This is a genomic window from Chryseobacterium rhizosphaerae (genome assembly GCF_003385455.1).
GTDB lineage: Bacteria > Bacteroidota > Bacteroidia > Flavobacteriales > Weeksellaceae > Chryseobacterium > Chryseobacterium rhizosphaerae.
This window is the reverse complement of the sequence record NZ_QNUF01000007.1, coordinates 57,672-173,014: the sequence shown is the minus strand read 5'-3', so window position 1 is coordinate 173,014 and position 115,343 is coordinate 57,672. Positions and strand designations below refer to the sequence as shown.

Here is a 115,343-nt window from a genome sequence, read left to right as displayed (position 1 = left end):
ATTGAAAATAAATACGTTACCATTGATCTTAATACCAAGCAGTATTATTCTACAAGTGAAGTGGGAAGCTTTATTGCAGATCATATTAAATATTCCGAAAAATCTTATTACAATTTTGAAAATGTAAAGATCGGAAAGTCCACCATCGTATAGTTAGTTACAAAAAGTTCATTTAGATAGTTAGAAGAAAGGTCCTGCCTCATTAGAGACAGGACCTTTCAATTGTATTCCGTACAAATAAAATGATTGTACTTTATTCTTTTGTATTATCCGTTTTTCCTGATTTACCTTTAGATGATTTTTGAATATCCTCTTTATCAATCTCAGGTGGATTGCTCTTTTTCGATGAAGCAGGAATGTTTTGGAAATCCTCATTCTGCTTTTTGGTTTCTGCAGTATTGGCAGGTTCTTTCTTATTGATTTTTCCTTTTGAATCCATAGCTTGAATTTTTAGAGTCCTAGAAGACCGATCTTTCCGGTTTTATCTTCTATGGTATAATTCAAAGCCTTTGCCAAAACAAAAACATTATTAAGATTTTCCATTAATTGTTTGCGTCCCTCACTTCTCAATTGATTTTGATCAATAGACTTCATCGCAGTTTGTTTAGCTTTCTCCGTTACATTTTTAATGTCTTTTTCGGTAATTCTATTAAAAAAGGAATCGTCCAAAGACTGGATTTCAACGCTGGGTGTAATTCTTATGTCTGCATCCGGAAGCTCGGTGATTACCAGTTTTTTGTTAATGGAATCTACCTCAATCTTCATCTTATTAAGATCATAAGAAACCTGTGCCGTGGTTTTGGTATAGGTAATGATGCTGTTATTTGAAACTTCTTTTCCGAATACTTCATAACCCATTTTGGTCTTCTGCATACTGGAAGTGTTCTGTTCCATGACCACCATCTTATTCATCTTGGAAATCTGGTTGGTCAGGATATAATAATCCGACTTCTCCGTTTTATTAGTAAGATTAAGACAGGACTTAAGCCCGAAAAACAGAAGCACCATAGCCCCTGCGCCTGCTACAAATGATAAAATTGTTTTATAATTTCTCAAATCTATTTAAAAATTTCTTTGATTACAGATGTGTCATTCTTTTTCAAAATCTCTGCTAAATCCCTTTCAATATATCCCGAAGTAGGCATTTCTACAATTCTTCCTATTTCTTTCCCATATTTCTTAAGGATGATCGTAGGAACTTTCTGGATATTGTAAAGACTTTCGTCCCCTGTAGGAGATTCTTTTTTACGGTTTACCGCTATAATGGTCAGCTTGCTGTCCGGGAAACTTACTTCCTCCAATATTTTCATCAGTCTTGGGATGTCTCTGTGGCTGTCTTCACACCATGTTCCCATAAAAACAATAACGTCACAAGAACCCAGTCTTTCCTTTTTAAGTTCACTGATGGCTTTGGGATCAAGAGCATATTCATCATGTTCCTTTACATACCAGTCGGCATAAGGAGCTTTCAGGAATTGTTCTTTCAGCTGATGTCCCAAAAGCATTTTCCCGTCATTCTGAGTTTCAACCTCACGGTTGACCACTACTTTTTGAGCGTTGAATTGCTGGGCAGCTAGAAAGATGCTTGAAAAGGCAACAATGTTAGTAATAAATTTTTTCATATGTTATTTCTCAATGATTGATTTTAAATCAGCAGGAGAGTAGTGTTTGTTTTTTAATACTTTATGATCAGCCTGTCTGTAAACATTGAATTTCTCTCCAGATTTTTCATAAAAAGATTCTACTTCCTTTTCTTTATAAAACTCAACAGTTTCCTTTGCCTGTTCTTCATTATCGCAAGCTTTAGACATATTGGAACGCTGAACTTCGTTGAATAGCTCTACAAATTTGTTGCCAAGTCCAAATTCAAGCACGGCACCACTTAAAACATACTGAAGATCACAAAGTGCATCTGCAATTTCTACAAGGTCATTGTCTGCAATTGCTTGTTTCAGCTCATTTAATTCTTCCTGAAGAAGTTCTACTCTAAGGTTGCATCTTTCCGGAGAAGGGATTTGTGGGGTATCTAAAATAGGGGCTTTGAAAGTAGTATGGAATTCTGCTACTTGGTTCAGACTATCAATTTTATCCATGAATTTTTTTATTTACGACAAAGATAGAAAACGATTTGGAAATTGTAAAATGTACAGCGTAAAATGTGTTAATGAAGGGGAAAGAAGAACCGTATTCCATTCTCTACAGGTTGAAGATATATGCGGAAAATTTTATCTTACTAAACTGACTGCCATCAGACTAATAACCATAAAAAAATCCACAATTTTTAGTTGTGGATTATAGCTGAAAATTCATTGGTTGTATTCAGATACATTATTTTAACTCTTCATATTTCCAGATTCCTGAGATATCTAAAATTGTTAATCCAGGCTGTTTTTCACCATAACCAAATACACAGAGGTATTTCGAATAGCAGGTTCGGCAGCTGGTTCCAAAATATAGGGTTGGCAGATTGTTGACGGTTAAAGGGCCGAAATGTTGCATTCCGGGTACGGTTTCCTTTACTATTCCATTTTTTAATAATTCATTTCTGGATAATACAGGTTCTTCATGATACATCTGAAGAATGGGAAATCCTGATTGGTAAGGGATAATTTCCACTGTATTTTCATGGTTGCAATCACAGCATATGAATTTTACAACCGAAGATGGAACTGTTTCATTATTTGTGAAAAAATCCTTTTGAACAAGAGCTTTTTTACCAATACTTATTTTCTTTGATATTGAATACATCTGAATTTATTTATTACTGGATAACGGTACCCGCCAGGTTATTGTATTTCCCGCTTGGACTTTTTTTAATAGTTACTTTTATATATCCCTCTTCAGCTAATTTATTCCATGTTTTTGGATATCCTGTGGCGATATCAATGGGAATTTTCCACATGGTTTGTTTTCCATTGCCAGCCTGATTAAACCAGGGAATAATATCTGCTGTTTGGGATTTGAAAGATAGTAAATTATTCAAAACATCTATTTCATAATAGAAATCATATTTGTTTTCTGGTTGGTTTAATGCTCTTTGGGTAAAAGTATATACATATCCATTGATGATAGGACTTGTAAAACTGCCTCCTAAAGTAGGAATTCCCGTTCCATCATAATTTCCAACAGCACCGCTGTATCGGTCGAATTTTTGTCCTGCGACAATGGGAACATCATCGACAATATTATAACCACCATTAGCAGGCGGCCATCCTCCGTTCAGATTGTTGGCTTTAAAAAGAGCTTCAAGTTCAGTCCATTTTCCTTGTTTGTACAGATCAAATGCCTGGTTTCTCATGTTTTGATTTACGGTTCCCGAAGCGTCGTAGGTTAATGCAAAATCATCAGCATTTTTGTAGAATACAATTTTAACGGGATTGGTGTCTATTTCTTCATCATTGTCTGAACTACAGGCAACTGAAAAAAAAGTGAATGATAAAAGAAAGATGTACTTAAATAAATGTTTCATATCAATAATTTTAATTATGTAAAATTTTATAAGTATTATCGGGATTGTGCACTGTGCTGCTTAGGTAAAAATGCCTGCTTGAATGTGTTGGTAGAATCCGTTTTAAGAATGTTTTCATGAACAATAATGGCTGTTGAGACTGGCTTTTAAAGACATGATAATAAGTTCCCATCAAAGAAAAGGCATCAAAAGAAGCAATATGGGCAATCGGCGAAGCGATTTTCCGGCTCCCTCAAATACGGGTTGGGCAAACGGTACAATAATAAAGAATATTGAGTGATAAATTTAAATTAAAAAACCTGAATATTGCTTATTTCATTTAATAAAAATTAATTATATGTAAATTAAATACATTGATAAATATATTATTGAATAATATTTTACTTAAATGACAGATTTTGAGATCTGTATTTGAAATTGAATATAAAAAAGACTGCTCTGTAAAGAGCAGTCTTCCCATCGTTTAATTTTAAAATTAAAGTGATTAATCCTTAATAAATCGTTTTGTTGTTTCTCCTATTTGAATCACGTAGGCTCCTTTTATAAGGTTGCTTACATTGGCAGTACCTCTTTGAAGTGTTCCTGAATGTATCAGTTTTCCGGACATATCAAAGATTTTATATTCTTCGGTATTCGTATTTGAAATCGTTAAAATATCTTTTACCGGATTCGGATATAGTTTTATATCCGCTGATGTTTCTTTTGGTGCTTCAGTCACAGATTTTGCAGCTGTAGCAGTTACCGAAATATTAGCATTATTCACATCAAAGAAAATATGATTGGTTCCTTTTACCATAATTCTTCCTGAAGTAGTAGAAGCATTAGGGATAGTCACAGCCTGCGAACCGTCATTAGGAGTTCCTGCCAATAGGGGAGTCCAGGTGTTTCCGCTATCGGTAGACCATAAAATATCTACATTGGCAGTATTTACACCATTAGCAGTGGTGCCTGCCACATTCCAGGTAATGGTTTGTGCACTTCCTCCGGCATACGAAACCGCAGTGTTTTGTGAAGTGATATTGAAAGGACCTGCAGTGGCATTTACTGTGATCTTTGTATCATCTGAATTATTTCCACCTCCTCCGGCTCTGTTATCGCGAACGGTAAATCTAAAATTTAATGCTCGTGCAACAGAAGATAGAGCTTCTACATTGATTTCAGAACCTGCAGTAGTAGTAGCTCCAGCTAAAATTGAAGACATTCTAGGGAAATATCTTATTGGTGAGGTTGTTGGTGTCCAGGATCTGAATGTAGGTCCTGCTGTTTTGGTCGCTGTAGCTGCAGAATTAGCCCCTGTTTGAGAAGACGTTCCCTTATCCATCTGTTCCCAGATATAAGTAAGGGAATCTCCATTTGCATCAGTTCCTGATCCGGTCAGCATAAACGGTGTGCTTTTAGGAATGGTATAATCCAATCCTGCGCTGGCGGTAGGAATTGAATTTCCTGTAGGTGTATTGACAGAACAGGTTTTTACCTTAATGTTATTGGTGATCTGCTCAATACTTGCGGCATGGAAAAAAGCATCAGAATTCTTTTGGACATCCTGATTGGTGATTCCTGCATATCCCATAATGGTAGATCCTGATCCTGGTTCCACCGATCTCAGATCTACGCCCTCTGTAGTGAAGGACCATGTGTGATTTCCCCCGAATTGATGTCCCATTTCATGAGCTACATAATCAATATCAAAAGTATCTCCCGCAGGAATTCCGCTGCCCGGGGAGGTATATCCACTACCTTTATATGCATTAGGATAGGTTACGCCCTGGTAAACATAAGTAGACATATCATTACTGCATATACATCCTATACACCCTGCATTGCCACCACCACCATCTCTGCCAAAAAGGTGACCAATATCAAAATTAGCATTACCAATAGTAGAGTTTAGGGTATTCATCAGCTGAAGGTTCCAATTGTTCATTGACGAAGAAGGGGAGTAGGGGTCGGTAGATGCGTTCGTATAAATGATTGCATCATTATTGGCAATAAGAACCATTCTTATTGCAAGTTCATTTTCAAAAACACCATTTACACGGGTCATGGTATTGTTCATCGCTGCTAAGGCTTGTGCTTTTGTTCCTCCGAAATAAGAAGTATATTCTCCTGTAGTGGATAACGCCAGTCTATATGTTCTCAATGTTGAATCATCAGCATTTCTGGCTGCAATACTTGTGGAAGTACCTTTCTGAGCTGCATCCAATACAGTACATTCGAATTTACTTAAGTTGTCTTTTCTGTCAGACTTCTTATAGATTACATAGGAAGATAAATCTTTAGTATAAGGCTCTATGAAAGTGGCGGATTTATCTCCGTAAATTTCCATAGAAGAAAGACCTAAAGAAGAGATGCTAAAATAAACCGTTGAAGCGGGGTTTTCTATTCCCTCTCCGATATAAGACTTAATATCTGGGTATTTTGCCGCTAGCTCAGGTTCGAAGTTTGAATTCTCTGTTACTTTAAATCTTTCCATCTTTCCCTCAGAATTCGGGAAAGAAATAATGATCTGAGATTTTTCACCGGCTGCTAATCTTTTAGGAGTGTTTAGCAATACATTTCTTAAGCCGTTGATATTTAATTGGTAAATTTTCGGACCCTCTATATTCATCATGTTTTCGAAAACAGGTGAAGAGGTTTTTCCTGACCCCTGAGTCCATAGACGATCTGTCTGGGCGAAGGAAAGACCTGATAGTACAAGCATTCCCATCATCAATAATTGTTTTTTCATATAAAAGTGTAATTGTATTTATGCTATCCCAAATCTAATAAAAAAAGCCTTGTTTAAAATTCAATATTACTATAGAATGTTTCAATTATTGATAATAGAAATTATGATTAAATGAAAAATATTAAATAAAACGATATAAAAAAGAAAAACTGTTCTATACAGAACAGTTTTTCACATTAATTTAATTTTAATAGTTACTAATTTTTAATAAATCGTTTTGATGATTCTCCAACCTGGATGGTGTAAGCTCCTTTGATAAGGTTACCTACATTTACAGAACCTCTTTGAAGTTTTCCGGAATCAACTAATTTTCCTCCCATATCAAAGATTTTATACTCTTCAGATGCTGTATTGGAAACATATAGGATGTCTCTTACAGGGTTAGGATACAGCTTGATGTCTGTGATCAGATCTTTTGTATTGGATAGTTCTCCTTTTCCGGAAGAAACAATATTCAATGTATAATCTTCAACCTGCCCGTAAGTGTAAGCTTCACAAGATGAAGTAGGAATAGAGCTGTATTTCATCATTACTCTCATTCTTGTTGATCCTAGAGTAGCTGTTGCAGGAATAGTAATAGATCCGGTAACAGGAGTTGTCGTAGAACCTGCTTTAGACCATGCTAATTCTCCGCTGTCTGTAAAGTCTCCGTCTCCGTTGTAATCGATATAAACTGCATAAGCTTCGCTGTATACTGTAGAAGTCCAAACCGGAGTCACAGAAATAGTATAAGCACTTCCTCTTGTAACATTGGTAGAAACAGAAGTGAAGTTTTCATAACCGGCAGTTCCTGTAGAAGTATTGTTAATCGTTCCGAATTTTACATTTCCGATTCTTTCATCAGCCGTATTAGATGCAGAAGAAGAGCAGTAAGTAACCGTTCCGCCTCCTAATGTTGTAACGCTTACCGTATTGCTGGAAACAGAAGCGTTTCCTGCTGCATCTTTAGCTTTCACAGAGAAAGAATACGTTGTGGATGGTGTTAATCCTGTTACGGTATAGGTTGTAGAAGCAGAAGAACCGATCAATGAAGCACCTTGATATACATCATAGCCTGTAACGCCTACGTTATCTGTAGCGCCGGACCATGAAAGGTTAGTAGTGGTGGAAGTCGTTCCTGAAGCAGCAAGGGTAGGTGCAGTAGGAGCTACAGTATCAGGAGTTCCTGAACCTGCATTTACTGTGATGTTTGCATTATTTACATCAAAGAAAATATGATTAGTACCTTTTACCATAATTCTGCCTGTGCTGGTAGATGCATTAGGAATTGTTACAGCTTGAGAGCCGTCATTGGGAGTTCCTGCCAATAGAGTAGTCCAGGTACTTCCGCTATCGGTTGACCAAAGGATATCTACGTTTGCGGTATTGACACCGTTTGCAGTAGTTCCTGCAACATCCCATGTTATGGTCTGAGAGCTGCCACCGGTATAAGTAGTTGCTGTGTTTTGTGAAGTTACTGCAAATGGTCCAGCCGTACTGTTAACGGTAATTACAGCGTCGTCTGAATTGTTTCCGGAACCTCCGGCTCTGTTGTCACGGGCTGTAAATCTGAAGTTTAATGTTCTGGCTACTGAAGAAAGGGCTTCAACCGTAATTTCTGAACCTGCTGTAGTGGTTGCTCCTGTTAAGATAGAAGCCATTCTTGGGAAATATCTCACAGGTGCTGTCGTAGGTGCCCATGATCTGAAGTTAGGACCTGATGCTTTTGTAGCACTGGCTGCAGAGCTTGCTCCGGTTTGGGAAGAGGAAGCGTTATCCATCTGTTCCCAGATATATGTTAAGGCATCTCCGTCAGCATCAGTACTGGTTCCTGTAAGCACAAAAGGAGTTCCTTTTGGAATGGTATAATCCAATCCTGCATTAGCAGTAGGAATTGAGTTTCCGGTGCTTGTGTTTACAGAGCAGGTTTTAGCTTTAATATTATTGGTGATCTGCTGAATGCTTATGGCATGGAAGAAAGCATCGGAATGCGGCTGGATATCCTGGCTTGTAATTCCTGCATATCCCATGATCGTTGATCCTGATCCGGGTTCCATATTGGCTCCCGTCCCTTCGTTACTCATGGAGAATGTGTGATTTCCACCGAATTGATGACCCATTTCATGAGCTACATAATCAATGTCAAAATTGTCTCCTGAAGGAATAGCATCTGCCGGAGAAGTATAACCGCTTCCTTTGGAACCGTTAACGCAGATACAGCCGATACAACCTGCATTTCCTCCACCTCCGGAAGCTCCGAATAAGTGTCCGATGTCATAATTGGCTTCACCAATTACAGAGGTCAGAGTGCTTTGTAATTGAGAATTCCAGCTGCTCATTCCTGAGGCTGCAGAATAAGGATCGGTAGAAGCATTGGTATATACTACAGCATCGTTATTGGCAATTAAAACCATTCTTGCTGCGAAATCTTTTTCAAAGACACCATTTACACGGGTCATTGTGTTGTTCATGGCTGCTATAGCTTGAGCTTTTGTTCCTCCGAAATACGTGGTGTATTCACCTGTACAGGATAATGCCAGCCTGAATGTTCTTAATTTAGCATCATCGGCATTAGGTCTTGCCGCAAGACCCGCATTGGCGGCGCCTTTTTGTGCTACATCTATGACTGAACATTCGAACTTGCTAAGATCATCTTTTTTGTCAGATTTTCTATACACAACATAAGTGGAAAGGTCTTTAGAGTAAGGCTCAATGAATACAGCAGATTTATCACCATACACTTCCATTGAAGATAACCCGAGCGGAGAGATGCTGAAATAGACTGTTGAAGTAGAGTCACCAAGTCCTTCTCCTACGTAAGACTTAATATCCGGATATTTTGCAGCAAGCTCAGGTGCAAAATTGGAATTTTCCCTCACTTTAAAATTTTCCATTTTCCCTTCAGAATTCGGAAAAGAAATAATGAGTTCTGATTTTTCGCCGGCAGCCAGTCTTTTAGGGGCTTTTGCAAGAGCGTTCTTTAATCCATTGATATCCAGGCTATAAACCTTTGGGTTGTTGATGCTGGATTTGTTTTCAAAGATTTCAGATGCGCTTTTTCTTGAACCCTCAGACCAAAGACGATCTGTCTGTGCGAAAGAAACACCCGTGATGAGGAGCATTCCAATCAGTGTTAATTGTTTTTTCATATTAAATATTAATTTTAATTGTGGAATATCAAAGCTAATAAAAATTATATTACGAAAAACAAAAATTTTTAAGAAAAATTTAGAATATCTGTTCAAAATATTATGTAATACATTGAATATGCTTGAAATGATTCATCAATAGGATGTAAATAAAGAAAAATGACATGCACAATCATGCATGTCATTTTAATTATAAAGATAAAATTAAGTTTTACTTACATTTTATCATCAGCGGTAGGTCCGTAAAGTCCGGGAACTTTATTCCCTGTTGATCTTAAATAAACAACGAGCTCACCTCTGTGGTGGTATAAATGATTATACAAAAAGCCTCTAACTACCTGGATTCTCGGTGAAGGAGGAAAGAGAACATTTCCGTTCATTTCCATTTTCCATTCGTTGAAATAGGTGCTTTCGTCAGAATCTTCCAATACTTTTTGTGCTTTAGCAACATTTTCTTCAAATTTTGCGAGAATATTTTCAGCTTTGGAAATATCTCCTTTGTCATACTCATACTTGCCCATATCAAACGTATCCTGATTGAAAGTAGAGGGGTACCAGTTATAGACTTCTGCAATATGTGAGGCTAGCTGGCCGGTTGTCCAGTTTTTTTCAGACGGTTTCCAGTCTAAAGCGCTGTCAGGAATTGCTTTTAAAATTTTTCTGGTGTTTTCAGCTTCATGCAGAAACTCACCTAAAAGTGCCTGTTTAATCATTTGTATTGAGTGTTTTAAAATTATCTTGTAATATCTCTTCCGATAACCAGTCTCTGGATTTCAGAAGTACCTTCACCTATAGTGCAAAGCTTTGAATCTCTATAGAACTTTTCAACAGGGAAGTCTTTGGTATATCCGTACCCTCCGAAGATCTGAACGGCATTGTTAGAAATTCTTACACATGCCTCAGAAGCATATAGCTTTGCCATAGCGCCTTCTTTGGTCATTTTCTGTTTAGCATTTTTAAGAGTAGATGCTCTTTGGATAAGAAGTTCAGCAGCATCAATTTCTGTAGCCATGTCCGCAAGCATAAAGTTCACTGCCTGAAAATCTGAAATCGGTTTTCCGAATTGGTGTCTTTCTTTAGCATACTTCAAAGCAGCTTTATAAGCTCCTCTTGCTGTACCTAAACTTAGAGCGGCAATAGAAATTCTGCCTCCATCCAATATTTTCATAGCTTGTTTGAAACCTTCACCCACTTCGCCTAAACGGTGAGAATCCGGTACGCGTACGTTATCAAAAATGAGTTCTGCAGTTTCAGATGCACGCATCCCTAATTTATTTTCTTTTTTTCCGGAACTAAAACCAGGCATACCTTTTTCTAACACAAAAGCTGTAGAATTGTTTTTAGCTCCTTTTTCACCTGTTCTTGTCATTACCACAGCAATATCTCCTGAAATAGCATGGGTAATAAAGTTTTTTGCTCCACTGATAATCCACTCATCACCGTCTTTTACAGCTGTAGTAGACATACCTCCTGAATCTGAACCTGTATTATGTTCTGTTAATCCCCAAGCTCCGATTACCTTTCCGGAAGCCAACTGAGGAAGCCATTTATGTCTTTGCTCTTCATTTCCAAATTCGTAAATATGGTTGGTGCAAAGAGAGTTGTGCGCTGCTACAGAAAGACCAATCGATGGATCTACCTGGGAAATTTCATCCAGAATAGTAACATACTCATGATAACCCAAACCGGAACCGCCGTACTGCTCAGGAACTACAACCCCCATAAATCCCATTTCTCCAAGTTGGTGGAATAAGTCTTTAGGGAATGTTTGGCTTTCATCCCACTCCATAATATTCGGTCGGATATTCTTCTCTGCAAATTCTCTAGCTGTCTCCGCTATCATTTTGATGTTGTCAATAGTCTCTGTATTCATATAGATAATAGTTAGTTCCCAAAGATAAATAAATTGACGGAAAGCCAAAGAAATTATTTTAGTCATGCTGCTTTAGCCTCAATCTTTTAATTTTCAATTTTTTATGTTTTAAAAATTAATATTTTCGTAATAAAATATTGAATCTTTTACGTGTTTTATTTTGCTATTTTAGCTTCCCAATTTTTATGGTATGAAAAAACTTCTACTTCCTATTATTTTAATTTCTTCTTATATTTCTGCACAAGCCCCTGCCGGATATTACAACGGAACGTCCGGATTAACGGGTTATGCTCTGAAATCAAAGCTCCATGATATAATTTCTGAAAAGAATATCAGCTGGCATTATGGTGACCTTTCCGGATATTATAATCAGACTGATCTTGATAAATATTATGACCACGATGCTACGAATACTACTTATTTATTGGATATTTATTCGGAGATTCCATCCGGGCCCGATGCTTATGAATATACATCCGGTCAGCTGATCGCATCGTCCGGGGCAGAAGGAATGGGGTATAATAGAGAGCATATGATGCCTCAGAGTACATTTAACAGTAATTATCCAATGTATTCTGATTTATTTTATGTAATCCCAACCGATGCAAAAATTAATCAGTTAAGAAGTAATTATCCTTATGGGATTTCTACGACAGTACCGGCTAATATACCTTATACATTCACAAATACTTCTAAAATCGGACGAAGTGCCATTCCCAATCTGCCTTATACAGGCAATGTATATGAACCTATTGACGAATTTAAAGGAGATGTGGCCAGATCTTTATTGTATTTTGCTGTAAGGTATGAAGGAAAGCTGGGAACTTTTAAATACAATACCAATGCTAATCCTGCTTCGGACGCTAATGCACTTGACGGTACGGAAGAGAGGGCGTTTGAACCGGCTTATATGGCTATGCTTCTTCAATGGAATCAGCAGGATCCTGTATCGCAAAGAGAAATTGACCGAAATAATGCGGTGTATGCTATTCAGAAAAACAGAAATCCGTTTATAGATAATCCTGGTTGGGTGAATATAATCTGGAATCAAACGCCGGACGCTGTAGCACCTCAGGCGCCATCCAACTTAACAACTACACAAACGAGTGCCTATTTTGTAAATTTAAGCTGGTCACCCAGTCCTGATGCGGATGTACTTGGCTATAAAGTATATCAAAACGGTACATTGGTAGCAGCCACAAAAGGGACATCGATTATCATTGATCATCTTACACCTTCTACTGCTTATAACTATACGGTAAAAGCATATGATAGCGGTTATCTTATTTCTCCGGATACTAATGTTGTTTCTGTAACCACCCTGGCTTCCGATTCTTATGCTAAAGATCTTTTTGTTTCAAAATATATTGAAGGATCAACGAATGGCAATAAAGCTCTTGAAATTACCAATAAAACAGGACATCCCGTGAATTTAAGTGATTACAGATTATCCATTCAGCTTCAGGGAAGCGGTAATAACCTGTATTTTCCGGCTCCTTTTGAAATGGAAGGGACTGTTCAGGATAATGAAACATTTGTTGTTTTAAACCCTTCAGCCACTTTTTCCTGCTATACAAAAGAACAGGCAAAACTTGTAACGGCTGCTCCTCAGATGACTTTTTATGGATATAATTATATTGAGCTGAGATATAAATTTTCCACAGTAGATGCATTGGGCGTTGTAGGACAGAATAACTCTTCAGTATTAAAAGATGTTTCTTTATACAGAAAAGCTTCCGCCAATCAGCCAACAAATACATTTAATATAAGTGAATGGGATTCTTACCCGATTGATTACTGCCAGAATTTAGGAGGTACATTATCAACCACAGAACTTATCACGGTAAATAAAAAATTTATCATATATCCGAACCCTGTATATGACAACCTTTTTGTAAACGGTGAAACGGAAGCGGTAAAAACTGCTCAGATCATAGATCTTTCCGGAAAAGTGATCTACACGGAGAAAGACCCCTTCAGAAGTAAGAAGAACATCTCCGTACAGACTCTTCCTAGAGGTTCTTATTTCCTGAGACTTGACGAGCAGGTGCATCAATTTATTAAAAAATAAACCGCAAGGAAAATTTTAATATAAAATATTTTTTAACGCTTTCGTAATTTTTTACTACGACTTAAAACGTTAAAAACCTTATGTTTACTATATAATTGATATAAGCAGATTCACTAATAATCAATATCTATAAGTGTTTCTGCTTATATTTTTTATTTATAAGTAATTATGCTTATATTTGCAGTATGATAGCGGTCATTACCGGAGATATTATAAATTCACAGCATGCGGATACCGAAGTTTGGATTACCAAGCTTAAGAATCTTCTCGACAATTGGGGAAGCGCTCCTCAAGTATGGGAAATCTACAGAGGCGATGAATTTCAATTTAAGTGTAATATCGATGACGTTTTCTGGCATTTTCTAGCCATAAAATCTATTATTAAAAGTCAGGAAAATTTAGATGTAAGAATGGCCATAGGGATTGGTGAAGAGAGTTTCTCGTCTGAGAAAATCACTGAATCTAATGGTACAGCTTACGTAAATTCCGGAAGACTGCTCAATGATCTGAAGAGTGACGGCCATACCGTTGCCATTAAAACTTCCAATGATTCTGTAGACAGAGACCTGAATATTCTGTTAAAATGGTCGTCAAAAGATTTTGATAACTGGACTATGGCTACCTCAGAGATCATCCACGAAATGATCATGAACCAGGATATTACCCAGGAAGATCTTGCCAGGAAGTTTGCTATTTCACAGTCTTCGGTGAGCCAGAGACTGAAACGAGCCAATTATGAGCTTATTGTAGAAACGAACCAGTATTTCAGAAAGAAAATCTCAGAACTATAGCATGATCTTTATAAAACTCATATTGGCACATCTACTCGGAGATTTTGTTCTTCAGCCAGATTCATGGGTTGCAGATAAGGAAAACTATAAACTAAAAAGTAAGTTTTTATACTTCCATGTTTTGATTCACACTGTTTTAAGCTTTGTTTTTCTTTGGGATTTACAACTTTGGTGGGTAGCCCTTCTGATTGGGGGATCTCATTTCATAATTGATGCCGCAAAACTGAGCTTTCAAACAATTAAAACAAAGAAAACGTGGTTTTTCATAGACCAGTTGCTGCATATTATAGTGATTGCAGGCGCTTCTTTTTATTTCCGGGAATTTGATTTCAGCTTTTTAGGAAACCAGGAGTTTTTAAAAATCATTATGGCGGCTTTGTTCTTAACAACCCCAGCTTCTATTTTTATCAAAATACTATTATCATCATGGACTCCTGTTCCTGATGCACAGAATGCTATACAAACCGAATCTTTATCAAGTGCCGGAAAATATATCGGAATTTTAGAACGCCTGCTGGTTTTCACTTTTATTATGGTGAATCACTGGGAAGGTGTGGGCTTCATGGTCGCTGCCAAGTCTGTTTTCAGATTCAGTGATCTTGCACAGGCAAAACAGAGAAAACTGACAGAGTATGTACTTATAGGTACACTCCTAAGTTTTGGACTGGCTGTCTTAACAGGAATAATAATTAAATAAATCAATAAATCTAACTACAATTTAGAAAGTAAAATTATGAGTCAAAAGAAAGAAATGTTGTACGAGGGTAAAGCGAAACAAGTATTTGCTACTGATAATCCTGAAGAAGTAGTAGTGCGTTTTAAAGACGATGCTACAGCATTTAACGCTCAAAAGAAAGGCCAGGTTGACCTGAAAGGGGAGATGAACAATGCCATCACAACCCTTATCTTTGAATATTTAAATGAAAAAGGGATTAAAACTCATTTCATCAAACAATTAGACGAAAGAGAGCAATTAGTAAGAAAAGTGTCTATTATTCCATTGGAAATGGTAGTAAGAAACTACTCTGCAGGAAGTATGGCACAGAGATTAGGAGTGGAAGAAGGAATCAAGTCTCCGGTAACAATTTTTGATATTTGCTACAAAAAAGACGAGTTAGGAGATCCGCTTATCAATGATCACCACGCTGTTTTCTTAGGTGCAGCTACTTACGAGGAGCTTGACGAGATGTATAAACTTACTTCAGATATCAACGAAATCCTGATTGACCTGTTTGACAAAATAAATATCATCCTTGTTGATTTCAAAATCGAATTGGGTAAAACTTCAGACGGTGAGATTATCTTAGCGGACGAAATCTCTCCTGATACATGCAGACTTTGGGATAAAGACACGATGAAGAAATTGGATAAAGACAGATTCAGAAGAGACTTGGGAGAAGTTACTGAAGCTTATGTGGAGATCTATAACAGATTGAAAAATTTACTGGCGAAGTAAGATTTCAGATGTTAGACCTCAGATGCTAGATTTTTAGCATTGGAATATTTGTTAGTTAAAACAAAATCAACACTGAAGTTAGCTTTTAGTCTACAATCTGAAATCTGACTTCTAAGATCTACAATTAGAAAAAATAGAAATGAAAAGTTTAGACATTCATAAAAGTGAATATTTAAAACAGTTTAAAGACCAAACCTACGGTAGAAATCTTTTCAGAACACAGGAAGAAGAAAGACTGGATGCTCCCAATGAGGAGTGCGGTATCTTTGGAATGTATTCAGATACTGATCTGGATACGTTTTCTCTTTCACAGTTCGGGCTTTTTGCTTTACAGCACAGAGGCCAGGAAGCTTGTGGTATTTCCGTTCTTAAAGATGGAAAGATTACCAATATGAAGGATGAAGGCTTGGTTTTGGACGTTTATAAAGACATTCAGGAACCTGAAGCTTTTATGGGAAATTCTGCAATCGGACATACCCGTTATACGACAGCAGGAGATAAAAAGAAGTATAATTTCCAGCCATTTTTCGCAAAAAACGAATATGACCAGATTATACTTTCTATAGCACACAACGGGAACCTTACCAATGCCAGAGAATTGAAAAATGAACTGGAGGCTGAAGGGGTGGTTTTCAGAGCTACTTCAGATTCTGAAGTAATTTTGAGACTGATCCAGAAAAACCTTGATTTGGGACTTCGTGGTGCAATAAAAGCTACGATGGAGAAGATCAAAGGAGCCTATTCTGTGGTAGGGATGACCAGAAATAAATTCTTTGCATTCAGAGATTTCAACGGTATCCGTCCATTGGTTTTAGGAGCTATTGACGAGAGATCTTATGTTGTGGCTTCAGAATCTGTAGCATTAGATGCAGTGGGAGCTCAATATGTTCGTGATATTCTTCCGGGAGAAATTATCTATACCAATGAAAATGAGCCTGGAAAACTTCATTCTTATATGATGGATGAGGCTAAAGGAAAACAAAGGATATGTTCTTTTGAATATATTTATTTTGCGAGACCCGATTCTACGTTAGAAAATATCAATGTTTACGAAATCAGAGAGAAATCCGGGGAGAAAATCTGGGAACAGGCTCCTGTAGATGCTGATATTGTGATCGGTGTTCCGGATTCCGGAGTACCGGCCGCTATTGGGTTCTCAAAGGCTTCAGGAATACCTTTCCGTCCTGTATTGATCAAAAACAGATATATTGGAAGAAGTTTTATCGTTCCTACTCAGGAAATGAGAGAGAGAGTGGTTAACCTGAAACTAAACCCGATTATTTCTGAAATTAAAGATAAAAGGGTTGTTATTATTGATGACTCTATCGTTCGTGGGACAACCTCTAAAAGGTTGGTTAAAATTCTGAAAGATGCAGGTGTAAAAGAGATTCATTTCAGAAGTGTTTCTCCTCCTATTATTGCACCATGTTATTTAGGAATTGATACCCCTTCAAAGGATGATTTAATTTCTGCTAATATGACTACGGAAGAACTTAAAAATTATTTAGGAGTAGATTCTTTAGAGTTTTTAAGTACCGAAAATCTGAAAGAAATTTTAGGATCTTCTAACCACTGCTTTGGATGTTTTACAGAAGAATATCCGGTAGGAAAAGGAGAGGAGGTAGAATTATTCAATTAATTGTATTGACAATAAAAATAGAAGGGTCAGGTATTGTTTACCTGACCCTTTTTATTGATATAAATGTAGCAAAAGCTTAATGTTCCTGTATCATATTCTTTATAGGCAAGTTTTAATTTTGTTAGATTAAAATTTGAAGATATGAAAAGCACGTTTTTTACAGGTTTTTTTTTAGCAATGGCTCAGTTGTATTGCGCCCAGTCTTTTGATAATCAGGCGCACCGTGGAGGAAAATCACTATTTCCGGAAAATACCATCCCGGCCATGAAAAATGCTTTACAAATGAATGTTACCACGCTGGAAATGGATTTGGCCATCACAAAGGATAAAAAAGTAATTCTTTCCCATGATGCTTTTCTTTCTCCTGAATTGGTTACAAAACCTGATGGAACCTATATACCGAAAGACTCCGGCTTTTATTATAAAATTTATGAGATGCCTTATGCAAAGATTCAAACATTTGATATAGGCTTGAAAAAACTGAACAATTATCCTGATCAGAAGAAAATGAAGGCTCAGAAACCTCTTTTCTCAGAGGTTATAGATGCATGTGAAAGCTATGCCCGTGAGCTGAAAAGACCTTTGCCCTTTTACAATATAGAAACTAAAACACGCCCTTTCTCAGATCATATCTTTCATCCGGAACCAAAAGAATTTGTAGACCTGATGATGAAGATTATTGTAGAAAAAAACATCCAGGATAGGGTTATTATCCAGTCTTTTGATCCCCGAACACTGGAAATCCTTCATAAGGAATATCCTAAAATAATGACTGCTTTACTGGTAGAAAAAGTGGATGATAAAAAGCTGGAACAGCAAAGGTATTATTTCAAAAATATACCTGTAGAAAAATTCAGACTATATCCTAATCATTTGAGTGGTGTAGCTGGAGATATGAAGTTTTTAAGTTTTACCCCTACCATTTACAGCCCGGATCAGAGTCTTGTCACTGCTGAATTAGTCAAAGAATGCCATGCACTGGGCATGAAAGTAATCCCATGGACTGTTAATACCAAAGAAAGACTAAAGGAGCTTAAGGGTATGGGAATAGACGGCGTGATCAGTGATGATCCACGAATATTTGAATAGGCGCTTCCTTTTGTTTATATAAGAAATAGAAATGGCCGGAAAAAATTCCGGCCATTTTTACAATGCATAAAACTGCATCTGGGAGTTAAAAAATTGGTTGTTTTTTAATTAAAATTTATAGTTCACCCCTAACTGGAAAACTCTGTTGTTGTTTTCAGCAGCCGGTCTGCTTTTATCAATTTTAGTCAAGCTGTTTACATATCTTGCGTTGATACCGATATTAGAAGTAATATCATATCCTAGACCAAGACCTAAACCAAAATTGAATTTGTTGATATTATCTTTATTTAAATCCTCAGAATGACTCTCTGTTTTAGTAGTAGTGATACCTCCTGTAGTACTTGACACTGTAGATTCTCCTTTGGTTTTTCCATCGATGAAATAACTGAATTCTGGCCCAGCTTCAATATAAAACTTATCCATTGGTCTCATTTGAACCATTAATGGAACTGAAATATAATTCATTGTTAGTTTATCCTGTCCCTTTGTTTTAATAGTTGTTGATCCTACAGTACTCTCTGTTGAATAAGCTACATCTCTTGCCCCCATTTGGTTGTACAATACCTCCGGTTGGAAGCTGAATTGCTTAGAGATTGGAATATTAACGAAAGCACCTGCGTGGAATCCTAATTTTTGGCTGTTGATACCAAAACTTTGCTGGCTTAAATACGCTGAGTTTCCACCTGCTTTGATACCAAATCTAATAGGCTGAACGTCTGTTTTAAGTGGAGAGGTTGTGCTTACAGTATTTACAGGTTGTGTTTCTTGAGCAAAAGCCAATGTCCCGGCTGTTAATGCCAGTCCTAAAAATAACTTCTTCATAATTTTATTTTTTAATTTTACTATTTGCTTCATTATTTTGCAAAATGCTTGCCAAACTCCTCAAACCCTGATTAGCAAATAGATGCGGGATGTTTTAATACTTAAAAAACAACATTTATATCCTTCTTTATGTGAAATATTTCAATGTAAATTAGATATTTGTGATAAATTTTAAGTTAAAATTCTTTCACATAAAAAATGTCCTTTTAATATAAATACTGTTTTATTATGTCAAATGGGGGGGGAATTTATGCTTATGTCATATGTACTTATACCTGATGCTGAAAATACCTTCTGCAGACCGGAATAAAAGAGCAGCTCTACAATACTAAAATACAGGGAGCATCCTTGCATTGGTATAAGAGAATGGGTGTATTTAGCTATTTTTAATCACAAATAACATTAATATTTTCACAGCTGACACTATCAATGCAGTTTGCATTGGTGGTATTCGTGGGAGAAATATTTGTGCTATTAGTGTTTATGTGTATATAGGAAAAGTGAAATTAGAAGCCTGATAGGATAGGCTGCGAAGGATTGATTAATTGAAATGAATCCTGTAATAAGAGGCTGTATGCACTCATAAGGTATGATATGAGACTCATATAAAAGTGAAAAGGTCAGACTTAAAATAAAATCCGACCTTTTCTATTGAAATCAAAATGTATTACTAATGAGTGTACAGAAACGTATTTCTGAAAAATTTGTTCAATACTGTTTTTAGAGTTGATCCTTAAATAATATGGAATTTGATTATTAGGCTGAAAACGTATTTTTCAAATGAAATAAAATTATAATTCAGAAACATTATAATGGTACAAGTACTAAGTCTATTTGCAAATTCCTTGCCAAAAAATACTGAAAATAAAAAGTCAGGCTAAATAAATAACCTGACTTTTTTATTGAATATAAAAATTTGTTAGCTATGCTAGGGCTTATATTAGAATTTATAAGCTAATCCTACCTGGAACGCTCCGTTTTTCACAGAGTCAGAACCGCTAGGTCTGTCTTTTGCTACATCAGATAACCCAGCAACATATCTTACGTTCACTCCAATGTTTGGCGTAAAATAATAACCTGCTCCAAGACCTAATCCAAAGTCAAAAGATTTAGTTCCATCTTTAACATCTAAAGAATTTGAATTGTCTTTTAGTTTTGAACTTACCAAGAAACTGAATTGAGGACCTGCTTCTAAGTATAGGTTAGGTAGAGCATTGTACTGGAACATTACCGGTACTGCGATATAATCTAAGTTAAATTTCACATCACTGTTTGATTTAGCTTTTGCTCCCATTCCACTGTATAAAACCTCCGGCTGTACAGAGAAGTCTTGTGCTACTGGAATGTTGGCAAATACACCACCATAAAATCCTGCTTTTGAATTCCAACCACCGTTAGATAAGCTAGAAACATTAAGACCAGCTTTTAAACCGAATCTAACCGGTGAAGAAGCAGAAGTATTAGTAGAAGTTTTCTGAGCGAAAGTAAATGTACCTGCAACAAGGGCTAGGCCTAAAAGAATCTTTTTCATAAGTATTTATTTAATAGTTTTTAAGTTTTGTTTAACATTTTGTTTATTATCAAATGGCGTGCCAAAGAATTAAAAACATTACTCAATTAATGATCATCATAGATATATAGGATATTTTTTCAATATTTTTTTACGCAAATAATATTTTTTTAATCTATAACGTAACCAGGTTAAATTTTTTTTAACAAAAATTTATAATTTAAATATAAAAAAGGTCAGATTATAATTAATCTGACCTTTTTATTGATACAAAATTTGTTGAATGTGAAACTACTTATGAATTATTTAAATTTATAAGCTAATCCTACCTGGAATACATTGTTTTTAACAGCATCTCCAGAGTTGTTTTTATAAATATCTGTAAGACCTGCTGTATATCTCGCTGTAAGTCCTAAGTTAGGGGTAAAATAATAACCTGCTCCGATACCAATTCCAAAATTAAACGTTTGGAAGTCATCTTTATTAAGGGTAGCTACCTGAGTGTTGCTGTTATTGTTGGTTGAATTTTTAAATTTATCCTTAGCACTTACTAAGAATCCGAATTCAGGACCTGCTTCAAGGAAAAATTCAGGAGTTGCATTATATTGGAACATTACAGGTACTGCAACATATCCTAAATTTCTCGAATACTCATTTCTGAAGGTATTTCCTCCTGCTGAAAACTCTCTGGTTACTTTTGAACCTAAATCATTATATATAACCTCCGGTTGTACACTGAATGAACTTGCTAACGGAATATTAGCAAAAACACCTGCATTAAAACCGATTTTGGATTTTGAATCACTTAAATCTGCTCCATTAGAAAGCGATGATACGTTCATTCCACCTTTTACCCCGAATGTTACCGGATTTGTACTGGTAGTCGGTTGCTGTTGTGCGAACGCTAATGTACTTGCAGTTACTGCTAATCCTAAAACTAACTTTTTCATAACTTTAATTTTTTAATATTTACTCTTTCTTAATTTTAAATTTTACTACTGTCAACATTTTCAGTTGAACGCAGAGTATCTTTCAAATTGCTTGCCAAAAATATTTTTTACCCCTAAAATCAATAAAAAAACCGCTTATTTAATAAGCGGTTTTTAAATTTATATCTCTGATTTTCAATTGTTTAAAAAATTAAATAAACATTTGTTTGAATGAGTGGTTTTTATCAAAAAATGAACTCAAAAAAAGGGGGTATTTTATGAAAATGAGCAAAAAATGCTTAGGCATCATTCAATTTTCTGTAAAAATGTAAGGAGTCAAGGATGTTTTTCTGACTGCATTGATAGTCATAATTGCATGCTCCGATTTCGGAAAGGAGCGAGAAATTGATTTTACTATCCGTATTCTTTTTATCATTCATTAATAATGCAGTAATATCTTCATCTTTAAAATCACTGATATCTAAATAAGGATAGTATCTCTGGATATTTTCAATAATAGCCTGGGAATCTTCTTCAGAAATCAGATTTTCAAGATAAGCTAAACGGGATTCACAAATCATTCCCATAGCTACCGCTTCTCCATGAAGGATAGGGTTTTTCTGTTGCAGGCACAGACTTTCAACAGCATGACCTATTGTATGACCGAAATTCAGGGTTTTCCTGATATTTTTTTCGTGAAAATCTTTCTCTACCACATCCTGCTTGATATTCATTGAAGTCTGGATATGCGGAATTACCGTTTCTACATCAAGCTTATGAATCTGAATCAGTTGTTCCCAATGGGCTTTATCAGCAATCAGTCCATGTTTCAGCATTTCTGCAAATCCGCTTCTTAATTCTTTGAACGGTAATGTTTCTAAAAATTTCGGGAAAATAAAAATCTGTTCCGGGAAAGCAAAAGTACCTACCATATTTTTATAATGCATCAGATCAATACCTGTTTTTCCTCCAATAGAAGCATCACACATAGATAAAAGGGTAGTAGGGATATTAATAAACTGTATTCCTCTTTTATAAGTAGATGCTACAAATCCCCCCATATCGGTAATCACACCACCACCAAGATTAATGACCAATGCTTTTCTATCCGCCTGCATCTCCGTAAGAATTTCCCAAAGTTGATTAGCGGTCTGAATATTTTTCATTTCTTCACCTGCCTCAATTTCCAGAATTTCAAATCCCAGATCTGTTTCCATATTTCCTAAGAGAATGGGAAGACAGTATTCATGAGTGTTCTCATCCACTAAAATAAAAATTTTACTGAAAGATTTTTCATGCAGAAATTCGTTTAACTGAGAGAAATCGTCATTTAATATTGTTATCATCTTCAAATTTTTGTAAAGTTAAAAAGTAAACTATATTGCAAAGTTATGATTCTTAATTTTTAACTCGTAACTAAATTACTATCTTTGCAGAAATTTTTAGAATGAGCAGAGATAACAATAATTCAGACAGACCAAAAAGACCAAGAGTTTCAACACGAAAAAGCTCTGATGATTCTCGTGCTTCTAGATCTGGAAATTCCTCAGGATCAAAACCTTTCAAGAAATCTTTCTCTAAAGATGGAGACAAGAGAGGTCCGGAACATAAAGGGTCCAATTCAAAATTTGATAAAAAACCTTTCAATAAAAATACAGAAAGCTTTGAAGGCTCAGGGGCTGAGGGTAGCTCAAAATCTGAGAAAAAACCTTACATTACTAATAAAAGTGAGAGCTTCGAAAGAAAATCTTTTGGAAAATCTGCCCCTAAAAGAGGAAGCAGAAGTTTTGATGCAAGAGATAAGTATGAAAGAGGCAGTTTAAAGTATGGTAGAAGACCATCCAGTGGTGATGACAGAAATGAAGACAAAGCAAGATCTTTTGTACAGAAGAGAAGACTGAATAAAATTGAAAAAGACGTTCATAAAGACAGCATCCGTCTTAATAAGTATATTGCTAATTCCGGAATATGCAGCAGAAGAGAAGCTGATGAACTGATCACGCAAGGATTGGTGGAAGTGAACGGTAAGGTGGTAACAGAAATGGGATATCAGGTAGAAAAAACCGACAGAGTAGTTTTTGACGGTCAGAACATTACTCCTGAAAAGCCTGTATATGTACTTTTGAATAAACCTAAAGGATATATTTCTACAACGAAAGATGATAAAGCCAGAAAAACGGTAATGGATCTTGTTGCTAATGCATCTCCTTACAGAGTGTTCCCGGTTGGAAGACTGGACCGTTCTACAACAGGGGTTATTTTGTTGACCAATGACGGACACATGACTAAAAAATTGACGCATCCATCTTTTGATGCTAAAAAGATTTATCATGTAACACTTGATAAGAAATTAACAGGTGAAGATTTACGTCTTATTGCAGAAGGGATCCGTCTTGATGAAGGGATCGCCGTTGTGGACCAAATTTCATATATTGAAGGTAAGCCGAAAAATGAAATCGGAATTGAAATCCATATTGGATGGAACCGTGTCATCAGAAGAATATTCCAAAGATTAGGATATGAAGTAGAGGCTCTGGACAGAGTAATGTTTGCAGGATTAACGAAAAAGAATATCAAGAGAGGACACTGGAGAATTCTTACAGAACAGGAAGTAAATAACCTTAAAATGCTTTAAAAATGATGAATAATAAGCTGTGGGCTTTGGCTCATGCTTTATTCTGTTTTTAAATTGTAATTTTAAGTACTGCATAAAAAACGCATAGAAGTTTATTCTGTGCGTTTTTTTATGTTTTTGTCTAAGCTTGATTTAGAACTATCCCAGTACGGTTACCCCTTTCTCAATCATTTCATAGATAGCATCTCTGCCGTTATCAGGTTTTACATTTACAGCACGGGTTCCGTTAAAATGTAAACAGGTAACATATCCATTGGCAACAGCATCCAGACAAGTGAATTTCACACAGTAGTCCATTGCCAGGCCAACGATTTCTACCAATTGAATATCGTGATATTTCAAGAAATCATCCAATCCGGTTTTCATAAAATGGTTGTTGTCCTGAAAACCGCTATAGCTATCTATTTCAATATTTTTTCCTTTCTGTATGATATGGGTTACCTTGTCTCTGTTCAGATCTTTATGGAATTCTGCTCCGAAAGTTCCCTGGATACAGTGATCTGGCCACATAAACTGGGGAACACTATTTAAAATAATGCTTTCACCAACTTTTCTATTATTGCTGCTTGCAAAACTTTTATGGCCTACAGGATGCCAATCCTGCGTCAAAACAATCTGGTCATATTCATTTTCCTCCATCAAAAGGTTGATATAAGGAATGATCTCTCCAGATCCAGGTACTGCAAGTGATCCGCCTTCACAAAAATCATTCTGTACATCGACTATTATTAGCGCTTTTTTCATATTTAGATTTCTCGAATTTTTGATAAATTTACAAAACTAACAGGCAAAAATTTGTCCAAAATAGAATTATCGGACAAATCGGCAAAATATTTTTTTAAACTGATAGAATGAAGGGCAGCATTTAAAATAATTAAACTTTGTCTACAGGTATTCTGTTTCGAAGGGTAAACCAAATTTCAATAGCTTATCTTTGCAGTAAATAAGTATTTTTATGTCATTTGAGTCTTTAGGATTATCACACAATATTATTCGTTCTGTTAACAAACTGGGGTATTTAAAACCATTTCCTATTCAGGAGCAGGCTGTTCCTGTTATCCTGCAAGGTAAAGATCTGATGGGAATTGCACAGACAGGTTCCGGGAAAACGGCTTGTTTTGTAATGCCTATTTTAGAAAAATTGCAGAATGCAGAAGTTAAAAAAGACCGTAATGTTCAGGTTCTCATATTGGTTCCTACGCGTGAATTAGCTATTCAGATTGATGAAGTGTTCAGAGCTTTTACAGAAAACCTGAAGCGGGAAATCCGTACAATGGCTGTTTATGGAGGTGTTTCTATCAATCCACAGATGAAGGGAATGTTTGGAGTGGAAGTACTGATCGCTACTCCGGGACGTTTATTAGACTTAATTGATCATAATGCATTGAGTATTTCAGGTATTCAGCATTTGGTAATTGATGAAGCGGACAAAATGTTTCAGCTGGGCTTTGGGGAAGAAATGAATAAGCTTTTCGGTTTAATGCCTGTGGTAAAACAGACAATTTTGTTTTCGGCAACTTTAAATGATAAAGTTTCTGAAATGAAAGAACGTTTATCCATTAATCCTACTATTATTGAAATAAAAAAAGAGGAAGTTGAAATTGATCATATTGAACAGCTGGCATATCATGTTTCTCCGGAAAATAAAGGGCCTTTCTTACGATATCTGATCAAAGAAAAGAAAGTGGAAAAAGCTTTGATCTTTGTTTCCTCTACAAGATCTGCCGATAATTTGGTGGAGAAACTTAAAAAGAATAAAATTAAAGCAGTGGCTATTCACAGCCAGAAGTCACAAGGTGCCCGTAGAAACAACTTAGAGGAATTTAAAGTAAACGGAGCTCAGATTTTAGTGGCTACGGACTTAATTGGTCGTGGGATTCATATCGAGTCTCTTCCTTGTGTGATCAATTATGAATTGCCGCGTTCGCCTTTAGACTATATCCACCGTATCGGTAGGACTGGCCGTGCCAACGAAAAAGGTACTGCTATTTCTATTCTGACGGATGATGAACTGCAGCATTTCCGGGTAATTCAGAAGAAAATGGGCAAAAAAGTGACCTTACAAAGAACAGAGGGTATTGATCTGCATGGCTATTAATACCTTCATTACAATAAACAGAGCTTCAATTTTATAGAATTGGAGCTTTTTTTTATTCAGTGAAGATATCTTTTGGAATAAGTACAATTAACGCTTTTTTCATATATAGATTTCTCGAATTTTGATACATTTACAAACCTGAAAATTTGTCCAAAACCGAATTATCGGACAAATAGGCCATATTAAAAATTAAAGCTATGAGCAATGAGTGATTTAGAGAACAAAAAATTTCCAATAGGACAGTTTGAAGTTCCGGAAAATATTTGTGACACGACTTTGGATACGTATATCAAGGTGATTAAAGATTTTCCCGGGAGACTGAAAAACCTCATTGAACACTTTACGGACGATCAGCTGGATACTCCGTACAGAGAAGGAGGGTGGACGGTAAGACAGCTTGTGAATCATCTTTCAGACAGTCATATGAATAGTTTTATTCGGTTTAAACTGGCGCTTACAGAAGATAACCCAACTATTAAACCTTATGATGAGGCTCAATGGGCTGAGCTTCAGGACAGCTTTCATATGCCTGTAAAACCGGCGATGAGAATATTGAAAGGAACTCACCAAAGATGGGTTGTTCTTCTTAAAAGCCTTACCAATAAACAGTTTGAGCGAACTTTTCATCATCCGGAGCACCATCGGAATTACGACCTGAGAAGCAGTCTTGCTTTGTATGCATGGCATTGTGACCATCATTTTGCCCATATCGAAAATCTGAAGAAAGAAAAAGGTTGGTAAAAAAAAGCTTTAATAATCCCATTTATTTCGAGGAAATTATAGACCGGATTTCCAAATTATCTGAAAATTCCCAGGGAAAATGGGGAAAGATGAACGTGTGTCAAATGTTCAGACATTGTGATCTCGTTCTTCAGGTGGCGTTAAAAAGGGTTGAGCTTCCGCGTATTAATCCTTTTTTCAGGGTAATTGGGATCGTCACGAAAATAGAAATGTATGTTTTCAATAATGGAATTCCCAGAAACATGCCTACTTTTCAAAAACTAATCGTTAATTTTGAGTGTGATTTTGATGAATCAAAAACCAATCTACTGAAAACGCTGGAGGAGTTCCGGAAGGCCTGTATACATAAAGAGCTGCCGGACCATCACAGACTATTTGGAAACATGACTGAAAAAGACTGGAAATTTTTAGAATATAAACATCTTGATCATCATTTAAAACAATTTAATGTATGAGTTTTTTTGATAAAATATTTGGAGGAAAAAGCGAAACCCCTGATCAAAAATCTTTCTGGAAAAAGATAGAATCTGAAGAAGATCTGGCGAAAGCCATTGAGAGTTCTTTCCACCATAAAATAGCTGTATTTAAACATTCAACAGGTTGCTTTATCAGCAGGACTGTTTTAAGGAATTTTGAAAAAGAAGTTGAAAATTCAGATCCGAAAGTAGAATTATACTACCTGGATCTGCTAGCTTACAGGGCTCTTTCAAATAAAATTGCTGAGATTCTTGAAGTAAGACATGAAAGCCCACAATTAATCATTATAGAGAACGGAAAATCCGTTAAAAGTGCTTCGCACGAGGATATTTCTTTAAGCCAGATTATATAATGAAGAATATTAATAATTATTTAGCCAAAGTATTAAATGTTCCTATTCAAAATGTGAACACCTGCAGCCTGCATTATGAAGCAAAGAAAATTCCTAAGAATCAGTTTCTGCTTCAGTATGGTGAAATATGCAGGCATATATTCTTTGTAGAAAAAGGGCTTATTAAGATGTATTCCATTGATAAAAACGGAAAGGAACATATTATTCAGTTTGCTCCTGAAAGCTGGTTGATCTCTGACCGAAGCAGTTTATACTTTAATGAGAAATCCAATTATTACATAGAAGCGGTGGAAGATTCCGAAGTGCTTTTTCTCCATCCTGATTTCTTCAATAAACTGGTAGAGCAATTTCCGAACAGTATTGAACGAAGTGATTTTTTGCTGCAGAAGCATATCCGGAGTTTACAGAACAGGATCAATTCTTTACTGGGTGAAACAGCAGAAGAAAGATACATGAAATTTATCAAAATGTATCCTGATCTGCTGCTGAGAGTCCCTCAATGGATGATTGCCTCTTATCTGGGGATTACTCCCGAGAGTTTAAGCCGTGTAAGAAAAGAACTGGCGAGAAAAAATTTCGTTCCGGATAATAAATAACAAGTATTAAATCTTTTTTGCAAGAGTTCCGATCTGTCTGAGTTTTGCCTGGGTTTCTTCCGACCATGGAAGTCCTATACAAAGTCTCATACAGTTTTCAAACTGCTCCTGAAAGGTAAACATCCTGCCGGGAGCAATACTTATGTTCTGCTTAATCGCGAGATCATAAAGTTCTGTAGTTCGGATATTCTTATCAAATTCTACCCACAGAGACAATCCTCCCTGTGGACGGCTTGTTTTGGTGCCTTCAGGGAAAGATTCTGCAATGGTTTGCACATAGTTCTGGTAATTAGTCTGCAGTGTTTTGCGGAGCTGCTGCAAATGTTTCTCATATCTTCCCGACTTCAGGAAATTGGCTACCGCTTCATTGACAATAGAAATAGAAGAAGTAGAGTGCAGGAGTTTAAGTTTGAGTATTTTATCTTTATATTTTCCGGGAGCAATCCATCCCACACGATAGCCTGGAGCTAATGTTTTGGATATTGAGCTACAGTAAAGAACACTTCCATCTTTATCAAAAGATTTACAGCATTTGGGGCGGGAAGCTCCAAAATAAAGATCTCCATAGACATCATCTTCAATGAGAGGAATATCATTTTCAGAAAGAATTCGTACGACTTCTTTTTTATTTTCATCAGGCATACAGCTTCCAAGAGGAGAGTTAAAGTTGGGAATTAACAGACACAGATCAATCTTCGGAATAAGTTTTTTTAGGGCTGCAATTTCTATTCCAGTTGTAGGGTGGGTGGGAAGTTCCAGTACTTTTAATCCCAATCCGTTGGCCAGCTGTAAAATCCCCGGATAACAAGGGCTTTCAATGGCAATAGTGTCTCCGGGTTTTCCCAATGCCATAAGACAGAAGGATAAGGCATTCATTCCCCCGTTGGTGGTGATAAGATCTTTTTCATTAAGGTTTCCGCCCCATTGTAAAGAGCGTATCGCAATCATCCTTCTGAGTTTAAGATTTCCCTGAAGTTCTTCATATTCTGTTCCTCCGTCTTTTAATTCCCGTGTTGCATTGATAATTTCCTTTTTAAGCTTAGCCTGAGGAAGGAGGCCTCCGGAGGGAATACCGATAGAAAAGAAAGTAAGATCTTTCCGTCCCATATTTTCATATACTTTACTGATCAACTCATCCGGTTCATCATTATTCGCCATTAGAGAAGGACGGCTTACTTCAGGCAACGGGAGTTTTACAGATAGGAGCTGGCTTACAAAATAACCGGATTGAGGTTTTGATTCAACCAGTGACTGAGATTCAAGTTCCAGGAAAACCCTTTTTGCAGTATTCATGCTTACCTGATGTTCACTGCATAGCATTCTTACGGACGGAAGCTTGTCTCCAGCCTTTAAAATACCATTTCTGATTTGATTGGCGATACCGTCTGCTATTTCTGTATATAAAAATTCTCTGCTCATTTTCTTAAACTGTGTTCATGCAAATATACAAAACTGAGACTGTGTTTATTGAATTTACCTTTCTAATTTTGAACTATTAATTAAAAGTTTGAATAAAATGATGACAAAACAATTATCAAAAGATGAAAATATAAGCGGCTGGATTAATGGTTTTATTGGCGTAGTGCTATTTAGTGGTGGATTACCAGCAACAAAATTAGCGGTGATGGAAATGAGTCCTACTTTTGTAACGATTGTTCGTGCAGCGGTAGCAGGAGTACTAGCTCTTATTGTATTATGGCTTGGTAAAGAAAAACGTCCTGTTAAGAAAGATCTGGTGCCATTACTTTTGGTTTCCCTTGGCTGTGTGGTAGGCTTTCCGCTTCTTTCTGCATTGGCTCTTCAATATCTTACTTCGGCACACTCTATTGTATTTCTTGGAATGCTTCCCTTGGCTACAGCAATCTTTGGAGTTTTGCGTGGTGGTGAAAGGCCTCATCCTGTATTTTGGTTGTTTTCCATTGTAGGAAGCTTGCTCGTAATTGGATATGCAGTTTCACAAGGAATATCGGCTTCTCCCATTGGTGATATTCTGATGCTTCTTGCGGTTATTTTATGTGGTATGGGCTACGCTGAAGGTGCTAAACTTTCCAAAACTTTAGGGGGCTGGCAGGTGATTTCCTGGGCTTTGGTGCTGGCATTGCCAATTATGATTCCTTTATTTTTTATTTATTTTCCTGAGGATATTCAGAATGTGAGTTTTCAGGGATGGTTTGGTCTGGCTTATATTTCTCTTTTCAGCATGTTTATCGGCTTTATATTTTGGTATAAAGGCCTGGCACAGGGAGGTATTGCAACAGTAGGTCAGCTACAGCTGCTTCAGCCATTCTTTGGCCTGGCATTGGCTGCCTGGCTTCTTCATGAGCAGGTAAGTATAGGAATGCTGGGAGTTACAATAGGGGTAATTTTATGTGTTGCCGGGACTAAGAAATTTGCGAAATAGCAAGTGATATCTGCACCAACTCTCTTGAATAGGATAGATACTGAAAAGGTATCTATCTTTTTTTTATTTAAAATCTGCTTACTTACAACTTTTAAGTTTTTTTGTAATTAAAGTTGATAATCAATTAAAAAGGAAGGGAATACTATATGATATTCTAAGTATATGACTCAAATCATAAAAATGTGAGTTATATAGAAGTACATTTGAATAATAACAAGATGTCTAATAACCCTGTTTGAATATGATATTTGAAAATGAGACTTTACAGCATTCCGGATTGAATGATAAGAATAATGCCATAGAGAATGAATCCCTATTTCCGCGGATAATCAATTCTTATGGAGTTACTGCTTTTCTCATCAAGTCGCTGGAGAAGGTAAAGAACAATGCAAAATGTGACATTTTCAAGAAAGTTATAGACCATTATATAGAAGAATATATCCTTCATATCCGTGAGTTTCATACTCAAAGCATAATGGATAAAAGAGAAGGAGATGCTGAGATAAGAATAGAGTCACCTTCTTTTACCTTGTATGCTAAAACGGCTTACTATAAAGTATTAAAAGAAGAGGAGTGTATCAACAAACTGCTTGCTATACTGGAGACTGATCATAAAGTATAAAGGAAAGCAAGAAAGCCCTGAGATCTGGAAGTGAAAAGATGTATACCATCATAAGTAAAAATATCCTTCACATCACATTTAAGTATTGTTTACATTTTTAAAGCTGCAGTTTTATTCGGCAGCTTTTTATTGTGTTTCTTCTTCTGATATTCAATTTTTTTTAACCCAATCATTTAAAATACAATACTATGGAATTTCAACAGAATCTTCTTGAATATATAAGTCAGTCTCTGATGACTATTGGTGAAACCATTTCGGTGGCTGAAAGCGTTACATCAGGATGTCTTCAGTTGGCTTTCTCACAGATGCCCAGTGCTTCCCTGTTTTATAAAGGGGGGATGACTACTTATACCTTACCTGAAAAAGTGAGATTATTAAAAGTAAACCAACAGGAAGCCGAAGACTGTGACTGCGTTTCGGAAAATATTGCCGAAACGATGGCTTTAAAGGTTGCCAAATTATATGAATCCGATTGGTCTATTGCTACTACAGGCTATTCTACACCCATCCGAAGTTCTGCCTATAGAATCTTTGCTTATTTCTCATTTTCTTATAAAGGAGAGATAATCCTTACTAAAAAACTTGAACTGCATCCCAAAACCCAGGCTCTGAACGCTCAGTTATACTATACAGAATTCATTTTAGGATGTTTTAAAAGTGAGCTGAACAGAATCTTAATTTTAAAATAAAGCACCGAATTGGAAAAATTTAATTATCGGTGTTGATGATAGACTCATCTTTGCTCCTCATTTTTTGAATTTTTATTCAGTTTCGGTTTTACTTTCATTACCGTAAAGTAAGACGTAGTAAATGCGGAAAGACTTTGATAACCTACTTTATAGGCTACCTCACTCAACGTAAACTGTCGGGTATCTATAAGTTCAATGCTTTTAAGAATCCTTGTCAGCTGAAGGTATTTCTGCAATGTTATTCCTGTTTCATTTTTAAAGATTCTCTGTAAACTTCTTACCGACATCTGTGCTTTTTCTGCCAAAGCATCAATATCCAGATTGTATTTAAAATTGGAGTTGATATCGTTACAAACGGGGATCAGTCTTGTATCCATAGGAACGGGAATTTCCAGTCCATTGCTCTCCCTGCAAAAATTGGGAAGGCTTTTTAAAATAGCTTTAAAAAAAATATCCTGTTCTTCATTCTCCACCAGCGACTGGTTCCATTTTGAGGCATAGAGAAGCATTTCTTTAAGAACGGGCGGAACAGCAAATACCTGAACATGCTGGTAAAATTCATCATCAAAAACAGATTTAAATAAAAACAGCATCAGGTTGACCGTCTTTGCTTCGGAAGTTATTTTGTGTGCTTTTCCGGAAGGAACCCAGATCACATGATATTGTGGAACAAGATAGATTTTCTGGTCAATATGAAAATACTGGTAGCCTTCCTCTACGAATGTAAGTTGGGCACGGTGATGTACATGTTCGTATTCGTCGTGCTTCCAGTTTTTTTCACACCATACATAAGCTTCTTTTTCTATGGTATCTACAAACTGGCTTTCTGTTTTCTCAATCAGTCCACATTTCATATTGACGTTTTGTATATATTTTTTGGCAAATTTAATAAAAACGACAATACTAAATTTGTACTATAAACTTATATCTTATTCAGAATGAAAAAAATATGTTCTTTTTTTATTTTAATTTTACTATTTAACACCATCAACATCATGGCACAGAATAAAGCTAAAGTATTGGTTCTCATCCATTCGGATAATGGAGGAACTTACGAACTGGCTAAGGAAATAGCTAAAGGAATTGAAAGCGAAAACAATGCAGTTTCCTATATTAAGCTAGTCAAGGCATCCCAAAACCCGATTTTAAAAAATATACCGATAGCAACAGTAGATGAGCTTGGTACTTATGATGGAATTGCTTTTGGTTCTCCTGTTTATTTTGGAAACATAAGCACCGGAATGAGTGAGTTTTTATCTAAAACAGTTCAGCTCTGGACCAGTCATGCATTGGAAGGAGTTCCTGCAACGGTTTTTATGTCTGCAGGAAGTGGTGCCGGAAAAGAGCTTGCCCTTCAGGCATTCTGGAACAGTCTTGCCGTACATGGAATGGTTTTGGTCTCTAACGGAATCCGTGGTACCGAAGAACTTAACAAAGCGATCCCACAGGGAAATACAGTCTTAGGAGTGACCAGTATGGCTTCTTTAAAAGATGTGGAAAGACCTACAAAAGGGGAGCGCCATCTGGCAGAGCTGCAAGGGAAAAATTTTGCAAAAGTGGCTTTAGCGTTAAAGGATACGCATTCAAAAAAAGGGATACCCGTTGTTGAAAACCACCAGGATTTCAATGAAATTTTAAAACAAAAAAATATTGTTCTTCCACAGGTTCCCAAACCTGCCGGAAATTACCAGCCGTTTGTCCGTTCCGGAAACCTTGTTTTTATCAATCAGGTAGCCTTAAAAGACGGAAAAATACTTAATCCCGGAAAACTGGGAGTTGAGGTGAACGAACAGCAGGTAAAAGAGGCGACCAAAGTTACCATGTTGAATGTTCTGTCTGTGCTGAGAGAAGCTGCAGGAGGAGATTTAAGTCGGGTAAAGCAATGTGTTCAGCTTACTGGAATTTTTAATACCAAAGATGATTATACCAAACATGCTGAGCTGATGAATGTTGCTTCGGATCTTAGTGTTGAGGTTTTTGGAGAAAAAGGAAAGCATGCCAGAGGAACGTTGGGAGCGTCTTCTATTCCTGTAAACTCTTCCGTTGAAATTCAGGCGATTTTTGAAGTGGAATAACCGCTTTTTAGATGATCAGATTCGTTCACCTGTATGTATCATTTGAAGTACACAGGTTTCGTATACATAAAAATCCATTGACACAGGCGGTCGATGGATTTTTATTTTAATATCTTAATGGTATACATGTCCTTAGAATTCTCCATTCCATACGGATTTCCGTAAGGTAGTCCTTACTGCGGAGTATACCTTTGTCGTGTTTAAAAATCAATACCTATGAAAAAGTTTATGGTAACACTGGCAATGGCTGCCGGAAGTTTATTTTTTGGTCAGATAACACTCGGCAAAAATTTCAGTTCTGAAAATCTTCAAGTCTATACCAATACCAATGAGACCTTTTATTATTCTACCGGATTTAATATTACTCAGGTTAAGATCTACAAAGCTGATTATTCCCTATATAAGCAGTTTACGCCCTCTGTACCGGCAGGATATTCTATGTTTATAGACCAGTATAAAAACAATTTTGTGCTATCTAAAAATATTTTTAATACCGATAATAAACTGGAAATCATCGTTACATTTGAAAGATATAACAGTACAACATCCGAAAGAGAATACATCATACGTATTTACAGCGAGGATGGAAATGTATTGCATGAGTTTGGTCCCAATTATCGGTTTAGCGATGAGTATGATATTAATATTTATCACGATGCCACCACCAATACCAATAAGCTGAGACTATTCAATCAGGAAACCGATTCAACTGAAATATATAATTTACCGACTACATCACTTTCTGCCAGAGAGGTTCAGGCTAAAAGTAAAATTTCAGCATTTCCCATACCCGCTCAGAAGACTCTTAACATTATGAATCCTTTAAACGGTTCCCATACAGTAGAAATTTATGATATGTCCGGTAAACTTGTTCTTAACAAATCTTTCGGCTCTGTAGAAAATCTTGTTTCTATTGATGTTGAAGGGCTTCCTAAAGGGAATTATTTTTATAAAATAGGTGAGCTCAATGCTAAGTTTATCAAAAACTAAATATAAAAATCCCGTTTTAAGCGGGATTTTATTTTTTACGGGTATATGTTTGTCATTCCGTAGGAATCCAACCCTAGGATTAAAACTTTCTTTGTAACCACAAAAGTTACAAAAGTTTCCAGCTTTGCGCATATAAAGTACACTGAAATTTTAAAAAATCTTTGATTTTCATCTTAAGTGCACTTACTTATGCGATATTATTTTAAACTTGCTAAAGTGTTCTCATGTGTTTTAAATATTTGCAATGTTGAGATTCATATAGACTGATGTATGATAGCATTCTACGTATCATGTTTTTTGAGAAAGCGAGGTCAGGACCTCAGAAATAACCTGTATGCTTTGCTCCAACTGTTCTTTTGTAAGTGCACCATAGCTCAATCTAAAGCCATTGACATCATTTTGACTGTATTGTTTAGGATGAATGATTCTGATATTTCTTTCAAGCAATACAGCGGTTGCCAGATCCCAGTTCAACTTTTTTTTAGGAACGACCCAAAATGCCAGCCCGCCTTCAGGCAATGTAAAGTCGGCAACATCCGTCATGTACTTTTTCAAAATACTAAACGTAAAATCTCTTTTACTTTTATAATGAACGGTTGCTTTTTTAATGTGTTTTTTTACAGCTCCTTCTTTGATCAGCTGAAGAACCGCCTGTTCCATGATAACATCTCCGTGAACATCAATAATCTTTCTCAGGCTGCCAATTTTTTTTAATAACTCCTGGTTTTTGGTTGCCAGATAGCCAATCCTTAATGCAGGTGCTACTACCTTACTCAGTGTTCCGATGTACACATAATGCCGGAGCTCCGGAAAGCTTGAAATAGGAAGGATAGGGCGGTATCCGAAATGAAATTCATTATCATAATCATCTTCAATGATCGTAATATTATATTGATTAGAGAGTTCTATTAACCTTAACCTTCTTGATAAACTTAAGGTAACGGTGGTGGGATACTGCCTGTGAGGGGTAATATAGATTGCTTTTATGCGGTTGTGCTGAGCTAAAAGTTCTTCAATAGCTTCAATATTGATTCCTTCTTTATCTACAGAAACATGCAGTAATGTCGCTCCGGCATATTCAAAAGCCTGCCATGCCGGCTGATATCCGGGATCTTCTACAATCACCTGGTCACCTGAGGTTAAAAGACTCTGAGCAGTTAAAAACATGGCCATCTGACTCCCTCTGGTAATGGATATTTCATGATCATGGATCTGCATGCCACGCTGATGGTTCAGCATTTTGGCAATCATATTCCGGAACTCTATATCTCCGTGTTCATCTCCATAACCCATCATCTGCCATTTGGCCTTGATACTGAATATCTGTCTGTATGCTCTGGCCAGTTCCGTTACAGGGGCAATTTTACTGTCCGGATGACCATCATCAAAATTAATCAGTATTCCTCCTGACTTCATAGGCTGATCCTGATTGCCGATACTTTTATGTGCCCTTTTATGCTGTAAAGCAGGCAGCTGATCCGATACGAAAATTCCTTTTCTTTCTTTAGAAATAACCCATTCCTCATTGATCAGCACCTGATAAGCTTCTACCACAGTATTTCTGTTAATCTGTAGTGAAGCTGCTAAATTCCGGCTGCCGGGAAGGGCATCTCCGGGTTTTAGCCTCCCGGAACGGATATCAGTAATAATACTATCTGCAATCTGCAGATAGACTGCTTTATCAAGCTTTCTGTTAATTTCAAATTCTAATTTCCAAGGTCGTAACATCTGGACTATCTATTTATGTAAAAACTGAATCATTTAAACAGTCCAAATATAGAATAATTTTGTCATGCAATAAAGCACGAAACCATTATAATTTTAAAATCATGAACAAAAAAGAATTCAGTTCTAAAGATTTCCACGAAACCTTTGCAAGACCAAAATATGCAAAGCCAAGTCATTTAATCCATAAAAATGTAGAAAATGCAGGCGAACACAATCAGTTTTCAACTGAAAGAAAACATCCTGTTTTTTTTGTTGATCTTCCCAGTAAGAATGTAAGTATGACTATTGGAGGCTTATTACCCGGTCAACAGACCAACAGGCACCGTCATACCTACGAAACGGTGTTGTATGTCATTGAAGGTAAAGGGTGGACAGAAGTGGAAGATGAAAGAGTACATTGGGAAGCCGGAGATGCCGTTTATATTCCTTCATGGGCATGGCATAAACATCAGAATCTAAGCGATACAGAACCGGCTAAATACATTGCCTGTGAAAATGCACCCCAACTGCAGAATTTAGGGGTTGCATTAAGAGAGGAAGAGGGTAGAGACCTTTAGTTTGATCGTCGTCATTTCTAATTTTAAATAAAATAAGTATGAAAAATGTTCCGTTTAAAGGGATAATTGCCTATCCGATTACTCCTTTTGATGACCATGAGAAGGTGAATATTCCTCTTTTCAAACACTTGGTGGAAAGACTGATTACATCCGGAAGCCATGGGCTTGCTCCTTTAGGAAGTACCGGAGTAATGCCTTATTTATCTGATGAGGAAAAGGAAGCCGTTACAGAAGCTACTATAGAACAGGTAAAAGGAAGAATTCCCACCTTGGTAGGAGTATCCAATCTTACTACAGAAAAGACCATTCACCACGCCCGGTTTGCAGAGAAGGCCGGGGCAGATGCGGTAATGATTATTCCCATGAGCTACTGGAAACTTACCGATGATGAAATTGTAGCCCATTATGATGCTGTAGCCGGTAAAATTTCCATTCCGATTATGGCTTATAATAATCCGGCAACCAGTGGAGTAGACATGTCTCCGGCTCTTTTGAAAAGATTGTTTGAAATTCCCAATGTGACTATGATCAAGGAAAGTTCCGGGGATGTTCAGAGAATGCATTATTTAAGAAGAGAGCTGGGAGAGGATGTCGCTTTTTACAATGGTTCAAATCCTTTGGCATTGGCTGCTTTTTCTGCAGGTGCCAGAGGTTGGTGTACTGCCGCTCCTAATCTTATTCCTGAATTGAATATCAGTTTGTACAATGCTGTTGAAGAAGGAAATCTGGGAAAAGCCAAAGATATTTTTTATCAGCAGTTTGATCTTCTGAAATTTATTGTCAGTAAAGGCTTACCCAGAGCGGTTAAGGCCGGACTCAGTATTCTGGGAGAAGACGGTGGAAGTCTGAGAAGCCCTTTACAACCTTTAATAGAAAGTGAGTCTGAAGAGCTGAAAAAGATTCTTAGCGGGTTAAGATAGCACCGGATAAACCGGTTTCAAATAATTTGTATCACTTATACACCAATTCCCACAGATTCCATTGGTTTCACAGCTTTTTCTGCTCGGTGAAATTCATGAGATCTGTGGGAATTTATATCAGGTGCTTCTGATGTGTATTTTCAGGTACTGACAGACCATTATATGATGGCATTTCCTTCTACACCATCAGAGTTATCCGTTTTATGCCCTGTAATTGCTGAGCTTACAAACTTAAACAGGCTGACCAGTTTGCCGGCTTTGGTATCCCAATAATATGTTTCCTTGGGTTCTACACGAATGATGGTGACCTTTGGGTCATCTTTTCCGTCAAACCATGCCTTTGCCAGAGGAGACCATTTGTCTTCTATGGTGGCTTTGTCTTTATACACAGAAGCCTGTCCATAAACAGAAAGATACTGAGCATCACTGTTATTCATAAAAAACAGCTGTACTCTGCGGTCTTCTTTTATTTCAAAATTTTTATTGCTGGTTCCACTGCTTATAAACCATAGATTACCGCTGTCATCTGTTTCCTGTAAAGTCATTGGCCGTGAATTGACAGGAGCGGTTTCCAGTTCTGTACAGAACATACATATTTTTGCATTTTCCGACAGTTCCTTGATCTTTTTGATCGCTTCGAGATGGGTGAGATTTTGTGTTGACATTGTATTATATTTTAGTGATTGGTTGATTATTAAAAAGAAAATTATTCTATAGAGTGATCATGAATAATATGCACTAAAACATTCAAATACCCGACCAAACCGAAATAAAATGTGGTACCATAGCCTAAAAAAATATTTTTTTTGGTAAGAACCTGTTTACATTTTATTCAGGAATTCTTATATATTTTGTTATCAGATGTGTTTTGTTGACAAGACTCAATAGGTCAGTTGAAAAAGATTTTATGTACATTTGATGGATGCAGATTTCGCCTCCCAAACATTTGGCCCCTTTCATCAGGCATTATATCTTCTTGGAGAATTCTGAAGAGGAGTCTAAGAATGTAAGGCTATTTACTGATGGGAGTACAGGCCTTATCCTATCGGGAAATATGAATTTGTATTCCCATATTTCGGTTGATCGGATGCCTCTTTCATTTTTTTATGGAGCTTTACATAGTTACAGGGATTTTTATTCCAAAGGTCGGTTTTCTTTATTGGCTGTAGTGTTTCAGCCTTATTTTTTCAATATCCTTTTAAAGGTTTCTGCTAAGGAGATTCGAAATCAGATTATTTCTGCAGAAGATGTATTACACGATCAATTGCATCCATTTCAGGAAAAGCTTTTCAATAGGACAGATCCTTTATCAGTAATTAACAGCCTTAATATTTTTTTTACTGAATTTTTGTCTGCTGAAATAGGGTCTGATTATCATTTGATAAGAGGAGTACAGCAATATATTCTTCAGAATAAAGGTTCTGTATCATCCAGGGAGCTGGAAAAATTTACAGGATACTCTGAGCGCCATCTGGAAAGGAAATTTGAGAATTATATGGGGCTATCCCCTAAAAAGTACAGCGGTATTACCAGGCTTCATTACTTCTTAAGTCTTATCAATAAAGGAATTGGGGATGAAAATATGACAGACCTTTCTTATCATGCAGGATATGCAGATCAGTCTCATCTGATCAGGGACTTTAAGACCAGTACAGGGCTCACTCCCAAGGAGTATTTAAAAACAGAAAATAAAATGGCTGTCAATTTTATTGAACTTTAAATCAAAATGTCGGTTTTATACAATTTTTCAGTAATGCTATGTTCTAGTTTTGCTGAAAAAAGAAAAATGAATATCAAAATTTCTACTGCACAATTTGAACATAAAAGTGGAGATAAGGAGTACAACCTTTCCATCATAGAAAAATTAGCCGGTCAGGCAGCTGCTCAGGGAGCACATGTCATAGTTTTCCATGAATGTTCTGTCACCGGATATACCTTTGCCCGAAAGCTTTCCCGGGAACAGCTTCTTGACATTGCTGAATTGATTCCCAATGGAGAAAGTATTCAAAAACTACAGCAGATTGCAGGTCAGTATGATATCACTATCCTGGCGGGTCTTTTTGAAAAGGATGAAGATAACAACCTTTTTAAAGCTTATGTCTGTGTTGATAAAACGGGACTAAAAGCCAAATACAGAAAACTGCATCCTTTTATCAATCCTTACCTTACACCAGGCAGCGAATACTGTGTATTTGATATTTTGGGATGGAAGTGTGGTATTCTGATCTGCTACGATAATAATATTATAGAGAATGTAAGAGCAACCAAACTTCTGGGGGCCGATATTATTTTTATGCCTCATGTTACCATGTGTACACCTTCTACAAGACCGGGTGCTGGTTTTGTAGATCCCGAACTTTGGTATAACAGGGAAAATGATCCCACTTCATTACGATTAGAATTTAATGGAATGAAAGGCAGAGACTGGCTGATGAAGTGGCTTCCGGCAAGAGCCTATGATAACGGCGCTTATATTGTTTTTTCGAATCCTATTGGAATGGATGATGATCAGTTGAAAAACGGATGTTCAATGATTATAGATCCTTTTGGAGATGTCATTGCAGAATGCCGTTCATTCGAAGATAGTTTTGAATCTGCTGTTATCACTCCTGAAAAGCTTACCCAGGCCGGAGGTTTCAGATACATTAATGCCCGCAGACCTGAACTGTACAAAGATATCATAGGAATGGACCATGAATCTCAACAGAAGGTGGTCTGGCTGACAGAAAAGAATAATTAAATATTCATATCTCCCGCAAGTCAATGTGCTCTGTGGGAGATATTATTCTTTTTTTGATGTATCCTATTTTGGAGGTCACTCCAGGCACCGCCATTGTAAACATGTCTGAACCCCTTTTCTTTTAAGATACTTTCTACTTTTACACTTCGGAGACCATGAGAACATACTGTAATATATGTTTTTTCAGGATCAAGCTCAATATAGCGCTCCCTGATTGTTCCCAAAGAGATATTGACAGAACCGTCTATATGACCCATGGCATATTCTTTCTCCGTTCTGACATCAAGGATCACCGCATCTTTTTTGATCAGCTGATTAAGATCTTTGTCCAAAGTTTGGTATTGGTAAACTCTATAGATTATGTATGCTGTAAGAACTATTCCGCATACTATCAGTAAATTTCTCATAGTTTACTTAAAATTTTTCTGTCAATATAAAAAGTACCAAAAGGGATAAAGCAGGCTAAGATCACTTTCCATGTCGTCTCTTTAAACTTCCAGCCCTGTTCTACACCCACACTCAATGTATTGAATAGAAAAAGCAGAAATAAAGTACCATGAACCGGCCCCAGCATTCTCACAAGAGAAGGGTTGTTCAATCCGTATTTAACAGGAACTGCAATGAAAACCAAGCTTAATAAAGAAATACCTTCAAGGATGGCCAATATTCTCAGGCGTCCTGTTTTAGTTTTGAATAAATCTGTCATAATTATCTGAAATAAGGTCTGTTAACAAAAGGAGAAAAGGGCCAGGGAATGGCAATGAAAATTATAACGAATGCAGCTATAAACCATATCAACATTATTTTAAACTTGTCCCGATCTTCCGATTTTCTCTTAGCCAAAGCTGATCCGATAGTAATTAAGATAACAGCAGTGATCATCATTAGGATATGGATAAGTCCGAAGAACAATAGATCAAATGATGCTTTGGCTTCATTAAGGTTTTTCCAGAAGTATTGTACAATGGGGCTTTTAATATAGAATATCATCCCAAGAGCCAATTGGATATGAGCTATGGTAGCGGTCCAGTGTCTTACAGAATTATCCGTCTTTGTAAACTTACCTGCTGAAAAGTATCCCTTACAAGCACGGTATATTGAATAAATAAGACTTAATAGGACGAGCCATCGGAAGGTTGAATGAAGGAAAGTAAGGGTCTGATACATGCCTTGTTATTTTTGAATACAGCAAAGGTATAACAAAAACATACTAGTTAGTATGTTTTTGTTTAAAAAAATTATTGAAGTGAATCAAAATAGGCTTTAAGGCCCTTTAAATAAATGAGATATACTGATTTTGAATTTTCCAGTTTTCCAAGGTTTCTTACTCCCCAGTATCCCGACATCACAAAAATTGCAATTTCTTTTGCGTTAACCGTTGGTTTAACGGTACCTGCTCCTTTGGCATTATTTATACTTACTATCATGGCATTTTCCCACTGTTCAGACAAATCATTCAGGGCTTTGGTGAAAGTTATATTCCATGGGGCCATTTCCTGAGTGAAGTTTGAGGCAGGGCAGCCATATTCAACTTTTAAAAATTCATTATCCATCAATACTTCATGCATCAGTTTATAAATACTGTCCAATGGATGCTGGCTTTGCAGAAGAGGCTCTACAAAAGTTTTTGTAAAGGTAGGCTTTAGAAGTTCATTGATAATAGCGACGCCCATTTCATCTTTCGTTTTGAAGTGATAATAGAATGCTCCTTTTGTTACCTGGGTGGTAGCAATAATCTCATCAATACTGGTGGTCTGATATCCCTTTATATAGATAAGCTCAAAGGCTTTCTGAAGAATATTTAGGCGGGTTGCTTCTGATTTTTTCATTCAAGTACTGAGTGTATACTGCAAAGGAACAAATTTTTACTAAGAAACAAAACTATCATTATTCTGATACTTTGATAGAATTTAAATAATTTTCATAATACATTTATTCGTCGGAAATTTGCATTGTCAACATCAACAAAATTATAATGCAATGAATTATCAAAAAGAAATACAGATCAATACGGCATCAGAAACTATAAAAAGAAAGGGCCTTCCTGCAGCATTATGGGCACTGACTATAAGTGCATTTGGAATAGGAACTACTGAATTTGTGATCGTAGGACTACTTCCGACAGTAGCTTCAGATCTTGATATTACGATTCCTTCTGCCGGTTTACTGGTAAGCCTTTATGCGATAGGAGTAGCTATTGGTGCTCCAATATTAACGGCATTAACCGGGAAAATCCCCCGCAAAATGCTTTTGGTTTCCATCATGCTGTTATTCGTCATCGGAAATGGATTGGCCTCTATTGCTCCAGGTTTTATAACATTGGTTCTGGCAAGAATATTAACAGGATTTGCCCATGGGGTTTACTTTTCCATTGGCTCTACTATTGCTGCCTCACTGGTGCCAGAAGAAAAAAGAGCCACCGCTATTTCTATTATGTTTGCCGGGCTTACCCTGGCGATCGTAACAGGCGTGCCATTGGGAACTTTTATCGGCCAGCATTTTGGATGGAGAGCCACGTTTATAGGGGTTTCAATTCTTGGGATTATAGGCCTTGTAGCCAGTGTATTATTGGTACCAAAGAATTTGAAAAACGGAAAAACAGCTTCTTTAAAAAGTCAGTTTAAAGTATTAGGTAATAAACGTCTGATTTTTGCTTTTCTCATGACTGCGATGGGATACGGAGGAACATTTGTAGTGTTTACTTATCTGTCACCTATTTTACAGAAAATAACAGGATTTCAGGAGTATACAGTAACGTTTATTCTGTTGATTTATGGAATAGCCATCGCCTTAGGAAATCTTATAGGCGGAAAAATAGCCAATAAAAATCCTTTACGGGCACTTTTATGGATGTTTGCAGCCCAGGGATTGGTTTTACTGACATTTTATTTTACAGTGGTAAGTCCGGTTTTAAGTATTATAACCTTATTCTTCCTTGGGGGCCTTTCTTTTGCGAGTGTTCCGGGACTGCAGCTTTTAGTGGTGCAGATTGCGGAAAAGGAGCTTCCCGGAACTGAAGACGTAGCGTCAGGAATTAATATTGCGGCATTCAATATTGGTATTGCTATCGGGTCTTATGCCGGAGGTATGATTGTGACTTCTTCGCTGGGATTGGAAAGTACTCCGTGGATTGGAGCGTTATTCCTGGTGATCACGGTATTGATTACTTTATACAGTATCCGTTTAAGTAAAAAGAATTAAAACATACCTATTTATTGAAAGGAATGAGATTTTACAAAGGCAGATTTATTCTGTCTTTGTTTATTTTGATCATCAAGTTGTAATTAAAGTTTTATATACCAGCTGATTATTGAAAACTATCTTTTAAACTTCATAAATTTCAGCATCTGTAAAAACATAAAATTTACTGTTCTTAGGAAGATTTTTGGTATCCAGTCCTGTAAATTCGCTAAAGGCAGGTAACAATAATTGGTTATTGCTAAGGGCAAAACAGGGGAGTCTGATACTCTTTACTGCAGAATTTAAAATAATTCCCGGGTGAATATGTCCTGTAATCTGAAATCCTGATACCGCTGTATCAAAATCATGAACAAAGGTAATTCCATCCATATGGAGTATTGAGGTTTTAAAATTGAGACAAAGTTTTTTTTCCAGAGATTTTGAAATACGGTCATGATTGCCTTCAACAAGGTAAAACTCTATATCAGGATACTGGTTTCTCCATGTACAGAATTCATCTACATCAGAATTATCGCCTGCATGAAGCAGATCACCCACTACCATAAACTTTTCAGGCTGGAAATATTCAATGAGGGCAGATAATCTTTCCAAATCACTCTTCATGATATGATTGGCCAGGGCGATCCCGTTTTTGCGGAAATGAGCGGTCTTTCCAATATGAAGGTCAGAAAGAATTAAGGCTTTTTCCTTTTCCCAAAATGCTGCCCGTTGATTGGTTAAGGTGAAAGACTGGTTTTGTATAAAAATATTTCTGGTTGCTATAAACACTTGTAATGAGTTGAAAGTTTAAAATATAATGCTCTTATTTTTTTAGAAAGGGAATGTTAGTATATCAGGTGTCTCTTCTGCTTACATGAAAATGTTCATCAAAAATATAAGTGACAGGAATTCCTGTAGCAATTTCCCGCTCCAGAATTTCTTCCGGAGATAAATGTTCCAGATACATAATAAGTGAGCGGAGACTGTTTCCATGAGCTACAATCAATACGTTTTGCCCTTCTTTAAGCAAGGGTGCAATGGTAGCTTCAAAATAAGGAATCACCCGGTTGTAGGTGTCTTTAAGGCTTTCTCCCCCCGGGGGAACCACATCATAGGATCTGCGCCAGGCGTGTACCTGTTCATCTCCGTATTTTAGGGCCGTTTCAGCTTTGTTAAGCCCTTCAAGCTCTCCGTAAGAACGTTCATTAAGTGCTTTATCTATGATCACCGGAATATTGGGTTTTCCTATTTCATCGAGGATGATGGTAAGGGTATGTTGTGCTCTGATCAGTGCAGAAGTAAAAGCGATATCTATTTTTTCTTTTTTTAAGATAACAGCTGCTCTTTTAGCCTCTTCAATACCTGCATCAGTAATATCTATATCTTGCCAGCCCGTAAATCTGTTTTCAAGATTCCAGAGTGACTGTCCGTGACGGACCAGGAACAATTTTGCCATTATGTATACGTTATTTAATCTTCAAAGAAGATATTCTAAGGTACGATGATTATTAAAATTATCAAAGATTTTTAACTATAAAAAGCATAACAATTTCAGAAGCTTTGTGCTCAATTGAAGGTAGGTTGATGATAAAGATTTCTCTTTTATAATTTCAGCATTCTTCTGATTCTTGCGTCCAATCCTTCACTGGAAAGCGTTTGTCTCAGACTGTCTACCTTTATAGGAAAGCTGAGTGGGGTGAATGAGCGGGAATGCTTTAAAATAATTTCAGACTTTTCAATTCTTTTAAATGCTTCTACAAGCCGCTGTTCCTGAAGCTGCATATTAAAAACCTCAGTATACGCCTGCTTGATCAGAAAATGATTGGGGTCATAATCTTCCAGGACTTTAAAAATAAGGCCGGCAGAACTTTGTAATGATTTGTTGGACTGCTGTTTACCTGCGTAATTTTGGATAACCATTCCAGAGATCACTGCAATATCCCGGAATTTTCGTCTTGCCATCTCTGCAGAATTAATACTTGCAATCACATCATTCATAAGATTATCTCTTGTTAAGATGGAGGCAAGATTTTCATCATTCAAAGGAATTTCCTTATCGCTGAATAGTTCAAATCCATAATCATTCATGGCCATTGAAAAGGAAATTGGGGTCAGCTTGGAAATACGGTAGGCAATTAATGCAGCCATTACTTCATGAACCAAACGTCCTTCAAACGGATACATAAATAGATGATAGCCTTCACGATTCCTGATCATCTCCACCAAAAACTCATCATCTTTGGGAATATGAGAGTGGGTTTCCTGGTTCACTAACAGCGGATGCAGGAATTTCAGTTCTTTTTCCGAAGCTTTAGGGTTTAAAGCATGAGAAAGTTTCTCTCTCAAAAAATGTCCCAGATTGGAACTGAGAGGTAATCTTCCTCCCAGATAGCTTGGCACCAGGGCTTTTCCTTTTGCTGACCTTACATATACGGTCATATCTTTTATCATGGCTACTTCCAGCGTACGGCCTGCTAAAATAAATTTCTCTTCTTTTTTCAGTTTTGAAATAAAATATTCCTCAATCATTCCTACATAGCCACCGGAAATAAATTTCACTTTTAGCATAGCATCACTTACAATCACCCCCATATTCATACGGTGTAGCATGGCTATTTTCCGTGAAATTACTTTGTATAAGCCGTCTTCCATAATGACGATTTTATGAAATTCTTCATAGTTTTTTAAAACGTGGCCGCCGATAGTCAGAAATTCAAGGATACTTTTCCATTCTTCATCCGTTATTTCCTGAAAAGCATAGACTTTTTTAATCCTTTCATATAATTCATCAGGATAAAAACCATCACCTACCGCCAGGGTCATCAGAAACTGAACCAGAACATCAAAACATAAAACCTGAGGCTCTCTGGGTTCTACAATCTTTTGTTTTACCGCCTCCTTTAAAGCTGAAACTTCAATCAGTTCTAAAGAATGGGTAGGTACACAATATATTTTAGAAGTTTCAAAAGGGGAGTGTCCACTTCGTCCGGCCCGTTGGAGAAACCTTGCAACACCCTTTGCCGATCCGATCTGAATGACGGTGTCAACGGGTTTAAAATCTATCCCCAAATCTAAAGATGAGGTAGAGACTACAGCTTTTAATTTTCCTGAGCTTAAATTTTCTTCAATCCAGATTCTGAGATGGGCATCAATAGAACTGTGATGAATGGCAATTTGCCCGGCAAAGTCAGGATAAGCGTCCAGCAGCAACTGGTACCACATCTCGCTTTGGCTTCGGGTATTGGTAAAAACAATGGTTGATTTTGAATCCAGAATAATAGGGACTACTTTATCGGCCAATTTATTCCCCAGATGCCCGGCCCACGGCAATATCTCTATTTCATTCGGGAACACAGGAATAATATCTATTTTTTTGTGTTCTTTGGCAGTGATTTTCACCTTTTTTATGTCATAGGGAATAAGAACTTCCATGGCTTCATCAAGGTTTCCTATGGTAGCGGTAATTCCCCATATTTTAATTTTGGGAACATACTTTCTAAGCTGCGAAATCCCCAGTTCTACCATGACACCCCGTTTCGAGCCCAGAAGTTCATGCCATTCATCAACAACAACGCTTTTCAAATCCCGGAAAAAACTTTCGTTATTTTTCTGTGCCAGCAGAAGATGAAGGCTTTCCGGCGTTACCACAAGAATTTCAGGCATTTTTTTTATCTGCTGCTGTCTCAGTTTTAGATCTGTATCACCGTTTCTTACTCCAACAGCCCAATCCAGCCCGATTTCATCAATGGCTTCCTGCATAGCCTTAGCAATATCCTTAGACAGGGATCGGAGAGGAGTAATCCATATCATTTGCAAGCCTTTTTTATAATTTTCCGGATGATTCAGAAAATCAGAAACCAATGCTAAAAAAACAGAAAATGTTTTTCCAAAGCCGGTAGGTGCTATTACCATTCCACTATATCCACTTCCAAATTTCCGCCATGTATCCGTTTGGAATTTGAAAGGTGATATATCCTTACCTGTCATCCATTGCTGAATGATGGTAAATCCACTGGTATGTTCAAAAGCTGCCAAATTACTGTATTAATTTTTTTATTTCTTCCAGATTATCAATTTCATCCACCGTTTTATCTTTCCTCCATCTTACAATTCTTGGAAACCTTAGGGCTACACCGCTTTTATGACGGTTACTGAATCCTATCCCTTCAAAAGCGATTTCAAAAACAAGTTCCGCTTTTACCGTCCGCACCGGACCAAATTTTTCAATAGCATTTTTGTTCACAAACCGGCTGACTTCCATGATTTCTTTATCAGTAAGCCCGGAATAGGCTTTTGCTATGGTTACCAGGGTATCTCCGTTTTTTACGGCAAAACTGTAGTCGGTATAGTAAGCACTTCTTCTGCCGCTGCCTTTTTGGGCATAGATTAAAACAGCATCAATGGTAAATGGGTTGATTTTCCATTTCCACCAATCTCCTTTTTTTCGTCCGGAGTGATAGGGAGAGTTCATTTGTTTCAGCATCAATCCTTCACTATTGACAGCCCTTGAATTTTCCCGGATAGCGTTTAATTCTTCCCATTTTTGAAAATCTATAGCTCTGGAAATACTAATGTTTCCGGGATTTTCATTGAGTAATAATTCTTCCAGCATGGCCCTTCTTGAGGAGATAGGTTTCTCCCGCAGGTCATTATTTTCAAGCTCCAGGAGGTCATATACGAATACTTCTATAGGAATTTCTGATACCATTTTCTTAGTTAAAGTTTTCCTGTTCAATCTCTTTTGTAATTCGTTAAAATTTAAAACTTTACCATCCTTTACCGCAAGTATTTCTCCATCTAAAACAAAGTTGCCTTTCATGGCCTTTACAGTGTCGGTAATTTCCGGAAACTGTTCCGTGACAAGCTCTTCTCCTCTGGACCATATAAAGACTTCATCATTCCTGCGGATGATCTGTCCCCGTATTCCATCCCATTTATATTCCACCAGCCATTCATGAGGATCTCCTAGCTGATTAGGTTCTTTTTCTAATGGATAGGCCAGGCAAAACGGATAAGGTTTTGAATTATCCGGGTTGATATTTTCAGCAGAAATTAATTCTTTAAAAGAGACCTCATCGGGTTTCCATTTTCCCATAAGGCTGTGCATAAGTACACTGGATTCTTGTCCGGAAAATCTCGTCAGCGCATTGATTAACGTTTTATCTGAAACACCAATACGGAAACTGCCCCCAATGAGTTTATTGAAGATCAAACGTTCCGTATAGTCCAGACCATTCCATGATTTTAGAACAAATTCTTTCTTTTCTGCTTCTGTTTTATCTTTTAAATGAACAATTTCGTTCATCCATTGTGATAAAGTACGGTCAATTTTTTCCTGAGGTGGAGGAAGTATCAGTGAAATTGTTTCTCCAAGATCTCCTACAGAAGAATAAGATTCCTGAAATAACCAGAATGGAAGGTCGGTGATTTCCAATACCCATTCTTTCATGTAATTGGTGTTGATATTTCTTTTGGGCCTTTTGCCTGTAAATAAAGCAATAAACCATAGCTTATCTTCATCCGGAGAACGTTCCAGATAATCAAGGATAGCCTCAATCTTAGCATTGGTTTTATTGGTTGTTTCCAAAGCATTGATCAGATCTGCAAAATGTCTCATACTTCCGGGTTTTCTTGATTTACCTTTTCTGTTTCTTCATCATCTTCGCCAAAAAGAGTTTCTACTACATCGGCATGAATACCAATTTCATTCAGATATTTTGAGAATATTTCAGTCTGCCCATGGGTGACATGTACAATTTCGGCTTCTGTAGCTTTTACGGTTTGCAAAAGGCCCTTCCAGTCTGCATGGTCACTCATGGCAAATCCCGCATCGGCACTCCGCCATCTTCGGGCACCACGCACCTGCATCCATCCGGAACATATAGCGGTTGCCGGATCAGGAATTTTTTTTATCATATTGCTGTCCAGTAAAGCTGGAGGAACAATGACAATTTCATGTTCCATCTCTTTAGGACGTTCTTTAAAATCTGCTATGGTATAATCGGGAAGTTTGATTCCAACGGTTTCAAAAGCCTCGTTCAATTTTCCAATGGAGTAGTGGACATATATTTCTCCCAATCCTTCCACGGCTTTCATAATCCGCTGCGCTTTTCCTAAAGAATATCCGATAAACACGGATGTTTTATTATTTTCTTTATTCTTCAGCACCCAATTTTGGAGCTTCTTATTTAAATCCTGAACTTCTAACCAATTGTAAATAGGCAGTCCAAAAGTGCTTTCTGTAACAAACTCATTGCATTTCACGAGTTCAAAAGGAGTACTCAGCCCATCATACTGAACCTTATAATCCCCTGAAATGACCATTACATACCCTTTATATTCCAGCCTGATCTGTGCAGAACCAATAATATGCCCCGCAGGATGAAGCGAAACCTGTACCCCATTCATATTAATTTTTTCTCCGTATTCCACACCCTGACATTCAATATCCGGTCCTATTCTTTGATACAGAATGGGTTTTGTAAAATGATGACAAAGGTATTTTTTCATTCCCCAGCGGGCATGGTCAGCATGTCCATGGGTAATGACTGCCATATCTACAGGCCTCCACGGATCTATATAAAATTTTCCCTGGGGACAGTAAATTCCTTTTTTAGTAAATGTGATTAATTTCAATGGTGTGATTGGTTTTGTAGAATAAGCTTCAAAAACTTAACCAATTTACAATAAACCGTTTATTTTTATGCCGTCCTATGAAAATATCTTACCGTTATCCAATACATCAGATGAACTTTTCAGCAATAAAAGAATGAACTTTCCAACAATAGTAACCTTCTGAAAATCATTGAAATTTGTAGTATCATAAAAAAAGAATACAATGAGTAAAACAATTTTGATTACAGGTGCAGCAAGCGGATTTGGGAAGATTGCTGCTTTCGATTTGGCAAAGAAAGGACACAAAGTAATTGCCACAGCTCAGGTTTATCCTCAGATGAGTGATTTAATCAGAGAAGCTAAAGAAAAGGGGATTGATCTTACGGTTGATAAACTGGATGTCACCAACTCTCGTGATATTGCTTATATCCATCAAAAATACGATATTGATATTTTAATTAGCAACGCCGGAATTATGGAAGGAGGTCCTATTGCTGAACAGCCACTGGAATTAGTCCGTTCTATGTTTGATGTGAATGTCTTTGGTGGGCTGGAGCTGGCTCAGGGGTTTGTCAAGAAATTCATTGAACAAAAGAAGCCGGGGAAAATCGTATTTACCACTTCTATGGGTGGATTATGGACGGTGCCGTATGTGGCTGCATATTGTGCATCAAAACATGCAATGGAAGCCATTGCAGAGGGCTTAAAAACAGAACTGGCCCAGTTTGATATTAAAATTGCAACGTGCAATCCGGGAGTATTTGGAACAGGCTTTAATGACCGTGGGGTAGACTCTATTTTCCGTTGGTATAATCCTGAGACCAACTTCACACCTCCATCTGTCTTTGAAGGTACAGCAGAATCATTGGCCCATCAGTTAGATCCTCAATCTATGGCAGACTGTATCGTGAATGTTGCTTTGGATGATCATTCTAATTTCAGAAATGTACACCCGAAAGAAACGGAGGATTTTGTAAAACAGCTTCAGGCCGAAGCATGGACAGCAAAAAGTTAATCATATGGGAATCAGTTATGATCTGGCAGAAAAGGCTTTAAAAGCCGCTGTCGGGAAAGCAAAAGCCCTGAATATTCCTGTCAGCATTGCCGTGGTGGATGCGGGGGGACATCTGGTCTCTTTTGCCCGGTTAGACAGTGTATATGGGGTGATTGATTTTGCAGTAAAAAAAGCAAAGACAGCCGTTATGTTTGGTGTTGACAGTGAGATTATGGGCAGTATTATTGCGGGAGCAGAGATGCATGGCTATGGAATGCTGAATTCTAATGACGGGCTGTTAACCATTGCCGGAGGAGTCGTTATTAAAAATGCTCAGGGAGAAATCATAGGAGCAATTGGTTCTTCAGGCGGAAGTCCCGAAGAGGATAAAGAAATTGCAGGTGCAGGAGCTTCCGGTATTGCTTAAATTTCAGATATTTGTATCATGGAGAACACTTCTGAAATTATATTTGACAAACTGGTTTACTCATGCGCTTTTGAAACCTACAGAGGAAATGAAGAGTTTATACCGGATCATTTTCTGGGATTTCAAATATCCGGAGAAACTCATGCTTTTCATGATCAGGGAAAGACCATTGTTAAAGAAAATACCGTGGTTCTGGTCAGAAAAAATCAATTGATCCGGACTATTAAGTATCCTTCAGAAAAAGAAAAGTATCAGTTTATATCCATCAATCTTGACATCGAAACATTGCGGCAATATGCTACAGAAAATAAAATTGTGATGGATGCTCCGTTTGCGGGTAATCAAAAGCTATTCTTTGAACCGGATGATTTTTTCAGAGGTTATTTTCAGTCTCTTATTCCTTATGTTGATAAAACAAAAGAAGTAACGCTGAGACTGGCTATTTTGAAGATCAGGGAAGCCATAGAACTTATCTTGCAGAGCAATCCGGATTTTAAAAATCTACTGTTTGATTTTTCAGAGCCTCATAAGATCGACCTTAAAGAATTTATGAATAAAAATTTCATGTTTAATGTGTCTGTAGAGGCTTTTGCCAAACTTACAGGACGTAGCCTTTCGGGATTTAAAAGGGATTTTAATAAGACTTTCAATAAGACGCCCAAACAGTGGCTAAAGGAGAAAAGGCTAGAGGAAGCGTATTATCTGATCAGGCATAAACAAAAAAAGCCCTCAGATATTTATCTGGATCTTGGTTTTGAAAATCTGTCTCACTTTTATTATTCCTTTAAAAGAAAATACGGCATGACAACATCTGAAGTTTAGTTTGAAATAAATGATGGTGAAAATTCCATGATTAAAAAAACACATCAATATAAAAAAGGAGCGAAATAATCGCTCCTTTTTTATTTAAGGGATCATTTTTTCTGCTTTTAATTTCTCAAAAACTTCAGCGAAGGAATCTTCGGTACTTTTAAAGGCAGTAAAGCCCAGTTTTCTGCTTTTAGACATATCACACATCACCTCAAGAGGTCTTCCAAGGTCCAGGTCGGTATGCCATGCTGAAGATAATTTGTTTAAATGATTTTCTTTCAAATCATATTTTTCTGCTATTGCTTTCCATAAAGGATGATCATTTTGCAGTTCTTTTTCAAGAGGTCTTACCGAACCATTAAATCCTTCTGCTTCAATCCCAAACCGGTCCGCCAATCTTTTCCAAAGCCATTTCCATCGGAATATATCTCCATTGGTAATATTAAAAGCCTGATTTTTTGCGGTTTCGGTGGTGGAGGCCCAAATTAACTGTTTGGCCAATACTTTAGCATCGGTTACATCTGATACGCCATTCCATTGGGCTTCAGACCCAGGCCAGATAAATTTCCTGCCGGTTTCTTTACAAATACTGGCATAGACGGCTAAGGTAGTCCCTATATTCATAAGATTTCCAACGGCATAGCCTACGACAGTATGAGGTCTGTGAACACTCCAGGTGAAACCTTCTCTCTCAGAAGCCTGGTATACTTCATCTTCCTGAGCATAATAAAAATTGGGAAGCGAAAGTCTGGGGTGTTCTTCCCGAACTGGTGTTTCCGGCAGTATTCCATCTTTTGCATAGGCTTCAAAAGGTCCGAGATAATGCTTCAGCCCTGTAACCAAAGCAACATGCTGAACAGATTTTTTAGGAGATAAAACATGTAACAGATTCCTTACCAATGCGCTGTTTACACGGATATTTTCTTCTTCGGTATCGTTACGCATCCAGGTAGTAAAATAAACGTGGGTAGGAGAGATCCCTGCCAGTGCTTCAGTGAGGTTTTCTTCGTCCAGAAGGTTCGCCTTAACAGGGCGAAGTCCCGGAATAGCATTGTCTATATTTCTGGATAATCCATAAGTGATCCAGCCCTGCGCAATCAGTTCTTCAGCAAGATTACTTCCCGTAATCCCGGTAGCACCTACTACCAATGCGATATTTCCTATATTTTCCATAATATTTATAAAAATTATTTTACAAAATTACGGCGCCTACAGACCTGCAAGCTTGACCTGGATCATGCGTTTGAATTGATCTGGATCAATTTTTATTCAAAGAAATCTTTTTACGGATCCTGCTTATCGTTTCAGGTGCCAGCCCAAGATAGGACGCAATAAGGTTGTGAGGGACTCTTTTAATCATTTCGGGATTTTTCTGGGCCAGCTGCAGGTATTTTTCTTCTGCAGTATAGCTATTGGAAACAATAAGTCTTTGATCTTTGGTTACCAGGCTGTTTTGGTATAAAATTCTGAAATAGCGATCCATGACAGGAACCTCCACCATCATCTTTTCATAGTTTTCCAGGGTAATCATCAGGACTTCGGTTTCTTCGATGGCGTCGATATTTAATACTGCCTTTTCCTGATGAACAAAACTATTGAAATCGGAGATCCACCAGCCTTCAAAAGCAAACATATTGATGTGCTCATTTCCTTTTTCATCCAGAAAATAAGATTTCAACAGCCCTTTACTCACAAAAGACAAACATTTACAGATATTTCCTTCCTGAAGCAGATACTGTTTTTTACGGAGTTTTTTTACGGTAAAGAAAGACTGAACCTGGTTTTTCTGATCTTCTGTGATATCAACCTTATTTTCGATATGGGAAAGCAGGACCTCAAACATCAAATAAATATTTTCATCAAAAATAATGCTTTCCGAAGCAAGATAAGTTCTATTTTTCAAAATCATAGAGGTTAATCCCTATTTCCTGATTTTTAACTTTTACCACTCTGGTATGTAAAGGATAAAAAATAAATTCTGCAGCTCCCTGAATGGTGGCCTCCAAAAGATGGCCAGCCAGGGCAGTGTAATCTTCTCTTCCCAGGGTAATATGGAGATGAAGGCTTATCTTTTCTTCTATTTCAGCTACATTTCCGGAAATATGGGTCACTTCCATTTGTTCTTTAAACGTTTTATCCACATAGTTTTTTGTTGAAGGATTAAAGAAACGAAGGGTAGCCTCACTTACGGCTCCTATTCCGGTAACTTCCCCTGCCTGAATATTCTGATTCCGAATAAAATCCGTTAATGCTTCAACGATATTCGACCGGTTTGTAAGGCTGACAATATAAATACGATCAACTTTTATGGCTGACCAATGGGTTCCTTTGAAGCTATGTCTACTCATAACCTTGTTTTCTTATTTTGAAGCAAAAAATCTACCAACCAGGCGCTTTATCGATTAAGTTTTTATTATATTTTGAGTGAGAAATTTTTAAAACCGGAGAAACTTTCTGAAATTTGCAGCAAATAAAAAATCAATGAAGATTGTAGATATTGAAAGTTGGAACAGAAAGGAGCATTTTGAATTTTTTTCAGGGATGGCAAGTCCTTACCTTGGTTTTACAACGGAAGTGGATTGTACCAAAGCTTATGAAACGGCTAAAGAAAAAGGATACTCTTTCTTTGCATATTATTACCATAAGTCTATGGTTGCTGTCAATACCGTTGAAGAATTAAAACTTAGAATAGTAGATGAGGATGTCGTTCAATTTGATACCGTTCATGCAGGAAGCACTATTGGAAGGCCTGATGGAACTTTTGGTTTTTCATTTACACATTTCTCGGAAGATTTTGAAATATTCAATGCAGCTTTGCAGGAAGAAATAAAGGGAGTACATCAATCATCAGGACTTCGGTTAAGCAACGACAGACTGGGAAAAGATCATATAAGACATACAACTATTCCATGGAACTCTTTCAGTGCCATTCTGCATCCTACAGATTTCAACACCACAGAATCGGTACCAAAGATTGCTTTTGGAAGATTTAGTATCCGTGATGGGAAAAAATATATGCCGGTTTCTATTGAGGCACATCATGGATTGGCTGATGGAATTCACCTTGCGAAATATGTAGAGGAATTTCAGAGACAGCTTGATCTGTAACAAAAATTTTTTTAGAGTCCGATTAGGCTGGTGATTTAAAGGACAGGAGAGGTTTCCTGCTGGTATTTTGCTTTCTAATAATAGATTTTCCGTTGTTCAATCTTTAGAATATTATCTTTTTCCATTTGCTTTATGGTACGTATAACGGTTTCTACGCATAATCCGGTAAGGGAAGCAAGCTGCTGGCGGGTAAGCGGTATCTGAAATGAATAGGCAGCCTTATCATCATGATAGCTTTTCAGATAATCCAGCAGTAATTTTAATTTTGAAACAGGGTTTTGAAAGGAAAGATTATACAGCATAATATATTTATAATACATTCTTTCAGCAAGACATTGATAGACATTCAGTGAAATTTCAGGATTGCTTTTTATGAGATTTAAAAAACTTTCTCTTGATATCCTGAAGATAAAGGAGTTTTCCATGGCTAGAGCGTTCATGGGATAAGGGCGGTCAACAAATAAAAGTGACTCACCAAAGCTGTGACCGTCAGAAAATATATTCTGGATAAACTCTTTGCCATCTTCAGTATAATTATTAAGCTTGATTTTTCCTTTTTCAATCTGATAATAGTATATCGGATATTCCTCTTCACGGAAAATAAGATCTCCCGCATTATAATTTATGGTTTCAGCTCCAAAAGAAATTAATAAATCTTCAGTGATCATATGTTGTGATTTATACTTGATTAAAACGTAAACACCTTTTTTACAGGTTACCGGAATCCGGCATTAAAAAATAAAGGAACACCTATTTTATTTGATTATCTCACAATGTGGTACCATACCGCTACCACGAAACTTCATTTTTTCTTAATATAATTGAAGAGTATTGATCAGGATCATAAAAAGTGAATACAAGAATCTGCTACATTTACCTTGTGTTAAAATAAAGAGAGATAAATAATTGGAAACAGCCTGAACAAAGCTGTTATGATATTTTACTTAAAAACATAACGTGGTATGTATGTGGTACGCTGTTTTAATAGAATTTTAATCATTTTTTCTTTCTTTGCTTTGTGTAAAATGAACGAAAATTCATATTTATAAATATTTTAACAAAATCATTCAACAAGCATAAGGTAATAGGGTGATTTGTTGAATAGTATTTAAAAAAGCAAATAAAATTTTTAATACATAAAAATTATTTCAATTTCTGTGTTGAATGCTCAAAACAGGAATTGATCAATAGAAAAAGATATTGTACTGATGCATAAAGGATGTTGTATCAGACTTTAGTAGAGATGAGAACGTATTATGAAAAACAAAAAACATGAATCCCACTTAGAGGATTTGAATCAGAAGATTCTTGTAGAAGACGAAATTATGGCTCTTGCCAAAGCAAACTCACCCCGTTTGCTTAGTAAATTCAGATTAGTCTATCCTGATTTTTTCGAAAAGTTATCTGCTATACAGCCAGGCCTTAAAAATTCTGAATCTATTTTTTGTATTTATCTTAAGCTTAATATGACGACAAAAGAAATAGCCACCTGTATATTTGTCACCCCAAAAGCGATACAAAACAGGAAAAACAGAATCAGAAAAAAACTCAATATTCCTTCTGAGATTGATATTTATAAATGGTTTAATGAAATTTAAACCATTTTTCTTAGATTTAAACTTCCACAATAGCTTTGTCCAGATCATGATAAAGAAGTATTTTCCAACGGTTCTCTCTTGCTTCTTTTTCCCATTTAAGTCTTAGTTCCATGGCTTTTCTGCCATCGAAATCACTTTTATAAGCCAGGTGATATTTTAAATAGGAGGCCTGTGGTAGATCGTCAGCACCATAAAAAGCTGTCTCTTCATTCTCACGAATCCAGAAAACCTGCATGAATGGAGTATGTCCGCCAACTACTTCATAAGATATCTCCTCAGTAATCTGTCCTTTATCCTCATGCATCCATACAATATGAGGCAATTGGATCAGTTTTTCCAGGGTATCGAAATCGAAAGAAGGATTTCCTTTATTTTCCATGGCAAAATCCAGTTCCCGTTTTTGAATATAAATTTCAGCATTCGGAAAGGTAGCTTCAAAACCATAGTCTGTAGCCGTTACAGCGCCTTCTATATGGTCTTTATGAAGGTGGGAGAGCAGTACTTTTGTAATCTGCTCCGGTTTGATGTTTTCTCTATCCAGGATTTCAGAAACCACAGATACTTCATTCTCATTTTTCCAGCCCATACCTGTATCCAACAGGATATAGTCGTTTTCTGTGATGATGAGAAAAGGCTGTACAGACATTTTGATTCCTTTAGCCGTATCAATATTTTCTGCTGTTAAAAGACTAAAATCTTTTGTTTTGCTTGCTGAGAAATTACCTTCTTTAAGGGGAATGATTTTCATGCTGCAAATTTCTTCAATATTTCTACAACTTCAAAGGTTTTTCATCAATTGGAATCATCAACAAAAGCAATTATACTGATAGTCTACCAGTTGTTCAAGCCGTTTTCCAAAGCTTTTGTATAATTTTCCTGATCAAAAGAGTAAAGGTCGGGAGATTTATGGGCTCCTCCGCGTCTTTGCTCTTCCAGCTTCCTTAAAATACCTAAGTTTTTAATCTTCCTGTAAAAGTTTCCGCGATTAAGGGTTTTACCCAATATGGCTTCATAGAGTTTCTGCAGTTCAGGAAGTGTAAATTTTTCAGGAAGCAGATTATATCCGATGGGTTTATAGGAAATTTTTTCCCTAAGGGTTAGCAGTGCTTTGTCAATGATTTCCCGATGATCCATAGCAAGCTCAATTTCCGGAAGCTGTTTTAAATAAACCCATTCACAGGTTTCACTCATTTCGTCGGCAACCGGGTTAATCTCAGAAGAATTATAGAGGGCATAATAACCCACTGAAATGAACCGCTGTTTCTGGAAAAGACTGTCATCAAAATCTTCAAAATACAACTCGCTTCTGTTTCTCTTCCCAAAAACTCCAAATTCTTCAAGAAAAACGTTGGTTACACCCGTCCTGGATTCCAGAATTCTGAGTACAGCTTCATCCAGGTCTTCATCCTTGTGTACATATCCTCCGGGAAGAAGCCATTGTTTTCGGTAATTCATTTTTGCCAGCAGGACTTTCAGTTCATTCTGATCAAAACCAAAAATAACAGGATCTGCTGAAAGATGAGGGAGATAAATTTCTTTTGCTTCTACAGACCGCTTTAAAATCTGCTCTTTAGAATCGATATCATTCATAAATAAGTGTGTATGACAAATGTAATATAAAAACGGGTCAATGTTTCAGAAAATACTTTATTAAAGCTTGTTTTTAAGAAAAGTCATCTATTGTATCAACAGATTAAATAGATGATGTTCTTTTATTAAAATGATTACCTTTGGGCTCTTATAAAAAGAATATATTTCTGAAGGATCTGATAGGATCCGGTCATTCGAAATCATTTTCTACTCACACTAATTTTTATTTGTAACATGCAGGAGAACGCTTCTAACGGTATTTCAAGGACTGTAATTTGGCTGATGGCCATTATTTCCGGACTTGTAGTAGCCAACAATTATTATAATCAGCCTTTACTGGCCCTTATTTCTGAAGATCTAAATGTTTCGGAAAGTGCGGCGAGCAGGATCTCGGTACTTACCCAAATTGGGTATGCGCTGGGATTATTATTGCTTGTACCGCTGGGAGATAAATTTTATCGTAAGAAGTTGATTTTAATTGATTTATTTCTTGTTTTTGGCTCCCTGTTATGGATGACTTTTGCCACTCAGCTATGGATGTTATATGCCGCCAGTTTATTGATTGGAGCCACATCTGTTATCCCGCAGCTATTTGTTCCTATTGCAGCAGAACTTTCTTCAGATAAGGAGAAAGCCGGCAATATCGGGCTTGTCATGTCCGGTCTGCTATTAGGGATTCTTCTTTCCCGTTTTGTAGGAGGAATTGTAGGTGAAGTCTGGGGATGGAGAGCTATGTTTGGGATTGCGGCTGGCTTAATGATTTTAGTTTGGCTGGCTGTTTATAAAATGCTTCCGGAACTGCATCCTAATTTCAAAGGCACCTATAAAGAGCTGATGCGCTCTGTGGCTCACCTTGCCAAAACACAGCCTATTCTTCAGCTTGCATCATTCCGTGGTGCAATGGCTTTCGGGTCTATGTGTGCTTTGTTTACTACATTGGTTTTCCATATGGAAAAACCTCCTTTTAATGCAGGATCTTCTGTTGTAGGAAGTTTTGGACTGGCAGGAGCGGTAGGAGCATTGGCTGCCGCAAAAGTAGGGAAGCTGCAAAAGTATCTGGATATCAACCGGATTATCCTGTATTCATTATTGATTGTCATAGGAAGCTGGGGGTTCACTTATTTTGCAGGAGAAACCTATTGGGGACTGATTGTAGGTGTAATTCTTGTTGACCTGGGGGTACAGTCCAGTCACATTATGAACCAAACTAATTACTTTTTAATAAAATCCAATGCAGTAAACAGACTCAATACAGTGTATATGGTTTCTTATTTCATTGGAGGATCATTAGGTACCTGGTTGGCTTCTGTTGCATGGCAGAAAGCACAGTGGGCAGGGGTTTGTTTTGTAGGAACAACCTTTGGTGTTTTGGCCCTGATTGCTCATATTCTTTTCTGTCAAAGAGTCAACAAAAAATGAGATCATACCCATACAATAATAAAAAATCTCTGATCAGTATTGATCAGAGATTTTGTTTTTATAAGAAGAAGTTTTAGGCTTCCATAATGTAAGGCTTATTTATAAGGTTCTACCTGTTCCTGTATTAAGTCCCGATGCTTTCCTCCCCATTTACTTAGCTCATTCCAGATAGGAATAAGTTCTCTGGCAATATCTGTCAGCTCATAATCTACCCGGGGTGGTACCTCGGCATGAACTGTTCTTTTCAGTAAGCCTTCTTTCTCCAGTTCTCTTAATTGCAGGGTAAGCATTCTTTCCGTTATTCCCGAAATGGATTTCCTAAGTTCACTGAAACGCAGTTTTCCTTCTTTAAGTTTATCCAGAATCAAAAGCTTCCATCTCCCCCCAATCTTACAGACGGCATAGGTAAGATCGCATTCATGGATATATTGTCTGTTGATATTATTAGTTGAGTTTTCTTTTATTTTCCCCATTACTTACAAATTTGTTAGTACCGTACAATTCGCTGTATACAGTGCAAATGTAAGGTTTGAAATTTAATTTTGTACCATAAAGAGAAAAAATACAGCAGTAATGGAATGATAGCGCTAAAGTTCCCTGTTGAAACAATGTAATTCAAAATTAAAAAACAATGCAGTTTACACCACAAATCAATCAGATTTTAAATCAATTAGAAAAGATACAATCATTTAATGCCCAGAATCCGTTAGATGATACCCGGAAATATCTAGAAACTATGTGTCTTCAGCTTAGCGGAAAAAAGGAACCCGTTACCATGATTGAAGAATTGAATATTCCAAAGGAAAATCATCAGATTCCTATCCGTATTTACCGCCCTAAGGGAAAAACGGCTCATAAATCATCCGCTATTATATATGTACACGGAGGCTGGTTTATTGCCGGAGGATATGAAACTCATGACGCTGTTGTTCGTAAGTTAGCCAATAAAACGGGCTCTGTCATTATTTTTGTAGATTACCGCCTTGCTCCTGAGCATCCTTTTCCTGCGGGACTGAATGATAATATTGATGCTGTAAAATGGGTAATAGATCATGCTGATTCTTTAGGAATTGATCAAAACCAAATAGGGATTATAGGGGACAGTGCCGGAGGAGCCCTTTCAACAGCTGTTTCAACAGAGATAGGAGAGCTGCTGAAATTTCAGGTATTAATTTACCCCGCTGCAGACAATACATTCACTTCAAATTCCTGGAAAGTATATGAAAATGGACCTGTTTTAAATAAAGAAGGAGGAATACAGGCATGGAACTGGTATCTTCCTGCGGATCAGGCCAACAATCCTTTAGCAATACCTATTTTATTGAAAAATTTTAAAAAAACGCCACCGACACTGGTTATTTTAGCAGAGCACGATCCCTTGGTTGATGATGGAAAAGAACTTGCTGATCATATGGAAAATGCAGGTGTTACTGTCAAAAAAAGCTTTTATAACGATATGGTTCATGGGTTTATGCATATGGGAGAAGTCCTGAATGAAACACAATCTGCAATCAACGAAATGTCTGAATTTGCCCATCAAAATTTTAAAATGAGTACAGAAAAGCAGTTATGAAAAAATATGCTTATATAGGTTGTCTGGGATTTATTGCAGTAATCACAACAGAGTTTGGAGTCATTGGTATTCTGCCTCAGATTGCAGAACATTATAACATCAGTATTGATAAAGCAGGTTATCTGTTGAGTGCTTTTGCCCTGATCATTGCGCTTACCGGGCCTTTTATGACTTTACTTACCTCAGGATTTGATCGGAAAAAAATAATGCTGGTTGCTATTTTTATGTTTTTGGTTACGGGATTTGTTTCTTCATTTTCACCACCATTCTGGCTGCTGATGATGGTAAGAATACTTCCGGCATTTCTGCAGCCGGTATATATAGCATCCGCTTTGGCGGTAGCCGTATCTCAGGCTGAAGAACATAAAAAAAACGAACTGATGAGCATTGTTTTTAATGGGGTTGCCATCGCCATGGTAACAACTGTTCCTTTTGCTACATGGATTTCTGGTCTTTGGTCATGGGAATATTCTTTTATGATTCAGACTGCAGTAAGTTTAATAGCACTGATTGCGATTCAGTTTCTGTTACCGTCAATGCCTGTACAGGAGAAAAAATCTTTTGGAAGTCAGGTGAGTATTCTTAGCCAGCCTTCTTTTATCTTAAGCACATTAACTAATTTTTTTATGATTACGGCCTGGTTTTCTACATACAGTTATTTTGCAGACTACCTTAACAAAGCAAAAGGGATGGATACCACAATGATAAGTTATATGCTGCTGGTTTTTGGAATTATTGGAATCTTTGCCAACTGGATTGCCGGGAAGATGCTTAATAAAAATGTTCCTGGAACAACGGCATTTTTCCTTTCCGGAACTATTTTAGTGCCCATCCTGTTATACGTTTCAGACGGAAATATGATAGCCACTATTCTGGTGATCGGGATTTGGGGTTTCCTTTATTCACCAAGCTTTTTGAATGCTTCTACTTATATGATATCGGCAGCTCCCGGTTCTTTAGAATTTGCCAACAGTCTGGCCACCTCCTTCGGAAATTTAGGAGTTACCTTAGGAACAACTATCGGAGGGTGGATTATCATCACAAAAGGAGTTGTTTTTACGCCCTGGGTAGGACTTGTTTTTGGACTTCTTGCATTTTCCATGATGATCTTAAAAGGACTGTATGAAAAACGAAACCAGTCTATACTACCTTGTAAAGAATAAACTGTAATAAATTTTGTTACATTAATAAAATGTATTAACTTTGATGTATTAATTTTAATTACATACAATGAAAATAGAAATATGGTCGGACGTAATGTGTCCGTTTTGTTATATCGGAAAAAATAATTTTGAAGAAGCTCTGAATAAACTTCCTTTTAAGGATGAAGTACAAGTGGAGTGGAAGAGTTTTCAGCTGGACCCGAGTCTTGATCCCAAGCAAACCCAGAATACAATTGAATACTTTAGAGAAAAGAAAGGATTTCCTGAAGCACAGGCTACCCAAATGATCAGCCAGGTTGCCCAGATGGGAAAAGGAGCCGGAATTGATTTTAATTTTGAAAAAGCTCTGATCACCAATACTTTCAGCGCTCACAAATTGCTTCATTTGGCTAAAAAATATAACAAGTCCAATGAGATGGAAGAAGCTTTGTTCATTGCCCATTTTATTGATGGTAAGAATGTAGGTGATACGGAAGTTTTGGTTTCTCTTGCAGAAAGTTTAGATCTTGATAAAGAAGAAGCGAGACAGGCAGTTACCACCGATCAGTGGGATAATGAGGTCAATCAGGATATTCTGGAAGCCAGAAATAACGGTGTTTCCGGAGTTCCATTCTTTGTTCTGAACGGAAAATATGCTGTTTCCGGAGCACAGCCGGTAGAAGCTTTTGAAGAAGCACTTCAGCAGACTTATAAAGAAACGGTAAGTCCTTTTAAAGATATTTCCGGAAGTAGTGGTGCTTCCTGCGATGCTGATGGATGCAGTATCTAACAATATCAAACCCGGAAAGCTATAAGCTATTCCGGGTTTTTATTTTTACTGACTTGCCTAACAAAACAGTTAATAATGATTATGAAAATTAGTAGCAGTGTGAGAATAGTCTCCATTATTTCTTATTTACTGATCATTTTAGCAGGTGAAATGATTGGCCTGCCATTTATATGCTGGCTTTTGTAAAATGTAATTATTTATCATTTGAAATTCCTTTGTTTACTTTTATAATCAGTTATCTGATATTTATTATTCTTAATGTTCAAAGACAAAAGTTTCAGACTATATAATATTTACAAAATACAGAAAACTATTATATCTTTGTAAGACTCTATAAACAAGGTATACATCTCATTTTTCTATGATAAAAATTAATAACGAAGTTCATTATCCTATTGCAGATACCCTTTTTGTTTTTGCATTAGACTCAGAAGCGGGAACTGTATTTGACGGAAAAAATAAATTGGTAACAGGAATTGGAAAAGTCAATGCAGCGATAGAACTGACCAGAGAAATTCATCTTAGAAAGCCAAAATTGATTGTTAATTTAGGTTCAGCAGGGAGCAAAGGGTTTCATAAAGGAGAAGTAGTATGCTGTACAAAGTTTATCCAGCGGGATATGGATGTGAGAGGGCTTGGTTTCCAGCTGTATGAAACTCCATTATCGGGAGTTCCTCCAATATTGGAGTATGGGCTTAAAATGGATACTTTAAAAGAAGGAATCTGTGGAAGTGGTGACAGTTTTGAAATGAACCATTCTGAGACAGATTATAATATTGTAGATATGGAGGCCTATCCGTTGGCGCTTATAGCTCAAAAAGAAAATATTCCGTTTCTATGTCTGAAATACATTTCTGATGATGCAGGAAGTGATGCAGCTGATGACTGGAGTGTACAGGTACATTTGGCTTCTGAAGCATTTAAGAAAATATTATTTTCGTAAGGAGCAGTCCGTAAGATTATTGTAAGATTCTTTTTTTAAGACCTCCGATTATATGAAAGTTACTTTTTACCAGCCGGTACATCCTGTTCTAAAAAAATATATTGAAGGGTATTATTTTATAGAAAAAGATGACGATCATAAGCCGGTCAGGTATCTTACATTTCCGGATAATTATTGTATTGTATCAGCTTGTCAGGATGTATCCGTTACTCAAGATAACGGACGGATGGAGCTGAGCCGATCTTTGTCAGAAAACATAGTGATTGATTTTGTTTTCAGATGTTCTGCTCCTACCGAGATTTTTTATAAACAATCTGTCAATGAAGTTACTCTTTATTTTAAACCCTTGGGAATCTATCATTTTTTTGATGCAGATGATCGTACATCTTTAGAGGAAAATATTCAACTTTCAGATTTTAAAGACATCAGCAATGCTGTTTTAAAAGAACCCAACAGAAAAAATCAAATTGAAATGCTGGAAAATTACTGGCTTTCAATACTCTGCCAGAAAGATTTAAAATTGGCCTATACTATTTTGGCTGATTTTGAAACTGAACTGAGCATCGAAGAAATTGCCGTGAAAAATAAAATAACAAGACAATACGTCAATAAGATTTCCAAACGGTATCTGTTTAAGCCTGCCTCCGAATTCAGGAAAATTCAGCGATTTCGTAACGTGCTCATCTCAAATAAAAAATCCAGAAATCTTACAGAGCTTTCCTATGAACATCTTTTTTATGATCAGTCGCATCTTATTAAAGACTTTAAGGAACTGACAAGGATAAGTCCCGGGAAGTTCTTTGACAACGTAGATACTGAAAAAAATAATATCTGGTTTTTTATCTAAGTTTCCATTTTTACAATTTCTACTCTTTTCATTGAGATACTTTTACAGAAATATTTAAACTTATTTCTATGAAAAAATTATTGGTTGGAATTTTCCTTTTTCATTCTTTATTCTCTTATGCTCAGAAAGGAGATATGACTACGGTACTTTCTGACATTACAGAAAAAGTGAAGAGCTACTATATTGATCCAACAACTTATAAAAAAGTAGATTCTTTGTTTCAAAGTGAACTTAAAAAAGGAACTTTTAATAATCTGAATAAAAAAGATTTCGCAGCACTTCTCACCCAAAAATTAAGAAAAGATATAAAAGATGGGCATTTTTTTGTTAAATACCTTGAAAATTATAGTCCTGAAAAACTGGTTGATGAGAAAGAAAAAGTGAAATTAAATAATTTTCACAACAGTCTTGAAAATTTTGGTTTTGAAAGTGTTCGGCGGTTGGAAGGTAATATAGGTTACATCAATTTTAAAGGTTTTGCATCCCCTGAAGCCAGCGCAGCTACGTTAGCTGCAGCCATGAATTTTGTTGCCAACACGAACTCCCTGATTATTGATCTTAGAGAAAATGGAGGAGGAGAAAACGATATGCTTCTGTTATTTTGCAGTTATTTTTTTGATAAAAAAACAGATCTCTATACTACCTATCTAAGGCATGCAAACAAAACCGTAATGAATAGCACTCAATCTAATGTCTCCGGTACAAAATACCTTCATAAAAAAGTCTATATCCTGACCAGTGAAATTAGTTTTTCTGCAGCAGAAGCGCTTGCTTATTTCTTGCAGCAGCATAAACTAGCTGAAGTTATAGGTGAAAAGACAGAAGGAACAGCTAATCCGGTGGATCATTTTATCATCCAGAATGAATATTTACTCCTTGTTCCGGCAGGAAAAATAACTTCTTTAAGCAGTCATACCAATTGGGAACATATCGGAGTAATGCCTGATCAGGAAGTAAAAGCTGAATACGCTTTAAAGACTGCCCATATTAAAGCTTTGAAAAACATTTTAAAAACAGAAAAAGACACAAAAACTGAACTTAGCATACCTGAAATAAAAAATCTTATTAATAAATTAGAGCAATAAATACATCATATGTCATCAATAACGATCCAAAAAGCCGGAATAAAAGACCTGGAAATCATACAGAATCTTGGAATACAGACTTTTTCTGAAACTTTTGCAGAAGATAATACCGAAGAAGCCATGAAAAAGTACCTTGAGGAAAGTTTTAATACCGCAAAATTAACTGCTGAACTCAATACTCAGGATTCTCTCTTCTATATAGCGTGGGAAGAAGATAATCCCATAGGATATCTGAAAGTGAATTCCGGAAAAGGACAAACCGAGCTTCAGGATGAGACAAGTCTCGAAATTGAAAGGATTTATGTGAAAAAAAGCCATCATGGCAAAAAGGTGGGGCAGATTTTATATGATCAGGCAGTGGAAACTGCTCAACACTTAAGGAAATCTTACCTTTGGCTGGGAGTTTGGGAAAAGAATCTGAGAGCTTTACATTTTTACAGGAAAAACGGATTTGTAGAATTTGACAAACATATTTTCAGACTTGGAGATGAGGAGCAAACCGACTTAATGATGAAGAAGATACTGGATTAAATAGTAATTTGATAGATATACCACCTCCAAAGAAATTTACGCCTTTGCGTTTTCAAAAAAACAATGAATAAATCAATATTCTTAGAGCAGATCAATCAGTATTATCCTTTATCCGGGGAAACAGCCGCTGCTTTGTTAGACATTTGTACTGAAAAGCAATATCATAAAAATGAGCTTCTTCTGGAGTCCGGGAGTATGGCCAGGTATTATTACTTTTTACAGTCAGGATTAATCGGCTATTATACCATTGATGAACAAGGAGATTATATCTACAAAATTTTCTTTGAAGAAAACAGCTTTGTAGCATCTACTGCAGCCATTATTAAAAATGAACCCAGCGATTTTAATATTATTGCTCTGGAGGACTGTTCGGTGATTCAGTATCCTGTAAAAGCCTATCGGGAATTACTGGAAAAACACCATGATCTGGCTCTCTTTCATATTCATTATTTAGAAAAAAACTGGGTGGTGAAAAAAGAGCCTTTGGAAGTGTCTTTAAAATATGAAACCGCCAAGAAGCGCTATTTGCAGCTGCTTGAAAATAAACCTCTTCATAATAGACTGAAACAGCATTATATAGCCTCTTATTTAGGGGTTACACCTACCCAGCTCAGCAGGATTAAAAAAGAAATAAATTAATAAAAGCTTCAACATATGTTGAGGCTTTTTCATTTTTTCCGGGGCAACTTTGTCATGTCATCATCAGAGATACATCGGTTTAAAATAATGATTGCAGATGTTTTGTTTAAAAATATAAACTTCTTACATTTATACTGATCCATCCTGATAGTACTCATTAAACATTTTTTACAACATGAAAAAATTAATCAACATTGTCATTGTGCTTACCGCTTTTGTACAGGGATCAGCACAAAAAATTATTCATCAGGAAGTTTTCAGTCCGAAAATGAATAAAAAGATCAAAACAATTATCATTACCCCCACTATTCAACCGAATACAACTTATCCATCAGTATATATTCTTCACGGTTTCAGTGGTAATCCGGACAGGATCATCAAGCAGGATATTCCGGATCTGGTTAAGAAAGCTCAGGAATATAAAACAATTTATGTACTGCCGGATGGGAATTACAGTTCATGGTATGTAGATAGTCCTATTGTCAAAGATTCACAATACCAAACCTTTATAGGAAAAGAATTAGTGGATTTCATCGATAAAAACTATCCTGTAAAATCTGAAAAAAAATACAGAGGAATTATGGGTTGGAGTATGGGAGGCTATGGAGCTACCAATATCGGGGTCACCTACAGCAAAACATTTGGTATCGTTGGAAGTTCTTGTGGTGCTTTAGATTTCAACTCGTTCGGTGAGGGCTATCAGAAATATATGGTGAATAAGGTATTGGGTCCATTTGACTCACTTAATCCTGCTTTCCTTACTGACACTAAAGTAAAACTCATGGCAGGTGCCGGACAGCGCTATATTTTTGATTGTGGTACTGAAGATGTTCAGATGATCGGACAAAACAGAAAGTTTCATAATAAACTTACAGAACTTAAAATAGAACATTTGTATATTGAATCTTTAGGTGTCCATGATCCCGCCTATTGGAGCCAATCATTATCCAATCAGCTAACTCTTTTTGATAAATATTTCAAATAATAAAAACTGCTTTATATGAACAGGCATATAAAGCAGTTTATCAATTAATTAAACAAAGTATCTCTATAAAAAATCCTTTTTAAGAACGGGTCTTAAAAAGGATTACTGTCAAGTCATATTAAAAATATTGTTGAAGCATTTTATAGGTCGGTGAAATTTTTACCAAGATGTTCTTCAATGACAAAGAACGGATCTTCCGTAAGGGTATGCGCTCTCATATCGATCAAGCTTACCTTACTCATCATGCGGAGCATAATTCTTCTTTCACATGGATATTCTACACCATCAATATTCCTCACTCCGGCACGGAAAGCAGACCTTCCATGGGCACACAAATGATTGTTGACCAGAATAACATCTCCTGCCTGAGGGGTGAAATCTGAATAGATCAGGTGTCTTGCTTCTTCCCAGAATTCTTTCAGATAATGATGAGCGTCCTCCGATTGCTTAATCGTAGAGCTGAAAAGCTGTTCAGCGGCATCAAACCTCATAAAAGGGAGCTCAAAATTACCATACAAAACAGAATCCAGCGTATCTTCCTCGTTTGTTGCTGTTTCCAGATTGGCATCTTTTGGTATTTTATAAATACGTTCAAAAAGAGGTCTGTAGTTTTCACCTATAGATTCATGAGAACGGATAGAATACAGGGTAGAAGGTACCTGCTCTTCATTTCGTAAATACATAAAACTCAAAAAGTCGGCCTGATGTTTCAAAAATGCATCTTCGGTGTGCACATACAGGTCGGTGGAAGACCCCGATCCTGTTTGGGTTTCACGCATTTTCTCATCGGGTATTATGGCATGAATTAATCCACCTCCTTTACGTTGGGAATAATATTGTACCGGTTTGGAAGGGAGCGCTCCATGGATTAATGCACAGGCAAAACCATAAAGGTCAAATTTGGAATAATCAGCAGACTGCCAGTTGGCCGGCGTTCTGCCTATACTTTCCTGATCGATATCCATTAATCCCTTGAATACCAGTGCTCCATACTGATTTTTTGAAAAGTCACTCGCAAAATCAGCCGCTATATGTAAGATTCTCTCGGGTAAAAAATAAGAAGCCAACTGATGTACGTGTCTTATAAAGTCACGGTTTTCATAGCTACCATATTTTCTTTGAAGATGCACCGCTGCATCATTAATCATTCTTCGTTCCTGAGATGTGATCTCAATGACTGTAGGAAGCAGTTTTACCTGCGTCATACGGTCGTTATCTAAAATTTCTAGAGAATTCATTAAAAAAAAATTTGGCGTTAAATAATAATTTTTATATTTGTTTTTAATTATTCTAAATAACAATAACGAGTTCAAATTTATGAATATTTAATGAATCACCAAATAAAAAAGTAAAAAAATGTAAAATTTAAAAACCTGACTGTCAGATATATAAATCTATATATCAAAAAACCACATACAACCTATTGATTTAAAAAATCACCTTACAAATACATATATGAGTAACAATTTTATGTCCCTGGAAGAGCAGGTAACCACTCCTTCACATCACATTTCGGGGAATTTTGGAAATATTTTCCATCCTGACAATTACGATCATTATCGTAATGCTGTCAACAGCACATTAGACCTTGTACAAGAATTTCTTTATAGAAACGACAAACCTTTCAGCGGCATAGAAGCTAAAGAAATGAAAGGAATGGTACAGCAGATTGATCTTAATCAAAAACTTTCCAATTATAAAGAACTTCTTAGTGAAGTAGATGATATTTATGTAAAACATGCTACGGCTTTTCACCTTCCACAGTATGTAGCTCATTTGAACTGTCCGGTTGTTATTCCGGCTTTGGCAGGAGAAATCCTTGTGAGTGCCATCAATTCTTCTCAGGACACTTATGATCAGAGTGCCGGAGGTACATTTATGGAAAGGAAGCTGATTGACTGGACCGCTGAGCAACTAGGCTACCAAACCAATGAAAGCGATGGTGTTTTCACTGCCGGAGGTTCACAAAGTAACCTGATGGGATTGGTGATGATGCGCGATTGCTTTTCTCAAAAGAACTACAATCATAATATCAAATTAGATGGGCTACCAAGAGAAGCCGACCGTTTCAGAATTTTTGTTTCCGATAAATCGCATTTTAGCAATTTGAAGAACGCATCTATCATGGGGCTTGGTGAAAAAGCCATTATTAAAGTGCCTACAGATGAAAGATTCCGTATGGATATTGCTTTGCTAAAAAAATATATCAAAAGAGAAGAACAGCTTGGAAATATTCCTATTGGTATTGTAGCAACTGCCGGAACTACAGATTTCGGAAACGTAGATCCATTGGAAGATATAGCTAATATTGCAGCCCAGTATAACATCTGGATGCACGTAGATGCTGCTTACGGATGCGCTTTACTGTTAAGCGATAAGTACCGTCATCTATTAAACGGAATAGAAAGAGCAGACTCAGTAACAATAGATTATCATAAATCCTTTTTTCAGCCTATCAGCAGCAGCGCTTTCATTGTTAAAAATAAAAAAGAGCTCCTGATTCTTAAGCATCATGCTGATTACCTGAATCCTAAAGAAATGGATGAAGAGGAAATTCCTGCACAGATCAACAAATCCATTACACAAAGTACCCGTAGATTTGATGCATTGAAGCTTTGGTTTACCTTAAGAATGATGGGTAAAGAACAGCTTGCCGAATATACGGACACGGTAATAGATCTTACAAAAGATGTAGCCTCAATGATTACTGAAGATGCAGACTTCGAACTTCTTTCCGATTCTGACCTTAGCGTTTTGGTATTCCGTTACGTAAGACCTGATCATAATGATCTCAATGCCTTGAACCAACATATTAAGACGAAACTTTTCTACAGCGGTGAGATTCTCGTTGCCAGTACAAAAGTGGATGGAAATTTCTATCTGAAATTTACTTTCCTGAATCCGATTACCACGACCGAAGATGTACATCAAATTCTCAATAAAATAAAAATGCATGGAAAAGACTTTGATACAGAAAAGTAAAATAGGGGATAAAGCACAGGAAATTACTTTCCGTATCCTTCTTAATGGAATGCTCAGAGAACTTGGAAATGGTAAGTTTTACCAGGGAGTTCCTCAATATGATCTTCTTACTGCAAAGGCACTTCAAAATACCAGGTATCCGTTGCATCTAAGATTTGAAATGAAGAAAAGCGGATTGTTTCTGTTTGCCCCGATTGTTTATCGTTCCGAAAGTGCTTTTCATGACTATGGATTTCCTGTATGGGCTGTAGATCATAAAAATCAGGATGTATTTGAAGTAGAGACGGAAAAACTGATAGAGTTAATTTATACGGAATTTTCTGATACTTCAAACGAAAAAGGGCTTGCCCGTTTTTCTGAGAGAATTCAAAGCAGCTTGAAAAATCTGGAATTAACCGCTGAAGCCTGTTCACAACAAGAGAAAGAATTGTCTTATTCCTTCTTAGAGTCCGAACAATTGCTGCCTGTAGGCCACAATCTACATCCTTTTACAAAATCAAGAATGGGATTTTCTGAGGAAGAGCAACTTTTGTATAGCCCGGAATTTGGAAAGGGATTTCAGCTTGACTATTTTCTGATTCATAAAAGCTGTATCACGGAGAAATCACTTCCCGGAATTTCAGCGAAAGAAATATTCGAGAAATTGGTTTCGATACCAGAAAGTTACGATTTTGAAAACATCAATGATTATTATATTGTTCCATGCCACCCTTGGGAAGCACAATATCTTCTATCAACGGAAGAATATCCGGAAATGCTTGGCTCCGGACAAATCATTCATATCGGACCATTAGGAGATGATTTTTATGCCACATCATCGATAAGAAGTCTTTATAATCCTGATTTCAGCTGGATGCTGAAATTTTCTTTACATGTTCTGATGACCGGATCTGTAAGGACAAACAGCTTAAAAGATCTCAATAGAGGATATGCTTCTGCTGTATGGTGGCAGCATGAAAGGGCTTCTTTTGAAAATAACTTTCCTCATTTCAAACTCCTTCTGGAACCTGCCACTTTAAGTGTCCAGTATGAAGGGAATACTATTGACAGCTTCAATATCCTGATTCGTGAGAATCCCTTTTTAGGGGGAGAAAAAGTTCTTTTACTGGCAAGACTGTGTCAGGATGAACCGGCAGGGAGCTTCAATTTTACCAGGCATTTTTTCAAAGAAGTAGCCGATCAATTGGGTACTGATCCTGAACAAGCAGCGATCACCTGGTTTAAGAAATATATTCATCTTTTGCTTTCTCCTTTAAACAGGCTCTTCAGCCATTATGGGATGGCTCCGGAAGTTCATCAGCAGAATTTGCTTATAGGACTCAATGATCAGCTCCTTCCGGAAACCATTTTTGTAAGGGATGGACAAGGCTATCTGTTAAGAGAAAGTTTCAAAGAAAAATATGAGGAGCTTATCAGAAGCTGTCCTGATATTGAAGAACTTTTCATCAGAGATGAACGTCTTATGCAAATTATTTCTCACCATCTTTTAGTGAGTAACCTGGGAGCACTTATCAGCTCAATGGGTAAAACAGAATGGGTGAAAGAAAGGCAGCTCATCAGCATTTTGTATCAGGAATTCGAAGATCTTCACAGAACAGAACCGTCAGATCTTACAGATTATGCCCTGGAGCAGCAATACTGGGCTGTAAAATCAAATCTGCAGTCTGCAGTCTTTGACGTAGATGGCGGAGTAAATGCCTCAGCCGTATCTTATGCAAAAGTACCCAACCTTCTTCATGAGTATTTCTTTTCAGAACAACTGATTCAGCCAAAGGGAAAAGACATATTCTTTAAGCGTTATTTTGAAAAGGAAGATGTTACGATTACCATACGGCCTATAGATCTTGAAAACGACCTTGAAATGCTCCATGAGTGGTTTAATCGCGAGCATGCCGTAAAGATATGGCAGATGAACTGGTCGATTGACGAGCTTGAAACATACTATCGTGTGATGCTTCCGGGTAACGAAGCCCACAGCTATATTGTAATGAGCAACGGTGAGCCTTCCTGTAATATCGAAATTTATTGGGCCTGCAGAGACATTGTTGGGGATTATTACGAAGTATTGCCTACAGATTACGGTACCCATCAGTTTATAGCACCTATAGATCCCAAAAAGAAATATGTTTCCCCTTCTACACAATCTATGGTGGATTATGTCTTTGCACAGCCACAGGTAGGTAAAATGGTAGGAGAGGGTTCCGTAGATTCTCTTGCATCAATGATGAATAAAGCCCACGTCGGTTTCAAAGTAGATAAAGTAATTGAAATGCCTCATAAAAAAGCAAATCTCAATTTCTGCTACAGAGAATGGTATTGGGAAAAATTCCCTCAAAACAAAGACGTACAATTCACCACAAACATCACAGAACATGAATAATGACACTATTTATAATGTAATTGGCATAGGAATCGGTCCCTTTAATCTTGGGCTTGCCGCTTTATCCAATCCAATTACGGAACTGAAAACACTTTTCCTGGATCAGAGGGATGGTTTCGACTGGCATCCCGGGTTAATGATTGATCATGTAACCCTGCAGACCCCATTTTTATGTGACTGTGTATCTATGGCCGACCCTACGAATCCTTTAAGTCTTCTTAATTATCTTAAAGAAACAGGAAGGCTGTATAAATTCTTTATCAGAGAAAGTTTCTTCATTCCAAGAAAGGAATACAACCGGTACTGCCAATGGGTGATTGAACAGCTTCCCCAATGTCGTTTTTCGACACAGGTGATGGATATAGACTATGAAGATGGTATTTATCTGGTAACAACAGTGCACACAAAAACGAAAGAAAAAGTAGTTTTTAAAACGGAAAGACTTATTCTTGGTACCGGAACACAGCCTCATATTCCTTCTTTTATCCCTAAAGAAGATTCCCGAATCATTCATACGGGTTCTTATCTCTACAGAAAAGAAGAGCTTTTGGCTGAAGGTAAGAAAATAGCCATTATAGGATCGGGGCAGAGTGCTGCTGAAGTTTTTTATGACCTGCTTCAAAACAGAGATGAAAAGACCGAATTAGGATGGTATTCCCGCCCGGACAGATTCTTCCCGATGGAATATTCTAAACTGACTCTGGAGCTAACATCTCCAGACTATGTAGACTACTTTTATAACAGAACAGAGTCTGCCAGAAGAGATATTTTAAGCAAACAGCAAAGCCAGTTTAAGGGAATAAACTATGACCTGATCAATGATATTTATGATTTCATTTATGATCTGAACATTGACAACGCTGATCCTAATCTTAAAATAATTCCTAACAGCCAGCTGAACAGGGTAGATAATACCAATCAGGAGGTTATTAATCTTGAATTTACTCAGCTGGAACAGGGGGTTCCTTATGAGCAGGAAGCAGATTACCTGATCCTGGGAACCGGATACCGTTACCATGAGCCTTCATTCCTCAAAAATATACAGTCCAGAATTAAAAGAGATTCAAGCGGATTGTTTGATGTCAACAGAAATTATTCTATAGATCACAACGGAGGCGAAATTTATGTGCTCCATGCTGAAGTGCATACCCATAGCTATATTTCTACAGACCTTGGAATGGCTGCCTACCGTAATTCCTACATCATCAATGATATTCTTGGAAGAGAGCATTACAAAATTGAGAAGAAAATTGCTTTCCAGGATTTTGATGTAGAAAAATATGCTGATTTACCAACTGCCCAAATTTAATACTAAAAAATGAACACCAATTTAAATAATACTATAAGCCAGGAACACTGGCTGCAGGCCAATAAAAATCTGATGGCTAAAACCATTGCAGAATTAATGCACGAAGAACTGTTAAAACCTGTCGTTGCTTTTCAGGATGAAACCGGCTATACCGTTTTCAAACTGGAAACCGGATTCGATAATATTGAATACAGCTTCCGCGGTCAGGAAAGAATGATGGACTACTGGCATATCGACACAGACAGTATCACCAAAACAGACCATTCTCAGGAAGTACCTGTAGATGTTGCAGCATTTTTCCTGGAAATGCAATCTGTATTTGATTTAGATGCCTATACACTGGCAAGATATACGGAAGAGCTTTTGCATACCTTATACTGTGATGCCATGATTTTATCTAAAGGAGTGATGCCCTCAAAAGATCTGGCTTCATCAGATTATCAGACGGTAGAGCATCAAATGACCGGTCATCCATGGGTAATTGTTAACAAAAGCAGATTAGGATTTTCTCCCCGTGACCTGAAAGCATTTTCTCCGGAATCTGATCAAAATCTGAAACCTATCTGGTTGGCATCCCATACCAGCAGGTCTGCATTTCAATCATTGGATCATATAGGCAGAGAAGAATTCTACCGTTCTGAAATTGGAGATCAGCTTTATCAGGATTTTCAGCAAAAACTTGTCAATGAAGGAAAATCTGTGGAAGATTATCATTTTATTCCTGTTCATCCGTGGCAATGGGAAGAAAAGCTGAAGATTCATTTTGCCGGAGATATTGCATCCGGACTTCTGATTCTACTGGGAGAAGGAAATGATACCTACAGCCCGCAACAGAGTATCCGTACTTTATTTAATGTAGACCATCCTAAGAAAAGATATCTTAAAACAGCTGTTTCTATCCTAAGTACAGGAAATATCCGGGGATTATCTCCAAAACAGATGAAAATAGCTCCTTCTATTACAGAATGGGTAAAAAGCCTTATAAAGGATGATGCTTATCTTGATACCAAAGGAACGATATTCCTCGGAGAAGAAGCCTCTATTGCTTACCTTCATCCACAATACGGAGCGATCACCAATGTTCCTTACCAGTATAATGAATTCCTGGGAGCCTTATGGCGTGAAAGTGCGGAAAACTACCTTAAGGAAGGTGAACAAATGGTAACCATGGCTTCCTTACTATATGTAGATAATAACGGTGTCCCTTTGGTGCAGGCTTTTGCGGAAAAGGCAGGAATGAGTATCAAAGAATGGGTGGCAAGTTATCTTGATGCCTATCTTACACCGTTGCTTCACATCTATTACACCCATTCTTTATGTGTGACTCCCCATGGCGAGAACATTATGGTCGTGTTGAAAAATGGAGTGCCTCAAAGAATTGTAATTAAAGATTTTGTAGATGATATTGTCCTTACAACAGAAGCAAGAGAAAAGCTTCCGGCTCATCTTGCAGACGGATTGATACAGTCTTCCAACAAAGAAAATATTCCTTTATTTATTCTTCTGGGAGTCTTTGATGCTTTTTTCAGATATATGTCTAATGTACTTCATACCTATTCAAACTTTAAAGAAGATGTATTCTGGACACTTGTGCATGACTGCATAGAAAGTTATAAGGCAGACAACACTCATCTACAGGAGAGATATGAGAAATATGATCTGTATGTCCCTACGTTCAAAAGGTTTTATATCAATAGCCTGCGTCTGAAAAATAATGGCTACAGTGAAAATAAAGCTTTTGCTATTCCAAGAAAGGATGGAGCATTGCCTAACCCTCTGTATCAGATCGCCAATAAAAATTCTGTAGCTGTATTATGAGGAAATTCCTGCATATACTAAAAGAAGGAACGGTTTTTACCTATGGAGCCTTAGCCGGAAAAAAAGTCGAACTGACTTCCGGAAGTATCAACCGTTCCATCTTTAGCTTAGCAATTCCTATGGTGATGGAGCTGGTAATGGAATCTGTTTTTGTAAGTGTCAATCTTTTAATTATTGCCAAACTGGGAGATAAAGTTCTTGGCCTTGTTGGGATTACCGATAATTATGTCAATTTCGCTTATGCTATCGCAGTAGGTCTTGGGATTGCTGCGGCAACGCTTACCGCAAGGAGAGCAGGCGAAAAAGATAAAGAAGGCATGGGTAAAACAGCTCATTATATTATTATGCTTGCCTTATTCTTTGCCTTACTGATTGGCGGGCTGTCATGCTATTTCGCCGGAGAGATTGTAGGTTTCCTGGGGATCAATGCAGGAATAGTAAATGATGGGCTCTCTTTTTCCCGACTGGTTTTTATCAGTATCGGACTTGTCATCCTCCGTCTTTCGATTAATGGACTGTTCAGAGGAGCAGGGGATGCAGATCTTGCCATGAAATCACTTTGGCTCTGTCATATTTCAAATATTGTTTTTGCCGTAGTACTAGTTTTCGGGGTAGGATTTATTCCTGCTTTCGGATTGCTGGGACTGGCCTATGCAACAGTTTTATCAAGACTACTGGCAGTTTTATACCAGTTTTTTATCCTGTTAACAGGTAAAACGAGCATTAATATCCTGATGAAATTTGACTTTGATGGGCCATTGCTCCAAAAGATTCTTAAAATAGCTTTTGGGGGCTTGGTTCAGTATATTATCCCTACATCCAGCTGGCTGATTATGGTGAAAATCATATCTACTTTTGGAACGACAGCGCTTGCGGGTTACATTATTGCACAACGTATTGCTTCTGTTGCCACGATGCCCGCCTGGGGAATAGGGAATGCTGCCGGTGTTCTTACGGGACAGAATTTAGGAGCAGGAGATCCTGTCCGGGCAGAAAAAACAGTGTGGAGAGCAGGCACCATTAATATGAGCTACCTTATTGCAGTGGCTTTGTTCTGGCAGCTTGCCGCAGAGCATGTCGTGAAATTTTTTACTGTAGAACCGGAGGTAGCAAGGTACGCCGTTCAGTATATCCATGTGGTATCCATGGCCTATCTTTTATTAGGTTTCACTATGGTGATCAGCCGCGCATTAAATGCAGCCGGTAACATCATGCAGGTAACACTTCTCTATATCATCATGTTCTATATTATTCAGCTTCCTCTGGCTTATCTACTGGGAGTAAGGCTTCAATGGGAACTAAAGGGAATATTTACAGCTATTGTTTCTTCAGAAATCGTACTGGCTGTACTTTTCCTAATGATTTTCAAAAACGGTAAATGGAAAACTATAAAAATTTAAAATGAACACAACAGAAGAGTTTTATGAAATAATTGCCTCTGCAATTGCTATAAAAAAAGAATTGGTAGATGAAAATCTTACCTATCAGGAAATTCCGGAATGGGATTCTATGTCCCATCTGCTTATTGTAGAAGCACTGGAGCAGTTTTATCAGATCAAGTTTGATTTTAATGATATCCTTGAGATGGGTAACGTCGGAAAGATCCGTGAAAAAATGAAAAAATACGATGTATTCGTAGAAAACTAAGTATATGAAAATTTTAGAAAATGTAATTGCCAACAAGAACTTGTTGTTTACAGATGCTTCCACCGGTAATACCATACCGGTTGGAACGCTGTATCGGTCTTTAGGCTTGAATCCTGTAGAAAAAGGATTGATCTTTTTGTACAATGACAATCAGCTCTCCAGTATTGAGGTTCTTCTCAATTTTTACGGAACAGCCCATACGATTGCTTTATTGGGACAGAAACTGCATTCGGAATTCAAAGACCGGATGGAGGCAGAATACCGTCCGAAATATATCTTTGATCCATCCAGAGATGAGGTAGAAGGATACAGTATCAGAGCATTCTCTGATACGGTAAAAATCTTTATGAAAGATGATTACCAAAGTGAGATTACGATCCATCCGGAAATTAAGCTTCTTTTAAGTACTTCAGGAACTACAGGAATTCCCAAACTCGTTAAGTTATCGGATGAAAATCTGTATCAGAATGCCGTGAGTATCCTTCAGTATATGCCTATTCTGGAATCTGACGTGGTACCATTGAATGTACCCATCAATTTTGTATATGGCTTTTCTATTTTTACGACCAACTGTATGCGTGCCGGAAGAATGGTATGTACGGATAAAGATATTATGCAAAAGGCATTCTGGGATGAAATGGAGGAATATGGATACAGTACTTTGGGAGGAGTTCCATTTTTATACGAGAACCTTAACAGGATAGGCTTCTTTAGAAAAGACAGTCAAAGTTTACGATACCTGACTCATACAGGAGGGGTGATCAATGGCGAGCTAAGAAAAACCATCTTTGCTTATTGTCTTGAATTTGAAAAACAATTCTTTGCACAGTATGGTCAGACAGAAGCCGGTGGAAGAATGGCTTATCTTACCACAGATGGGCTTCTGGAAAAAGAAACTTCTATTGGTACTCCTGTATATGGTGGGAATTTCAGCATAGATCCTGATACCGATGAACTGTTGTTCTCACATGCCAGTATTTTTGGAGGCTATGCCCATACGCTTCAAGACCTTAGTTCTTACGAACAGCCTGCAGTACTGCGTACAGGAGATACTGCAAAAAAAGAAGACAACGGAATTTACTCTATCACAGGAAGAATAAAACGTATCATGAAGCTTTTCGGAATACGGCTTAATCTGGATGAGGTAGAATTTATTCTTAAAAATGAGCTGGAAGGAAATACGTTTGTATGTCTGAATTCCAATGACAAAAAAATCATTGTGCTGTATGACAATCCGGAGATTGATCCTCAGACCATCACTGAAATTATTAAAAATAAGCTGCGCATTAATCCTCAATACGTCCGCACCGAACACATAGAGTCATTTCCATTATCACAAAACGGTAAAATAAACTATCCCCTGTTACAAAACTTACAGCATGAAAACATTTAAAACCCCTATATTACTTTTAGCTTTTGTCTTACTTCCTCATTTTATTGATGCTCAGCAAAATGAAAGGGTAAACGGCAAGGTCATGCTGTCTGAGAAAGTGCCGGTAAAAAATGCACTTTTAAGAATAGTAAATACTTCATATCAATCAAAGACAAACAATTTAGGAGAATATTATTTTGATAATGTGCCACCTGGAGAATATACTCTTCAGGTGGTTTTAAATGATATCGAATTGATGCGCGAGCAAATCCGGATTGAGAAAGATGTCTATGAAATTCCACCCATCTATACTTCAACAGAAAACAATGTTATTGAAGGAATCACCGTATATGCTTTCAGCAGAAATAAATTTCTGGATAAAGACAGTACTTCGGTTTCTAAAATGCCATTAAGGAATTTAGAAAATCCACAGGCTTATACGAGTATCAACCAGCAATTACTGAAGGAACAGATTACTTATGACATTTCAGAAGTTTTAAAAAATGTGCCGGGGATGGTAAAAATGCAGGGGAGTCCGGGAAGAGGTTCCGGGGACGGAAGCTTCTACTATAGCCTTAGAGGATTTCCCACAAAAGTATCAATGGTAGATGGTCTTCCCGCAACCACTAATGGAGAGATTGATCCTGCTGACATTGAACGTTTAGAAGTTATTAAAGGACCGGCAGGAACTCTATATGGAGGTGCTGTAACCTCTTTCGGAGGACTTATTAATGCCGTAACGAAAAAACCTAAAGATTACTTTGGTGGGGAAGTATCCTACCTTATGGGAAGCTATAATCTGAACCGTGTAACGGCTGATGTGTATGGTCCCATTACTGAGTCCAGAAAAACATTATTCCGTTTGAATGCGGCCTATCAGTATCAGAATGGATTTAGAGATTCTGAATTCAGAAAATCATTTTTTGTTGCCCCTACCTTAAGCTATCAGGTTAATGACAGGCTGAAGTTCAGTTTAGGAGCTCAGATTTATAATTATGAGGGAACTAATACCCCTATTATCTTTCTTCCCAGAACGAGAGCATTTTTTGCCCATACACCTGATGAATTAGGATTCGACTGGAAAAGATCGTACTCCAACAATGATATGACCCTGAAAGCTCCGTCAATTAATGTAAAAGCGGAGGCTAATTATAAAATATCAAATAACTGGAGCTCACAAACGTCACTTTCCCGTAACTTCAGAAAAACGGAAGGACTCTATCAGTACCAGTTTATCAGAGGAAATACCAGCGATGCCATGCTGGAGCGTAATGTACAATGGCAGAACTCCGAAGCTTCTTCCACCAGTGTTCAGCAAAACTTTAACGGAGAATTCAATATCGGAAAAATCAAAAATAAAGTATTGATCGGATTAGATTATTTCAATCAGTCTATCAATAACAACCATTCTCCGATTGTGGTATTTGATTATGTAGACGGACAAAACTTAACAAGTGGTTACGGAAATATTTCCAAAGATCTCGCTCTGCAGAAAATACAGGCTGCTACCCAAACCGCTATTGATGCTAAAAAAGCACCTTTGGTACGGAATACCTCTTCAGCCAATCTTTATGGAGCCTATATTTCCAATGTTACTTATATTACCGACCGTTTGATTACTTTACTAAGCTTACGTCTGGACCATTATGAAAGCAAAGGACAGCTTAACCTGAACACTAATGTACGTGCCGGCGAATTCAAACAAACGGCGTGGTCTCCAAAAGTAGGATTAGTCTATCAGGTGGTCAAAGACCGTTTATCAGCTTATGCCAACTATATGAATGGTTTTAGCTATACAGCACCTGTGGTACAGCAATTACAGGACTATAGCGGAGATATGAAACCACAAACTGCAAATCAGTGGGAAGTGGGAGTAAAAGGAAATCTTTGGAGAAACAAATTCAACTTTACCGTGGGATATTATGATATATTGGTTGACAATATACAGCGGGGCACCGGGGTAATCCGTGATGGAAAAGAATATGCTATTATTGTTCAGGATGGACAGCAAAGAAGTAAGGGAATTGAAATAGAAACTGTTATGAATCCTGTTCAGGGATTGAATATTATTGCAGGATATTCATACAACCACAGTAGAATGGAAAAAGCGGATGCTGCTGTAGAAGGACGTCGTCCGGAATCTGCAGGCCCTGCTAATGTATTTAATTCATGGATCAGTTATGTGCTTCCTATTAAAGGACTTCAGGGACTGGGAGTAGGTTTTGGGGTCAACCGTGTAGGTAAACAGATTACAGGAAACAAAACCACTACCGGACAGTTTGCATTCCCTGCATATACGCTGATTAATGCCTCTATTTCCCTGGAAAAAGAAAAATACAGAGTAGGATTTAAAATGAATAATTTAGGCAATGCGCAATATTTTGCAGGGCAGGGAGTGGTAGTCGCTCAAATGCCCCGTAACTTTGTAGCTGAGGTAAGCCTTAAATTTTAATAATGAAGCTTAAATTTAGAAAAATAGCATATCAGTTACATCTATGGCTCGGACTAACGTCCGGGCTTATAGTTGTAATAATGGCGGCTACAGGATGTATTCTCGTCTTCGAAAAAGAATTAAAACAATGGGTACACCCGGAAAGATATTTTGTTGAGGTTATAGGAAAGAAAAAGCTACCTCTGTCTGAGCTTTCCTCAAAAGCTGAAAAGGCCCTTCCGGAAGGATTGAAAATCAAAAGAGTGGTCATGTCTTCTGACCCTTCACAGACTTATGTTTTCCGTACCTTAAAAATGGATAATGATGCTCTAACGTATTGGGGAACTTATCTTTACTATTATAGGGTTTATATGGATCCTTACACAGGAAAAGTACAGGCCGTAGAAGATGCCAAAAAAGATTTTTTTGAAATTGTGCTGGACCTTCACAGAAGGCTTTTGTTGGGCGAGAAGATAGGAAAAACAATCACAGGATATTCCACTCTTATCATGACGATCATTTTATTCTCGGGATTAGTGATATGGTACCCGAGAAAGATGAGCAAGAGCATGTTGAAAGGAATGTTCTTTATTAAAATTTCTGCCAACTGGAAAAGAATTAATTATGATGTTCATAATGTACTGGGATTTTATGCTGTGATTCCTCTATTAATCATTTCTTATTCTGCAATGATCTGGAGTTTTGAGGACGTAGATAAATGGATGAAAAAGACATTAAATGGAAGTGCACCTACGGAACAGAAAGCCAAAAGTAAAATACCGGCAGAAGAATTTTCGGATCAAAAAAACATTTTGGATATGATTGGAAACAAAATGGAAAAAGGTCTTACTGATAAAGAATCAGCCCTTATCAATTTTCCAAGAACGGAAGAAGGGACCTATTATGCTGAACTTACCTATGATAACAGACTGTACCGGAATGATCAGTATAATTTTGACCAATACTCGGGTGAGATGGTAAAACATCAATCGTATAAAGACAAAAATATAGGATATGGAACTGCATTAAGAGAAAGAAATTACGACCTGCATACCGGAAGTATCTTTGGAATGACCAGCAGAATTATTTATTTTTTAGCAGGGATCATTGCTGCATCACTTCCTATTACAGGTTTTATCATCTATTTAAACAGGAAGAAGAAAAAACCAAAGCATAAAAAAAATAAGGTGGTATTTCCATCCCATCACTAAATTTTCAATAAAGCCTCTATATTTTAGGGGCTTTTGCTTTTTCTCTCATAGATTTTTAATCCTCTTCATCTACTCAATCCGCGAGATGTTTTAATTAAAAATAACAGGATAAATCACACTGAATCTTAACCAGATCAATCTGTTGGTCACTACTTTGCTTACTTGAAACAAACCCAATCAGAAATCATTCTTTGTGTCAGAAAATAAGAATACTATGTTTTTTTCTCACGCAGATTAAGCAGATCACGCAGATTTTTTAATGCTCTTTTAATTTGCTCAATCCGCGAGATGTTTTAATTAAAAATAACAGGATAAATCACACGGAATCTTAACTATATCAACCTGTTAGTGACTACTTTGCTTACTTGAAACAAACCCAATCAGAAATCATTATTTGTGTCGGAAAAATAAGAATACTATGTTTTTTTCTCACGCAGATTAAGCAGATCACGCAGATTTTTTAATGCTCTTTTAATTTGCTCAATCCGCGAGATGTTTTAATTAAAAATAACAGGATAAATCATACGGAATCTTAACTATATCAATCTGTTAGTCACTGCTTTGCTTACTTGAAACAAACCCAATCAGAAATCATTATTTGTGTCGGAAAATTAAGAATACTATGTTTCTTTCTCTCGCAGATTAATCAGATCACGCAGATTTTCAATTCCCTTTAATTTGTGAGTTTCTTACATCAGATCAATAGTTTTACCGTTTTAGAAAAAATTTCAACACTTTTTTCCATTTCTTCGGCATTGAGGTCTCCAAAACCTAATCTCATCGCTGTAAGATGTTTATTCTGATATAGTAATGTTTTAGGAATAAACAGATCATTCTGAGCACAATTTCTGCTAAGCTGCATAAGGTTTATAGGAATATTCCATTCCAGCCAGATAGCCAGCCCTCCCGAAGGCTTTTGGAAATGGATATATTCTTTTAAATGCTCTTCCAATAAAATACTGAAATAATCCCGCCTTTCCTGATAGACTTTCAAAGATTTTTTCAGATACCGGTTAATTTCCCCTTCTTCAATCATCTCTCCCAAAGCTCTTTCCATTAGAATATCACCCTGACGGTCAATAATACCGAGATATTTACGCATTTCTATCATCAGATTTTCCGGAGCCACAATAAACCCGGTTCTGAATCCCGGAGCTAAAGATTTTCCGAATGAGCCAATATAAATAACCATTCCGTTCGTATCGGCACTGGCCAGAGGTAGGATAGGGCTTTTATCATAATGGAATTCATAGTCATAGTCGTCTTCAAGAATAATAAAACCATACTCATTGGCCAGCTCCAGAAGTTCCAGTCTTCGCTGTGCACTTAATGCCACTGTTGTAGGGTAGTGGTGATGCGGAGTAAGATAGAGCATTCTTATCTTTTGCTTTTTACAAGCCTCTCTGACGCTTTCAACAATGATGCCCTCTTCATCTATCGGGATAGAAAGCATTTGAACTCCTGCTTTCATAAAGATCATATTGACTGAAAAATAGCTTAAAGCGCCTACTAACACCACATCTCCGGCAGAAAGAAGAATCTCGGAAACAATATAAATACTCATTTCCGTACTGCGGGTAATCAGGAGGTTATTTTTAGAAATAGGCAGTCCACGGGATAGATTGAGATAACGCGATAAGTGTTCTTTAAAAAACTCACTTCCATCCTGGTTATAATGTCCCGGGATTTTCTGATTGGTTTTACGCCTGAGGATAGAGCTGTAAAACCGGGAATGCTGGCCAATCTGAGTCAGCCTGATATCAGGTACTCCATCATTAAAAACATAGTCACAATCTGAATGTTCAAAAGGATTATCTAAAATATTGGAGGCTTTGAAGGAAAAGCCTGTGGTTTGTGGATAGTTTTGAAGATTATTGGATTTAAAATCATTCATTTTTACCGGTTTTTCCTGATCATTCCCAATAATAAAAGTTCCTTTATTCGGTAAACTTTCCGTCCAGCCCTGTGCAGACAATTCATCATAAACGGCCACAGCTGTATTTCTGTGGATGTCGAGCATATCACTGAAGGTTCTTGTTCCCGGAAGTTTAGTTCCAAAAGGTAAAAATCCCCTTTGTATAGCATTGATCAGCTGATTCGCAATCTGTAAATAGATCGATGTTTCTGATTTTCTGTCAATTTTTATGAAACTTTCATAAGGAATTCTAACCGGACTATCCATAATATAAAAACTGGCACCATATGACCATCCGGCAATATACTACTTTTGACATCAAAATAAAAATCAATGGAATTTCAGCACTTATTACAAAGGGTGGTACAGGATAATACCACTCACGCCAAATGGCTGAACACACTTTCCTTTATGGAGAATGCAGGAGCCAGAAAAATATCAAAATGCGAACATCCGGTTTCAGTAACACTGATTCAGCTTAAGCATGCCGCTGAAGAGCACCGTCACGCTTACTATCTCAAAAAGCAAATCGGAAAGATTGATCCCGAATTATGCAAAACTTACGAAAATAAAGAACTTCTTGCTCCCACTGCAACCCGGCACTACCTTCACGCACTGGATATTAAGGCATGCAGGTATCTTCAGCAGGTTTTTCAGCTTGGCCAGGAAGAGCTCAAGTTTGCAGCCTACCTCTTTGTAACCTATGCTATTGAAGTTCGGGCCGATGAATTGTACCCGGTATATCAGGATATCCTTACCCAGGAATCTTCCCGGATCATGGTGAAATCTATTATTCTTGAAGAAGAAGGACATCTGGAAGAAATGATCAATCAGCTCAATGAATTTTCCGGTGACTGGAAAATTCATGCTGAAAATATACTGAACATTGAGAAAGAGCTGCATCATCAATGGATTAATGCGATTACAAAAGAAGTGGAAGAGTTGAATTATGCTTAACAGTATTCATCGTTTTCAGGAATCACTCAATACAAGAAAAGAAGAAGGGAGACTAAGAAGATTAACGCTTCAGCCTGAAGGAATTGATTTTTATTCCAATGATTATCTGGGATTGGCAAGAAATACAGAATTTCAAACTCTCCTGTTGCAAAGCATTAATGATAATCCTCAGCTGCTTTCAGGAAGTACCGGCTCCAGATTAATCAGTGGTAATACCGATATGGCAACTTCTGTAGAACGTTGTATTGCAGAAAATCATCATTTTCCTGCAGCACTTCTTTTCCCATCAGGGTATAATGCTAATCTTGCTCTGTTCTCAACACTTCCCAGCCGTCATGATACGGTGATTGTAGATGAGCAGATCCATCGCTCCGTCCACGATGCCTGCAGAATGTCAAATGCCAGAAAAGTAAAATTCCGGCATAACGATCTGAACGATTTGGAAAACCTATTGAAGAAACAGAAAACGCATTGTTATATCGCTATAGAAAGCCTTTATTCTATGGAAGGAGATTGTGCTCCCATCCGGGAGATTGCCGCTCTTGCTAAGCAATATCATGCAGATTTGCTGGTAGATGAAGCGCATGCTTTTGGTGTTTTTGGAAATGGACTGATTGAAAAGTATCAGTTACAAAATCAGGTGCTGGCAGCTGTGGTAACGTATGGTAAAGCATTGGGAGTCCACGGAGCCGCAATTCTCTGTAATGAAACTGTAAAATCTTATCTTATCAATTTTGCATCTCCATTTATTTATACCACTTCTGCGCAGGATTTTCAATGGATGAGTATCAAAACTGGTTATGAATTTTTAGAAAAGAAGCAGGAGCTGTCAAAAAAGCTTCACGAAAACATCAGAACTTTCAGAAATCAGGGTCTGAAAACACCTTCTTCTGAAGTCAGCCCCATTCAGGCTATTGTAATTCCGGATAATCAAAAACTGAAAACGGTACAGAATACTTTATCTGATGAAGGGTTCTTAACCTATGCCGTATACAGCCCAACGGTAAAAGAAGGAAGTGAGAGAATCAGAATATGCCTTCATAGCTTCAATACGGAAGATGAAATACTAAAACTTACAAGAATTATTAAAGAATTGAATTAACAGGAAAAGGGTAAAAAAACGAAGTAACCTATAAAATAAAAGGAAGTGAATTTCAACCCAAACCCTGCATCCCGAACCCGAAAACTCATATGAAACTATTTATAACAGGAATAGGGACCGAAATAGGAAAGACCATCTGTTCAGCTATTTTGGTTCAGTATTTTAAAGCAGATTACTGGAAGCCCGTACAGTCCGGAGATCTCCATTACACAGACAGTCATAAAATTGAGGACTGGACAGACCATACCACCTGCTATCCGGAAACACATCGCCTGCAACTGGCTGCATCTCCTCATCAGTCTGCACGGGAAGAAAACATACAGATTCAACTTGATGATTTTCAATTGCCGGAAACTGAAAATTCATTGATTGTAGAAGGAGCCGGAGGATTGATGGTACCGCTTTCAGATCATATTTTTATGATTGATCTGATAGAGATACTGGAGCTGCCTGCTGCGCTTGTTGTCAGAAACTATTTAGGATGTATCAATCACAGCTTGCTTTCAATAATGGCATTACAGCAAAGAAATATAAAGCTGGAATACCTGATCCTTAATGGAGTTTTTCCACAGGATACGGAAAGACTCATCTGCAGCTTTATTGAAAGTGATACAAAAATTATCAGGATTCCGGAGATTACCCATACTGATAAAGAACATATTAAAATGGCTGCAAAGCAATTAACAATAACAAAATTATGATAATGGATAAGAAAACAGAAATTAGACACAACTGGACCAAAGAAGAAATTGAAGAAATTTATCATTTGCCCCTGATGGAGCTTATTTATAAAGCGGCCACAGTACATAGAGAACGACATGATCCCTCTGAAGTACAGATCTCCACATTATTGTCAATCAAAACCGGAGGATGCCCGGAAGACTGTTCCTATTGCGGACAGGCTGCGCGTTATCATACCAATATCAAAGTACAGGCTTTATTGCCTACGGAAACGGTAATAGCTCATGCACAGAAAGCTAAGGACAGTGGATCTTCCCGTTTCTGCATGGCTGCAGCATGGCGCGAAGTTCGTAACAACCGTGATTTCGACAGAGTGATCGATATGGTGAAGGGAGTGAATGAACTTGGACTGGAAGTATGCTGTACGTTAGGAATGCTTACCGAAGAGCAGGCAATACGACTTCAGGAAGCCGGTTTGTATGCCTACAACCATAATCTGGATACTTCTGAACAGTATTATGAAGAAATTATTTCTACCAGAACGTTCGATAACAGGATTAATACGATCAACAATGTAAGGAAGGCTGGAATCACAGTATGTTCAGGAGGAATTATCGGTCTTGGAGAAACACATAGGGACAGGATTTCAATGATTTTGACCTTAGCAACGATGCCTAAGCATCCGGAATCTGTACCCATCAATGCATTGGCAAGGGTAGAAGGAACACCACTAGAGAATAACGAAAAAGTAGATACCTGGGAAATGGTAAGAATGATTGCGACCGCGAGGATTGTAATGCCCGCTTCTATGGTACGACTGAGTGCTGGACGTATTGAAATGACAGAAACTGAACAGGCATGGTGCTTTATGGCAGGTGCAAACTCTATTTTCACGGGAGAAAGAGAAACTTTATTGGTGACTCCTAATCCGGGAGTATCTGAAGATATGCAGATGCTGGAAACACTGGGATTGAAACCCATGAAATCTAATCAGGAAGTTAAATGTTGCTAGATCAATGTCAAACTCTAAATAATCACTTATGGGATTTTGGATTTTAATTATAAACATTCTGAAATGTATTCAGGCTTTGTTATCAGATTTTTTACCGGATTAGGTTGAATCCGGACAGCATTCCAATGAAGTGGAAATCTTAATGCGAAAGTTCGCAAGAGGCTTATGTGCAAGCAAACATCTTTTGCGAACTTATACTAATGAATCAGGAATACGAAGTTTTTGCAGACTTTGTGATCAATTAAAAATATGTTATAAACATTTTACCTCAAAATATGAATACGATAACACAACTTAGTCTTCAGGAAAGAGATAAAGCAGTCAACTGGCATCCGTACACCCAGATGAAAACAGCTGCTGATGCCATACCGATTATTAAAGGGGAAGGGGTTTACCTTTATGATCATGAAGGTAAAAAATATCTGGATGTAGTCTCTTCGTGGTGGGTAACTCTGCATGGACATTCTCATCCTTATATTGCCCAGCGGGTATTCGAACAGCTTAACACCCTGGAACAGGTTATTTTTGCCGGATTTACCCATGAACCGGCTGTACAGCTTTCAGAAAACTTATTGAATATTCTTCCTCACAATCAGAATAAAGTGTTTTATTCTGACAATGGTTCCACAGCGGTAGAAGTAGCGCTGAAGATGTGTATTCAGTATGCCCACAATCAGGGAAAGGAGAAAACTAAAATTTTCGCTTTCAAAAATGCCTATCATGGAGATACATTCGGAGCAATGGCTGTAAGTGGAAAAAGCTTTTGGACCAAACCTTTTGAAAGCAGATTATTTGAAGTTGTTTTTATCGATACGCCTACAGCGGAGAATCTGGAAGATTTAAAAATACAGATTGGGCAGTTAGCAGATGAAGTAGCTTGTTTTATTTTTGAACCGTTGGTGCAGGGAGCAGCAGGAATGCTGATGTACAGTGCAGAAAATCTTGATGAATTGATGCAGTATTGCAGGACGCAGGAAATTTTAATGATTCAGGATGAAGTGTTCACAGGCTTCGGAAGGACCGGAAAACTTTTTGCAACATATTACCTTACAGAAAAACCGGACATCATGTGTTTTTCAAAAGGACTTACAGGGGGTACCATGCCTATGGGGATTACAACCTGCACCCATGAAATTTACAATGCTTTTTTATCTGATGACCGTCATAAGACATTATTCCACGGACATTCTTTTACAGCCAATCCTTTAGCCTGTGCTGCAGCGTTAGCCAGTATGGAATTATTACTTAAAGAAGAAACCCAAATGAATATCAAACGTATTACCCAGCAGCATTCGGAATTTATAAAAATGATTTCCTTGCATCCACAAGTTGAAAATGCACGTCAAATCGGAACTATTTTAGCTTTTGATTTTAAAACCGGGAATGGTACTTCTTATTTCAATGAAATAGGGAAGAAGCTTTATAATGAATTCTTACAGAGAGGAATGATTATGAGGCCACTGGGAAATGTAATATATCTGGTTCCGCCCTATTGTATTACCTACGAAGAATTGGATTTTGTATATCAGAATATTATAGAAGTCCTGGATCAGTTTAAAGACTAAATGATCTCTTCCTGTATAGATTATTATAATCAAAAGAATTCCCCGTGGCAAGCCTCAGGGAATCCTTTTGATTCCTTTCATGTGCAGAATCTAATTACAGTTTTTAAGTTGTACATTTTCTACTTCTTACTAAATTTTTTTGTAGAAACTTTTCCATTTTCAAAAATGATTTTTGCAAAATAAACTCCTTTAGAAAGTTCAGAAACATCTGAATTATTCTCTTTTACAGTTTTTAATAGCTTTCCATCAATAGAATAGATTTCTATTCTGCTAATTTTTTCTTTTGAATGATACACTAAATCTTGTTTTACAGGGCTTTCAAGAGTAATTTCAGTATTATTTTTTACCGTTTCTTTTGTTGATAATGTAGCATTATCGTTTACAAGATATTTAACAATGTTTAATGTTTCTCCATCTGTACTCACAATGATGTTATTATCAAAAACCTTTATTGCATTAATATTATGATATCGTAAATTAGGATCATTTTCTATATATTCTCCAAATAAAGGATAAACAGTTCCATTTTGATTAAGCTTAGAGATATAATAATAAGTATATCCATTATTATTGAGTTCAGCATAGCCTGCAAGATAATAATAACCATTTTTTTCATAGATATCCCGAAATTCCAGACCGGCAATACCATTATAATTGAATGTCGTATCTGGTGAGCCATCAGCATTAAGCCTTCCTAAGGTAGGTGGTGTCTGCCACATTAAGTCATTTTTTGCATACACAATTCTATCAGCAGAATCTACTTTTACAATACTTGCTTCTCCACTAAACAAAACTTCTCCATTATTACCAAAACCAGTCATAGGCTGTCCGTCAACAGTGTATTTCTTTATGGTACCATTTCCGAAAAAAAGAAGATTAAACTGGTTATCTAAAATGATATGAGGAAGATAAGAACTCTGCAAAGGATTCTGTTGATAAGTCAATATTTCTCCGTTATTCCCAAAGCTGTTGTCTAATGTGCCATCAGAATTTAATCTCAACGTATGAGTTTTCGAGTCAGTTTGTCCAAAAGAATCCATACTAATTCCTGAAACAAGAATTTTATTTCCCTGCTGTATAAGATTAGTTAATTCAAAAGAAACTGATAAATTGGCTAATGCCTTTATTCCTCCATTTCCAAAAGAAGGGTCTGATTGCCCATTCGAAAGTAATCGGACTACATCCAGATAATACGTATTGTTTGTAGAATCATATCGTTTGAGTAGTAAAGTTAATTTATCATCGATATGTCTTATACATCCAACAAGAGAACCGTCATTGTAGTTCAGTACAATTTTACCATTTGTTCCAAAAGTCAAATCTAAAGGGCCGCTGTAACCCGTCGCTTTAGAAATAATTAATTGGTTGAGACTGGGGTCATAGGATTTATAAAATACTGAACTTGTTGCTGCAGTTAATTCTCCTGCATAGCTGCTTCCCGTTCCTAAATATGAGTTTCCTGCCGGAAGAGTATAAATCCCGTTTGAAGCAAACGTAGGATCTTTGGAAATAATTTGCGCGAAGGAAGTTTGTGTTATAAGAATAAACACAAATAATAATTTTTTTTTCATTGTTTGTTTTTTTTTAATAGGAAATTTTGAGGTTATATTTTGTAACCTACATCAACATATAATTTTGGGGTTGTGTTTCCAAATATATGATAAAGTTTTAGAAAAGTAAAGAACTCTCCGGATTTTGCCTTTTAACAGATATTTTACTAGAAAAAAATCAACTAAAGCCAATGAAAGAGTAAATGTTGCGCTGAGAAATTCCTGCGGGAGATTGGCATTATGGGTTCAGTTCGTTACCCCATTCATGCAGCGCATCAAGAATAGGACCTAATTTTCTGGCTCTGTCTGAAAGTTTGTAATATACTTCCGGAGGGAAATTGTATACTTCAATACGTTGAATAATATCATTTTCTTCCAGCTGTTTTAGCTGTTCTGCTAACACTTTCTTGGAAACTCTCGGCATTTTTCGCCAAAGCTCCACAAAACGTACCTGCTCCTCCTCAAAAAGAGAGGATAAGATCAGGGGTTTCCATTTTCCGGACAGGATATCCAGGCTCCGTCGAAGTCCACACGTTTTAAATTCTTCAAAATTCATCAATTCCTTAGTATAAATATGGTTAACCTTTTGGTAACCATCGATTATTTTGCGGTCATTAACCGATAGATTTGTTCAGCAAATTTAAACAAAATGAAACTACAATTATGGCGCAATGCAACATTGCTGTTAAATAACAATGACGTGAATATCCTTATTGATCCTATGCTTGGAGATAAAGGATCTTTGGGAAAGTTTCCCATGACAGATAGTGAACTTCTGAATCCATTGGTTGATCTTCCGTTCAGTCATGAAGAATTGGTGCAAAAACTGGAAAAAGTAGATGCTGTAGTTATTACTCATCTGCATCCCGACCATTGGGATTCAAAAGCAATAGAGCTCATCGATAAAAATATGCCTATTCTGTGTCCCTCCGTCATTTCAGAACAAATAGTGGAGCAAGGATTTAGAAATGTAATTCCTATCAGTGATCATCTCCATTGGAATAGTATGGATATATTTATCACGAAAGGACAGCACGGAACCGGAGAAATTGGAGAAAAAATGGGAGTGGTAAACGGATTTGTTTTTAAAACGGCTAACCAGTCCGTTTATATTGTTGGGGACAGTATCTGGTATGATGATATTGCAGAGGAGATAGAGAGGTATCAGCCAGAGCACATTATTGTGGCAGGCGGAGCTGCCACTTTTTCAGTGGGAGATCCTATTATTATGACGAGTGAAGATATTATAAAAGTCTGCAGGTATGCTCCCGAAGCATTGGTATGGGTTACCCATCTGGAAGCGGTGAGCCATTGCAAAGAAGACAGAAAGTATATTGAGGAAAAGATAGTTAAAGAAGGGTTAGCTGATCAATGTTTTATCCTAAAAGATGATGAAGAAATCACCTTAGAGTTCAAGTCGTAGGAATACCCCTTTGGGATGGCTTGTTTTTTGGACTCTCATTCATAAATAATTTTATGCTTTCAGTTTTTCTATTAAATCTTGATTGGAAAGAATTATTATTGGGACATGAAGAATGGTCTTTTCTTTTAGAGATCATTCTTCGTACCATGATTATGTTTCTGGCTATTATTATCGGGTTGAGGATTTTAGGGAAAAGGGGGGTTAAACAGCTCTCTATCTTTGAACTGGTGGTTATTATTGGATTAGGTTCTGCAGCAGGAGATCCCATGTTTAATAAAGATGTCGGAATTATTTCGTCCCTTATTGTTTTTATTGTCATTATTCTCCTGTATACAATCGTTACATTCTTTATTGGAAAAAGTAAGACTTTCGAAAAGCTGGTGGAAGGAAAATCCATCTGTCTGATAGAAAATGGTGAATTTTCCGTTAAGAACTTCCAAAAAGAAAATTTAGGAAGTGATGAATTCTTTGCGGAGCTAAGATTAAAAGGTGTTTCGCAGCTTGGACAGATCGAAATTGCAATTGAAGAAATCTCCGGAGAAATCAGTGTGTTTTTCTATGAAGACCAGTATGTGAAATATGGGCTTCCTATTATGCCAGATTCGCTGGAAAATCCATTAAAATCTATTCATGATGAAGGATATTATTCCTGTACATTCTGTGGTCACACGGAATATAAAACAGCAGGCAATTCAGAAAATTGCCCCAGCTGTTTAAAGGATGAATGGGTGGTGTCCAGTAACAGGAAACGCATCACTTGAAGTTGATCCAGCCAACTTTATTTAATCTTCTACATATCTGTTTCTTGCTGCTTTCAATCCAAAATACAGCATGATTAGTACTGCAATACTCAGGAAATAAAAGGATGTATTCCATGAAATATCCCAATCATGGAGTTTTCCAAAAACAGGAGGTCCAAATCCGGCGATAAGATATCCTACGGATTGTGCCATTCCTGAAATTTTCACTGCATTGATACTGCTTTTTGTTCTTGTAGAGAAAAACAGGATAGACAGGCTGAAAGACAATCCATTGGATAGGCCTATGATAACTGCATTTACGTAAATCCATTGGGATTTTAGCAGTACAAACATCATGGTACTTGTAAACATTAAGGCGCAGATAAAAAGAATCATAATCCTTTGATCCTTCATTTTACTGGCTATAATCGGGCAGCAAAACGTCACCGGAATCATCGTAATCTGAATGACAAAAAGAACCCAGCCGGAGCTTTCTCCCTGCATATTATAGTCTGCGAGGAAGGAGGGTAGCCAGGCAACCATGCAGTAATAAAACAGAGACTGAAGTCCCATGAAAATGCTAATATTCCATGCCTGGGAAGATTTGAACATATTAGCCCCAGAGGTGCTCAGCGCCACTTTGGGTTGGTCAGAATTCTTTTTGTTGAAAAGAAGCTCAAGGAGTAATACAAGAAATCCCAATCCTGCAATAATCAGCCAGATCCCTAATGAACCCCGCCATCCAAAGCCCGTCCATTCTCCAATTCTTACACTAAAACCTGAAGCCAGTGCAGCAGTAAGGTTCATAGAAACCGCAAAAATTCCGGTCATAAGACCAATCTGTTTTGGGAAGTTATTTTTAACATATCCGGGGGTTACCACATTACCAATACAAATTCCCAACCCTATGAATATCGATCCCAGAAACAACATGGGCAGTGATCCGGAAATACGAAGAAAAAGCCCAAAACTTAAAATAAGTAAGGAATACATCAATAGCTTACTGATTCCAAGGGTATTGGAAAATCTACTCACCAATACCGAACAGCCTGCAAACATAAAAAGAGGAATGGAGGTCAGCAAACTCACCTGAAAATTATCCAGTTGTAAAGCTTCTCTCACCTCGTTTAATACAGGAGATACTGCAACAATAGGCGAACGAAGATTACTTGAGATCAGTATAACCACCAAAACATTAATGATCAGTAAAGCATAAGATGCTTTTTTTCTTATTTCACTCTTCATCATAATAAAAACTTTTGTGCAAAATTAGCATAGTAATTTTGTTTAATTTTGCCAAAGTTTTAACTTAAAACGACATGAATGCGAATAACAGTATAGAAGTAGATGAACTGCATAAACCTTATTTTGTCTGGTTTGAAGAAAACTGGATTCATGATGATGTGCTTCACCAGCATCAAAAAGGGCAACTGGTCTATGTAGAAAGTGGGTTTCAGTATATTACCATTGAAGAAAAGATTTATCTTCTTCCGCAAAACCATGCTGTTTGGATTCCTCCCAATACCATCCATAAGACCAATTCACATTCTGAGAAAATCAATCTGATGATTATGTTTGCTGAAGTTGACAGAAAAAACTCTTTTTACCATGAAGTCAACGTATTTTCAGTTCCTCCGGTTTTAAAAGAAATGATAAAATATGTAGAAAAATGGTCTAAACTACTCTCAAAAGATGCCGATGAAACCATATTTTTAAGAGCATTATTCAATGAGCTTCCTCATTTCGTAGAACATTCTCTGAAACTCCATATCTGTCTTCCTAAAGACAAACGCCTAACAAAAGTGATAGAACACCTGCATCATGATTATCATAAAGAAATTAGAATAGAAGATCTGGGAGAAACGGCGTTATTATCTACCCGTACTTTAGAACGTATTTTCAAAAAAGAAACCGGGCTTACACTCAGCAAATATCAGCAGATGCTGCGAATCATCAAAAGTCTTGAGCTTTTGAGTGCCGGAAATCTTACCATTTCCGAAACAGCCTATGAAGTAGGGTACAAAAGTGTACAGGCTTATACAAGAAGCTTTCAGGCTGTGATGCAGTTCCGGCCTACCGATTTTGTGAAAAATATTAAATAGCAGGCAAAATCTCATTTTTTAGTTCTGATCCTAAGTATCATAAATGTTGAGTAATATGTTTATGCCGTTGATCTTACTATAAAACATTTAAAAGGGATTTATTGTTCATTGTAAATGTATACGACACCCTATATTAAAGTGTTTGTTGATTTTAAAAAGCATAATATTTCACCATTTATTGCATTTTCATATTAGCAGTGAATAATCAATTATAGGATCAGTGGAAGCAAAAAGGTCCCCACGAATGGAGACCTTAAAAAAACACAAATGATGAAAAAAAATTATTTCGATCCACAAATATAAGTAAAATTAATATTATGCAAAACATTATATATGCATTTTTTTTAAAAATTATTGATTTTGATAGAAAATAACTATTCTTTAACTGATGCAAGTTTTCTTTAGCATTGTGGAATTTTATGGGTGTATAATTGTACCTCTTTAAAATATCTATTTCTAATGACATCATAGGGTATATGATGCAAATCCGTAATTGTACATCATCCTAAAAATGAATGATCGCTGTTGGTGTTTTTGATTGTGACTACACTCATAAAATAAAGCGTATCATTTTCATTAACTTGCTTTAAAACAGACGCTATGAAACCAAAGCAAATAAAAGGGGTTCCTCAGCAAAAATCCGGAGGATTTCATGACACGGAAAGCAGAAAACAGTTTGCAGCGCCACTGATTCCATTGAAATTTGAAATAGTAAAAAAAAGATTTTTCTCCATCAACAAATGGAAAAGCTATTGTGGAGATGCTTTTGCCGCATTTAAACTGTATGATTCCAATGCTATCCCTGCCGAAAGAGAACCTCTAAAAGGCGATTTTATCAGAATCAATATTCCGGGGCCGGGAGAAACTCAAGCAAAAGGTTATGATTGGGTGGAAATAACAGAGATCTGTTATTATGAGGATACAATCTCCGAAAGTATCATGATTACCTGCAGACCGTCACAGGATCCTAAGAATAAAAACAACAGCCATATTGCCCACTTTTATAGCTCAAAAGCCACTTCTACATTTATGATCCGAAGAGATTCAACTCACATAAACACGGCAGTATATGGGAGAAATGAATCTCCTAATTTCAATGCAAGGCTCTTTGATATCATTAGAAATATGATGGTTGCTGCCGGAGGAATGATTGGAATCGCCAAAATCCAGTGGCAGCAGCTTACAGATGGTTTTCTGGACTTTGAATAGAAATGCCTATCCCTTTTTGATCTAAGTCAAAGTTCTTCCGCTGCCAGCTTTTTAATTTCGCGGCTTAATACAAAGCTATGGAAGAACTTCAAAAAATTATTTGGATCTCAATCATTTTAATCATTATTATTTCGGTAAAAGAAAAATTAAAGCTTGCACTTCCTATCTTGCTTGTAACAGCCGGATTGATTCTAAGTGTCACTCAACTTGTGCCATCTATCGACATGAGCCCGGAAATGATTTTTTACATAGTACTTCCTCCCATATTATTTGATGCTGCCTGGAATACATCAATTCCCGATTTTAAAAAAGAATTTTCAAAAATTTCTGTACTGGCCATTGGACTGGTCTTTTTAACCACTACTGTTATTGCTTTACTTGTTCACACCTTAATTCCCGGATTCAGCTGGCCGCTTGCCTTTGTAATGGGCGCTATCATTTCACCACCCGATGCCGTAGCGGCAACAAGCATTACAAAATCTCTTCCGCTGCCACAGAAACTGACAACGATCCTTGAAGGGGAAAGTTTACTGAATGATGCATCGGCTTTAATTGCTTATAAATGTGCTGTTATCGCTGTTACCAGTGGTGTTTTCTCATTTTGGGACGCTGGGCTCCAGTTTATTAAGCATCAGTCTTGGAGGATTGGTTATTGGCCTTGTGATAGGTTTTATATTTTTAAAGCTCCACAAATATTTTAACGGAAACAGCAGTGCTGAAACATTTGCTGTGATTCTGCTTCCTTTTGCGGCATACAGTCTGGCAGAGCATCTGGGATATTCCGGAGTATTGGCTGTTGTGTTATTAGGAATGTTTCTTTCCTGGAATTCAATTTCATTATTCAGTGCCGGAAGCAGGTTGCAGATGAGTCATTTTTGGGAAGTTATTATCTTTATTCTGAATGGGTTGATATTTCTTATTCTTGGCATGCAGCTCCCGGCAATCATCTCAAATATACAGGATAGTGATCTTCCTGTCCTGGTTTTTTATGGCTTCTTATTGTTTATTGTCCTGGTAGTTATCCGCTTGGCCGTACTCTCCTTATTTCCTCTTTTTTCGAACAGCAGGTCCGAAAAAGAAGGCGGTTTTCTCACTCCATCAAAGAAAGAATATATTATTTTATCATGGTCAGGGATGCGTGGTGTTGTTTCACTGGCTGCAGCCCTTGCACTGCCCTTTAAAGATCATCAGGGAGCTGTTATAGAGCAGAGGGATACTGTATTATTTATATGCTTCATCGTTATTGTTTTTACATTACTGATCCAGGGAGTGACATTACCCAGGTTAATCAGCATGATAAAGCCTTCGTCTCCCGATAAACAGGAAGAAAAAGACCTCAATATACTTCTTCTGGAAAAATCTGTTTCATTTTTAAATGATTTTATATCAAATGATGACAAGGTTCAGGCGGCATTGAAAAATATGACCGAAAAGCTTGAAAGGGAAAAATATCAATTGATGAACAGTAGCGAAGAAACCATGTTTTCCCGGCATAATGAATGGAAAAAAACCTATTTTACTCTGGAACTACAGCTTGCAGAATGCCAGAGAAGAGCATTGGTAAAAGGCTACCACACAGGGGATTTTACCCTTGATATCATCCGTAAAAAAGAAGAGGAACTGGATTTTTGGACAAGTACTATTCATCATGAAATAGCAGCTATTGATCATTATTCTGAATAAGGGGACACAGGAATTTCCTTTTTTGATCTAAGTCAAAGTTTGGTATTGGCTGTACAAAGACATTTGCACCCGAATATTTTAAATAAAATTTATGAGTACAACATTAGAAAAGGGGCAGCATATTAATTTCTACAAAGTAATTACGCCCATTATTATTTCAGTATTTGGAGTATACCTCACGATAGGAATTGCGTTGGGAGTCCTTCCGAAGTTTGTTCAGAACAATTTAGGATTTGACAGTATCATTATAGGGCTGGTGATTGGCCTTCAGTCTTTATCAACACTTTTAACCCGGGCTTATTCCGGTAAAATAACGGATACCAAAGGTGCAAAAAGCAGTAAAATGTCTGGGGTTATACTCACTGTTGTTGCCGGAGCCATGTATGTTTTGGCAGTATTGTTTCAGGCGGATAAATTTTGGGCCCTTGGCTGTTTACTGCTTGCAAGGATTATTCATGGGATAAGTGAAAGCTTTCTGGTCACAGGAGCGTTAACCTGGGGAATTGGTCTTGCAGGCCACACAAATTCAGGGAAAGTAATGACATGGAACGGCATTGCCATGTATGCAGGGATTGCTATTGGAGCCCCTATGAGTATCTGGCTGAGTAAAGAATACAGCATACTGCCTGCCTTTATTCTTATAGCCCTTCTTCCGTTTGTAAGCTGGATATCTACAGCTAAGCTTCCTTCTATTCCGGTAGATAAAAACCACATCAGAACCCCATTTTATAAAGTTATAGGCGCTATTTCCGGACAGGGTCTGAGTCTGGCATTTTCATCAATGGCATTCGGGTGTATTGCTTCTTTTATTGCCTTGTTTTTCGCAGAGAAAAATTGGGGCGATGCTTCACTGGCATTTATGACCTTTGGGGTATGTTATGTGCTGACAAGAGTTTTCTTTGCTTCCTTTCCTGATAAATACGGAGGTTTTACCATTGCTTTTATCTCTTTAATCATCGAAGTCATAGGGCAGATGCTTATCTGGACATCTGTTTCCAAAACAGTTGCCATCATCGGATGTGGATTAACAGGGGTTGGATTCTCATTGGTTTTTCCAGCTCTGGGTGTTTTAGCCATTCAAAAAGTAAAACCTCAGATGAGAGGCACTGCCTTAGGAGCATATGTAGCATTTGTTGACCTTTCATTAGGGTTAGCGGGACCTCTTGCCGGATTGATTGCCGGTTGGCTCAACTATCAGGCGGTCTATTTATTTGGAGGAATCAGCTGTATTCTTTCGATGATTATTCTACTGTTTAATAAAAAATAAAATCATACATTATGATAACAAGTCCAATGAAAACAAAAAAAATACGTTCCGTATTTACGGTGAAAAATAAAAAGTTTCTCACCCCACATCTTATCCGCGTGGTATTTGAAATTAATGAAAATCAGGCTGGATTATTGGCTCACGTGCAATCCGGCTCCAATAATAAAATCTTTATTCCATCCTCAGCAGAAAAGGAGAGTGAGCCGTTGGTGAGAACCTATACCAATAGGAAAGTCGACCTGGAAAACCTTGAATTAAGCATTGACTTTGTCGCTCATGGAGAGGAAGGACCGGCATCCGCCTGGGCCCTGAAAACAAATCCGGGAGACAAACTGGAAATTGGAATGAAAGAGAGTACAAGACCTTTAGTCCCGGAAGCGGACTTCTTCCTTCTTGTTGGAGATGCAACAGCATTACCCGTCATCTGTGCGATCGTAGAACAGCTCCCTTCCTATACATCTGCAAAAGTACTGTTGGAAGTTCACGGAAAAGAGGATGAATTTATTTTATGCTCTGCGGCAGATGTATCTGTTGAATGGCTTCATAATCCTCACCCGGAAAATGGAAGCCGGCTTGCAGATCTTTCCATATCTTCAGAATTTCCTTCAGGATTACTGAAAAAATATATTTATATCGCAGCTGAATATACTACCGTGCACGAACTTCGTACCTACTTCAAAACAAAGCTCAGCTGGGATCCACATGGGATGTACGCCTGCTCATACTGGAAAGCGGGTCAATCGGAAGACAAACTTTCTGAAAAAGGATAAAAACCTGTGAAAACATCGGCATATAAAGCATTTATTGCTACATTTGCCAATGACTGATTTAAATAAATGGAAGAACTATTAGTTTCATATATTAAAAGCAAAATATCGGTAACCGATGAGGAAATGGAGGTTATCCTGTCTTATTTTAAACCGATCAAACTGAAGAAAAATGAGCTGCTCCTTACCAACGGGCAATCTAGCCAGAGAACCTTTTTTGTGGTCAGCGGCTGTCTCAGAATTTTCTTTATTAATGAGGAAGGACAGGACTCTACGAGGTATTTTGCTTTTGAAAATCAGTTTGCTACAGCATTGGTAAGCTTTATTACTTCAGAACCATCAGAAGAGTTCATTCAGGCTGTTGAAGATTCTGAAGTCTATTATATTACACACAAAAACTTCTATCATCTGTTGGAAATCATTCCTCAATGGGAAAAATTTTACAGGATCTATCTTGAAATTGCTTATGTTACCAACACCAAGAGATTAATGTCTTTTCTGGTTCAGGATGCTCTTGAAAAATACCGCCAATTGTTGGATGAAAATCCCATTATTGTCCGCAGGCTTTCCAACAAAATGGTGGCTTCTTATCTCAATATATCCCAGGAAACGTTAAGCAGGCTGAAATCTAAGCTTTAATTTTTCTCTTTTTTTGACTCAGGTCAATGTTTTAAAAGTCTGCGATCTTCAAATTTGTAGTACTAATTTTTTGAACAATGACCAGTCTTCCAACCCAGGCTATACATATTTTCACAGGTATTATTCTGCTGAAAAACAAAATAGCGGCCCATACCTATCATATAAGAATCCAAAGTCAGGATTTTTCAAGAATTCAATATTCACCGGGGTTGATGATTGAGTTTTATCTTTCCAACCCTTATTATACTACTAAAAGTGAAGTTCAGCCATATGCCTTCTGGGATTATGACCCTATTCATCATATTGCTGATTTTGCTATTAGCATTCGGGATAAAGAATGGATAAAAGAAGTCCAGGAAGGGGATAGTCTGTTTTTCAGACAAGCTTCTGAACAATTAGTACTGGACCATACCGGAGATCATTATTTTCTTATCGGTGATATAAAGTCATTATCCCATTTATATGAGATGAACAGGGCATTACCGGTAAGTAAGAAAATAAGCAGCCTGATCTATACAGAACATGAAGAAGAAGTATTTCCTGATCTTGATCATAGTTTCCCTTTAAAAACCTGTATTATAAATCCTATCCATGCTGTAAGCCTCCAGGAAAAAATTCAGGAATATTTTCCCAATGATTCCCAAGATACCATCGTGTACCTCTTTGGTGATCCTTTAATAGGCTCTGTCATTTGCAGTTATTTGAAAAACAATCCTCTTTTTGATATCCGTACGATTTACTTAAACGGCTTCTGTTACGGATAAATTCTTAAAAAATTAATACGAATTGATTTCTAAAAAAAAATTTAAGCCTTATATTTGCAGGACAATGTTAAAATGGATTTCCATATTATGCTCGATGATGTATGTGATGGCTACCACCAATGCGGGGGAAGTGCTCAAAGTACCTATGTTTGTTGAACATTATATGGAGTATCATGGTAATCTTTCAGAATTTGTTTTGGAGCACTATGACAATCATAAAAAAGATTCCGACTGGGATCTCGACCAAAAATTACCCTTTATCAATCCACCTATCGTATTAACAGTCTATGCTCAGCTGCCCGAGCTTAGTTTTGAAATAAAAAAACCTGTAGAAATTACGATTCCACAGAAGAATAGCATCTATCAGGAAAAGGATTTCTCAAACCTATATCTTTCCAGAATTTTCCAGCCTCCACGGCTTTCTTAATTAATTTCATATTAAAGATCAATGCTTTAAGTTTTTACTTAAGGCTGTCAAGTTATTACCTATCCATTAACTCTCTGTGCACTGTAGCTGTGTTCATATCTTAACTACAAAGACTTTTATTTAAAAGGTTTTTAACCTTTACGTAAGAAATTATGTGGTTTGGGGTTGAAGTTTAGTAGCTTTCTACAACACGACGAGTTATCAATTAATAATTTTTTATGTTAAATAAAATTATTGAGTTTTCTGTAAAGAATAAACTCATCATTGCTCTGTTTACAGTGGGGCTCATTCTTTTTGGTGTCTATGAAACCACTAAACTTCCTATTGATGCGCAGCCTGACATCACCAATAATCAGGTTCAGATCATTACCAGCGCTCCCTCTTATGGTGCAGCAGATATAGAAAGGCTCGTTACCTTTCCTATAGAACAGTCTACCAGCAATATCAGTGGAATTACTGAACTGCGTAGCCTTTCAAGATTCGGACTTTCTCTGGTAACTGTAGTTTTTGATGACAATACCGATGTATATTGGGCCCGCCAACAGGTTCAGGAGCGTTTGCAGCTTGTTCAGGATAATATTCCTCAGGGTATTGGAAAACCTGAGCTGGGACCTATTTCTACCGGACTGGGAGAGATCTTTCAGTATGTGGTAAGAGCCAAAAAAGGCTATGAAAATGTGTATGATGAAACTGAACTCAGAACCATTCAGGACTGGGTAGTGAGGCGCCAGCTGCTGGGAACTAAGGGAGTGGCCGATGTCAGCAGTTTCGGAGGAAAGCTGAAACAATATGAAATTGCGATTAATCCTAATAAGCTTCAGGCATTCAACATCAATATCAATGATGTTTTCACGGCTTTGGAAAAAAACAACCAGAATACCGGAGGAGCTTATATAGAGAAGAAAGAAACGGTTCTTTTTATCAGGAGTGAAGGTCTTTTGGGAAGTACGGAAGATATCGGAAGCATTCAGGTTGCGGAAACCAAAGAAGGAATTCCTGTGCATATCAAAGATGTGGCATCCGTTAAGATCGGTTATGCTACCCGGTATGGAGCAATGACGTATAATGATACCGGCGAAGTATCCGGAGCCATTGTATTAATGCTTAAAGGAGAGAATGCTAATGTCGTGATTGGCAATATTAAACAAAGACTGGAAAAGATTCAGGAGTCTTTACCTGAAGGAGTGGTTATTGAACCGTTTCTCGACCGTGCTAAAATGGTAAATAATACGATCAGTACAGTAAAAACCAACCTGATGGAAGGAGCACTGATTGTTGTTTTTATTCTGGTGTTATTTTTAGGAAACTTCAGAGCAGGATTATTAGTGGCTTCTGTGATTCCTTTGGCCATGCTTTTTGCTATCATTATGATGAATATCTTTGGTGTTGGAGGAAACCTGATGAGCCTTGGTGCCTTAGACTTTGGCCTTATTGTAGACGGTGCCGTTATTATAGTGGAAACTGTTCTGCATCAACTGGCCCACAAAAAATACTTTGGCAAAGACAATATGCTCAGTAAAAAAGAAATGGATGAGCAGGTTTCGGATTCTGCTACGAAAATGGTCAGCAGTGCCGTTTTTGGACAAATTATTATCCTCATTGTTTATCTTCCGATTTTTACACTTCAGGGAATTGAAGGGAAGATGTTCAAGCCTATGGCGCAAACGGTTGCATTTGCATTAGTAGGAGCGTTTATCCTGTCTTTGACATATATCCCTATGATGAGTTCTTTAGTATTGAGCAGAAAGAAAAAGGAAAAAGACAATATTTCAGACAGGATTATGGCTAAAGTGGAGGCAGGCCACCAGAAACTTCTGATGAAAGCCCTTAAATACAGGAAGACAATTCTTATGAGTGTATTTATTCTTTTTGCAGGGGCTGTTTTCATTTTATCCAAGATGGGGGGAGAATTTATTCCGTCTCTGGAAGAAGGGGACTTTGCCGTCGAGATGAGAATTCTTCAGGGGAGTAATATTAATGAAACCAAGAAGGTAACTACACAGGCCGGTAATATTCTTTTAAAACAGTTTCCTGAGGTTCAAAAGGTCGTTGCCAAGATCGGGAGCGCAGAAATCCCTACAGAACCCATGCCGATGGACGCAGGAGATATGATTATTGTTCTGAAGCCCAAAAAAGAATGGGCCTCTGCAACGTCGTTTCCGGAACTTTCTGATAAAATGAGTAAAGCTTTAAGCGTGATTCCGGGACTTACCACGAGTTTTCAGTTTCCTGTGCAGATGCGTTTCAATGAGCTGATGACCGGGGCCAGACAGGATGTGGTCTGCAAAATTTATGGAGAAGACCTGGACAGTCTTACCCTGTATGCCAAAAAATTGGGAAGCATTATCAATACGGTAAAAGGAGCACAGGATCTTTATATTGAACCGGTTGTAGGTGCCCCGCAGGTTGTTATTGATTACAACAGATCGGAACTCTCGCGTTACAATATTTCCGTTGCGGATGTCAACAGAGTTATCAATATGGCATTTGCAGGACAGACCGCAGGAGCATTATATGAAGGAGAGAAAAAGTTTGATATTGTTGTTCGAATGGATAATCAGCATAAAAAAGATTTGACAAGCATTCAAAATTTATTGGTGCCAACGCCATCCGGAGAGCAGGTTCCATTATCTCAGTTTGCAAAGGTAGAACTTAAAAACAGCCCCAACCAGATCCAGAGGGAAGATACGAAAAGAAGAATCATTGTTGGTTTCAATGTAAGAGGAAGGGATGTGCAGACTATTGTGGAAGAACTTCAGCAAAAAACTGGGAAAGGCCTCAAATTTTCACCGGGATACAGTGTTTCTTATGGAGGGACTTTTGAAAATTTAAATGAAGCCAAGGCAAGATTAGGCATTGCTGTTCCTATTTCCCTAGTGATGATTTTCCTGTTACTGTTCTTTGCTTTTGGTTCTGTAAAGCATAGTTTACTCATCTATACCGCCATCCCTTTATCAGCAATTGGCGGTGTATATTTTCTTGCTCTGAGAGGGATGCCATTCAGCATCAGTGCAGGAGTAGGATTTATTGCTTTGTTTGGAGTAGCCGTACTTAATGGAATTGTTTTGATTTCTGAATTTAACAGATTGAAAAACAAAGGAATGGATAGTATGAGCAGAGTGGTTTTAACAGGGACAAGGATCAGACTTCGTCCGGTTTTAATGACTGCTTTTGTAGCTTCTTTAGGGTTCTTACCGATGGCATTAAGCAACGGAGCAGGAGCTGAAGTACAGAGACCTTTGGCCACTGTAGTTATCGGAGGACTGATGCTTGCCACTCTTTTGACCTTATTTGTCCTTCCAATACTCTATGTCTTATTCGAAAATATTAATACCCATACTATGAAATTTTCTAAAAAAATAAATTCTAAAAAACTGTCCATTTTGTTAATCCTGATATCTTTCGGAAGTTTTCAGGCTCAGGAAAATATTACTTACGATCAGGCTTTGGAAAAAGCTTTCCAACAGAACGGAACCCTCAAAAATTCAAAATTAATATCAGAATACCAGGAGAAATTAAAAGCGAGCTATCTGGATATCCCACAGCTGGAAGTTACAGGAGGTTTTGGTCAGATTCAGGGTGAAGAAACCGATAATTCGTTTGGAATATCTCAGAGATTCAGTTTTCCAACAGTTTATTCTAAAAGGAAACAGATGCTGGATGCAGAATGGGGAGCAAGTGTAATCAATCAAAACCTAACCAAAGCACAGCTTACCAAAGAAGTTACGGACGTTTTTTATAGAGTTTTAGTTCTTCAGGAAAAGAAAAAGGTATTGCTGTACATCAGTCAGCTGTATCACAATTTTGCGGAGAAGGCAGGGCTAAGGCTGAAAAAAGGGGAGGCTAATATTTTAGAGGAATCCACCGCTGAAATTCAGAACGAGCAAATGAATGTACAGCTGAATACCCTTGATAATGATCTGAATATGACCAAACTTCAGCTTCAGTTACTTCTTCAGTCTGAGAATTCCTATCAGCCTGTTGCAGACCGTCCTGTAATGGATATTAGCCTTCAGTCTTCAGAAGAAGCTGTAAAGCAACATCCCGAACTTCAGGCTCTGCAGCAGCAGATCAAAGTAGGAGAGGCCGAGGTACAGCTTGAAAAAAGTAAACTGCTTCCAGAACTACTTATTGGATATACCAACCAAAGTATGAAAAACATCAACAACAACCGGTTCAATTCTGTTCAGGTGGGTGTGGGAATTCCATTATTTACTAAAGGGCAGAGAGCATTGGCAAAGGCTGCACGGGCAAAAATAGAAATTTCTGAAAATCAGTTTCACAGAAAAGAAATTGAGTTTAAAAACAGGCTGAGACAACAGCTGAGCAACTATATAAATCAACAAAAAATCATTGAAAATTATGAACAGAAACAGCTTCCCAAGTCTGAAATCATCCTAAAAACAGCACAGAAACAAATGGAAGTTGGGGAAATTGATTATCTGAACTGGGTAATATTAGTTAATCAGGCTGTGAAAACAAAAGCAGATTACATCGATCAACTGGAAAGACTCAACCAAATTGGAGCGGAACTTAATTTCTTAATCTCAAAATAACAGCGTCATGCATTTCAAAAAAATATCAATATACTACTTTGCTTCAGTACTTATTTTATCTTCTTGTTCAGGAAAAAAAGAAGAGGAAAAAACGGTTTACGAAAACACGAAATTTACTAAAGGCAATGAAAATACAGTTCATCTTACAGAAAAACAGATTCAGTCTGTAGGAGTAAGTACTACATCCATTCAGGATAGAAATATGGAAAAATTGGTAAGACTGAACGGAAAAGTAGAGATTGCTCCTTCCCATATCAGTTCTGTTTCCAGTATTATGGGTGGGCATATCAAATCTATCAATGTAATAAATGGCAGTCATTTCAGTAAAGGACAGGTACTGGCTGTGGTGGAAGATCCACAATTTATACAGCTTCAGCAGGACTATCTGGTAACAAAAGCCCAGCTGGAAGCAGCAAGACTGAACTTTAACCGCCAAAAAGACCTTAATACAAGCAAGGCAAGCAGTGATAAAACCATGCAAACTGCACAGGCTGATTATTCCACTTTACAGGCTACTTTAAAAGGTCTGGAGGAAAAACTCAGAATCATTGGAATCAGTGCCCAAGGATTACATACCGGCAATATCAGAAGCCGAATTAATATTTATGCTCCGTTTAGCGGTTTTGTAAGCAGAATTTCGGTGAATAACGGGCAGTATATCAACCCTGCAGATACTTTATTTGAACTGATTAATCCTGCCGGATTACTTTTAGAATTAAAAGTGTTTGAAAATGACGTAAATGACGTAAAAACCGGACAGGAAATTCTGGTGTACAACAATCAGAAACCTGATGTAAAATCCAACGCTAAAATTGTAAGTGTAGTTCCCAGTATTGAAAACGGAGGTTCTGCCACGGCTGTAGCCAAATTATCTTCTGTAAACCCTGAATTTGTAAAAGGAATGTATATCAATGCAGAGGTTAGTATCAGCAGCCGGAATACGCAGGGACTTCCCAATGAAGTGATAGTTTCCTATGAGAATAAAAATTATGTTTTTGAAGATCTTGGAAAATCAAACTATAAGATGATCCCTGTAATAACGGGAATTGCAGATGATCAGTTTACAGAGATTCTGAAAGCTGACTTTTTAAAAAATAAGAAAATTGTACAGAAAGGTGCTTACAGTTTGCTGATGATGCTGAAAAATAAGGCAGAATAATACTTCCGAACCTATCAATATTTTTTAATCAAAGGTTTTGTTTACTGTAACGGGTAAATGAAACCTTTTTTATTTAGTAACCAACCCTTAGCTCTCATTACATATCATAAAGGAATGATAACGACCAGTCATTCATGCAGTAATGCAGAGCAGTATTCACAGTATAAGATGATATTTAGCATATTTCCCATATTATAAGTATTATTTAATGCATAGCTAATTTTAAAATGATATATTTAAGCAGTGAATTAGTTTTTTAGAATTTTTAGTTGCATTCATAAGATAACTTTTATTGAAATATAATGACAACTAAACCGTTACACAATTTTCATATTCCGGTAATGGGGCTGGCCTATACTATAGACAGTCCGATTCGTGTTGCCCAATATGGAATTTCTTCCGTCATTTCCATTATCGATGACGAAATTTTGGAAAAAATGAAAAACTTTTATAATCAGAAATTTAATCTGGATTATTTAAAAATTTCATCCAAAACAGAAGATTACAGAGCAAAGAGAATTACCGCTTATCTGGATATGGTAGATGATATCGTGAATGAAAAATTTGAATCTTTCAAACAGGAAATCAGCAAAAACAGAGAGGCTTTAAAAGATTTCATGACGATGTTACCTAATACATCAGAGCTGAAAGATGGTCTTCAAAACCTTATTAATCAAAAGGATAATTGGGGGTCAGCTATTAGAAACTTCATTGAGTCTAACTTAAAGCCGGGAAGCATTGATGTCAACATCATGACAAAAGTTGATAAAGACAACTATAAAAAAGGTGAACAGCTTTCTGTGATCTATAATGATGCGCATGCGTCTTTACGTGGATTTGCAAAAAGCAAACTGTCTTCTTCGATGGTTCTTTCTGCGGGAATGAATCCTCGTTTGTACAGTTATATTGAGGAATTTGAAGATTTTTTTCCGGATCAGAAAGGCGTTTTAAAAAAGAAGATTATTCTTAAAGTAAGTGATTTCCGCTCGGCAATGATTCAGGGGAATTTCCTGGCCAAAAAAGGGCTTTGGGTTTCAGAATACAGGATAGAATCCGGGTTGAATTGTGGAGGGCATGCATTTGCTACAGACGGACTGCTCCTGGGGCCTATTATGGAAGAATTTAAACAGAAAAAAAATGATCTGATCCAGTCGGCCCATGCCTTAATGGTCTCTGCTTTAGAACAGAAAGGAAAACCGGGTATTGCCCAGCCCTTAGAAATGAAAATTACCGTTCAGGGCGGAGTAGGAACATCTGAAGAACATGATTTTCTGCTTGACAATTATGATGTAGACAGTGTAGGATGGGGGTCTCCGTTTTTATTGGTTCCGGAAGCGACTTCTGTAGATACAGAAACCAGAAATTTGCTTCTACAGTCTAAAGAAAAAGATTTTTATCTGAGTAATCTTTCACCATTGGGAGTCCCTTTTAATACAGTAAGAGGAACATCCAACGATCAACTAAGACAGCAGAAGGAATCTCATGGGAAATATGGAAGTTCATGTCCGAAAAAACTACTGGCTTTAAGCAAAGAGTTTTCTTCTCAAGGAACATGTACAGCTTCCAGGAAGTATCAGGATATTAAACTGAAAGAACTGTATACCAGCCGGGAAACATGTACGGATGAAGAATTTAACCGAAGAAAGTCGGAAATTACAGATAAAGCCTGTCTTTGTGTAGGTCTTGTAAATGCTGCTTATATGGAACATAATATGGAAATTAGAGGTGAAAAACAAGGCGTTGTCATATGCCCGGGACCGAATATTGCTTTTTTTGACAAGGAGGTTTCTCTTTCTGAAATGGTAAAGCATATCTATGGAAACACCAATATTCTTCCTGATAATCAACGTCCGAATATGTTCATCAATGAATTAAAAATGTATGTGGATTATCTGAAAAAAGAAATTACAGAATCATCAGTCCAAATCACGCATTCCCAGTCTAAAAAATGGAATACGTTCAAAAAAAACATATTTGAAGGGATTGAATATTATCATCATCTGTTTAAAGAATCATCCTTCTTTAAAAACGGATTGGAAAACATAACCCTGCAACTGCAGGAATATAAACTGATGCTTGCAGCCATTGAGGTTCCTCAGGTTGAGAAGTAGCAGTATTTTTTTAATTGATAGATTAAAACAGCCTTCATCCGGAGGCTGTTTTTTATTGAACCCATATAATTCCGAAGTAAAAGATATGAATAGGCATGAGTATCTTCATTTATAATAACTATCACAGGAATGGCTATTTTGAATCCTTATCCTCTTCAGGATTCCTTACCTTAGAGGTTACTTAATACGTTGTAATAACAAATCATTTTATGGAAAAAAGAAAGATCAAAAATACCGATCTAACAGTAGCACCTATCAATTTTGGTGGGAATGTTTTTGGATGGACACTGGACGAACAACAATCTTTTGATATATTAGACCGTTTTACGGAAGCAGGATTCAATTTTGTAGATACGGCAGACACTTATTCGTGGTGGGTAAACGGCAGAGGAGGACAGTCGGAAGAAATTATCGGAAAATGGATGAAAAGCCGTTCTAATCGTAAAGATATTGTACTGGCTACAAAAGTAGGCTCTGAAACAAAAGAACACGGTTATGATATCAGTAAAAAGCATATTTTACAATCAGTGGATGAATCCCTGCAAAGACTTCAGACTGATCATATAGACATTTATTATACGCATTTCGACGATAACGTCACTCCGGTAGAGGAAACCCTTTCAGCGTATGATGAGATCATCAAGGCTGGAAAAGTACGTTATATTGCAGCTTCCAATCTTTCCCCGGAACGTTTAAAAGCTTCTTTTGAAGCGGCTGAAAAAAACAATCTTCCCAAATATGTTGCGCTACAGCCTCATTACAATCTGGTAGAAAGAGAAGGTTTTGAAAAAAATTATGCACCTTTGGTAGAAGAGTTTGACCTGAGTGTATTTCCATACTGGTCTCTGGCTGCAGGTTTTTTAACCGGAAAATACCGTGAGGAAGCAGATTTTGCAAAAAGTGCAAGAGGAGAAGGGGTAAGAAAATATATGAACGCCAAAGGTCTTGATGTTTTAAAAGCATTGGATCAGGTAGGTGAGAAACATCATGCCCCTCAAAGTACGGTAGCTCTGGCCTGGTTATTAGCCAATCCGCTGATTACGGCCCCTATCGTCAGTGCGACCAGTCCATCACAGCTTGAAACGCTGTTTAATGCTCCAAAACTTGTTTTAGATCAGGAAGATATAAACCTGCTTAACAAGGCTAGTAATTAGTTGTAACGACCCTTCATTATAGATTAAAAAAATCCGTTCAATACTGAACGGATTTTTTTAATAAATGCGAGTTCTTTTTATAACCACCCCGTCAAATCTTTGATTTGCCACCCCTCCAGAGGAGGGGAATTTTCAGCCTATCAATTGTAATATCAGCAGATAGTATAAGCTGCTGAAATTTGTAGTGGTAAATAGTATCTGTTAGTCAGAGTATTCTTTTAATAATTGTCTGTAGCTCATGAGAATAGAAGATTTTGAGATAAAGCCAATGAAATCATTATTCTCACTCACTACCGGAAGGCTCCAGACTCCTGTGTCATCAAAGGTCTGAAGAATTTCCAATGGCTTATTTTCACGGTGGAGTATAGCCAGTGGTGCTTTCATCACCTGAACGATCAGTTGAGAAGGATCAATTTCTTTGTTAAAAAGATATGGTCTTATATCATCTAATGTAAGGATTCCCTTCAGTTTTCGCTGATCATCCACTACGGCAAAGATATTTTTATCTCCGTTTTTCACCAGTTCAAAAAGATCTGTAATAGAAGCATTTTCATTGATGGTCTGTGAGTATTTATCAATGAAATCATCCGTTCTTAAGGCAAAAAGAAGGTTTTTATCATGCTTATTTGTGAATATTTTCCCTTCATCGGCAAGAGATTTTAATTCCGGTGAAATAGGAGAGAACCATTTGGCGATAAGATAAGATATTACAGAAGCAATCATCAATGGAATAAACAGATCATATCCAAAACTGGATTCTGCAATCAGAAATATAGCAGTAAGAGGGGCATATAATACACCACTCATTGCTCCTGCCATTCCCACAAGAACAAGATTGGTTACCGGTACGTCCGAAAATCCAAGATGTTGGCAGACCAAAGCAAACAAATAGCCCAAGGTACCACCCGCAAAAAGGGATGGAGCAAAATTTCCACCGTTTCCACCACTGAATATGGTAAAAGAAGTTGCAAAAGCCTTTAAAAGCAATACCAAAACCAAAAATATAATAATCGTCCAGTCGCCAATTTCAAAATATCTGAAAAAACTGTTTTCAATAATAGAATATGTATTTCCATTGGTGAATGCTTTTACGGTTTCGTATCCCTCTCCAAATAAAGGAGGAAATAAGACACAAAGCAGGGAAAGAACAGCTCCTCCAAACATGGCTTTACGCATTCTTGAAAGCTGAAGTCCTTTTATAAAGTGTTCTACTTTTTGAGAAATAATCACAAAATAGCGGGCATATAATCCGGTTACAATTCCCAAAATAAGGTAATAGGGGACATTCTTATAGTTGAAAGGATCTCTGGTATAAAATCTGAAAAGAACATCTTCCTGAAGCAAAATCCTTGACAAAAGGCTTCCGCAAACCGCAGCAACAACCAAAGGAATGAAGTCTGTAAAAACAACCCCGGTCAGGAGAATTTCAAAGGCAAACATAATCCCGGCAATGGGAGCATTGAATGCAGAGGCAATCCCTGCCGTAGCTCCGGCAGCCAACAATAAAGTACGCTCTTTATAGCTGAGTCTGTAGGTTTGGGCATAGTTGGAACCGATAGCAGCACCGGTAACAGCGATAGGACTTTCCAGTCCTGCAGAACCTCCCAGGCCAACGGTAATAGCACTTTGTATCACCTGTGAATACATTTTTACAGAAGCCACAATACTGGAATTTTGGGCAATTTCATAGAGGATAGCACCAATTCCTTTCCGGTCCTGACCTTTAAATAAGGTGATAACGATCATTGTTGTCAATACAATTCCTAAAAAAGGAAAGACGATATAAAATAATATCTGGTATTCAAAATGAACTTTATTGGTAATGAAATTATGAATATAGTGGACTAAAGTTTTCAGGATTACTCCTGCAAGTCCTGCCGTACATCCCACAAGAATTCCGGAGAGTACAAGAAACTGGTTTCTGCTTAATCTATTGTTCAGCCAATGCAGAATAAGCTCATAACTGCGCGCTTTTTCTAATCCGTATTTTTGGAAATCTCTTTTAAAT

The 115,343-nt window shown here is 37.2% G+C and carries 108 protein-coding genes (2 of these 108 cut by a window edge); 67 read left to right on the top strand and 41 right to left on the bottom strand.

Annotated elements, in window-relative coordinates:
- On the top strand, nt 1-153 hold the end of the coding sequence (leuB, locus tag DRF57_RS08615) for a 3-isopropylmalate dehydrogenase (protein ID WP_047492613.1). It extends 972 nt beyond the left edge of the window; the window shows 153 of its 1,125 coding nt (coding positions 973-1,125); the start codon falls outside the window, past its left edge; the stop codon is at nt 151-153.
- 100 nt (nt 154-253) lie between these two features.
- Here leuB and DRF57_RS08610 read toward each other — a convergent pair whose 3' ends face one another.
- From DRF57_RS08610 to DRF57_RS08560, 10 genes are all read right to left on the bottom strand, one after another.
- Nucleotides 254-439, bottom strand: coding sequence for a hypothetical protein (locus DRF57_RS08610; RefSeq protein ID WP_081989147.1), 186 nt, complete (start codon nt 437-439; stop codon nt 254-256).
- A gap of 11 nt (nt 440-450) precedes the next feature.
- A complete protein-coding gene (locus tag DRF57_RS08605) occupies nt 451-1,056 on the bottom strand; it encodes a DUF4230 domain-containing protein (protein ID WP_047492616.1) in 606 nt (201 codons plus the stop codon).
- Between the two features lie 2 nt (nt 1,057-1,058).
- Complete coding sequence (locus DRF57_RS08600) at nt 1,059-1,622, bottom strand: TlpA family protein disulfide reductase (RefSeq protein ID WP_115917948.1); 564 nt, start codon at nt 1,620-1,622, stop codon at nt 1,059-1,061.
- A 3-nt stretch (nt 1,623-1,625) separates the two neighbouring features.
- Nucleotides 1,626-2,093, bottom strand: a complete 468-nt coding sequence (locus tag DRF57_RS08595; RefSeq protein WP_115917946.1) for a pyrophosphohydrolase domain-containing protein — start codon at nt 2,091-2,093, stop codon at nt 1,626-1,628.
- Between the two features lie 235 nt (nt 2,094-2,328).
- Nucleotides 2,329-2,748 (bottom strand): hypothetical protein, encoded by a 420-nt coding sequence (locus DRF57_RS08585; RefSeq protein ID WP_115917942.1) that lies wholly within the window; start codon nt 2,746-2,748, stop codon nt 2,329-2,331.
- Nucleotides 2,749-2,761: 13 nt separating this feature from the next.
- Nucleotides 2,762-3,469 carry a glycohydrolase toxin TNT-related protein gene (locus DRF57_RS08580; RefSeq protein ID WP_047492628.1) on the bottom strand — a complete coding sequence of 236 codons (708 nt, stop codon included), beginning with the start codon at nt 3,467-3,469 and terminating at the stop codon, nt 2,762-2,764.
- 484 nt (nt 3,470-3,953) lie between these two features.
- Entirely contained in the window at nt 3,954-6,197 is a 2,244-nt protein-coding gene (locus DRF57_RS08575; protein WP_115917940.1) for a zinc-dependent metalloprotease, read from the bottom strand.
- Between the two features lie 197 nt (nt 6,198-6,394).
- On the bottom strand, nt 6,395-9,325 hold the full coding sequence (locus tag DRF57_RS08570) for a reprolysin-like metallopeptidase (RefSeq protein ID WP_115917938.1): 2,931 nt from the start codon (nt 9,323-9,325) through the stop codon (nt 6,395-6,397).
- Between the two features lie 215 nt (nt 9,326-9,540).
- Nucleotides 9,541-10,038 carry a DinB family protein gene (locus DRF57_RS08565; RefSeq protein ID WP_047492637.1) on the bottom strand — a complete coding sequence of 166 codons (498 nt, stop codon included), beginning with the start codon at nt 10,036-10,038 and terminating at the stop codon, nt 9,541-9,543.
- A gap of 20 nt (nt 10,039-10,058) precedes the next feature.
- The gene (locus tag DRF57_RS08560; protein ID WP_047492802.1) at nt 10,059-11,198 is read right to left on the bottom strand and encodes an acyl-CoA dehydrogenase family protein; all 1,140 of its coding nucleotides are present in this window, start codon (nt 11,196-11,198) and stop codon (nt 10,059-10,061) included.
- Nucleotides 11,199-11,388: 190 nt separating this feature from the next.
- On the opposite strand from DRF57_RS08560, the gene DRF57_RS08555 reads away from it, so the two are divergent.
- The 6 genes from DRF57_RS08555 to DRF57_RS08530 all read left to right on the top strand — a co-directional run bounded on the left by DRF57_RS08555 (nt 11,389) and on the right by DRF57_RS08530 (nt 18,244).
- The gene (locus DRF57_RS08555; RefSeq protein ID WP_115917936.1) at nt 11,389-13,269 is read left to right on the top strand and encodes an endonuclease; all 1,881 of its coding nucleotides are present in this window, start codon (nt 11,389-11,391) and stop codon (nt 13,267-13,269) included.
- A 185-nt stretch (nt 13,270-13,454) separates the two neighbouring features.
- Nucleotides 13,455-14,060: a SatD family protein gene (locus tag DRF57_RS08550; RefSeq protein ID WP_047492643.1), complete on the top strand. Its 606-nt coding sequence runs from the start codon at nt 13,455-13,457 to the stop codon at nt 14,058-14,060.
- A 1-nt stretch (nt 14,061) separates the two neighbouring features.
- Entirely contained in the window at nt 14,062-14,757 is a 696-nt protein-coding gene (locus tag DRF57_RS08545; protein WP_047492647.1) for a DUF3307 domain-containing protein, read from the top strand.
- Between the two features lie 36 nt (nt 14,758-14,793).
- Nucleotides 14,794-15,516 carry a phosphoribosylaminoimidazolesuccinocarboxamide synthase gene (gene purC / locus DRF57_RS08540; RefSeq protein ID WP_115917934.1) on the top strand — a complete coding sequence of 241 codons (723 nt, stop codon included), beginning with the start codon at nt 14,794-14,796 and terminating at the stop codon, nt 15,514-15,516.
- Nucleotides 15,517-15,655: 139 nt separating this feature from the next.
- Nucleotides 15,656-17,155: an amidophosphoribosyltransferase gene (gene purF, locus DRF57_RS08535; protein ID WP_047492654.1), complete on the top strand. Its 1,500-nt coding sequence runs from the start codon at nt 15,656-15,658 to the stop codon at nt 17,153-17,155.
- A 141-nt stretch (nt 17,156-17,296) separates the two neighbouring features.
- Nucleotides 17,297-18,244: a glycerophosphodiester phosphodiesterase family protein gene (locus DRF57_RS08530; protein WP_047492656.1), complete on the top strand. Its 948-nt coding sequence runs from the start codon at nt 17,297-17,299 to the stop codon at nt 18,242-18,244.
- A gap of 108 nt (nt 18,245-18,352) precedes the next feature.
- On the opposite strand, the gene DRF57_RS08525 is transcribed toward DRF57_RS08530, so the two are convergent.
- From DRF57_RS08525 to aroB, 4 genes are all read right to left on the bottom strand, one after another.
- Complete coding sequence (locus tag DRF57_RS08525) at nt 18,353-19,066, bottom strand: porin family protein (protein ID WP_047492804.1); 714 nt, start codon at nt 19,064-19,066, stop codon at nt 18,353-18,355.
- Nucleotides 19,067-20,006: 940 nt separating this feature from the next.
- Nucleotides 20,007-20,597: a porin family protein gene (locus DRF57_RS08520; protein WP_047492659.1), complete on the bottom strand. Its 591-nt coding sequence runs from the start codon at nt 20,595-20,597 to the stop codon at nt 20,007-20,009.
- 281 nt (nt 20,598-20,878) lie between these two features.
- Nucleotides 20,879-21,526 carry a porin family protein gene (locus tag DRF57_RS08515; RefSeq protein ID WP_047492661.1) on the bottom strand — a complete coding sequence of 216 codons (648 nt, stop codon included), beginning with the start codon at nt 21,524-21,526 and terminating at the stop codon, nt 20,879-20,881.
- Between the two features lie 278 nt (nt 21,527-21,804).
- Nucleotides 21,805-22,851 (bottom strand): 3-dehydroquinate synthase, encoded by a 1,047-nt coding sequence (gene aroB / locus DRF57_RS08510; protein WP_047492664.1) that lies wholly within the window; start codon nt 22,849-22,851, stop codon nt 21,805-21,807.
- Nucleotides 22,852-22,952: 101 nt separating this feature from the next.
- On the opposite strand from aroB, the gene DRF57_RS08505 reads away from it, so the two are divergent.
- Nucleotides 22,953-24,140, top strand: a complete 1,188-nt coding sequence (locus tag DRF57_RS08505) for a pseudouridine synthase (RefSeq protein ID WP_115917932.1) — start codon at nt 22,953-22,955, stop codon at nt 24,138-24,140.
- Nucleotides 24,141-24,278: 138 nt separating this feature from the next.
- Here DRF57_RS08505 and pncA read toward each other — a convergent pair whose 3' ends face one another.
- Complete coding sequence (pncA, locus tag DRF57_RS08500; protein WP_047492667.1) at nt 24,279-24,884, bottom strand: bifunctional nicotinamidase/pyrazinamidase; 606 nt, start codon at nt 24,882-24,884, stop codon at nt 24,279-24,281.
- Nucleotides 24,885-25,095: 211 nt separating this feature from the next.
- On the opposite strand from pncA, the gene DRF57_RS08495 reads away from it, so the two are divergent.
- The 5 genes from DRF57_RS08495 (at nt 25,096) to DRF57_RS08475 (ending at nt 28,404) form a co-directional block, all read left to right on the top strand.
- Nucleotides 25,096-26,238 (top strand): DEAD/DEAH box helicase, encoded by a 1,143-nt coding sequence (locus tag DRF57_RS08495; protein ID WP_047492669.1) that lies wholly within the window; start codon nt 25,096-25,098, stop codon nt 26,236-26,238.
- Nucleotides 26,239-26,442: 204 nt separating this feature from the next.
- The gene (locus DRF57_RS08490; RefSeq protein WP_047492672.1) at nt 26,443-26,979 is read left to right on the top strand and encodes a YfiT family bacillithiol transferase; all 537 of its coding nucleotides are present in this window, start codon (nt 26,443-26,445) and stop codon (nt 26,977-26,979) included.
- The gene (locus DRF57_RS08485) at nt 26,973-27,434 is read left to right on the top strand and encodes a DUF1569 domain-containing protein (protein ID WP_228406001.1); all 462 of its coding nucleotides are present in this window, start codon (nt 26,973-26,975) and stop codon (nt 27,432-27,434) included. The genes DRF57_RS08490 and DRF57_RS08485 overlap by 7 nt, the downstream gene beginning before the upstream one ends.
- On the top strand, nt 27,431-27,808 hold the full coding sequence (ytxJ, locus tag DRF57_RS08480; RefSeq protein ID WP_047492678.1) for a bacillithiol system redox-active protein YtxJ: 378 nt from the start codon (nt 27,431-27,433) through the stop codon (nt 27,806-27,808). Before DRF57_RS08485 ends, ytxJ begins: the two co-directional genes overlap by 4 nt.
- On the top strand, nt 27,808-28,404 hold the full coding sequence (locus DRF57_RS08475) for a Crp/Fnr family transcriptional regulator (RefSeq protein ID WP_047492680.1): 597 nt from the start codon (nt 27,808-27,810) through the stop codon (nt 28,402-28,404). The genes ytxJ and DRF57_RS08475 overlap by 1 nt, the downstream gene beginning before the upstream one ends.
- A 6-nt stretch (nt 28,405-28,410) precedes the next feature.
- Here DRF57_RS08475 and DRF57_RS08470 read toward each other — a convergent pair whose 3' ends face one another.
- On the bottom strand, nt 28,411-29,823 hold the full coding sequence (locus DRF57_RS08470) for an aminotransferase-like domain-containing protein (RefSeq protein WP_115917930.1): 1,413 nt from the start codon (nt 29,821-29,823) through the stop codon (nt 28,411-28,413).
- Nucleotides 29,824-29,920: 97 nt separating this feature from the next.
- Between DRF57_RS08470 and DRF57_RS08465 the strand changes: the two genes are divergently transcribed.
- The 3 genes from DRF57_RS08465 to DRF57_RS08455 all read left to right on the top strand — a co-directional run bounded on the left by DRF57_RS08465 (nt 29,921) and on the right by DRF57_RS08455 (nt 32,116).
- A complete protein-coding gene (locus tag DRF57_RS08465) occupies nt 29,921-30,805 on the top strand; it encodes a DMT family transporter (protein ID WP_115917928.1) in 885 nt (294 codons plus the stop codon).
- 241 nt (nt 30,806-31,046) lie between these two features.
- Nucleotides 31,047-31,427 carry a hypothetical protein gene (locus DRF57_RS08460; RefSeq protein ID WP_047492689.1) on the top strand — a complete coding sequence of 127 codons (381 nt, stop codon included), beginning with the start codon at nt 31,047-31,049 and terminating at the stop codon, nt 31,425-31,427.
- 188 nt (nt 31,428-31,615) lie between these two features.
- The gene (locus DRF57_RS08455) at nt 31,616-32,116 is read left to right on the top strand and encodes a CinA family protein (RefSeq protein ID WP_047492693.1); all 501 of its coding nucleotides are present in this window, start codon (nt 31,616-31,618) and stop codon (nt 32,114-32,116) included.
- Between the two features lie 44 nt (nt 32,117-32,160).
- Here the strand turns inward: DRF57_RS08455 and DRF57_RS08450 are convergent, their stop codons facing one another.
- Nucleotides 32,161-32,970 carry an AraC family transcriptional regulator gene (locus DRF57_RS08450; RefSeq protein ID WP_174772354.1) on the bottom strand — a complete coding sequence of 270 codons (810 nt, stop codon included), beginning with the start codon at nt 32,968-32,970 and terminating at the stop codon, nt 32,161-32,163.
- An 84-nt stretch (nt 32,971-33,054) separates the two neighbouring features.
- On the opposite strand from DRF57_RS08450, the gene DRF57_RS08445 reads away from it, so the two are divergent.
- Together DRF57_RS08445 and DRF57_RS08440 are read left to right on the top strand one after the other, a co-directional pair.
- Nucleotides 33,055-34,191, top strand: coding sequence for an Atu1372/SO_1960 family protein (locus DRF57_RS08445; protein ID WP_115917925.1), 1,137 nt, complete (start codon nt 33,055-33,057; stop codon nt 34,189-34,191).
- Between the two features lie 216 nt (nt 34,192-34,407).
- A complete protein-coding gene (locus DRF57_RS08440; protein WP_115917923.1) occupies nt 34,408-35,181 on the top strand; it encodes a T9SS type A sorting domain-containing protein in 774 nt (257 codons plus the stop codon).
- Between the two features lie 288 nt (nt 35,182-35,469).
- Here DRF57_RS08440 and pdxR read toward each other — a convergent pair whose 3' ends face one another.
- The gene (gene pdxR, locus DRF57_RS08435; protein ID WP_115917921.1) at nt 35,470-36,909 is read right to left on the bottom strand and encodes a MocR-like pyridoxine biosynthesis transcription factor PdxR; all 1,440 of its coding nucleotides are present in this window, start codon (nt 36,907-36,909) and stop codon (nt 35,470-35,472) included.
- Nucleotides 36,910-37,010: 101 nt separating this feature from the next.
- On the opposite strand from pdxR, the gene DRF57_RS08430 reads away from it, so the two are divergent.
- Both DRF57_RS08430 and DRF57_RS08425 read left to right on the top strand, forming a co-directional pair.
- Nucleotides 37,011-37,466, top strand: coding sequence for a cupin domain-containing protein (locus DRF57_RS08430; RefSeq protein ID WP_115917919.1), 456 nt, complete (start codon nt 37,011-37,013; stop codon nt 37,464-37,466).
- Between the two features lie 38 nt (nt 37,467-37,504).
- A complete protein-coding gene (locus tag DRF57_RS08425) occupies nt 37,505-38,386 on the top strand; it encodes a dihydrodipicolinate synthase family protein (RefSeq protein ID WP_115917917.1) in 882 nt (293 codons plus the stop codon).
- 158 nt (nt 38,387-38,544) lie between these two features.
- On the opposite strand, the gene DRF57_RS08420 is transcribed toward DRF57_RS08425, so the two are convergent.
- Complete coding sequence (locus DRF57_RS08420; protein WP_047492714.1) at nt 38,545-39,051, bottom strand: pyridoxamine 5'-phosphate oxidase family protein; 507 nt, start codon at nt 39,049-39,051, stop codon at nt 38,545-38,547.
- A gap of 257 nt (nt 39,052-39,308) precedes the next feature.
- Here DRF57_RS08420 and DRF57_RS08415 point away from each other — a divergent pair, with 257 nt between their 5' ends.
- A complete protein-coding gene (locus DRF57_RS08415; RefSeq protein WP_115917915.1) occupies nt 39,309-40,106 on the top strand; it encodes an AraC family transcriptional regulator in 798 nt (265 codons plus the stop codon).
- A gap of 66 nt (nt 40,107-40,172) precedes the next feature.
- A complete protein-coding gene (locus DRF57_RS08410; RefSeq protein WP_047492720.1) occupies nt 40,173-41,126 on the top strand; it encodes a nitrilase family protein in 954 nt (317 codons plus the stop codon).
- Nucleotides 41,127-41,146: 20 nt separating this feature from the next.
- Here the strand turns inward: DRF57_RS08410 and DRF57_RS08405 are convergent, their stop codons facing one another.
- From DRF57_RS08405 to DRF57_RS08390, 4 genes are all read right to left on the bottom strand, one after another.
- The gene (locus tag DRF57_RS08405) at nt 41,147-41,533 is read right to left on the bottom strand and encodes a rhodanese-like domain-containing protein (RefSeq protein WP_115917913.1); all 387 of its coding nucleotides are present in this window, start codon (nt 41,531-41,533) and stop codon (nt 41,147-41,149) included.
- The gene (locus DRF57_RS08400; RefSeq protein ID WP_115917911.1) at nt 41,530-41,832 is read right to left on the bottom strand and encodes a DUF3817 domain-containing protein; all 303 of its coding nucleotides are present in this window, start codon (nt 41,830-41,832) and stop codon (nt 41,530-41,532) included. The genes DRF57_RS08405 and DRF57_RS08400 overlap by 4 nt, the downstream gene beginning before the upstream one ends.
- A 2-nt stretch (nt 41,833-41,834) precedes the next feature.
- Nucleotides 41,835-42,293, bottom strand: a complete 459-nt coding sequence (locus DRF57_RS08395; protein WP_047492728.1) for a hypothetical protein — start codon at nt 42,291-42,293, stop codon at nt 41,835-41,837.
- A 71-nt stretch (nt 42,294-42,364) separates the two neighbouring features.
- Nucleotides 42,365-42,955 carry a TetR/AcrR family transcriptional regulator gene (locus tag DRF57_RS08390; RefSeq protein WP_047492731.1) on the bottom strand — a complete coding sequence of 197 codons (591 nt, stop codon included), beginning with the start codon at nt 42,953-42,955 and terminating at the stop codon, nt 42,365-42,367.
- Nucleotides 42,956-43,106: 151 nt separating this feature from the next.
- Here DRF57_RS08390 and DRF57_RS08385 point away from each other — a divergent pair, with 151 nt between their 5' ends.
- Nucleotides 43,107-44,327 (top strand): MFS transporter, encoded by a 1,221-nt coding sequence (locus DRF57_RS08385; protein ID WP_115917909.1) that lies wholly within the window; start codon nt 43,107-43,109, stop codon nt 44,325-44,327.
- A 123-nt stretch (nt 44,328-44,450) separates the two neighbouring features.
- Here DRF57_RS08385 and pdeM read toward each other — a convergent pair whose 3' ends face one another.
- From pdeM to DRF57_RS08360, 5 genes are all read right to left on the bottom strand, one after another.
- Entirely contained in the window at nt 44,451-45,095 is a 645-nt protein-coding gene (gene pdeM, locus DRF57_RS08380) for a ligase-associated DNA damage response endonuclease PdeM (protein ID WP_047492734.1), read from the bottom strand.
- A 64-nt stretch (nt 45,096-45,159) separates the two neighbouring features.
- Nucleotides 45,160-45,762, bottom strand: coding sequence for a 2,3-bisphosphoglycerate-dependent phosphoglycerate mutase (locus DRF57_RS08375; protein WP_047492737.1), 603 nt, complete (start codon nt 45,760-45,762; stop codon nt 45,160-45,162).
- 146 nt (nt 45,763-45,908) lie between these two features.
- Nucleotides 45,909-48,341, bottom strand: coding sequence for a ligase-associated DNA damage response DEXH box helicase (locus DRF57_RS08370; RefSeq protein ID WP_115917907.1), 2,433 nt, complete (start codon nt 48,339-48,341; stop codon nt 45,909-45,911).
- A 1-nt stretch (nt 48,342) separates the two neighbouring features.
- Nucleotides 48,343-49,923, bottom strand: coding sequence for an ATP-dependent DNA ligase (locus tag DRF57_RS08365; RefSeq protein WP_115917905.1), 1,581 nt, complete (start codon nt 49,921-49,923; stop codon nt 48,343-48,345).
- Nucleotides 49,920-50,942 (bottom strand): ligase-associated DNA damage response exonuclease, encoded by a 1,023-nt coding sequence (locus DRF57_RS08360; RefSeq protein WP_115917903.1) that lies wholly within the window; start codon nt 50,940-50,942, stop codon nt 49,920-49,922. Before DRF57_RS08360 ends, DRF57_RS08365 begins: the two co-directional genes overlap by 4 nt.
- Nucleotides 50,943-51,144: 202 nt before the next feature.
- Here DRF57_RS08360 and DRF57_RS08355 point away from each other — a divergent pair, with 202 nt between their 5' ends.
- Genes DRF57_RS08355 through DRF57_RS08345 form a run of 3 tightly spaced genes read left to right on the top strand, consistent with a single transcriptional unit; the run spans nt 51,145 to nt 53,164 of the window.
- Nucleotides 51,145-51,936 carry an SDR family oxidoreductase gene (locus DRF57_RS08355; protein ID WP_047492747.1) on the top strand — a complete coding sequence of 264 codons (792 nt, stop codon included), beginning with the start codon at nt 51,145-51,147 and terminating at the stop codon, nt 51,934-51,936.
- 4 nt (nt 51,937-51,940) lie between these two features.
- Nucleotides 51,941-52,342 carry a GlcG/HbpS family heme-binding protein gene (locus tag DRF57_RS08350; RefSeq protein WP_047492749.1) on the top strand — a complete coding sequence of 134 codons (402 nt, stop codon included), beginning with the start codon at nt 51,941-51,943 and terminating at the stop codon, nt 52,340-52,342.
- Nucleotides 52,343-52,360: 18 nt separating this feature from the next.
- Nucleotides 52,361-53,164 carry a helix-turn-helix domain-containing protein gene (locus tag DRF57_RS08345; RefSeq protein WP_047492751.1) on the top strand — a complete coding sequence of 268 codons (804 nt, stop codon included), beginning with the start codon at nt 52,361-52,363 and terminating at the stop codon, nt 53,162-53,164.
- Nucleotides 53,165-53,248: 84 nt separating this feature from the next.
- Here the strand turns inward: DRF57_RS08345 and DRF57_RS08340 are convergent, their stop codons facing one another.
- From DRF57_RS08340 to DRF57_RS08330, 3 genes are all read right to left on the bottom strand, one after another.
- Nucleotides 53,249-54,325, bottom strand: a complete 1,077-nt coding sequence (locus tag DRF57_RS08340) for an SDR family oxidoreductase (RefSeq protein WP_228450235.1) — start codon at nt 54,323-54,325, stop codon at nt 53,249-53,251.
- Nucleotides 54,326-54,410: 85 nt separating this feature from the next.
- A complete protein-coding gene (locus DRF57_RS08335) occupies nt 54,411-55,055 on the bottom strand; it encodes a Crp/Fnr family transcriptional regulator (protein ID WP_228450233.1) in 645 nt (214 codons plus the stop codon).
- A complete protein-coding gene (locus DRF57_RS08330) occupies nt 55,045-55,500 on the bottom strand; it encodes a PPC domain-containing DNA-binding protein (RefSeq protein WP_115917901.1) in 456 nt (151 codons plus the stop codon). The genes DRF57_RS08335 and DRF57_RS08330 overlap by 11 nt, the downstream gene beginning before the upstream one ends.
- A 133-nt stretch (nt 55,501-55,633) precedes the next feature.
- On the opposite strand from DRF57_RS08330, the gene DRF57_RS08325 reads away from it, so the two are divergent.
- Nucleotides 55,634-56,260, top strand: a complete 627-nt coding sequence (locus DRF57_RS08325; RefSeq protein WP_047492758.1) for a CatA-like O-acetyltransferase — start codon at nt 55,634-55,636, stop codon at nt 56,258-56,260.
- A gap of 74 nt (nt 56,261-56,334) precedes the next feature.
- On the opposite strand, the gene DRF57_RS08320 is transcribed toward DRF57_RS08325, so the two are convergent.
- Nucleotides 56,335-56,928 (bottom strand): Crp/Fnr family transcriptional regulator, encoded by a 594-nt coding sequence (locus DRF57_RS08320; protein WP_115917899.1) that lies wholly within the window; start codon nt 56,926-56,928, stop codon nt 56,335-56,337.
- 588 nt (nt 56,929-57,516) lie between these two features.
- Between DRF57_RS08320 and DRF57_RS08315 the strand changes: the two genes are divergently transcribed.
- Entirely contained in the window at nt 57,517-57,858 is a 342-nt protein-coding gene (locus DRF57_RS08315; RefSeq protein ID WP_052188711.1) for a helix-turn-helix transcriptional regulator, read from the top strand.
- A gap of 16 nt (nt 57,859-57,874) precedes the next feature.
- On the opposite strand, the gene DRF57_RS08310 is transcribed toward DRF57_RS08315, so the two are convergent.
- A complete protein-coding gene (locus DRF57_RS08310; protein WP_115917897.1) occupies nt 57,875-58,606 on the bottom strand; it encodes an MBL fold metallo-hydrolase in 732 nt (243 codons plus the stop codon).
- Nucleotides 58,607-58,689: 83 nt separating this feature from the next.
- Complete coding sequence (locus DRF57_RS08305; RefSeq protein ID WP_047492768.1) at nt 58,690-59,448, bottom strand: NUDIX hydrolase; 759 nt, start codon at nt 59,446-59,448, stop codon at nt 58,690-58,692.
- A gap of 234 nt (nt 59,449-59,682) precedes the next feature.
- Here DRF57_RS08305 and DRF57_RS08300 point away from each other — a divergent pair, with 234 nt between their 5' ends.
- Nucleotides 59,683-60,867 (top strand): MFS transporter, encoded by a 1,185-nt coding sequence (locus tag DRF57_RS08300; RefSeq protein WP_115917895.1) that lies wholly within the window; start codon nt 59,683-59,685, stop codon nt 60,865-60,867.
- A gap of 95 nt (nt 60,868-60,962) precedes the next feature.
- On the opposite strand, the gene DRF57_RS08295 is transcribed toward DRF57_RS08300, so the two are convergent.
- Nucleotides 60,963-61,340 carry a winged helix-turn-helix transcriptional regulator gene (locus DRF57_RS08295; protein ID WP_115917893.1) on the bottom strand — a complete coding sequence of 126 codons (378 nt, stop codon included), beginning with the start codon at nt 61,338-61,340 and terminating at the stop codon, nt 60,963-60,965.
- 158 nt (nt 61,341-61,498) lie between these two features.
- On the opposite strand from DRF57_RS08295, the gene DRF57_RS08290 reads away from it, so the two are divergent.
- The 9 genes from DRF57_RS08290 (at nt 61,499) to DRF57_RS08250 (ending at nt 69,402) form a co-directional block, all read left to right on the top strand.
- A complete protein-coding gene (locus tag DRF57_RS08290; protein ID WP_115917891.1) occupies nt 61,499-62,440 on the top strand; it encodes an alpha/beta hydrolase in 942 nt (313 codons plus the stop codon).
- The gene (locus DRF57_RS08285) at nt 62,437-63,603 is read left to right on the top strand and encodes an MFS transporter (protein ID WP_115917889.1); all 1,167 of its coding nucleotides are present in this window, start codon (nt 62,437-62,439) and stop codon (nt 63,601-63,603) included. The genes DRF57_RS08290 and DRF57_RS08285 overlap by 4 nt, the downstream gene beginning before the upstream one ends.
- Nucleotides 63,604-63,670: 67 nt before the next feature.
- A complete protein-coding gene (locus tag DRF57_RS08280) occupies nt 63,671-64,372 on the top strand; it encodes a DsbA family oxidoreductase (RefSeq protein WP_047492782.1) in 702 nt (233 codons plus the stop codon).
- Between the two features lie 361 nt (nt 64,373-64,733).
- Nucleotides 64,734-65,315 (top strand): 5'-methylthioadenosine/S-adenosylhomocysteine nucleosidase family protein, encoded by a 582-nt coding sequence (locus DRF57_RS08275; RefSeq protein ID WP_047492784.1) that lies wholly within the window; start codon nt 64,734-64,736, stop codon nt 65,313-65,315.
- 52 nt (nt 65,316-65,367) lie between these two features.
- Nucleotides 65,368-66,162 carry a helix-turn-helix domain-containing protein gene (locus tag DRF57_RS08270; protein ID WP_115917887.1) on the top strand — a complete coding sequence of 265 codons (795 nt, stop codon included), beginning with the start codon at nt 65,368-65,370 and terminating at the stop codon, nt 66,160-66,162.
- A 68-nt stretch (nt 66,163-66,230) separates the two neighbouring features.
- On the top strand, nt 66,231-67,247 hold the full coding sequence (locus DRF57_RS08265; RefSeq protein ID WP_115917885.1) for a S41 family peptidase: 1,017 nt from the start codon (nt 66,231-66,233) through the stop codon (nt 67,245-67,247).
- A gap of 9 nt (nt 67,248-67,256) precedes the next feature.
- Nucleotides 67,257-67,778 (top strand): GNAT family N-acetyltransferase, encoded by a 522-nt coding sequence (locus DRF57_RS08260; protein WP_115917883.1) that lies wholly within the window; start codon nt 67,257-67,259, stop codon nt 67,776-67,778.
- 63 nt (nt 67,779-67,841) lie between these two features.
- On the top strand, nt 67,842-68,417 hold the full coding sequence (locus tag DRF57_RS08255) for a Crp/Fnr family transcriptional regulator (protein WP_115917881.1): 576 nt from the start codon (nt 67,842-67,844) through the stop codon (nt 68,415-68,417).
- A gap of 175 nt (nt 68,418-68,592) precedes the next feature.
- On the top strand, nt 68,593-69,402 hold the full coding sequence (locus DRF57_RS08250; RefSeq protein WP_115917879.1) for an alpha/beta hydrolase: 810 nt from the start codon (nt 68,593-68,595) through the stop codon (nt 69,400-69,402).
- A 140-nt stretch (nt 69,403-69,542) separates the two neighbouring features.
- Here DRF57_RS08250 and DRF57_RS08245 read toward each other — a convergent pair whose 3' ends face one another.
- The gene (locus DRF57_RS08245) at nt 69,543-70,640 is read right to left on the bottom strand and encodes a TauD/TfdA family dioxygenase (RefSeq protein ID WP_115917877.1); all 1,098 of its coding nucleotides are present in this window, start codon (nt 70,638-70,640) and stop codon (nt 69,543-69,545) included.
- Nucleotides 70,641-70,857: 217 nt separating this feature from the next.
- On the opposite strand from DRF57_RS08245, the gene DRF57_RS08240 reads away from it, so the two are divergent.
- The 9 genes from DRF57_RS08240 to DRF57_RS08200 are packed head-to-tail and all read left to right on the top strand — an operon-like array spanning nt 70,858 to nt 84,552.
- Nucleotides 70,858-72,384 carry a pyridoxal phosphate-dependent decarboxylase family protein gene (locus tag DRF57_RS08240; protein ID WP_115917875.1) on the top strand — a complete coding sequence of 509 codons (1,527 nt, stop codon included), beginning with the start codon at nt 70,858-70,860 and terminating at the stop codon, nt 72,382-72,384.
- Nucleotides 72,356-74,764 carry a GNAT family N-acetyltransferase gene (locus tag DRF57_RS08235; RefSeq protein WP_115917873.1) on the top strand — a complete coding sequence of 803 codons (2,409 nt, stop codon included), beginning with the start codon at nt 72,356-72,358 and terminating at the stop codon, nt 74,762-74,764. The genes DRF57_RS08240 and DRF57_RS08235 overlap by 29 nt, the downstream gene beginning before the upstream one ends.
- Complete coding sequence (locus DRF57_RS08230) at nt 74,757-76,073, top strand: lysine N(6)-hydroxylase/L-ornithine N(5)-oxygenase family protein (RefSeq protein ID WP_084084251.1); 1,317 nt, start codon at nt 74,757-74,759, stop codon at nt 76,071-76,073. The genes DRF57_RS08235 and DRF57_RS08230 overlap by 8 nt, the downstream gene beginning before the upstream one ends.
- Before the next feature lie 9 nt (nt 76,074-76,082).
- Complete coding sequence (locus DRF57_RS08225; RefSeq protein ID WP_115917871.1) at nt 76,083-77,891, top strand: IucA/IucC family protein; 1,809 nt, start codon at nt 76,083-76,085, stop codon at nt 77,889-77,891.
- Nucleotides 77,888-79,291 carry an MATE family efflux transporter gene (locus tag DRF57_RS08220; protein ID WP_047496554.1) on the top strand — a complete coding sequence of 468 codons (1,404 nt, stop codon included), beginning with the start codon at nt 77,888-77,890 and terminating at the stop codon, nt 79,289-79,291. Before DRF57_RS08225 ends, DRF57_RS08220 begins: the two co-directional genes overlap by 4 nt.
- A gap of 1 nt (nt 79,292) precedes the next feature.
- A complete protein-coding gene (locus DRF57_RS08215) occupies nt 79,293-79,538 on the top strand; it encodes an acyl carrier protein (protein ID WP_084084248.1) in 246 nt (81 codons plus the stop codon).
- 4 nt (nt 79,539-79,542) lie between these two features.
- Nucleotides 79,543-80,931, top strand: coding sequence for an AMP-binding protein (locus DRF57_RS08210; RefSeq protein ID WP_115917869.1), 1,389 nt, complete (start codon nt 79,543-79,545; stop codon nt 80,929-80,931).
- Nucleotides 80,918-83,362, top strand: a complete 2,445-nt coding sequence (locus DRF57_RS08205; protein WP_115917867.1) for a TonB-dependent receptor — start codon at nt 80,918-80,920, stop codon at nt 83,360-83,362. Before DRF57_RS08210 ends, DRF57_RS08205 begins: the two co-directional genes overlap by 14 nt.
- Before the next feature lie 2 nt (nt 83,363-83,364).
- Nucleotides 83,365-84,552 carry a PepSY-associated TM helix domain-containing protein gene (locus DRF57_RS08200; RefSeq protein ID WP_084084246.1) on the top strand — a complete coding sequence of 396 codons (1,188 nt, stop codon included), beginning with the start codon at nt 83,365-83,367 and terminating at the stop codon, nt 84,550-84,552.
- 694 nt (nt 84,553-85,246) lie between these two features.
- On the opposite strand, the gene DRF57_RS08195 is transcribed toward DRF57_RS08200, so the two are convergent.
- Nucleotides 85,247-86,734: an aminotransferase-like domain-containing protein gene (locus DRF57_RS08195; protein ID WP_115917865.1), complete on the bottom strand. Its 1,488-nt coding sequence runs from the start codon at nt 86,732-86,734 to the stop codon at nt 85,247-85,249.
- A 66-nt stretch (nt 86,735-86,800) separates the two neighbouring features.
- Here DRF57_RS08195 and DRF57_RS08190 point away from each other — a divergent pair, with 66 nt between their 5' ends.
- The 5 genes from DRF57_RS08190 to bioA all read left to right on the top strand — a co-directional run bounded on the left by DRF57_RS08190 (nt 86,801) and on the right by bioA (nt 91,784).
- Nucleotides 86,801-87,424, top strand: coding sequence for a hypothetical protein (locus DRF57_RS08190; protein WP_115917863.1), 624 nt, complete (start codon nt 86,801-86,803; stop codon nt 87,422-87,424).
- Entirely contained in the window at nt 87,417-88,526 is a 1,110-nt protein-coding gene (locus DRF57_RS08185; RefSeq protein ID WP_115917861.1) for an aminotransferase class I/II-fold pyridoxal phosphate-dependent enzyme, read from the top strand. The genes DRF57_RS08190 and DRF57_RS08185 overlap by 8 nt, the downstream gene beginning before the upstream one ends.
- A gap of 89 nt (nt 88,527-88,615) precedes the next feature.
- Nucleotides 88,616-89,227, top strand: coding sequence for a dethiobiotin synthase (gene bioD / locus DRF57_RS08180; RefSeq protein ID WP_115917859.1), 612 nt, complete (start codon nt 88,616-88,618; stop codon nt 89,225-89,227).
- Nucleotides 89,228-89,229: 2 nt separating this feature from the next.
- Nucleotides 89,230-90,219: a biotin synthase BioB gene (gene bioB, locus DRF57_RS08175; RefSeq protein WP_047496526.1), complete on the top strand. Its 990-nt coding sequence runs from the start codon at nt 89,230-89,232 to the stop codon at nt 90,217-90,219.
- Nucleotides 90,220-90,494: 275 nt separating this feature from the next.
- Complete coding sequence (gene bioA / locus DRF57_RS08170) at nt 90,495-91,784, top strand: adenosylmethionine--8-amino-7-oxononanoate transaminase (RefSeq protein ID WP_115917857.1); 1,290 nt, start codon at nt 90,495-90,497, stop codon at nt 91,782-91,784.
- 119 nt (nt 91,785-91,903) lie between these two features.
- On the opposite strand, the gene DRF57_RS08165 is transcribed toward bioA, so the two are convergent.
- Both DRF57_RS08165 and DRF57_RS08160 read right to left on the bottom strand, forming a co-directional pair.
- On the bottom strand, nt 91,904-93,355 hold the full coding sequence (locus DRF57_RS08165; protein ID WP_115917855.1) for a T9SS type A sorting domain-containing protein: 1,452 nt from the start codon (nt 93,353-93,355) through the stop codon (nt 91,904-91,906).
- 217 nt (nt 93,356-93,572) lie between these two features.
- Nucleotides 93,573-93,890, bottom strand: a complete 318-nt coding sequence (locus tag DRF57_RS08160) for a winged helix-turn-helix transcriptional regulator (RefSeq protein WP_115917853.1) — start codon at nt 93,888-93,890, stop codon at nt 93,573-93,575.
- A gap of 93 nt (nt 93,891-93,983) precedes the next feature.
- Here DRF57_RS08160 and DRF57_RS08155 point away from each other — a divergent pair, with 93 nt between their 5' ends.
- Both DRF57_RS08155 and DRF57_RS08150 read left to right on the top strand, forming a co-directional pair.
- On the top strand, nt 93,984-94,757 hold the full coding sequence (locus DRF57_RS08155; protein WP_115917851.1) for an MBL fold metallo-hydrolase: 774 nt from the start codon (nt 93,984-93,986) through the stop codon (nt 94,755-94,757).
- Between the two features lie 53 nt (nt 94,758-94,810).
- Nucleotides 94,811-95,518 (top strand): DUF421 domain-containing protein, encoded by a 708-nt coding sequence (locus tag DRF57_RS08150; protein WP_047496512.1) that lies wholly within the window; start codon nt 94,811-94,813, stop codon nt 95,516-95,518.
- A 21-nt stretch (nt 95,519-95,539) separates the two neighbouring features.
- Here DRF57_RS08150 and DRF57_RS08145 read toward each other — a convergent pair whose 3' ends face one another.
- Nucleotides 95,540-96,745, bottom strand: coding sequence for a CynX/NimT family MFS transporter (locus DRF57_RS08145; protein ID WP_228450230.1), 1,206 nt, complete (start codon nt 96,743-96,745; stop codon nt 95,540-95,542).
- A gap of 71 nt (nt 96,746-96,816) precedes the next feature.
- Between DRF57_RS08145 and DRF57_RS08140 the strand changes: the two genes are divergently transcribed.
- From DRF57_RS08140 to DRF57_RS08085, 13 genes are all read left to right on the top strand, one after another.
- The gene (locus tag DRF57_RS08140) at nt 96,817-97,599 is read left to right on the top strand and encodes a helix-turn-helix domain-containing protein (protein ID WP_047496510.1); all 783 of its coding nucleotides are present in this window, start codon (nt 96,817-96,819) and stop codon (nt 97,597-97,599) included.
- A gap of 600 nt (nt 97,600-98,199) precedes the next feature.
- Nucleotides 98,200-98,808: a hypothetical protein gene (locus tag DRF57_RS08135; RefSeq protein WP_115917847.1), complete on the top strand. Its 609-nt coding sequence runs from the start codon at nt 98,200-98,202 to the stop codon at nt 98,806-98,808.
- A 77-nt stretch (nt 98,809-98,885) separates the two neighbouring features.
- Nucleotides 98,886-99,509 carry a cation:proton antiporter gene (locus DRF57_RS24105; RefSeq protein WP_228450228.1) on the top strand — a complete coding sequence of 208 codons (624 nt, stop codon included), beginning with the start codon at nt 98,886-98,888 and terminating at the stop codon, nt 99,507-99,509.
- Nucleotides 99,394-100,491, top strand: a complete 1,098-nt coding sequence (locus tag DRF57_RS08130) for a cation:proton antiporter (protein ID WP_228450246.1) — start codon at nt 99,394-99,396, stop codon at nt 100,489-100,491. The genes DRF57_RS24105 and DRF57_RS08130 overlap by 116 nt, the downstream gene beginning before the upstream one ends.
- Nucleotides 100,492-100,582: 91 nt before the next feature.
- Nucleotides 100,583-101,758, top strand: coding sequence for an MFS transporter (locus tag DRF57_RS08125; protein WP_115917845.1), 1,176 nt, complete (start codon nt 100,583-100,585; stop codon nt 101,756-101,758).
- A 26-nt stretch (nt 101,759-101,784) separates the two neighbouring features.
- Entirely contained in the window at nt 101,785-102,528 is a 744-nt protein-coding gene (locus tag DRF57_RS08120) for a siderophore-interacting protein (protein WP_228450226.1), read from the top strand.
- A 66-nt stretch (nt 102,529-102,594) separates the two neighbouring features.
- A complete protein-coding gene (locus tag DRF57_RS08115) occupies nt 102,595-103,164 on the top strand; it encodes a Crp/Fnr family transcriptional regulator (protein WP_047496502.1) in 570 nt (189 codons plus the stop codon).
- 77 nt (nt 103,165-103,241) lie between these two features.
- Complete coding sequence (locus DRF57_RS08110) at nt 103,242-103,928, top strand: hypothetical protein (protein ID WP_047496499.1); 687 nt, start codon at nt 103,242-103,244, stop codon at nt 103,926-103,928.
- 64 nt (nt 103,929-103,992) lie between these two features.
- Nucleotides 103,993-104,355 carry a hypothetical protein gene (locus DRF57_RS08105; protein ID WP_052188815.1) on the top strand — a complete coding sequence of 121 codons (363 nt, stop codon included), beginning with the start codon at nt 103,993-103,995 and terminating at the stop codon, nt 104,353-104,355.
- Nucleotides 104,356-104,573: 218 nt separating this feature from the next.
- Nucleotides 104,574-108,911, top strand: a complete 4,338-nt coding sequence (locus tag DRF57_RS08100) for a CusA/CzcA family heavy metal efflux RND transporter (protein WP_115917841.1) — start codon at nt 104,574-104,576, stop codon at nt 108,909-108,911.
- 7 nt (nt 108,912-108,918) lie between these two features.
- Entirely contained in the window at nt 108,919-110,070 is a 1,152-nt protein-coding gene (locus DRF57_RS08095) for an efflux RND transporter periplasmic adaptor subunit (protein WP_115917839.1), read from the top strand.
- Between the two features lie 302 nt (nt 110,071-110,372).
- Nucleotides 110,373-112,181, top strand: a complete 1,809-nt coding sequence (locus tag DRF57_RS08090; protein WP_115917837.1) for a hypothetical protein — start codon at nt 110,373-110,375, stop codon at nt 112,179-112,181.
- A 209-nt stretch (nt 112,182-112,390) separates the two neighbouring features.
- A complete protein-coding gene (locus tag DRF57_RS08085) occupies nt 112,391-113,335 on the top strand; it encodes an aldo/keto reductase (protein WP_047496490.1) in 945 nt (314 codons plus the stop codon).
- A 201-nt stretch (nt 113,336-113,536) separates the two neighbouring features.
- Here the strand turns inward: DRF57_RS08085 and DRF57_RS08080 are convergent, their stop codons facing one another.
- On the bottom strand, nt 113,537-115,343 hold the 3' portion of the coding sequence (locus DRF57_RS08080; protein WP_115917835.1) for a chloride channel protein. It continues 41 nt past the right edge of the window; 1,807 of the gene's 1,848 nt are visible here — the last part of the coding sequence; the start codon falls outside the window, past its right edge; its stop codon occupies nt 113,537-113,539.

What these genes read in the sequence shown, in the direction of transcription:
- DRF57_RS08465 (WP_115917928.1), top strand. Translation starts at nt 29,921, where the DNA reads ATGATGACAAAACAATTATCAAAAGATGAAAATATAAGCGGCTGGATT.
- DRF57_RS08300 (WP_115917895.1), top strand. Translation starts at nt 59,683, where the DNA reads ATGCAGGAGAACGCTTCTAACGGTATTTCAAGGACTGTAATTTGGCTG.
- DRF57_RS08490 (WP_047492672.1), top strand. Translation starts at nt 26,443, where the DNA reads ATGAGTGATTTAGAGAACAAAAAATTTCCAATAGGACAGTTTGAAGTT.
- DRF57_RS08255 (WP_115917881.1), top strand. Translation starts at nt 67,842, where the DNA reads ATGAATAAATCAATATTCTTAGAGCAGATCAATCAGTATTATCCTTTA.
- DRF57_RS08560 (WP_047492802.1), bottom strand. Translation starts at nt 11,198, where the DNA reads ATGAATACAGAGACTATTGACAACATCAAAATGATAGCGGAGACAGCT.
- DRF57_RS08225 (WP_115917871.1), top strand. Translation starts at nt 76,083, where the DNA reads ATGAACACCAATTTAAATAATACTATAAGCCAGGAACACTGGCTGCAG.
- DRF57_RS08585 (WP_115917942.1), bottom strand. Translation starts at nt 2,748, where the DNA reads ATGTATTCAATATCAAAGAAAATAAGTATTGGTAAAAAAGCTCTTGTT.
- DRF57_RS08515 (WP_047492661.1), bottom strand. Translation starts at nt 21,526, where the DNA reads ATGAAAAAGTTAGTTTTAGGATTAGCAGTAACTGCAAGTACATTAGCG.
- DRF57_RS08160 (WP_115917853.1), bottom strand. Translation starts at nt 93,890, where the DNA reads ATGAATTTTGAAGAATTTAAAACGTGTGGACTTCGACGGAGCCTGGAT.
- DRF57_RS08150 (WP_047496512.1), top strand. Translation starts at nt 94,811, where the DNA reads ATGCTTTCAGTTTTTCTATTAAATCTTGATTGGAAAGAATTATTATTG.
- DRF57_RS08375 (WP_047492737.1), bottom strand. Translation starts at nt 45,762, where the DNA reads ATGGCAAAATTGTTCCTGGTCCGTCACGGACAGTCACTCTGGAATCTT.
- DRF57_RS08350 (WP_047492749.1), top strand. Translation starts at nt 51,941, where the DNA reads ATGGGAATCAGTTATGATCTGGCAGAAAAGGCTTTAAAAGCCGCTGTC.
- DRF57_RS08565 (WP_047492637.1), bottom strand. Translation starts at nt 10,038, where the DNA reads ATGATTAAACAGGCACTTTTAGGTGAGTTTCTGCATGAAGCTGAAAAC.
- DRF57_RS08340 (WP_228450235.1), bottom strand. Translation starts at nt 54,325, where the DNA reads ATGGAAAATATAGGAAATATCGCATTGGTAGTAGGTGCTACCGGGATT.
- bioA (WP_115917857.1), top strand. Translation starts at nt 90,495, where the DNA reads ATGAATACGATAACACAACTTAGTCTTCAGGAAAGAGATAAAGCAGTC.
- aroB (WP_047492664.1), bottom strand. Translation starts at nt 22,851, where the DNA reads ATGATAACAATATTAAATGACGATTTCTCTCAGTTAAACGAATTTCTG.
- DRF57_RS08215 (WP_084084248.1), top strand. Translation starts at nt 79,293, where the DNA reads ATGAACACAACAGAAGAGTTTTATGAAATAATTGCCTCTGCAATTGCT.
- DRF57_RS08265 (WP_115917885.1), top strand. Translation starts at nt 66,231, where the DNA reads ATGAAAAAATTATTGGTTGGAATTTTCCTTTTTCATTCTTTATTCTCT.
- DRF57_RS08195 (WP_115917865.1), bottom strand. Translation starts at nt 86,734, where the DNA reads ATGGATAGTCCGGTTAGAATTCCTTATGAAAGTTTCATAAAAATTGAC.
- DRF57_RS08250 (WP_115917879.1), top strand. Translation starts at nt 68,593, where the DNA reads ATGAAAAAATTAATCAACATTGTCATTGTGCTTACCGCTTTTGTACAG.
- DRF57_RS08475 (WP_047492680.1), top strand. Translation starts at nt 27,808, where the DNA reads ATGAAGAATATTAATAATTATTTAGCCAAAGTATTAAATGTTCCTATT.
- DRF57_RS08110 (WP_047496499.1), top strand. Translation starts at nt 103,242, where the DNA reads ATGACCAGTCTTCCAACCCAGGCTATACATATTTTCACAGGTATTATT.
- DRF57_RS08280 (WP_047492782.1), top strand. Translation starts at nt 63,671, where the DNA reads ATGAAAATAGAAATATGGTCGGACGTAATGTGTCCGTTTTGTTATATC.
- DRF57_RS08135 (WP_115917847.1), top strand. Translation starts at nt 98,200, where the DNA reads ATGAAACCAAAGCAAATAAAAGGGGTTCCTCAGCAAAAATCCGGAGGA.
- DRF57_RS08165 (WP_115917855.1), bottom strand. Translation starts at nt 93,355, where the DNA reads ATGAAAAAAAAATTATTATTTGTGTTTATTCTTATAACACAAACTTCC.
- DRF57_RS08330 (WP_115917901.1), bottom strand. Translation starts at nt 55,500, where the DNA reads ATGAGTAGACATAGCTTCAAAGGAACCCATTGGTCAGCCATAAAAGTT.
- DRF57_RS08345 (WP_047492751.1), top strand. Translation starts at nt 52,361, where the DNA reads ATGGAGAACACTTCTGAAATTATATTTGACAAACTGGTTTACTCATGC.
- DRF57_RS08530 (WP_047492656.1), top strand. Translation starts at nt 17,297, where the DNA reads ATGAAAAGCACGTTTTTTACAGGTTTTTTTTTAGCAATGGCTCAGTTG.
- DRF57_RS08140 (WP_047496510.1), top strand. Translation starts at nt 96,817, where the DNA reads ATGAATGCGAATAACAGTATAGAAGTAGATGAACTGCATAAACCTTAT.
- DRF57_RS08470 (WP_115917930.1), bottom strand. Translation starts at nt 29,823, where the DNA reads ATGAGCAGAGAATTTTTATATACAGAAATAGCAGACGGTATCGCCAAT.
- DRF57_RS08495 (WP_047492669.1), top strand. Translation starts at nt 25,096, where the DNA reads ATGTCATTTGAGTCTTTAGGATTATCACACAATATTATTCGTTCTGTT.
- DRF57_RS08430 (WP_115917919.1), top strand. Translation starts at nt 37,011, where the DNA reads ATGAACAAAAAAGAATTCAGTTCTAAAGATTTCCACGAAACCTTTGCA.
- DRF57_RS08220 (WP_047496554.1), top strand. Translation starts at nt 77,888, where the DNA reads ATGAGGAAATTCCTGCATATACTAAAAGAAGGAACGGTTTTTACCTAT.
- DRF57_RS08450 (WP_174772354.1), bottom strand. Translation starts at nt 32,970, where the DNA reads ATGAAATGTGGACTGATTGAGAAAACAGAAAGCCAGTTTGTAGATACC.
- DRF57_RS08315 (WP_052188711.1), top strand. Translation starts at nt 57,517, where the DNA reads ATGAAAAACAAAAAACATGAATCCCACTTAGAGGATTTGAATCAGAAG.
- DRF57_RS24105 (WP_228450228.1), top strand. Translation starts at nt 98,886, where the DNA reads ATGGAAGAACTTCAAAAAATTATTTGGATCTCAATCATTTTAATCATT.
- DRF57_RS08320 (WP_115917899.1), bottom strand. Translation starts at nt 56,928, where the DNA reads ATGATCACTGAAGATTTATTAATTTCTTTTGGAGCTGAAACCATAAAT.
- DRF57_RS08390 (WP_047492731.1), bottom strand. Translation starts at nt 42,955, where the DNA reads ATGAAAAAATCAGAAGCAACCCGCCTAAATATTCTTCAGAAAGCCTTT.
- DRF57_RS08580 (WP_047492628.1), bottom strand. Translation starts at nt 3,469, where the DNA reads ATGAAACATTTATTTAAGTACATCTTTCTTTTATCATTCACTTTTTTT.
- DRF57_RS08210 (WP_115917869.1), top strand. Translation starts at nt 79,543, where the DNA reads ATGAAAATTTTAGAAAATGTAATTGCCAACAAGAACTTGTTGTTTACA.
- DRF57_RS08505 (WP_115917932.1), top strand. Translation starts at nt 22,953, where the DNA reads ATGAGCAGAGATAACAATAATTCAGACAGACCAAAAAGACCAAGAGTT.
- DRF57_RS08395 (WP_047492728.1), bottom strand. Translation starts at nt 42,293, where the DNA reads ATGTATCAGACCCTTACTTTCCTTCATTCAACCTTCCGATGGCTCGTC.
- DRF57_RS08385 (WP_115917909.1), top strand. Translation starts at nt 43,107, where the DNA reads ATGAATTATCAAAAAGAAATACAGATCAATACGGCATCAGAAACTATA.
- DRF57_RS08460 (WP_047492689.1), top strand. Translation starts at nt 31,047, where the DNA reads ATGATATTTGAAAATGAGACTTTACAGCATTCCGGATTGAATGATAAG.
- DRF57_RS08125 (WP_115917845.1), top strand. Translation starts at nt 100,583, where the DNA reads ATGAGTACAACATTAGAAAAGGGGCAGCATATTAATTTCTACAAAGTA.
- DRF57_RS08425 (WP_115917917.1), top strand. Translation starts at nt 37,505, where the DNA reads ATGAAAAATGTTCCGTTTAAAGGGATAATTGCCTATCCGATTACTCCT.
- DRF57_RS08400 (WP_115917911.1), bottom strand. Translation starts at nt 41,832, where the DNA reads ATGACAGATTTATTCAAAACTAAAACAGGACGCCTGAGAATATTGGCC.
- DRF57_RS08155 (WP_115917851.1), top strand. Translation starts at nt 93,984, where the DNA reads ATGAAACTACAATTATGGCGCAATGCAACATTGCTGTTAAATAACAAT.
- DRF57_RS08275 (WP_047492784.1), top strand. Translation starts at nt 64,734, where the DNA reads ATGATAAAAATTAATAACGAAGTTCATTATCCTATTGCAGATACCCTT.
- DRF57_RS08415 (WP_115917915.1), top strand. Translation starts at nt 39,309, where the DNA reads ATGCAGATTTCGCCTCCCAAACATTTGGCCCCTTTCATCAGGCATTAT.
- DRF57_RS08420 (WP_047492714.1), bottom strand. Translation starts at nt 39,051, where the DNA reads ATGTCAACACAAAATCTCACCCATCTCGAAGCGATCAAAAAGATCAAG.
- DRF57_RS08610 (WP_081989147.1), bottom strand. Translation starts at nt 439, where the DNA reads ATGGATTCAAAAGGAAAAATCAATAAGAAAGAACCTGCCAATACTGCA.
- DRF57_RS08305 (WP_047492768.1), bottom strand. Translation starts at nt 59,448, where the DNA reads ATGAATGATATCGATTCTAAAGAGCAGATTTTAAAGCGGTCTGTAGAA.
- DRF57_RS08105 (WP_052188815.1), top strand. Translation starts at nt 103,993, where the DNA reads ATGTTAAAATGGATTTCCATATTATGCTCGATGATGTATGTGATGGCT.
- DRF57_RS08545 (WP_047492647.1), top strand. Translation starts at nt 14,062, where the DNA reads ATGATCTTTATAAAACTCATATTGGCACATCTACTCGGAGATTTTGTT.
- DRF57_RS08575 (WP_115917940.1), bottom strand. Translation starts at nt 6,197, where the DNA reads ATGAAAAAACAATTATTGATGATGGGAATGCTTGTACTATCAGGTCTT.
- DRF57_RS08410 (WP_047492720.1), top strand. Translation starts at nt 40,173, where the DNA reads ATGAATATCAAAATTTCTACTGCACAATTTGAACATAAAAGTGGAGAT.
- DRF57_RS08290 (WP_115917891.1), top strand. Translation starts at nt 61,499, where the DNA reads ATGCAGTTTACACCACAAATCAATCAGATTTTAAATCAATTAGAAAAG.
- DRF57_RS08295 (WP_115917893.1), bottom strand. Translation starts at nt 61,340, where the DNA reads ATGGGGAAAATAAAAGAAAACTCAACTAATAATATCAACAGACAATAT.
- DRF57_RS08550 (WP_047492643.1), top strand. Translation starts at nt 13,455, where the DNA reads ATGATAGCGGTCATTACCGGAGATATTATAAATTCACAGCATGCGGAT.
- DRF57_RS08095 (WP_115917839.1), top strand. Translation starts at nt 108,919, where the DNA reads ATGCATTTCAAAAAAATATCAATATACTACTTTGCTTCAGTACTTATT.
- bioD (WP_115917859.1), top strand. Translation starts at nt 88,616, where the DNA reads ATGAAACTATTTATAACAGGAATAGGGACCGAAATAGGAAAGACCATC.
- DRF57_RS08120 (WP_228450226.1), top strand. Translation starts at nt 101,785, where the DNA reads ATGAAAACAAAAAAAATACGTTCCGTATTTACGGTGAAAAATAAAAAG.
- DRF57_RS08185 (WP_115917861.1), top strand. Translation starts at nt 87,417, where the DNA reads ATGCTTAACAGTATTCATCGTTTTCAGGAATCACTCAATACAAGAAAA.
- DRF57_RS08145 (WP_228450230.1), bottom strand. Translation starts at nt 96,745, where the DNA reads ATGATGAAGAGTGAAATAAGAAAAAAAGCATCTTATGCTTTACTGATC.
- DRF57_RS08085 (WP_047496490.1), top strand. Translation starts at nt 112,391, where the DNA reads ATGGAAAAAAGAAAGATCAAAAATACCGATCTAACAGTAGCACCTATC.
- DRF57_RS08100 (WP_115917841.1), top strand. Translation starts at nt 104,574, where the DNA reads ATGTTAAATAAAATTATTGAGTTTTCTGTAAAGAATAAACTCATCATT.
- DRF57_RS08190 (WP_115917863.1), top strand. Translation starts at nt 86,801, where the DNA reads ATGGAATTTCAGCACTTATTACAAAGGGTGGTACAGGATAATACCACT.
- DRF57_RS08325 (WP_047492758.1), top strand. Translation starts at nt 55,634, where the DNA reads ATGAAGATTGTAGATATTGAAAGTTGGAACAGAAAGGAGCATTTTGAA.
- purC (WP_115917934.1), top strand. Translation starts at nt 14,794, where the DNA reads ATGAGTCAAAAGAAAGAAATGTTGTACGAGGGTAAAGCGAAACAAGTA.
- DRF57_RS08230 (WP_084084251.1), top strand. Translation starts at nt 74,757, where the DNA reads ATGAATAATGACACTATTTATAATGTAATTGGCATAGGAATCGGTCCC.
- DRF57_RS08270 (WP_115917887.1), top strand. Translation starts at nt 65,368, where the DNA reads ATGAAAGTTACTTTTTACCAGCCGGTACATCCTGTTCTAAAAAAATAT.
- DRF57_RS08260 (WP_115917883.1), top strand. Translation starts at nt 67,257, where the DNA reads ATGTCATCAATAACGATCCAAAAAGCCGGAATAAAAGACCTGGAAATC.
- DRF57_RS08200 (WP_084084246.1), top strand. Translation starts at nt 83,365, where the DNA reads ATGAAGCTTAAATTTAGAAAAATAGCATATCAGTTACATCTATGGCTC.
- DRF57_RS08595 (WP_115917946.1), bottom strand. Translation starts at nt 2,093, where the DNA reads ATGGATAAAATTGATAGTCTGAACCAAGTAGCAGAATTCCATACTACT.
- DRF57_RS08555 (WP_115917936.1), top strand. Translation starts at nt 11,389, where the DNA reads ATGAAAAAACTTCTACTTCCTATTATTTTAATTTCTTCTTATATTTCT.
- DRF57_RS08600 (WP_115917948.1), bottom strand. Translation starts at nt 1,622, where the DNA reads ATGAAAAAATTTATTACTAACATTGTTGCCTTTTCAAGCATCTTTCTA.
- pncA (WP_047492667.1), bottom strand. Translation starts at nt 24,884, where the DNA reads ATGAAAAAAGCGCTAATAATAGTCGATGTACAGAATGATTTTTGTGAA.
- DRF57_RS08355 (WP_047492747.1), top strand. Translation starts at nt 51,145, where the DNA reads ATGAGTAAAACAATTTTGATTACAGGTGCAGCAAGCGGATTTGGGAAG.
- DRF57_RS08090 (WP_115917837.1), top strand. Translation starts at nt 110,373, where the DNA reads ATGACAACTAAACCGTTACACAATTTTCATATTCCGGTAATGGGGCTG.
- DRF57_RS08570 (WP_115917938.1), bottom strand. Translation starts at nt 9,325, where the DNA reads ATGAAAAAACAATTAACACTGATTGGAATGCTCCTCATCACGGGTGTT.
- DRF57_RS08405 (WP_115917913.1), bottom strand. Translation starts at nt 41,533, where the DNA reads ATGAGAAATTTACTGATAGTATGCGGAATAGTTCTTACAGCATACATA.
- DRF57_RS08310 (WP_115917897.1), bottom strand. Translation starts at nt 58,606, where the DNA reads ATGAAAATCATTCCCCTTAAAGAAGGTAATTTCTCAGCAAGCAAAACA.
- DRF57_RS08235 (WP_115917873.1), top strand. Translation starts at nt 72,356, where the DNA reads ATGGAAAAGACTTTGATACAGAAAAGTAAAATAGGGGATAAAGCACAG.
- DRF57_RS08455 (WP_047492693.1), top strand. Translation starts at nt 31,616, where the DNA reads ATGGAATTTCAACAGAATCTTCTTGAATATATAAGTCAGTCTCTGATG.
- pdxR (WP_115917921.1), bottom strand. Translation starts at nt 36,909, where the DNA reads ATGTTACGACCTTGGAAATTAGAATTTGAAATTAACAGAAAGCTTGAT.
- bioB (WP_047496526.1), top strand. Translation starts at nt 89,230, where the DNA reads ATGGATAAGAAAACAGAAATTAGACACAACTGGACCAAAGAAGAAATT.
- DRF57_RS08245 (WP_115917877.1), bottom strand. Translation starts at nt 70,640, where the DNA reads ATGAATTCTCTAGAAATTTTAGATAACGACCGTATGACGCAGGTAAAA.
- purF (WP_047492654.1), top strand. Translation starts at nt 15,656, where the DNA reads ATGAAAAGTTTAGACATTCATAAAAGTGAATATTTAAAACAGTTTAAA.
- DRF57_RS08285 (WP_115917889.1), top strand. Translation starts at nt 62,437, where the DNA reads ATGAAAAAATATGCTTATATAGGTTGTCTGGGATTTATTGCAGTAATC.
- DRF57_RS08525 (WP_047492804.1), bottom strand. Translation starts at nt 19,066, where the DNA reads ATGAAGAAGTTATTTTTAGGACTGGCATTAACAGCCGGGACATTGGCT.
- DRF57_RS08440 (WP_115917923.1), top strand. Translation starts at nt 34,408, where the DNA reads ATGAAAAAGTTTATGGTAACACTGGCAATGGCTGCCGGAAGTTTATTT.
- DRF57_RS08445 (WP_115917925.1), top strand. Translation starts at nt 33,055, where the DNA reads ATGAAAAAAATATGTTCTTTTTTTATTTTAATTTTACTATTTAACACC.
- DRF57_RS08520 (WP_047492659.1), bottom strand. Translation starts at nt 20,597, where the DNA reads ATGAAAAAGATTCTTTTAGGCCTAGCCCTTGTTGCAGGTACATTTACT.
- DRF57_RS08205 (WP_115917867.1), top strand. Translation starts at nt 80,918, where the DNA reads ATGAAAACATTTAAAACCCCTATATTACTTTTAGCTTTTGTCTTACTT.
- DRF57_RS08365 (WP_115917905.1), bottom strand. Translation starts at nt 49,923, where the DNA reads ATGAGACATTTTGCAGATCTGATCAATGCTTTGGAAACAACCAATAAA.
- DRF57_RS08240 (WP_115917875.1), top strand. Translation starts at nt 70,858, where the DNA reads ATGAGTAACAATTTTATGTCCCTGGAAGAGCAGGTAACCACTCCTTCA.
- DRF57_RS08115 (WP_047496502.1), top strand. Translation starts at nt 102,595, where the DNA reads ATGGAAGAACTATTAGTTTCATATATTAAAAGCAAAATATCGGTAACC.
- ytxJ (WP_047492678.1), top strand. Translation starts at nt 27,431, where the DNA reads ATGAGTTTTTTTGATAAAATATTTGGAGGAAAAAGCGAAACCCCTGAT.